Origin of the sequence: Mycobacterium saskatchewanense (genome assembly GCF_010729105.1) — a bacterium.
Classification (GTDB): Bacteria; Actinomycetota; Actinomycetes; order Mycobacteriales; family Mycobacteriaceae; genus Mycobacterium; species Mycobacterium saskatchewanense.
In genome coordinates this window covers 2,225,103-2,340,445 of sequence record NZ_AP022573.1, presented here as the reverse complement: position 1 = coordinate 2,340,445, position 115,343 = coordinate 2,225,103, and the positions used below count along the sequence as shown (strand labels likewise).

Here is a 115,343-nt window from a genome sequence, read left to right as displayed (position 1 = left end):
GATGACGCCGCTGCGCGCCAGCTCGACGGTCTCGTACATATCGACGCACAGATGCTGGATCGCCTGGAATGAGCCGATGGCCTGGCCGAATTGCCTTCTGAACTTCGCATATTCGACGGCAAGGTGGATGACCGCCCGTGCGGCGCCCAGCGCGTCGGCTGCGGCGGCAACGAGTACGTCGTCGATGACGGCGCTGACCACGTCGGGCGACGCCGACGCCAGCCGGTATGCGCACGCGCCGTCCAACTCGACCCGAAACCGCTTGCGTGTCTGATCGATTCCTCGCTCGGGTACCACCACAACCCCGGCGGAGTCGGTCTCCACCACGAAAACGCCGATGCCCGCTGCATCCTCGGCCAACACCAGCAGCGTGTCGGCGGCCGCGGCGTCGGGCACGCCGGCGATCCCGCCCCGCAGGACGACGTCGCCGCCCCGCGCGCCCACTTCGACGGAGGCACGCCCGGAATCCAGGAATGCGACGGTCGCGACGGTGGTCCCGTCGGCGATGCCGACCAGGATGTCGGAGGCCCGGGCGCCAGCGCCGCCGAGCCGCGCCAACGCCCGAGGCGCGGCCACCGCGCTCGACAACCACGGCCCCGGATGCAGTGCCGCGCCGAGCTCCTCCGCGACCACCCCGGCCTCGATCATCGTCATCCCGGCGCCGCCGTGTTCCTCCGGCACGAGGACCCCGGTGACCCCGAGGTCGGCCAGGCCACGCCAGACGGCGTCCGTCGTACCGGTGTCATCGTCGAGCAGCGCGCGCACATGTGCTGCCACCGAGGCCTTTTCGGCGAGAAAGCGCCTCGTCGTATCGCGCAGAGCTACCTGCTCGTTGGTGAGTTCGAGGTTCATTTGCGGGGCAACCCCAGCACCCGCTGCGCGGTGATGTTCTTGTTGATCTGTGTCGTTCCGCCGGCGATTGTCAGCGAACGTGAGGTGAGGCGGTAGCTTGCCCACGAACCGTCGGCGCCGCGGCTGCCGAGCACGTCGAAGGCCAGGGCGGCCATATCCTGCCCGATCTCGCCCCACACGGTCTTGGCGAGACTGGCCGACGCGAACGGGTCGCCGCCGTGCAGCGTCGCCGAGATCGACCGCTGGCAGAGCACCTCGAGATACTTGACGCGGACGGCGATTTCGCCGAGACGCCGCAGTATCACCGGGTCCTCCAGGGGGCCGGGCGCGCGTCCTTCCCGGGCCGCGGCGAAGTCGTCCACCATTTCTTCCAGCCTGGCCTGCATCTCGGCGTAGAGCCGCGCGGCTCCGGCGCGCTCGTGGCTCAGCGTGGTGGTGGCCACCTGCCAGCCGGAGTTGAGGGGTCCGAGCAACGCATCGCCCGGTACCCGGACGTCGTTGAAGAACACCTCGGCGAAATCGGCCTCACCGTTGAGCGTGACGAGCGGGCGCACCTCGATGCCGGGCAGCGCCATGTCGACGATGAGGCATGAGATGCCCTTGTGCTTCGGGACCTCGGGATCGGTGCGCACATACAACTGACACCAGTCCGCGCGATGCCCGAGCGAGGTCCAGATCTTCTGGCCGTTGACGACGAAGCCGTCGCGATCGCGCACCGCGCGCGTGCGCAGGGAGGCGAGATCGGATCCCGCTTCAGGCTCGGACATGCCCTGGCACCAGATGTCGTCGGCCCGCAGCATTCGGGGCAGCAGCGTCTTCTTCTGTTCTTCGGTCCCGTACTGCATGATCGCGGGTGCGATGTTGTTCATCCCAATGACGTTGAGCGGCATGGGAGCCCGGGCACGCGTGGTCTCCTCGGTGTAGACCAGTTGTTCGAGGACGGTCGCGCCCCGGCCGCCGTATTCGCGGGGCCACGAGACGGCGGCCCAGCCCGCGTCGGCCATCGTCCGGCTCCAGGCGCGCAGCATCTCGATTGCGGCGTCGTCGCGCCCCGCGGGGCGCCGGGCGGCCACCAGCTCCTCGGTAAGGTTCGCGGACAGCCAGTCGCGCAGATCGGTGCGGAGGCGTTCCACTTCCGCTGGGTAGGAGAAGTCCACTTTTCCTTGACTCTGACCGTTCGACTGCGACTAAGCCGGACTCTACGTCGGAGCATATTTTTGGTCAACAACGAGCGTGACCATGGCATCCATGGTGATCACCCGCGAGGACGGGGGAATGCGACGTCGGCATCGTTCGGCATAGCGCTGATGCCACGGCGCTCACACACCTCCAGCACCTCGTCGACGATCGAAGCGGGCACTAAGAACGGCTTCGTGGAGGACAGCTCCTCGAGATGGTCCTCGATGTCTTCCGCAGTCGGCTCGCTGTCGGCGTCGGCCAACCAACCCTCGCCCAGGCCGACGAACACACGCGCGTAGCGTCCGGCGGCGGCCGAATAGTTGCGGTGAGTGAAGGTGCAGGCGGTGCTCGCCAGGAAGGTCACCAGCGGCACGACGAGTTCGGGCCGAATGGCCCGCATGAAGCCTGACTCGGCAAGGAATTTCGGGTCGCCGACGGTTTCGGTGACCATCCGGGAAAATCCGGTTGGCATGACGGAATTGGCGAGGATGCCATGAGCTTCCCCCTCGATGGCGACCACGTTGGTCAGCCCCACCAGTCCGGCCTTGGCCGCGGCGTAGTGAGCTTCCATCGGCTGCCCGAAGATCCCGGCGGAGGAGGAGATGAAGACGAAACGGCCGCCGCCGTTGCGCTTCATCACCCGGTACGCCGGCTGGGACACATAGAAGCCGCCGTCGAGGTGCACGCGCAGCATGCGTGTCCAGTCGTCGGGCGAGAGTTCTTCGAACGGCACGCTGCCGAAGATTCCCGCATTGCTGACGACCGCGTCGAGTCGCCCGAACGACTCCACTGCCGCCTCGACTATCGCTTGGCCGCCCGCGGCGGTGGCGACCGAGTCATAGGAGGCGACCGCCGTGCCGCCCGCGTTTGTGATTTCGCCGACCACTTCGTCGGCGACACCGGAGTCGGCGCCCCCGCCACGCATCGACCCGCCGAGGTCGTTGACCACCACGGCGGCCCCCCGCCGCGCCAGATCCAGCGCGTACAGTCGCCCCAGCCCGCGTCCGGCGCCGGTGACCACGGCCACCCGGCCGGTGAAATCAATCATGTTGCGCTCCTGACCAACCGAAGCCGACCGCCAGCTGTTGATTGACGGCAATCGAAGCGGACCTTACGGTGGAACAGAAATTTGGTCAATGAACCGCTGACGGCTCGGAGGTTGAGCGTGGGGAACGACGCCCGTGCCGACCGGCTGCCGGGCCTGGGCATGATCGCGTCCGCGCTCGCTGGCCGAACGGTGGCGGTCGTCGAATTGCCAGCGGGCCAATCGCCGTGGACGGACGGCCAGACGATTCACGTGGCGGCCGGTGCTCCGGCCGGGGGCGAACACCGCGCCCTGAAGGCGGTCGCCGTGCATGCGTCGATGATCGCGGCGGGCAGCCTGCACCCAGACGTGCTTCGCCCCATGGTGCGACACCCGCGGCTGGCCAGGCGCTTCCTGGCGGTCGAGGGCCACCGTGCGCTGGCCGCCAATCGCGATGTGCTGCCGGGAATTCTGGCATCATTCGGCGACCAGGAGATCGCGGGTCGCAGCCGTTCGCCGGCGATGTCGCTTCGGATAGCCATGGGGCGCGGCAAGCTCGACGACCCGCCGACCGAATTCGGGGTGATTCGTCCCGCCAAGGTGCTCTCCGCGTGTTCCGCAGCGGCGCAACGACAGGAGGACCGGGAGGATCCGCAACATGTGCCGCGGGGTCCCGGAGCGCGCGAACTCGCGGATCTCGATGACGGCGCGACCGACGATTCCGATGGCCCGGACTTGTTCACCAGCCTCGTCGGCGGGGGCGGCTTGATCGGGAGATGGCTGAAGAAACTGCTGTCGCCGGCGCGCAAGAACGGCCGCGGGGCCGGACCGCCGGGTGCGGATTCGCCCACGCATCGGACTAATTCGGGGCCCCGCGGTTCGCGCGCCGTGTCGTCGCTGGCGTCTGCGTCGGGGGCCGATGTGCGCGACGAGCGGCCCTCGACGGCGGGGCAGGGCATCCCGTATCCGGAATGGGACGCCACCCGTCGGACGTATCGGCACGCATGGTGCACCGTGTGGGAGGTCGAGCCGGCGATCAAAGCGCAGGCGACGCAGGCAATCGACGATGCTGCCGGCGTGCGGCGCGCCCTCTCGCGCCTGGGGATGGGCCTGCACCGGCGCCGCCGCCAGTCGCAGGGCGACGACATCGACATCGACGCGGCGGTCGAAGCGCGTGTCGACGCGGCGGCCGGGTCCGTACCCGGCGAAGCGGTCTACTTTGACACCGTGCGGCGCCGGCGCGACCTGGCCGTGCTGCTCCTTCTCGACGTTTCGGGATCGGCGGGGGAGCCCGGGACCCTGGGACGGACGGTGCACGAGCACCAGCGCGCGACCGTTGCCAACCTCGCGGTCGCGCTGGACGGCCTCGGTGACCGGGTCGCTTTGTACGCCTACTACTCGCAGGGCCGGCGGGCGGTGAGCATGGTGGCGGTCAAACGGTTCGACGACCACCTGGACTCCCGAGTCATGAAGCGGCTCAACAGCCTCGAGCCCGGTGCCTACTCGCGCCTCGGGGCGGCCATCCGTCACGGGTCGGCGGTCCTGGAGGCCCGCGGCGGCACGTCCAGGCGACTGCTGGTTGTCGTGTCCGACGGACTCGCCTACGACCACGGGTATGAACGCCCCTACGGCGCCGCGGACGCGCACCGCGCCCTGGGCGAGGCCCGCCGCCGCGGCACCGGTTGCGTGTGCCTGACAGTCGGCGCGGGCACCGACGTGCGCTCGCTGCGGCGGGTGTTCGGCAGCGCCGCGCACACGACCGCCTCGTGCCCGGATCAACTCGCCGGTGTGATCGGACCGCTGTTTCGATCCGCGCTGCGCTCGGCCGAGTCGCGCCGCGCGGTCCATCGGAGGTTTGCGTGACGAACGACGTCCGGCCCTATTACACGGCCATCGCGGGCGAGGAGGCGGTCTTCAAGGCGGCCTACCGACAGGGTCTGGCACTCGTGTTGAAGGGGCCGACGGGCTGCGGCAAGACGCGCTTCGTCGAAGCGATGGCCTACGACCTGGGCCGGCCGCTCATCACGGTCGCCTGCCATGACGACCTCACCACCGCCGATCTCGTCGGCCGCTATCTGCTGCGCGGCGACGAGACGGTCTGGGTGGACGGCCCGCTGACCCGTGCGGTGCGCGAGGGGGCAATCTGCTATCTCGACGAGGTCGTCGAGGCTCGGCAGGACACCACCGTGGTGCTGCACCCGCTGGCCGACCACCGCCGGCAGCTGCCCATCGAGCGTCTCGGCGTCACGCTGGACGCGGCGCCCGAATTCGGTCTGGTGGTGTCGTACAACCCCGGCTACCAAAGCGTGCTCAAGGACCTGAAGGACTCGACGCGGCAGCGCATGGTCGCCATCGAATTCGGTTTTCCCGCACCGGACGTCGAAGAGAAGATCGTCGCGCACGAGGCGGGCGTGGACGGTGCCACCGCGGCCGAGCTGGTGCGCTTCGGACAGGCCATCCGGCGGCTGGAAGCGGGGGGGCTGCGTGAAGTCGCGTCAACCCGGGTGCTCGTCGCCGCGGGGAGGCTCGTCGCCGAGGGGCTGCCGATGCGGCAGGCGGCGCGGGCCGCGATCGCCGGGCCGCTGACTGACGACGTGGCGGTGGGCGGGGCACTTTGCGAGATGATCGACGTCTACCTGAACGGGACCCAGCGCTCCGGTGATTGACGCTGCATACGGCCACGGCTAGGGTCGGAACAAATATTAGGTTGACGCTGACGGTCCGCCGGTCCGTCATCCGGGAGGTCGGATGTCCTACGAAAGCAGCGCGGAGCCGATCAAGGTCGGCTACTTGATGGACTTCACGCTTCCCCCGGGTTTCCCGGACGGGATGAAGGCCGACTTCACGCGATGCTTCGATCTCGTCTTCTCCGAGGCCGTCGAGCACGGGCTGCTGGACCGGCCCGTCGAAATGCGGTATCGCGAAGTGGAGGGGCTGCCCAAGGGCTCGGTCAAGGCGGTAGTCGACGCCTTCGGTGAGCTGGTGGACGAGGGCTGCCTGGTGGTGTTCGGTCCGCACATCACCGACAACTGCGTGCCCACCCGCGAGGCAATCGAAGATAGATTCAAGGTCCCGGCGATCAGCGTCACGGGCACCGATGACTGGTTGGGCGAGTGGACTTTCGCCTTCCCGCAGGGATCGATGACCGACGAGCCGATCTTCATCGCCGACCTCGTCGGCAAGCGGGGGATCACCGAGATCGGGGTCCTCGTCGAGCAGAGCCTGATCGGCGAAAGCTACCTCAGGAATCTGCGAAGCGCGTGCCGGCGCAAGGGCGTTCGCATCGTCGCCGAAGCCGCGATCGCGCAGACCGCGCAGGACATCGGCGGCGCCGTGCGCACCCTGCACGACGCGAAGGTCGAAGCGATCGTGCACCTGGGTTTCGGGTTCGGGATCGTGTTCGTCAACCCTGCGCTGCAGGCGGTCGACTGGGACCCGCCCAGGTTCACGACCACGGCCTTCCAGAACGCGTGGGTGAATCCGACCATGTGGGACGCGTTCACGGGCTGGATCGGGGTCGATCAGTACGACGAACGGAATCGGCTCGGCCAAGGCTTTCTCGACCGGTACGCCACAAAGTACGGCGGTAGGCGCCCCGAATACTGCGTGCCCGTGGTCAATCACGACGTCGCCGCCACGCTCGTGCATGCCTTTGCCGAGGCGCACCCGCTCAGCCCGCGTGGTGTCAAGGAGGCGCTGGAGAGGGTGAAGATGATGCCCGCCGCGTCGGGCGCACCCGGCACTCGCGTGTCGTTCGGCAAATGGACGCGACGGGCGTGGATGGGTGCCGGCTACCTGGTGGCACGCACCCTCGACGCCGACGGTGTCACTTCGCATCTGGTCGACCGGTTCGGGGAGGAGGCCTGACCCATGTCCACCGACCAGTCACACGCCACGGACGAGGCGGCCAGCCGGCCGGGTGAGAAACGCGGCCGGGGCGGATGGGTCGCCGGCGCCGCCCTGGCGGCGTTCGTGCTGTTCTTCGTCGCGAACTGCCGCACCGCCCTCGACCCGCGTGTGGCCAACCCGAACGTGCAGGGCCGGCCGCGCCCCGTCCGATTCGTCTTCGGCTTGGACTACATCACGTTCCTGCACATCTCCACCGTGGTCATGCTGTCGGTGCTGCTCGTGGTGTTCGTCAGGGGCTGGCGGCGAAACCCCGGTAGTCCGGTGCTGCTGATGTTCCTGTGCACCACGCTGATCGTGTGGCAGGACCCGATCATGAACTGGGCGCCGTTCGCGGTGTACAACCCCGACCTGATCCACTGGCCGGAGTCGTGGCCGCTGGTGTCGCTCTCGCCGACCGTCGAGCCGTTCGTCGTATTCGGTTACGTCACTTTCTATTTCGGGCCTTATTTTCCGGCGGTCTGGATCCTGCGCAAACTGCAGACCAAGCGCGGGCCCCGGGCATTCGTGTCGCGGCACCCGCTGGTCAGCCTCGGCCTGCTGACCTGTGTGATCGGCTTCGTCTTCGACGCGTGGCTGGAGATCCAGCTCGTCCACATGGGCATGTACATCTACTCGCAGGTGATCCCCTGGGGTTCGGTATTCACCGGCACGACATTCCAGTTCCCACTGATCTGGGAGTCGTTCTCGGTGACCTTCGTGATGGTGCCCGCGGCGATCCTGTGTTATCGCGACGACACCGGTAGATCCGTGGCGGAGAAACTTGCCGCGAAAGCCGAAGTCTTCCCGGCGCGCCCGGTGCTCGGGACGTTCCTGGTGATGTTCGCGATCATCAACGTGTCGTATTTTGCCTACGGGGCGTGGTTCGCCGTGATCAAAGCCAGTAAAGCGGCAACGTCGGTCGCCTGCCCCTGGCCGTACCCGGAAGCCAAAGTCTTTGACCCGCAGGGTTTCTACGAGAGGGCCGGTGCTCAAGGACCATACTCCGTCGGCATCTGGTCGACGTGGATGAGCGGGCAGCCGGGCGGACGGCCGCACGTCCAACCCCCACCGCCGGGTCGGGGCCGGTGTGCCGGCAACAATGGCTGAGCCCCGCACGGTCGTCATCACCGGCGCCTCCCGAGGACTGGGCTTCGCGTCGGCGGTGCGGATGTACTTCGAGGGATGGCGCGTGATCGCGGCCATGCGCGCCCCCGACAATGCAATGCCGCCGCTGCGCGAGGCGACCGGTGCCGGACAGGGCGACGACCGGCTGGTCGGCGTGCAGCTCGACCTGCTGGACGCCGACTCGATCGCCTCGGCCGCCGAGGCGATCGAAGAGTCCGTCGGCGCGCCATATGCACTCGTGCACAACGCCGGCATCTCCGCCGCCGGGATGGTCGAGGAGACCGATACGATGTTGTGGCAGAAGATGTTCGCCACGCATGTCCTGGGTCCCGTCGCGCTTACCAAGGCGTTGTTGCCATCGATGCGGGCGGCGGGCCAGGGGCGCATCGTGCTCGTGTCCAGCGTGGCCGGGGTCCGCGGGCAGCCGGGCACCGCGCCGTACTCGGCGGCCAAGGGAGCCCTGGAGCGGTGGGCTGAGTCGATGGCCGTGGAGATCGCGCCGTTCGGCCTCGGGGTCACCGTGTTGGTGGCCGGCACGTATGACACCGACATCATCACCGACGCGGGCACCACCGACACCCGTGACCTCGGCGGCCCGTACGCCCGGCTGCACCACACCATGAACAGCCGGGGGCGGTTCGCGGTGAGCTTCGCCCGCCGGCCCGAACGGTTCACCGACGGCCTGGTCGCGGCGCTGGATGAGCGCAGCGCATTCCGCCGCCGCGGGGTCGGCCCGGACGCCTCGATGCTGTTGGTTGCCAACAGGATTGCGCCGGCCGCCGGCATGCACCACGTGTCCAGGATCGTGCTGGGCATCCCCAGGCAGGGCTCGATGCGGGACGGGGCGTGGCCGTTGACAGTGGGCCAGAGGGCCATGGTGTTCGCCACGCGGGTTCTGCCTAATCCGCTGTTACGGCGCTTGGCAAACCGACGCGAGCTGAAGGAGCAGTGATGGAGCAGCTTTTCGACGACCTGGAAGACTTCGGTGCCTTCGACGACGCGGTGTCGGGTGACGTGCGCGACCCGTACACCGAACTGGCGAGGTTGCGCCGCGAGGAGCCCATCCAGCGCCTGGACGTCTCCGGCATGCCGCACGAGGAGTCCAAGCCGGTCTTCATCGTCTACCGCCACGAAGAGGCCCAGCAGATGCTGCGCGACAACGAGACGTTTTCGTCGGCGGCCGTTATCGCGGCGTTCGGCCCGGTGCTGGGGGAGCGCGTCATGCTGGGCATGGACGAGCCCGTGCACGGCCGGTTGCGGGCGCTGGTGTCAAAGGCGTTTTCGCAGAAGGCCTTGGCGCGCTGGGAAGACGAGCTGGTCGGGCGGGTGGGCAATAGCCTCATCGACGGGTTCGTCGCGAACGGCAAGGCCGACCTGGTCAAGGAATTCACCTTCGACTACCCGAGTCGGATCATCGCGGGCCTGCTGGGCCTGCCGGAGGAGGATTATCCGCAGTTCCAACGCTGGTCGATCTCGTTGTTGAGCTGGATCCTGAATCCCGAACGTGGCCTTGCCGCCTCGGCCGCGCTCTGCGGTTACTTCGCGCCGATCCTGCGGGCCCGCCGCGCCCAACCCAGGGACGATCTGATCAGCGCGCTGGCCGAGGCGGAGATCGACGGGGAGAAGCTGGCCGACCAGGAGATCTACTCGTTCCTGCGCCTACTGCTGCCTGCCGGGGTGGAGACGACGTACCGGTCGCTGGGCAATCTGCTTCTCGCGCTGCTGTCCGACCCCGCGCAGTTGGATGCCGTCCGCGCGGACCGGTCGTTACTGCCCCAGGCCATCGAAGAAGGCGTGCGCTGGGAAGCGCCCCTGCTGACCATCACCCGGGTCGCCACCCGCGACACCGAACTCGGAGGGGTGCCGATACCGGCCGGCTCGACTGTGATGCCGATGCTGGGCGCCGCCAACCGGCAGGAAGACCGCTACCCCAATCCGGATACGTTCGACATCTTTCGGCAACCGCGGGCGCACCTGGGCTGGGGGCACGGCGTGCACGTCTGCCTGGGCATGCACCTGGCGCGGCTGGAAATGCGCACCGCCGTCAATCTTTTGCTCGACCGGCTGCCGAACCTGCGGTTGGACCCCGACGCGGACGACCCGCACATCCGCGGCCAGGTTTTCCGCTCGCCGACGTCGGTGCCGGTGCTTTTCGACCCCCGGTAACCGGCCCCGCAGGAGCTGGACCTTGCCAATCGGTTAGTTTCCGGTAAGGCTCTCCATAAGCCCCTCCGCGATTCAAAAGAGAGTGACAGATATGACCGAGGCTGTAAAGGTTCGATTCGAACCGAAGATGATGATCGACGGCAAGCTGGTCGACGGCCAGGCCGGCACCTTCACCAACGTCAATCCCGCCACCGAGGAGCCGCTCGGCGAGGTCGCCGACGCGTCCGTCCAGGACATGCACCGGGCCATCGACGCCGCCCGGCGGGCCTTCGACGAGACCGACTGGTCGACCAACCACGAGTTGCGCAAGCGCTGCCTGCTGCAGCTGCACGAGGCGATCGAAGCGGAGAAGGAGGAGCTGCGCGAGGAGCTCATCCTCGAGGTGGGGTCGCCCCGCGCGATCACGTTCGGCCCGCAACTGGATGCCCCGCTGGAAGACGGATTGAAGTATCCCGCCCGGCTGATCGATGAGTACGCGTGGGAGACCGACCTGGGCGACAAGGTGATCAGCCTGACCGGAACGCTGACCACCCGCAAGGTGTGGCGGGAACCGGTCGGTGTGGTGGGCGCGATCGTGCCGTGGAACTTCCCGTTCGAGGTCACCATCAACAAGCTCGGTCAGGCGCTGGGCACCGGCAACACGGTGGTGCTCAAGCCGGCGCCGGACACGCCGTTCAACGCGACCCGGCTGGGCCGGCTGATCGCCGAAAAGACCGATATCCCACCGGGTGTGGTCAACGTCGTCACCGCGTCGGATCACCTGGTGGGCGAGGAGCTCACGCTGTCGGCGAAAGTCGACCTGATCTCGTTCACCGGTTCGACCGCGGTGGGCAAGCGGATCATGGAAAAGGGCGCGGCGACAATGAAGCGGCTGTTCCTGGAACTCGGCGGCAAGTCGGCCACCATCGTGCTGGAAGACGCCGACTTCGGACTGGCCTGCGCGATCGGCATCGCGCCGTGCATGCATGCCGGGCAGGGCTGCGCCAACCCGACGCGGATGCTCCTGCCGCGGTCCCGCTACGACGAGGGGGTGGCGATCCTGAAGAGCATCTACGAGAACGTTACGTGCGGCGACCCGCAGGACCCCGGAACGCTGTGCGGCCCGGTGATCTCGGACAAGCAACGCAAGCGCGTGCTCGGCTACATCGACAAGGGCGTGGAAGAAGGCGCCACCGCCCTGGTCGGCGGGCCCGACGCGCCCACCGGTTTCGACCGCGGCTTCTATGTCAGGCCAACGCTTTTCGTTGACGTCGACAACAAGATGACGATCGCGCAGGAGGAAATCTTCGGCCCGGTGCTGTCGGTCATCCCGTTCGACGACGAGGAGGAAGCGATCCGGATCGCCAACGACAGCGCGTATGGGCTGGCCGGCAACGTCATGTCGGGCTCGCTGGAGCACTCGTTGGCGGTGGCCCGCCGCATCAAGGCGGGCTTCATCGGCGTCAACGGCGGCGCGCCGTACGGCGCCGACACGCCCTTCGGCGGGTACAAGGCCAGCGGGGTGGGCCGCCAGAACGGTGTCGCCGGGTTCGACCAGTACACCGAGATCAAGTCGGTGGCCTACCCGGCGGGGTAGGGGGCGCCGCTGGCCTTGACGCCTCTGACGTCGCCGACGCCTCTCGCGCCTCTGTCGCCGAGATCGCGGTCAGGGCTGTGATCACCGGCGAGATCGCGACGCTGGCTGCTATCTGGGTGAGAAGCCGGGACGCCGTGAAAGGCGACAAGTCGACACGGCGCCACCTGAAAGGAACCACCCCGCCCTCAAACCTCCCAACCCCTTGGTTGACAATCGACGAAAGGCCCACTTCGTCTGAAGACCAAACGTCAAAGGAGACACACCATGGCCGAAGCCGTCATCGTCGAGGCAGTGCGCTCACCGGTCGGCAAGCGCAACGGCGGACTGTCCGGGGTACACCCGGCGGATCTGTCCGCTCAAGTCCTCAACGGGCTGGTCGACAAGACCGGCATCGACCCCGGCATCGTCGACGACGTCATCTGGGGCTGCGTCATGCAGGCCGGTGAGCAGGCCCTCGACATCGGCCGCACCGCGCTGCTCGCCGCCGGCTGGCCCGAGACCGTGCCCGGCGTGACCGTCGACCGCCAGTGCGGCTCCAGCCAGCAGTCCATCCACTTCGCCGCGGCCGGCGTGGTGGCCGGGCACTACGACGTCGTCGTTGCCGGCGGCGTGGAGTCGATGTCGCGGACGCCGATGGGCTCGTCGCTCGCCAATGGCGGCCGGCCGTACCCGCAGACGTTCCTGGACCGCTACGAGGGCCGGATCCCCAATCAGGGCATCGGTGCCGAGATGATCGCCGAGCAGTGGGGGCTGGACCGCACCGCGCTCGACGAGTTCTCGCTGGGCTCGCACGAAAAGGCGGCGGCCGCACAGGATTCCGGTGCGTTCGACGACCAGATCGTGGGCATCAAGGATCAGGACGGGAACGTCGTTCTCAAGGACGAGGGCATTCGCCGCGGCACGCCGATGGAGAAGATGGCGTCGCTGAAGCCGGCGTTCAAGGAGGACGGCGTCATCCACGCCGGAAACTCCTCGCAGATCTCCGACGGCTCGGCGGCCCTCCTGTTCATGTCGGCCGAGAAGGCGAAGTCGTTGGGGCTCAAGCCGATCGCCAGGGTGCACACCGCGACGCTGGCCGGCGCCGACCCCGTGATCATGCTGACCGCGCCGATCCCCGCGACGCAGAAGGTGCTGAAGAAGTCGGGCCTTTCCATCGGCGATATCGGGGCCTACGAGGTCAACGAGGCGTTCGCCCCGGTACCGCTGGCGTGGCTCAAGGAGATCGGCGCCGATGAGAAGAAGCTCAACCCCAACGGCGGCGCCATCGCGCTGGGCCACCCGCTCGGTGGCTCGGGTGCGCGGTTGATGACCACTCTGCTGTACCACATGCGGGACAAGGGGATTCGCTACGGACTGCAGACCATGTGCGAGGGCGGCGGGCAGGCCAACGCGACCATCGTCGAACTGCTGTGACGCAAGCCGGGAACGGTCAGCCGGCTGTGCTGGCCGAACGCCGCGGCAACGTCATGGTCATCACGATCAACCGCCCCGAAGCTCGTAACGCGATCAACGCGGCAGTGAGCATCGGCGTCGGGGTCGCGCTGGACGAGGCCCAGCGCGACCCCGACGTGCGTGCCGTGGTGATCACCGGCGCGGGCGACAAGTCGTTCTGCGCGGGGGCCGACCTCAAGGCGATCGCGCGCCGCGAGAATATCTACCACCCCGATCACGCCGAGTGGGGCTTCGCCGGCTACGTGCGCCACTTCATCGACAAGCCGACCATCGCCGCGGTCAACGGCGCCGCGCTCGGTGGCGGCACCGAGATCGCGCTGGCCAGCGACCTGGTGGTGGCCGCGACAAACGCCAGCTTCGGTCTGCCGGAGGTCAAGCGGGGGCTGATCGCGGCCGCGGGCGGCGTCTTCAGGATCGTGGATCAGCTGCCCCGCAAGGTGGCGCTCGAACTGCTGATGACGGGTGAACCGCTCAGCGCGCCGGATGCCCTCAGGTGGGGCCTGATCAACCAGGTCGTCGAAGACGGCTCCGCGCTCGATGCCGCGCTGGCGCTGGCCGGACGGGTGACCGTCAACGCGCCGTTGTCGGTGCAGGCCAGCAAGCGCATTGCCTATGGCGTCGACGACGGCGTCATCACCGCTGACGAACCGGGATGGGAGCGCACCGTGCACGAGATGCGCACCCTGATGAGGTCGGAGGACGCCAGGGAAGGCCCCTTGGCGTTCGCCGAAAAACGCGAACCGGTCTGGAAGGCCCGCTAAAGGGCGCGAGCAGACGCAAGAGCCCGCGACACGCCGAGCCGTGGACGGCTTTTGCGTCTGCTCGCGGTGCGGAACAGCTAGCGCGCCAGCGTGTTCACGCCCCACCGGAACACGGGCGGTAGCGCGGCGGCCGCGGGCACGATGGCGCGCCGCGCCGCCGGTGGCGCGCTGGCCAGCACCAGCCCCCGGGTGAGTAATCGGTATTTGCGCGTAACCCGTTGCCACGCAGCCTCATACGACGACGGTGCGTCGTTGACGATGGCATCGATCGCCGCTGCTGCCTGCTTGACGGCGAGACTGACGCCCTCGCCGGTGAGGGCGTCCTCGTAACCGGCCGCGTCGCCCACCAGCAACACCCGTCCCGCGACGCGGCGCGAGACCACCTGACGCAGTGGGCCGCAGCCGCGCGCCTGCCCGCGGGGCGCGCCCTGCAAGTGGCGGGACAGCCAGGGAAACCAGGCGAGGTCGGGCCGCCCGGCGCACAATATAGCCACGCCTACCAGGTCCGGCTCCACGGGCGTTACGTACGCCTCGCCCAAGCGTGACCAGTGCACCTCGACGAACTCCGACCACGCGGGGACCTTGAAGTGCCACCGCACGCCGTGGCGGCGCGGGGTCCCGGCCGTGGCCTTAATGCCCAGCGCCCGGCGTACCGGGGAATGCAGCCCGTCGGCCGCCACCATCCATTTGGCGTGCACACCCGCCGCCGCGACCCCGTGCGCGTCCTGCCGAACGGTGGTCACCCGGTCCCGGATCCATTCGGTGTCTTGCTCTTTCGCGCGCGCGGCCAGCGCGGCGTGCAGCGTCGTGCGTCGCACCCCTCTGCCCGGACCGCCGCGAAACCGGGCACTCGCCCGGCGGTCCTCGCTCACGTAGGCGATGCCGCGCAGCGGCATGCCGGCCGGGTCGACGCCGAGCGAGGTCAGCTCGGCCAGTCCACCGGGCATCAGGCCCTCGCCGCACGCCTTGTCGATGGGGCCCTCGCGGGGGTCGACGACGATCACCGAAAGCCCGTGCCGGCGGGCGTTCAACGCCGCGGCGAGGCCGCCGGGGCCGCCGCCGACGATCAACAGATCGGCGTCGTAGTCCGTCATGCGTAGCCCAGCGCCGAATTCTCCACGTTTATGCGCGCCCTCAGCAGCATCGCGTTCGCCAGCGTGAAGATGACCGCGGTCAGCCATGCGGTGTGTATCAGCGGCAGCGCGAACCCCTCAGCCACCACCGCAACGTAGTTCGGATGGTGAATCCATCGGTAGGGGCCGCCTTGCACCAGCGGCGCATCGGGGACGACGATCACCCGTGTGTTCCACCGCGGACCCAGCGTGGTGATGCACCACCAGCGCAACAGCTGGCTCAGCGCCGCGATGGCGAGCATCGGCCAGCCCAGCCACGGAATGAACGGCCGGTGTAGCGCCAAGGGCTCGATGACGCAGCCGAGCAGCAGCGCGGTGTGCAGGACGACCATCACCGGGTAGTGGGATTGACCGAACTCCTTGCCACCCCGGGCGAAAGACCACCGGGCGTTGCGCTTGGCCACCACCAGCTCCGCGACGCGCTCGAGCGCGACCGCGAAGATCAGCAGGTAATACATGCCTACAGTGTCCACCAGCGTGACCAGCCGAGCAGTACGAGTTCGGTAGCAAAAGCCGGGGCCCATTGCGATCATCAGCCCGGTGGAGCCCTCGGCGGGCGGGTCGGTCAGCTGAGACCGCAACACGTCCAGCAGCGACACCGACGACGGGTTGCCGTGCTGGCGCAACGAGTTTCTCGTGTGCTCCAGGGCGTCGGCGGGCAGGTCCAGCACTGCTTCGACGACGTCGATCGCCTTGGGTCGGGCAGTGTGGCACACCCACGTCGAGACGTCGCCGGGAGTCCGCGCGCTAATGGCTTCGTCTTGCGTGTACCCGTTGGGGCGGGAATGTGACGGCGACCCCGCGACGGACGGGTTCGACGGACTGGTTCGTTGCCGAGGTTTGCGCTGTCAGCGTTGCGGTGGTTATCCCCGCGGGACTGCCCCCGTTGATCTCCTCCATCAACCAACCGCGGTGCAGCCATCTCACGTGCCGGCCGTCACAGAATGGATCCTGCCGCTAGGGTCGGGGCATGCGGATTCTTGTTACCGGCGCCACCGGCTACGTGGGATCGCGGCTGGTCACCGAGCTTCTCGCCGACGGGCACCAAGTATTCGCGGCGACGCGAAAGCCGCAGCGCCTCAGGCGGTTCGGCTGGTACGACGACGTCATCCCGGCCGCCCTCGACGCGTCCGACGCGGCGTCGGCACGCGCCGCCTTCGCCGCGGCCGGTCCGGTCGACGTCGTGTATTACCTGGTCCACGCGATCGGCCAGCCGGGCTTTCGCGAGGCCGACCGGGCCGCCGCCACCAACGTCGCGCTCGCTGCCCGGGACGCCGGGGTGCGGCGCATCGTCTACCTCGGCGGCTTCGTTCCCGCCGGCGGGGCGCTGTCGACGCATCTGAGCAGCCGGGCCGAGGTCGCCGAGGCGCTGACGGTCGAGGGCGGCCCGGAACTGGTGTGGCTGGGCGCGGCGATCATCATCGGCGCCGGCTCCACGTCGTTCGAGATGATGCGGTACGTCGGCGACCGGTTCCCGCTCATCCCGACCCCGAGCTGGATGGACAACCCAATCGATCCCATCTCGATCCGCGACGTGCTGCACTATCTCGTCGCCGCCGCGGATCCCGAGAAGGTGCCCGCCGGCGCCTACGACATCTCCGGTCCGGCGACAACGTCCTACCGCGCGCTGCTCAGGGCCTACGCGCGGGTCTCCGGCAGGTGGCACGCCGATTTGCCGGTCGGCAGGATCGACACCGCGCTGGCGTCGCTGGTGACGAAGGTCGCGTTGCCGGTGCCCGCTGGCCTGGCCGGGGACCTCGTCGAGTCGCTGGACCACCCGATGGTGGCGTCGGTCAGCGGCCTGCGCGACAAGGTGCCCGATCCGCCCGGGGGGCTGCTCGGCGTGGATGACGCGATCGCGCTGGCGCTCGAGGGGTCGAGCCGCAGGCCGCGGCCGGTCAACGCGCTCACCGACCCACACCACCTGGCCGACACCGATCCCGCCTGGTCGGGCGGCGACGCCCTGCGGATCCGGCGCCTCGCCCGCGCCTTCACCCCACCCATCGCGCGTCCGACGCTGCGGCTGGTCAACAGCGTCCCGGGTCCGCTCGCCGGCGCGCTGCGGACCGGCCTGGACATCCTGTTTGCCCTGAACGCGAAGGTGTGGTCGGCGTGAGCGGGTCCACCACACCGGTCCACGGCAGCGCCCTGGCCGAGTTGTGGCGCGCGGCGACCAATGTCGCCCCCCGGCACAACGAGCCGCCCGGCGTGGTGCGACGACGACGCGTCATTGTCGTAGCCACCCTTGTCATCGGCGCGGCTGTGCTGGGCTGTTCGCTGCGGGTCCATCCGGGCGAGTCGACCTTCTACTGGCTGACGCTTGCGCTGGCGGGGGTGTGGTTCGCCGGCGGCTTCGTCTCGGGCCCCCTGCACCTGGGCGGCATCTGCTGGCGCGGCCGCAACCAGCGACCGGTCATCACCGGGACGACGGTCGGCCTGCTGCTGGGCGGAGCTTTCGTCGTCGGCGGGCTGATCGTCCGGCAGATCACGCCGGTCGCGGAGCTGATCACCCGGGTGCTGCTCTACGCGCACCACGGGTGGTACCCGGTGATCGTGGTGATCACCCTCGTCAATGGCGTCGCCGAGGAAGTGTTCTTTCGCGGCGCGCTCTACACCGCCCTGGGGCGCTACCACCCCGTCGTCATTTCGACCGTCCTCTACACGTGCGCGACGCTCGCCAGCGGCAACCCCATGCTGGGCTTCGCCGCGATCATCTTGGGAACGGTGTGCGCATTCGAGCGCCGGGCGACCGGTGGTGTCCTGGCGCCGATGCTCACGCACCTGGTGTGGGGCCTGATCATGGTGCTGGTGCTGCCCCCGATGTTCGGGGTCTGACGCCTGCTATCCGGTCGAACCGACAACCTCGCGGGTCAGCGCCCGCATCGCGGCGGTGTGGGCCGGGCGCGCGAAGAACCAGTACGCCCGGCCGGGCACGCCGCTCGGCAGGAAAATGGAGCGCTGGGTGTACCGGGTGCCGTGACCGTCCTGCGGCGCGACGGTGATCTCGAGCCATTCCCGTCCCGGCGCCCTCCGGGTGGAGCGCAGCCGCAACAGGGTTCCTGCCGCGCGCTCCTGGACCTGGAAGACCGGCCGGGACCTGACGGCATCCTCCGCGGCCTTCCAGACCTCCTCGGGCGGGGCGGAGGTGGTTGCCGACCGCTCGTCGGTGTAGACGATTTCGCCGGCCCAGTCGGGGTCGCTGGGCAGCGCTGCGGCCGGTTCGGTCCGCAGCGAGGACCAGGTGGCGTCGGGCAGCCCGCGTTTGGCCCGGTCGAGCGCCAACTCGACGGCGCGCCGATATGCGATCAGGCCGCCGGGCGGCGGTTCGATGATGCTGTCGACGTCGTGGTTGCGCATCACCGCATCGCATTCCAGCGACTCGATCAGTGGCCGTGCCAGCCCCGGCGGGATCGGGGTGACCGCACCGATCCAGAGGCTGGCGATCGTCGGCGTCAAGAACGGCAGCACGATCAGGTGGCGCCTGCCCAGCCCCGCCACGTCGGCGTAAACCCGCATCATGTCGCCGTATTCGAGGACGTCGGGGCCGCCGATGTCCCACGTCCGCGAGGACGGGACGGGTGCCGTCGCCGCGGCGACCAGGTAATGCAGCACGTCGCGCACCGCGATCGGCTGGATCCTGTTGTGCACCCATTTCGGCGTGGTCATCACCGGCAACCGGTCGGTCAGGTGGCGGATCATCTCGAACGAAGCCGAGCCCGAGCCGACGACGACCCCCGCCTGCAGCACGACGGTCTCGATCCCGGAGTCGATGAGGGCCTCGCCGACGGCCCGGCGCGACTCGAGGTGCGGCGACAGTCTGCGACCCTCGGGATGCAGCCCACTCAGGTACACCACCCGGCGCACCCCGGCGCGCGACGCGGCCGTCACGACGTTGCGGGCCGAGCGAGCCTCCTCGTCGGCGAAATCCTTCGCCAAGCCCATCGAGTGAACCAGGTAGTACACGACGTCGATGCCGTCGAACGCCGCGACCAGCGAATCGGCGTCGCCCAGGTCGCCCCGGGCGACCTCCGCCCGGTCTCGCCACGGCACGCCGGCCAACTTGTCCGGCGTGCGGGCCAGCGCGCGAACCTGATGGCCCTCGTCCAGCAGTCGCGGCACGAGCCGGCCGCCGATGTAACCGGTCGCCCCGGTCACCAGGCAGCGCACCTGTTGAGCCATCGGTTCTCCGTTCCTCGCGGGTCAGTCGTAGGGATCCGACGTCAAGGAGGGGTTACCGCCTCTGCCCACCGGTAAGCGTGGGAACTCAGCGATCGGCGAAGTTCGGCGCGCGGCGTTCCTGGAAGGCGGTGGTGCCCTCTTTGAAATCGTGCGACACCAAGAGGCGTGTCTGCCCCTCGAACTCGCGCTCCAGGGCCGGATCCAATTCGGTGAGCGTGGCCGCGTTGATGGCGTGTTTGGTCTTGGCGAACGCCACCGCCGGACCCGCCAACAGCCTGCCGACCACCTTGTCCACCTCGGCGTCGAAGCCATCCGCGGGGTAGACCGCGGTGACCAGGCCCCACGAGAGCGCCTCGGCGGCCGGCAACCGCTCGGGCAGCAGGGCCATCCGCATCGCGCGGATGCGGCCGACCGCGGCCGCGACCAACGCCGACGCGCCGCCGTCGGGCATCAGCCCGATCTTCGTGAAGGCAAGCATGAAAAACGCTGCGTCCGAAGCCAACACCACGTCACATGCCAGGGCGAGCGATACGCCCACGCCGGCCGCCGGGCCCCGGACGGCGGCCACCACCGGGTGCGGCAGCGCGGCGATGGCGCGGATGAGCCGGTTGATCTCCAGGACGATGTCGTCCGGCGGGATGCCGCCGCCCGTGGACGTGTCGTCGGCGCTGATGCCCGCCCCGGAGCAGAAGCCGCGGCCGGCCCCGCCGAGGCGGACCACCCTGACGTCCGGGTCGGTGGCAGCGCGTTCCATCGCATCGGCGATCCCGGTGATCACCGGAACGGTCAGCGAATTCAGGCTGTCCGGGCGGTTGATGGTCACCGACAGCACGCCGTCGGTCAGCGTGACGTCGAGGCCCGCGACGGGTGCAAGGGTGGCGATTCCAGAATCCGGCATGGGCCTCAGATTAGGTGACCGGGCTGCGCGGCCGTCGACCGCGGCTGAGAAGATGCCAACGACGTCGGTGCGGACGAAAGGTCGGAACATCATGGCTGGACCGTTGAATGGGCTGCGGGTTGTCGAGTTGGCTGGCATCGGTCCCGGTCCGCATGCCGCGATGATCCTGGGAGATCTCGGCGCGGACGTGGTTCGCATCGACCGTCCTTCGAAGGGGCCCAGCGGCGCCGTGAAGGACGCGATGCTGCGCAACCGGCGCATCGTGACCGCCGACCTCAAATCCGAGGAGGGCCGCAAACTCGTCCTCGCGCTCGTGGCCAAGGCCGACGTGTTGATCGAGGGCTACCGGCCCGGCGTCACCGAGCGGCTCGGCCTCGGCCCCGAGCAGTGCGCCGAGGTCAACGACCGGCTGATCTACGCGCGGATGACCGGCTGGGGGCAGGCCGGCCCGCGCAGTCAGCAAGCCGGCCACGACATCAACTACATCTCGCTCAACGGGATCCTGCACGCCATCGGCCGGGCGAACGAGCGGCCGGTTCCGCCGCTGAACCTGGTCGGCGACTTCGGCGGTGGCTCGATGTTCCTGTTGGTCGGCATCCTCTCGGCGTTGTGGGAACGGCAGGTCTCCGGCAAGGGTCAGGTCATCGACGCCGCGATGGTCGACGGCTCCAGCGTGCTGATCCAGATGATGTGGCAGATGCGTGCCTCCGGACTGTGGTCCGACGTCCGGGGCACCAACATGCTTGACGGCGGCGCGCCGTACTACGACACCTACGAGTGCGCCGACGGCCGCTACGTCGCCGTCGGCGCCATCGAGCCGCAGTTCTATGCGGCCATGCTCGCCGGCCTGGGGCTCGAGGGCGCCCAGCTGCCCGCGCAGAACGACGTCGCCCGCTGGCCCGAGTTGCGGGCCGCTCTGACCGAGACCTTCGCCAAGCACGATCGCGACCACTGGGCCAAGGTGTTCGCCGATTCCGACGCATGCGTGACGCCGGTGCTGGCGTTCGGCGAGGTACAGACCGAACCGCACATCACCGAGCGCAACACCTTCTACGAGGTGAACGGCGGCCTGCAGCCGCTGCCCGCGCCGCGGTTCTCCCGCACCGCGCCGGAGACCCCGCGGCCGGCGGCGCCGGCAGCCGACATCGAAGCGGTCCTGAGCGACTGGGTATAGTCACCAACCAACTGGTTGGCTGGATTGGGAAGGGTTCGGATGGAGATCAGAGACGCCGTAGCAGTCGTCACCGGGGGCGCGTCAGGCCTGGGCCTGGCCACCACCAAGCGGCTCCTGGACGCCGGCGCTCAAGTGGTGGTGCTGGACCTGCGGGGCGAAGAGGCCGTTCGCGAACTCGGCGACCGCGCGCACTTCGCGCAGACCGACGTGACCGACGAGGCCGGCGTCACCAAGGCCCTGGACACTGCCGAGTCGCTGGGCCCGGTGCGGATCAACGTCAACTGTGCCGGCATCGGTAACGCCATCAAGACGCTGTCCAAGGACGGCCCTTTCCCGCTGGCGGGGTTCCGGAAGGTCGTGGAGGTCAACCTGATCGGCACGTTCAACGTGTTGCGGCTGGCGGCCGAGCGCATCGCCAAGACGGAGCCGCTCGGTGAGGAGCGGGGCGTCATCATCAACACCGCCTCGGTCGCTGCGTTCGACGGCCAGATCGGCCAGGCCGCCTACTCGGCCTCCAAGGGCGGAGTGGTCGGCATGACCCTGCCGATCGCGCGCGACCTGTCCCGCGAGCTGATTCGGGTGGTGACCATCGCGCCCGGGTTGTTCAAGACGCCGTTGCTGGGCTCGCTGCCGGAGGAGGCGCAGAAATCGCTCGGCAAGCAGGTGCCGCATCCCGCCCGCCTGGGCGACCCCGACGAGTACGGCGCTCTGGCCGTGCACATCATCGAGAACCCGATGCTCAACGGCGAGGTTATCCGCCTGGACGGCGCCATCCGCATGGCGCCCCGCTGAGTAAGTCGGCATAACGAAAGCCCCCCGCGTTGCGCGGGGGGCTTTCGTTATGGGTGAGGTCGCCTAGCGGCGGAACCACCGGCTGACGGCGGGTTCGGCCATTAGTAACCGTGCAAGCATGCTCATGATTTACCTCAACTCGCCGTCGGCAGTGGCTGGTACTCGTCGAACTGTTCTGACGTCAGGCCTTCCACCAACACGTCCCCGTGGTAGAGGGCCTCGAAGTCAGCCTTGATGACGTCGGCACTCGTGTCGTCGATCCACATGACACTGAGCGTATGGGTCGCCTCTAAGGAATCTTTGAGTCTCGATTCGGAAAATGATGGCAATTTACCGGCGGGTAGGTTTTTCGCGGTCTTGCCCGCGATCCCAGCCCCGGCGGCTTATTCGCGGCATATTTTTCTGGCCGGACTCTTACCGTCGCGCCGGTTTGAAAATGCCTTGAACCGGGATCCGCTTGTCGCCGTGCTTAGGGGAGGCGTTGTTTGACGCCTGTAAGTTAGCGTTGATAAGTTATCGCGAATTAGCAAGCGGCCAGCGCGTTTGGCAACGGCGGCGGAAGGGCTGGACATGCTGCAGCGGATCGCTCGACTGGCCATCGCCGCCCCGCGACGCATCGTCGCGATCGGATTCCTGGTCTTCGTCGCCGCCGCGGTCTTCGGCATCCCGGTCGCCGACAGTCTGTCGGCGGGCGGTTTCCAGGATCCGAACTCCGAGTCGGCCCGCGCGATCCGGGTGCTGACCGACAAGTTCGGGCAGAGCGGCCAGCAGTTGCTGATCCTGGTGACCGCGCCGTCGGGGGCCGACAGTGTGCAGGCCCGCAAGGTGGCCACCGAGCTGGCCGGCGATCTCCAACAGTCGCCGCTGGTTTACAACGTCTCCTCGGCGTGGACCGCGCCGCCGCAAACCGCGAAGACGTTGACCAGCGCCGACGGGAAGTCGGGCCTGATCGTCGTCAACCTCAAGGGCGGCGAAAACGACGCTCAGAAGAACGCGCAGAAGTTGTCCGACGCGTTTGTGCACGACCGTGACGGAGTGGCCGTCCGTGCCGGTGGCTCGGCGATGCAGTATGCGCAGATCAACAAGCAGAACCAGGAAGACCTCCTGGTGATGGAGATCATCGCGATCCCGCTGAGTTTTTTCGTTCTCGTATGGGTGTTCGGTGGTCTGCTCGCGGCGGCGTTGCCGATGACCCTCGGAGCGCTGGCCGTCGTCGGGTCGATGACGGTGCTGCGGCTCATCACGTTCACCACCGACGTCTCGATCTTCGCGCTCAACCTGAGTACAGCGCTGGGGCTGGCACTTGCGATCGACTACACGTTGTTGATCGTCAGTCGCTATCGCGACGAGTTGGCCGACGGCAGCAGCCCGGAAGAGGCGTTGATCAGGACGATGGCCACCTCGGGCCGCACGGTGCTGTTCTCCGCGGTGACCGTGGCGCTGTCGATGTCGGCCACGGCCCTGTTCCCGATGTACTTCTTGAAGTCGTTCGCCTACGCCGGGGTGGCCACCGTCGCCTTCGTTGCGACCGCGTCCATCGTCATCACCCCCGCCGCCATCGTGCTGCTCGGCCCGAGGCTCGACGCGCTGGACGTGCGTCGGCTCGTGCGCCGGGCGCTGCGCCGGCGGGAGCCCGTGCACAAGCCCGTCGAGGAGCTGTTCTGGTACCGCTCGAGCAAGTTCGTCATGCGCCGCTGGCTGCCGATCGGCATCGCCGTCATCGCGCTGCTGGTGCTGCTGGGACTCCCGTTCACCGGGGTCAAGTGGGGGTTCCCGGACGACCGGGTGCTACCGCGCTCCGCGTCGTCGCATCAGGTCGGCGACCAACTGCGCACCAATTTCGTCAACGATTCCGCGACGGCCGTGCCCGTCGTCATCCCGGACGCGCGGGGGCTGAGCCCGGCCGACCTCGACCCGTACGCGGCCGACCTGTCGCGCGTCCCAGGCGTGTCGGCGGTGAATGCGCCAACCGGGACGTTCGTCGGCGGCAATCGGGTCGGGCCGCCGGCCGGCGCCACCGGAATGGCCGACGGCAGCGCGTTCCTGACGGTCAACAGCACCGCACCACTGTTCTCGCAGGCCTCCGACGCCCAGCTCAGGCAGCTGAGCGAGGTGCCCGCGCCGGCCGGGCGGGCCGTCGAGAAAGCCGGCGTCGCGCAGGTCAACCGCGACAGCGTCGACGCCGTGACCGGCCGGCTTCCGCTGGTACTGGGGCTGATGGCCGCCATCACCTTCGCCCTGCTGTTCCTGTTGACCGGCAGCGTGGTGCTGCCGGTCAAGGCGCTGCTCTGCAACGTCCTCTCGCTGACGGCGGCGTTCGGTGCGCTGGTGTGGATCTTCCAGGACGGGCATCTGGGGGCGCTGGGGACCACCCCGAGCGGCACGCTGGTGGCCAACATGCCGGTGTTGCTGTTCTGCATCGCCTTCGGCCTGTCCATGGACTACGAGGTGTTCCTGGTGTCCCGGATTCGGGAGTACTGGCTCGCGTCCGGCGCGGCCCGCCCGGCGAAGGTGGGCGGGGCGCAGGCGCATGCCGCGAACGACGAAAGTGTCGCGCTGGGCGTGGCACGCACCGGGCGGGTGATCACCGCCGCCGCGTTGGTGATGTCGATGTCCTTCGCCGCCCTGATCGCTGCCCACGTGTCGTTCATGCGGATGTTCGGCCTGGGACTGACGCTGGCCGTGTTCGCCGATGCCACGCTGGTGCGAATGGTGCTGGTTCCGGCGTTCATGCATGTGATGGGCCGGTGGAACTGGTGGGCGCCCAAGCCGCTGGTGTGGCTGCATGAGCGGTTCGGTATCAGTGAGGGGCTGCCGCCGGCGTCCGGCCCCGACGAGCCGATCGCCGGGCCGGTGCGGCATAACGGCCGCGTAATCAGTGAGTCGGTGACCAAAATTGGTTAGCCGGCCCGTCGAGGGACTGCGCCGGGCGCGGGCCCCGCGGGGTGCCGGAGTGCGGCTCCGTGCCGAGATCCTGGACGCCGCCACCGGCCTGTTGCTGGAGACCGGGCATGCCCGCTCCGTATCGATTCGATCGGTGGCCGAGCGCGTCGGCGTCACGCCGCCCTCGATTTACCTGCATTTCGCCGACAAAGAAGCCCTGATGGACGCGGTGTGCGCGCGCTATTTCGAAAACCTGGACTCCGAGATGCGGCGCGCGCTGGTGGAACACACGTCACCGGTCGGGGTGCTGCGCGCCCAGGGGCTGGCCTATGTCCGGTTCGCGACGCAGAACCCGGAGCTCTACCGGATCGCCACCATGGGGCAATGGCGGTCGGGGAGCAGCGTGGACGCGACACTCGACAGTTCGGCCTTCACGTACATGCGTGCCACCGTGCGGAGGCTGATGGACGACGGTATCTACCAGCGCGATGACCCGACCAAGGTCGCGCTGCGATTGTGGAGCGCGGCGCACGGGGTGGCGGCGATGGTGATTGCCAAGCCGCACTTACCCTTTGGTGAGGTCGAGATGTTTGCCGACAGCGTGCTGTGCTCGGTCTTCTGTGGTCAGGTGGTAATGGGATACTGCGACGCAGATGCCACGCCGCAAATGTTGGCGGAGTGGGTGACCACACATCGTCGGTGGAAGGATCCGCAGAAATGACGCAGGCCGGTGCGGTGAAGATCGACCACCCCTTTTTCGCGCGGATCTGGCCCGTCGTCGCGTCACACGAAACCGAGGCGGTGCGCGCCCTGCGCCGGGAGAATCTGGCCGGCCTGTCCGGGCGCGTGCTGGAGGTCGGGGCGGGCGTCGGGACCAACTTCGTCAACTACCCCGACTCGGTCGAACAGGTGGTGGCCGTCGAACCCGAGCCCCGGCTCGCCGCCCAAGCCGAGGCGGCGGCCGCCGCCGTGCCCGTCCCGATCGTCGTGACCAACCAGAGCGCGGAGGGGCTTGGCGGCGAGGATCCATTCGACGCGATCGTGTGCTCGCTGGTGTTGTGCTCGGTGCGCGATCCAGACGGTGTGCTGCGGCGCCTCTACTCCCTGCTGCGCCCGGGCGGGGAGTTGCGGTATCTCGAGCACGTGGCGAGCGCGGGAGTGCGGGGCCGGTATCAGCGGCTCGCCGATGCGACGTTGTGGCCCAGGTTCTTCGGGAACTGCCACACTCACCGCGATACCGAGCGCTCGATTGTCGGTGCCGGCTTCGAGGTCGACACGTCGCGGCGCGAGCTGACGCTACCGTTGTGGGCGCCGTTGCCGGTGTCGGAGCTGGCGCTGGGCCGCGCACGCCGGCCTTAACTCTCGCCGCTTCGCCGAGTTTTCGCTCAGCGCCTGGTTTTGGCGTAAATGGCGACGTGGACGCTCGATGTGCTCGCCGCCGCGGCCGCAGTCTCCATTACCCCAGCAGGGCGGGGAGCCGCTCGAGCAGGCCGGGCAAGGCCTGGCTGGCGGTCTCGCGGACGCTGATCGTGGCGCTCTTGGACAGCGGGGTGGTTTCGGGGTTCACCTCGACGACGGCCGTGCCGCGCGAGAGGGCCAGCTCGGGGAGCCCAGCGGCCGGATAGACGATCGCGGAGGTACCCACCACCACCATCACGTCGGCGGCCTGAGTCGCCTCGACGGCGCGCTGCCACGGCTCGTCGGGCAACTGCTCGCCGAACCACACGATGTCGGGCCGGATCAGGCCGCCGCAGTGGCAGACCGGTGGCTCGACCTCGAGCGCCGGCTCCGCCATTTTGGGTAGCGTGCCGGTGTAGGGCAAACCGCAATGCGCACAACGGAATTCGAAGAGGCTTCCGTGCAGGTGGTGTACTGGGGCGCTACCGGCGCGCTCGTGCAGGTCGTCGACGTTCTGGGTGATCACGGTGACCTCGACGTGCTTTTGCCAGTCGGCGATGGCGAGGTGCCCCGGGTTGGGCTGAACCTCGGCCACCAGGTAGTGACGCCACAGGTACCACCCCCAGACCCGCTCGGGGTTGTCGCGCCACCCTTGCGTACTGGACAACTCGTAGGGATCGAAGCGGGCCCACAATCCGTTCTTGTCGTCACGGAACGTCGGCACGCCGCTCTCCGCGGAGATCCCCGCGCCGCTCAGCACCGCTACACGCATCCCACCAAGATAGTCGGGCCGGGTGGATACTGAACTGGTGGAGTTGCGTGAGTGGATGCGAGTCGACGTCAAGGCGGGCCGGCCGTTGTTCGACCAGCTCCGTAACCAGGTCATCGACGGAGTGCGGGAGGGCACGCTGCCGCCAGGTACCCGCCTGCCGACGGTCCGCGAGCTGGCCGGCCAACTCGGCGTTGCCGCCAACACCGTTGCCCGCGCCTACCGCGAGCTGGAATCGGCGGCCTTCATCGAAACACGCGGGCGTTTCGGCACTTTCGTTGCTCGCTACGATCCGACCGACGCGGCGATGGCGGCCGCGGCCCGCGAGTATGTCCGAGTTGCGCGAGACCTGGGACTGGGCAAGGAAGACGCGGTCCGCTACGTCGAGGCCGTTCCGGACGACGACTAGCCGAACTCCAGCAGCGTCAGGCGCGGCCGCAGCGGGTGCAGCACGCCGGTCCGGTAGACGGCCGACAGCAGAGTGTTGAAGATCAGGCCGCGTCCCGGTGGGAACCGGAGGTCATGGACGGCGCGTACCCCCGGGATGGTGTCGGTCAGCTCGGCGGCCTGCCGCGCCGACAGGGCGAACGGCATCGGGGGCACCTTGTAGCGCAACGACGTTCGCATGCCGTACCGGTTCACCCTCGCGAACAGGGCCGGGGGCAGATCGAACAGCAGGCGCCCACCGGGAAAGGTCTTGGCGCACGCGGCGATCAGCCCCAGGGCCTGCTCGGGTTGCAGGTACATCAACAACCCCTCGGCGGTGATGAACACACCCCCGGCGGCGTCGACCGAGCGCATCCAGCTGTAATCCAGGGCGGATTGCGCGCACACCGACACCCGTGGCGACGCCGGCAGCAGCCGAGAGCGCACCTCCGTGACGGCCGGCAGATCCACGGTCAGCCAACGGAATCTGGCATCCGCCGCGTCCAGCCGCCAGAAGCTGGTCTGCAGGCCTTCGGCCAACGCCACGACCGTCGCATCGGGGTGCTCCGCGAGATAGGCGCGGGTCTGCGCGTCGAAGGCCAAGGCACGCAGCGCGATGTCCTGGCGCGTCGGACCGAACTTCGCGAAGTCGAATTCGATCGCGTCGTGCAGTGCGATCGCCATCGGATCGTCGAGGATCGCGTCCGCGCGGCGGGCCTCCCGGGCGCGGGCGTGCAGCGTCAGCAACGCCGTCTCGGACACGCCGGTGAGCACGACCTTGTGCCGCGAAGGAGTCACCGCAGCACCTTATCCAGCGTGCGCAGGTTGCGCGTCGTCGTCGACGACTTGTAGCGCGGCTTGCCCATCGTCTTGCCGATCGTGCTGTCCAGCGTGCCGCCCTTGGGCACCTGCCAGTAGATGACCCCGTCACCGCGGCTGATTTTCTCGTCGGGACCGGCGTCCGAGGCGAGGCCGGCCAGTTCATCGAGGACCGCGTCGTCGGCGACGAACGTGACGTAGGACTGGTAGCCGTCGACCTCGCGCTCGAACGGGTAAGCGTCGGCGACGGCGCGCACTGTGTCGATGCCGTAGACCAGCACCCACGCGTCGTAACCGAAGCTGTCGCGCAGCGCGGATTCCGCCTTCTGGCGCACCGCGGCGACACCCCCGGACGCGTCCAGCAGCACGTTGCCGGTGGCCAAGATCGTGCGCACGTCGGTGAATCCGGCCTCGGTCAGCGCGCGCGCCACCTCGGCCATCTTGAGGTTGACTCCGCCGACGTTGACGCCGCGCAGGAACGCCGCGTACCTGGTCATGATCCGATTCCATCAGGCCGCCCGAGAACGCGGCAACGGCGACGTAGGCTTTCGACATGGGACGCCAGGTCTTCGACGACAAGCTATTGGCCGTGATCAGCGGGAATTCGCTCGGGGTGCTTGCCACCATCAAACGCGACGGGCGCCCGCAGCTGTCGAACGTGAGCTACCACTTCGACCCGCGCGAGCTGGTGTTGCGGGTCTCGATCACCGAGCCGCGCGCCAAGACGCGCAACCTGCGCCGCGACCCGCGGGCGTCGATCCTGGTCGACGCCGACGACGGCTGGTCGTACGCCGTGGCGGAGGGTACAGCGGAGCTCACGCCGCCCGCGGCGGCCCCCGACGACGACACCGTCGAGGCCCTGATTACCTTGTATCGCAACATCGCCGGCGAGCACCCCGACTGGGACGACTACCGCCGGGCGATGGTCACCGACCGGCGGGTCCTGCTGACGCTGCCGATTTCGCACGTGTATGGCATGCCCCCCGGGGTTCGGTAGCCGTTAGGCTTCGGGCATGGATGCATCGAAGTCTTCCGAGTCGGCACCCGAGGACGACAACAAGCGCAAGTTCAAGGAAGCCCTCGACCGTAAGATGGCGAAGTCGTCCGGCGGATCGGACCACAAGAACGCCGGCGCCGCCCAACCTCGGGCCCACGGCCCGGTGGAGAACCGCCGCGAGTTCCGCCGCAAGAGCGGGTAGGCGTACCCGAAGGCATCGAGGGCCGGGGCCGATCAGGCACCGCTGCGTCACCCCCAACAGGGCCCCTTCTTGAAGTCGAAGCCGTCCGAGGGCTCGAACCTGACGACCCGTCACTACGAGCGGCGCTCGGCGTGGTGCGCTGGGGCTGGAATCGTCGGCTGTGCCCGGGCCGTGGCAGAGGGAATGCGTTGGGGGGCCGACGTGTTGAGGCGGGCATGACCGAACAAGCACAGCTCAGCACCACCGATTGGGTGCGAGTACACACCGAACAAATACTGGAACAGGGCACCACGGAAGGGATAGGTGAAGGCGACGAGAGGACCTTCAACCGGCCAATCGTCCTCTTCACCGTGATAGGCGCGAAGTCGGGCCAGAGGCGGTACGTCCCCCTGATGCGGGTGGAAAAGGACGGGCAGTACGCGATGATCGGGTCTACCGGGGGAGCCCCGAAGGACCCGGCTTGGGTCCACAACGTCCGCGCCAACCCCGAGGTCACGGCCCAGGATGGTGAGAAGGTATTCGAGGGCAAGGCACGCGAGGTATTCGGGGCTGAGCGAGAAGCGTGGTGGCAGAGGGGAACCGAAGCTTATCCGCACTACATCGAGTTGCAGTCCCTGACGACGAGGGAGATCCCGGTCTTCGTCGTGGAGTGACCCGACAAAACGCAAACCGATGAAGCCCGGGGCCTGCATGGCCCCTGGCCTCGTCCGGTGAAGTCGCCACATCAGCTAGTCCACGATCACGGCGACGGACAACGGGAAACGCAGTTCCAGACGGTGTCCCTGGCCCTCCGGGTGATCGCGGTCAGACAGACGCCAAACATCTTCGAGTCACCAACTCCTCGAGCGAATTGGTAACGGCATTGGGATAGATGGCCCCAACCTGGAGGCGCCGCCGATGGCCACAGCCGCAGCCGCTACAAGACCGGTGTCGACAGTTTCCGGGTGTGCGTTGTGGCCATCGGTCACCACGCGGTGTTTACTGCTGGCATGGTGTTGATCCTCTCCGATGAGAATAGGGAATCTCGTTGACCGTGATGCTCTGCTTGGCGCAGGAGCCCGAGGCCGATCAACTACTGGCCGACAATCCCTTCGCGCTCCTGGTTGGGATGGTTCTGGACCAACAGATTCCGCTCGAAGTCGCGTTCCGAGGGCCGAAGAAAATCGCAGACCGCTTGGCGGCTCGGGATCTCGGTCGTGTTGCTCACGACCAGCAGGTGCCGATGGAGACCGCCTTCGCGGGGCCGAAGAAGATCGCGGACCGGATGGGCGGCTTCGACGCCGGCGAGATCGCCGACTACGACCCGGACAAATTCGCCGCGTTATGCTCGGAAAAGCCTGCCATACACCGCTTTCCGGGCTCGATGGCCAAGCGCATCCAGGCACTCGCGCAGATCGTCGTAGACCGCTACGACGGTGACGCCGCACGACTGTGGACCGCCGGCGAGCCCGACGGCGAGGAACTGTTGCGTCGGCTCAAGGGGCTCCCCGGTTTCGGCGAGCAGAAGGCGCGGATCTTTCTGGCGCTGCTGGGCAAGCAGTACGGCGTGACGCCGACGGGCTGGCGGGAGGCGGCCGGCGAATTCGGTCAGCCCGGCACCCACATCTCCGTCGCCGATATCGTCGACGCCCAGTCGCTTGGGCAGGTGCGCTCCTACAAGAAGCAGATGAAGGCAGCAGCAAAGGGAAAGGCGGGAACGTGAAGACACACCTGAACTGTCCGTGCGGGGAAGCCATCGTCGGCAAGGACGAGGACGAGCTGGTCGACCTGACCCAGGCCCATCTCGCCAGCGCACACCCGAACCTCGAGTACGACCGCGACGCGATCCTCTTCATGGCGTACTGACGCCGGCGCGCGTGCCAATTGACACGCGCGCCGCCGTCCTACCGAAGCCGACCCGTCAGGGCACCACCGTCGAACCGATGGTGGGCATGAACTGGCACTGCCGTTCCTTGGTGGTGACCTGCCCGAAGATGGTCGACATGATGCTCCCCGAACCGGTGTCGGCGATCGCGGTCAATGTCGTCGGCCCGTCGCCGTTGATATCGGTGCGCGGCTTGAGCGCCACCGTTCCGGACTTGCCCGTGGTCAGGTTGACCCAGGTGACGTTCAGCGGCAGCTTCTGCACCTCAGCGGGGCCCGGGGTGCCGACCGCGGTGAACACGTAGGCCGTCTGCCCGGGGCCTGGGCCGGGCGTCGGGATCTTCGCCGGCCCAGCGACCGACAGCGCGGTGGCGATTGCGCTGGTGCCGTCCGCAAGGCAATTTGTGCCAATCGAGGGGTACATGAAGTCCTGTGTGGGCGGCGCGTCCGGCCCGAAACCCGGTGCCGGCGCGGGTGCCGGTGCTGGAGCGGGCGCGGCCTCGGGCGCGGGCGCGGGTGCGGCCTCCGGCGCGGGGGGTGCCGACGCGGGCACCGCGACGGGCTCGGCCGTGCGCGGGGCTGCCGCGGGCGGCGCGTCGGCAGGTGGCGCGTCGGCAGGTGGCGCGGCGACGGGTGCCGGGCCGGCCGCGTGAGCGGGATCGATACCCGTGGGCAGGTGCGACTGCAGGCCGGGTTCGATGCCGGTCGCCGGTACGTGCGGCTCCGGCCCCGTGTTCAGCGCGACCGGCGTACCCGGCTGCTGGACGAACCGATTGACCGTTGCCGCAACGGTTTTGGACTCCGACGGCGCGGTCGGGTTGTGAGTGAACGCTTGCGCGGCGGCCATGAGCAGCTCGGTGGCCTGCCCGGGGTTGCTGGCGGCTTGCTGGATGATCGGGCTCAGCTGCGATAACGCCGGCAGGCCCGGAAGTTGTTGGGTGTTCGGCTGGGGCGCCGCCGGTTCGGCCGCCGCGCTCGGGCACATCCCGAGCGCGGCAGCCGACGCCGTGACGACAGCGGCCAAACCTTTGGACAGATACCTAGTGGTTGCCACGAAATCCTCCGGTCCTGGGTAGTGGCTCAGCTGTCTTAGGGGTCGATCAGGGAATGGCCGAAAGCAACGGCGACATCGGCCCGGCAGGGCTGGCCGCGGGCGCTGCGGCCGGAGCTGCCGGCGCTGCCGGTGCTGCGCCTGTAGCCAGCGCCGTCAGATCCTGGGGCAGTGTCAGCTGCGGCGGCACGTTGACCGGCAGGCCCGCCGGCAACGCCGGCATGTCGACCTTCGCCTGCGGCATCTGGGGGGCGGGCGGCGTGGCGGGTGCAGCCGGTGCCGAAAGCCCCGGGATGGACGGCAGACCCGGAATCGACGGGGCGGCCGGGGCCGCGGGCGCCGCGGGCGCCTGCTGCAGCAAGCCGGGCAGCAGACCCTGAGGCGTCGTCGGTGCGGTCGCGGCCGGTGCCGTCGGCGACGTCAACCCCGGAATGGAGGGCAGCGCGCCGGGGGCCGATGCGGGGGCGGCGGGGGTGGCGGCCGAGGGCACACCCGGGAAGCTGATGCCCGGGGTGGCCGGCGGCGCCGGCGGCGTCGCGCCGAGCGCGGTCGCCAGGTTCTGCAGGATCTGTGGTGCGTTGGCGGCCGAACTGATCAGCTGCTGCGGAATGTTCGGCACCGGCGGAGCCGGCACGGGGTCGGCGTGGGCGATCCCGCCCGTCAGCAGCGCGGCGGACGAACCGACTACGACGGCGGTTGCTCGCAAGTAAGTCCAGATGGTTGGCATGACTCTCCCTGGTTGTCGACGACTGGTCCCTGCCCGAAGCTACTTTGATGCTGGTGGGACTCAAGTGACACGTGTGGCATTTATTTGATCGTTATCGATACGAGTGACGGCGGTTATCGACCGTCCCGGCGGAGCGCCCCCGCCGCGTATGGTGCGCGGCTGGCGCCGCGGGCGTCGCTAAAGTCGGGCGGATAGACACCACCCCGGCCGCCACGGCGGCACCCCGAACCCGGCGGCTCACCGAGACGCTGCAGGCGGCGGCGCCCCTGGTGCTGCTTGCCAGCATCGCCGCCAGGCTGGCGTGGACCTACCTGGCGCCACACGGGGCGAACTTCGTCGACCTGCATGTTTACCTCGGCGGCGCTGCGGCGATCGACCACCCCGGCACCCTTTACAGCTACGTCTACGCCGAACAGACGCCCGACTTCCCGCTGCCGTTCACCTACCCGCCCTTCGCCGCCGTCGTCTTCTACCCGCTGCACCTGCTGCCGTTCGGCGTCGTCGCCTTCCTATGGCAGATCGCCACGATTGCCGCGCTGTACGGCTCCGTTCGGATCAGCCAGCGGCTCATGGGCGTCGGCGGTCGCGGCGTCGCGATGCTGTGGACGGCGATCACCATCTGGATCGAGCCCCTGCGCAGCACGTTCGATTACGGCCAGGTCAACGTGCTGCTCATGCTTGCGGTGCTCTGGGCCGTGTACAGCACGCGGTGGTGGCTGACGGGCCTGCTGGTCGGCGCGGCGGCCGGAATCAAGCTGACGCCGGCCATCGCCGGCGTCTACCTGGTGGGCGCTCGGCGGTGGGGTGCGGCGGCTTCCTCGGCGGCGGTGTTTGCCGCGACCATTGCGGTGTCGGCGCTAATCGTCGGTGACCAGACGCGGTACTACTTCACTCAGCTGCTGGGCGACGCGCGCCGGGTGGGGCCGATCGCCACCTCGTTCAATCAGACATGGCGGGGCGGCATTTCGCGCATCCTGGGCCACGACGCCGGCTACGGTCCGGCCGTGCTGGCCGCCGTCGCCGTCACCGCGGTCGCGGCCATCCTGGCCTGGCGCGCGCTCGACGACGCGGACCGGCTGGGCAGGTTGCTGGTGGTCGAACTGTTCGGCCTGCTGTTGTCCCCGATCTCGTGGACTCACCACTGGGTGTGGTTGGTGCCGCTCATGATGTGGGCGATTCACGGGCCTCGGCGCGGGCGCCCGGGCGCTCGGGTGGTGGGCTGGGGGTGGTTGGCGTTCACCATCATCGGCGTGCCGTGGTTGCTGAGTTTTGCGCAGCCGAACATCTGGCAGATCAGCCGGCCCTGGTACCTGGCCTGGGCCGGCCTGGCATACATCGTGGCGGCGGTGGCGACGTTGATATGGATCGCGGCCTCCGGGCGTCAAGCAAGGGACTAGGCGTCTCGTCGGCGTCGAGATTGCCGGGTGGTCGTGATCTCGGCGAAAGTGCGACCGTTGTGGCAATTTCGGCGGCCGGGCGCGAGCGGCAGCTGGGCGCTCGGCAGCAGGCGCGAGGTGCCAACCAGACACGCCCTAGTCGCCGACGATCCCGTCGATGTCGCGCGCCATGTCGATGTCGTTCTGCGTGATGCCGCCCTCCGAGTGCGTGACAAGCGCGAAAGTCACTGTCCGCCAACGGATATCGATATCTGGGTGATGATCCTTGCGCTCAGCGTGCTCGGCCACCCGGCGCACCGCGTCGATACCCGCGAGAAACGTCGGGAACTTGATCGACCGGCGCAGGACGCCGTCGGCGCGCTCCCATCCGTTGAGGTCGGGCAGTGCGGCGTCCACCTGCTCATCCGTTAACACAGCCATGTCTTGACCGTATACCGTCACTGGCCATGCCGACCCAGATCGTCGTCGCGGGGGCCGTGATCCGTCGCTCCAGGCTCCTGGTCGCGCAGCGCGACCGGCCGCCCGAGCTGGCCGGGCGGTGGGAGTTGCCCGGCGGCAAGGTCGCACCCGGCGAGACGGAGCCCGAAGCGTTGGCTCGTGAGTTGGCCGAGGAACTCGGGCTGGCGGCGCCTGACGTGGTGGTCGGCCACCGCCTGGGGGCCGACGTCTTCTTGCACGCCACGGCGACGCTGCGCGCCTACCGCGTCCGATTGGTCCGCGGTGAACCGCTGGCGCATGACCACCGGGCCCTGCGCTGGGTGACGGCCGCGGAACTGGACGAGGTGGACTGGGTGGCCGCCGACCGCGGCTGGCTCCCGGACCTGCGGCGAGCGCTCTGAGAACAACTTCATAGATTGCCCACAGCCGCTCCGCAGCCGACACACGGCCGCGTTGCAGGTCGCCGATGTCGGGACTATCACAACAGAGGTTTGTACTTATGACGTGGTGCACGTGTTCAGCGCGCCGGCCGCCTACCTGTTCCGGTCCTACATCGTCTACCGCAGTCGGGAGGCCGCGGCCAACGGGGAATTTGGTCGGGTCGGCGCCGCGCCGCCGGGGCTGGTAGGCGCCGACGGCGAGGGAACGCGGCCGCACCTGCCGGTTCGCTATCTAAGGTCGCCGCTGCCAGAATCACCGACGTGCCTTTCCGTAATGTCGCCATCGTCGCCCACGTCGACCACGGCAAGACGACCCTGGTCGATGCGATGCTGCGGCAGTCCGGTGCCTTGACGCACCGCGGTGACGACACCCAGGAACGCATCATGGACAGCGGTGACCTCGAGAAAGAAAAGGGCATCACCATCCTGGCCAAGAACACCGCGGTGCACCGTCACCACCCCGACGGGACCGTGACGGTGATCAACGTCATCGACACCCCGGGCCACGCCGACTTCGGCGGGGAGGTCGAGCGCGGTCTTTCCATGGTGGACGGCGTGCTGCTGCTGGTCGACGCGTCCGAGGGGCCGCTGCCGCAGACGCGGTTCGTGCTGCGCAAGGCGCTGGCCGCCCACCTGCCGGTCATCCTCGTGGTCAACAAGACCGATCGGCCCGACGCGCGCATCGCCGCGGTGGTCGAGGCCAGTCACGACCTGCTGCTCGACGTCGCCTCCGACCTCGACGACGAGGCCGCCAAGGCCGCCGAACACGCCCTGGGTCTGCCGACGCTGTACGCGTCCGGCCGGGCGGGGGTCGCCAGCACCATCCAGCCGGCCGACGGCGAGATCCCCGCCGGCGACAACCTGGACCCCTTGTTCGACGTGCTGATGGAGCACATCCCGCCGCCCTCGGGGGACCCCGAGGCGCCGCTGCAAGCCCTGGTGACCAACCTCGACGCGTCGGCGTTCCTCGGCCGGCTCGCCCTGGTCCGCATTTACAACGGCAAGCTGCGCAAGGGCCAGCAGGTCGCCTGGATGCGCGAGGTCGACGGCTTGCCCGTCATCACCAACGCCAAAATCACCGAGTTGCTCGCGACCGAGGGCGTCGAACGCCGCGCGACCGACGAGGCCGTGGCCGGCGACATCGTGGCCGTGGCCGGTTTCCCCGAAATCATGATCGGCGACACGCTGGCCGACCCGGACCATGCCCACGCGTTGCCGCGCATCACCGTCGACGAGCCTGCGATCTCGGTGACGATCGGCACCAACACCTCGCCGCTGGCAGGCAAGGTGCCCGGCCACAAGCTGACCGCGCGCATGGTCCGCAACCGGCTGGACACCGAGCTGGTGGGCAACGTGTCGATCCGGGTCGTCGACATCGGCGCGCCCGACGCCTGGGAGGTGCAGGGCCGCGGGGAGCTCGCCCTGGCTGTGCTGGTGGAGACGATGCGCCGGGAGGGCTTCGAGCTGACGGTCGGCAAGCCGCAGGTGGTGACCCGCACGATCGACGGCAAGCTGCACGAGCCGTACGAGGCGATGACGATCGACTGCCCCGAGGAGTTCGTCGGCGCGATCACCCAGCTGATGGCCGCCCGCAAGGGGCGCATGGAGGAGATGGCCAACCACGCGGCCGGCTGGGTGCGGATGGATTTCATCGTTCCCAGCCGCGGCCTGATCGGATTCCGCACCGACTTCTTGACCATCACCCGCGGCACCGGGATCGCGAACGCGGTGTTCGACGGCTACCGGCCGTGGGCGGGGGAAATCCGTGCCCGCCACACCGGGTCGCTGGTCTCCGACCGCGCCGGCACCATCACGCCGTTCGCGCTGATTCAGCTGGCCGACCGGGGCCAGTTCTTCGTGGAGCCCGGCCAGGACACCTACGAGGGCATGGTCGTCGGGATCAATCCGCGCGCGGAGGACCTCGACATCAACGTCACCCGGGAGAAGAAGCTCACCAACATGCGGTCGTCGACCGCGGACGTCATCGAGACCCTGGCCAAGCCGCTCGAGCTCGACCTGGAGCAGGCGATGGAGTTCTGCGCCCAGGACGAATGCGTCGAGGTGACCCCGGAGATCGTCCGGGTGCGCAAGGTGGAACTGGACGCGACAAGCCGGGCCCGCAGCCGGTCGCGGGCCAAGGCGCGGGGTTAATCGCGCGTGCTTGGGCGGGCCGCTGGGCGGCTGCTCGATACTCTGATCGGCGTGCCGAGACGAGCCCGACGCCTGCTCACCGCGATCGGCGTCCTGGTCTCGTTGGTGGGGTTGACCCTGGCGGCGTGCACGGTCAACCCGCCGCCGGCGCCGCAAAGCACCGACACGCCGCATAACGCGCCCCCGCCGCCCCCGCGGGTCACCCAGATCATCATGGGCATCGACTCGATCGGCGCCGGGTTCAACCCGCACCTGCTATCCGACCTGTCACCGGTGAACGCCGCGATCAGCGCACTGGTGTTGCCGAGCGCGTTTCGGCCCGTGCCCGACCCCGGGACGCCCACGGGCTCCCGCTGGGAGATGGACCCGACGCTGCTCGTCTCGGCGGACGTCACGAACCAGAACCCGTTCACGGTCACCTATAAAATCCGGCCCGAGGCGCAGTGGACCGACAATGCGCCCATCGCCGCGGACGACTTCTGGTACCTCTGGCGGCAGATGGTCAGCCAGCCCGGCGTCGTCGACCCGGCCGGGTATGACCTCATCACCGGCGTGCAGTCGCTCGAGGGCGGCAAGCAGGCCGTGGTGACCTTCTCCCAGCCGTACCCGGCGTGGAAGGAACTGTTCAGCAACATCCTGCCGGCGCATATCGTCAAGGACGTGCCGGGCGGCTTCGCGGCCGGGCTGGCCCGGGCGATGCCGGTCACGGCCGGCCAGTTCCGGGTGGAGAGCATCGACCCGCAACGCGACGAGATCCTGATCGCCCGCAACGACCGCTACTGGGGGCCGCCGGCCAAACCGGCCCTCATCCTGTTTCGGCGTGCCGGCGCGCCCGCCGCGCTGGCCGACTCGGTGCGCAACGGTGACACCCAGGTGGCCCAGGTACATGGCGGTTCGGCCGCCTTCGCGCAGCTGTCCGCCATCCCCGACGTGCGGACGGCGCGCATCGTCACCCCGCGGGTCATGCAGCTCACGCTGCGGGCCAACGAGCCCAAGCTGTCCGACACGCAGGTCCGCAAGGCGATCCTGGGGCTGCTGGACGTCGACCTGCTGGCGGCCGTCGGCGCCGGCAGCGACAACACCGTGACGCTGGACCAGGCCCAGATCCGGTCTCCGAGCGACCCGGGCTACGAGCCGACCGCCCCGCCCGCGATGACGACGCCGGCGGCGCTGGCATTGCTGACCGGGGCGGGGTACACGATCGACTCCAATACTTCGTCGTCGCCCGCGCCGACGCCGGCGAGCACGGGTCCGCCGGAGGTCATCCGCGGCCGGATCAGCAAGGACGGCCAGCAGCTGTCGCTGGTGATCGGTGTGGCGGCGAACGACTCGACGTCGGTTGCGGTGGCCAACACCGTCGCCGACCAACTGCGCAACGTCGGGATCGCCGCGACGGTGCTGGCGCTCGACCCGGTGACGCTGTACCACGACGCGCTGACCGACAATCAGGTCGACGCCATCGTCGGCTGGCATCAGGCGGGTGGAAACCTGGCGACGCTGCTGGCCTCGCGCTACGGCTGTCCGGCCCTGCAGACGACGCAGGTGCCGACGTCGAACATGGCATCCGCGAGTCCCTCGGCGAGTCGTCCGGCCAGTCCGTCCGGCTCCGGTGGGCCCGCCACCACCCCGCCCACGCCGACGCAGACACCGAGCCGCCCGCCCGAGCCCGGGGCGCTGGTGCAGGCGCCCTCGAACCTCACCGGAATCTGCGATCGCAGCATCCAGTCGAACATCGACGCCGCGCTCAACGGATCCAAGAGCATCAACGACGTGATCACCGCGGTCGAGCCCCGGATATGGAACATGTCGACGGTCCTGCCGATCCTGCAGGACACGACGATCGTCGCGGCCGGGCCCAGCGTGCGTAACGTCAGCCTGTCGGGCGCGGTGCCGGTCGGCATCGTGGGCGACGCGGGCCAATGGGTCAAAACCGGGCCGTAGCGGCCAGCCGACTCTGCGCCCAGCTAAATCGATAACAAACATTTCCGTGCCAACCCGGAGCCACCCTCGTCCATGGGCGGCGTGGGCGGAAATTAGATGGCCTAAAAGTAACGGAGGAATTACGGATTCTTCGTGCCGGGTATCCGCGGCGCCAGTTAATGCAAACGGCCGTTTTCACGGTGACATAGCGATACGCTGCCGTCGTCGCGATAACCCGCACGAACGGGCCGTGGGGGACAGCACTTTTTGGAAGTTGTAAGCCGGGGAGGCAAGGATGTCGTATCTGATTGCAGCGCCTGAATTCATCGCCGATGCGGCGTTGAATTTGGCGAATCTCGGTTCGACCATCGGTTCGGCCAACGTGGCGGCAGCGGTGGCGACGACGGGTGTGCTCCCCGCCGCCGCCGACGAGGTGTCGGCGGCCATCGCAGCGCTGTTCTCCCAGCACGCCGCGGGTTACCAGCAACTGAGCGCGGCGGCGACGGCGTTCCACAACTCTTTCGTTGAGGCCCTGACCGCGGGCGCGGGCACCTACGCCGCGGCGGAGGCAAACGTCGTTCAGACGATGGCGGCGGCCGTCCCCGCGCTGAGCGTCGACCTCAGCGGCGGCCTGGCGGGACTGGCGGCCAGCCTCAGTGCCGACGTGTCGGAGCTCAGCGCCGGCCTCAACGTCGCTTTGTCGGGCAGCTTCGGTGGCAGCCTTTCGGGCCTGGCGCCGCTCGGTGCGGCGCTGGCGGCGGACCTGAATGGGGGGCTCAGCGCGCTCGCCCAGACCGGCGGCTCGCTCGCCACCAACATCGGCGCCAGCCTCTCCAACCTCTCGGGCACCCTGAGCGCCGGCCTGCCCGGCCTGCAGGCCAGCCTCAGCGGCGGCCTTTCGGGCCTGAGCGCCCAACTGAACGCCGCGTTGTCGGGCGGCCTCGGCGCCAGCCTTCCGGGATTGGGCGCGGGACTTTCGGGCCTGATTCAGACCGGCACCGCGCTGGCGAACAGCTTCGGCGCGGGGCTGAACGGCCTGGCCGGCAGCCTGGGTGCCGGGCTGAACGGCCTGACCGGTGGCCTGAGCCTCGCGTTCCCCGGCCTCGCGGCCAGCCTCAGCGGCGGCCTTTCCGGCCTGGGCGCCCAACTCAGCGCCGCGCTGTCGGGCAGCTTGGGCTTGGGCGGCAGCCTTACCGGGCTTGGGCCCCTGGGCGCCGCCCTGGCGGCCGACATCAACGGCGGGCTGAACGCGCTGGCGCCTTTGGGGGCGTCGCTGGCCGGCGCAATCAGCGCTGGCCTGCCCGGCTTGACCGCCGGGCTGCCCGGCCTGACCGCCAGCCTTTCGGGGCTGAGTGCCCAGCTGAACGCCGCGCTTTCCGGCGCCCTGGGTGGCACCCTGCCGGGGCTGCCCGCCCTGGGCATCAACCTGCCCGCGCTGGTCGGTGGCCTGGGCATCAACCTGCCCGCTCTCACCGGCGGCCTGGGCCTGAACTTGCCCGCGCTGACGGGCGGGCTGAACGCTGCGCTGACGGGCGCCCTGGGGGCCGGATTCCCCGGGCTGACCGCCAGCCTGAGCGGCAGCCTCGCCGGCCTGGCGAACATCCTCGGTTTCAGCCCCGCCCTGGGCGCGAACATCGCCCTCGCCCTGAACGGGCTGGGGGCTTCGCTCAACGCGGCGCTGAGCGGCGGCCTTTCCGCCTCGCTGGCGGGAATCCCCGCCGCGCTGGCAGCGCTGGTCGCGCCCTTCCAGGCCTTGCTGACGGCGGCCTCACCGGCCGCATTCCTGGCCCAGCTGCAGACGATGGGGTTGGCCTTCAACAGCGCGCTGCTGAATGCGGAGCTCGGTTTCAACGCCGCCCTGCTCGCGCAGGAGGCCGGCATCGAACTTGCCGTCTTCGGCAACCTCGGCAACGACGTGCTCAACACCTTCTACAACTTCTGGAACATGGTGCTGGACACCGGCGAGGCGACCGTCAACAGCCTGCTGGGCATCCAGTTCCCGGCGGCCCTGCTGGCCGGCAGCCTGACCATCGGAACCAGCCCCACCATCGGCGGCGGCCTGTTCGGCGGCCTGCTGGCCGCCGTGCCGACCAAGTTCCTGTGGGACCTCAGCGTCGTCGAGGCGATAGCGGGCGCGTTCATGGGCGGCGGTGGCCTCACCACCGCGCTCGGCGGCGCGCTCAACCTGGGTGGGCTGCAGGCGTCGCTGGGCGCGACCCTCGGCGGGTCGCTGTTTGCCGGGCTCCCCGCGACGGGCGCGGCGCTGGTGGCGGCACCGATTGCGGGCCTGCAGGGCATCGGGACGACCGGGTTTGGCCTGCTCACCAACCTGGCCGGCTCCGAGGCGGCCTTCAACACCAACCTGCTGGTCAACGAATTGAGCTTGGAGACAAGCCTGTTCGGCACCCCTGTCGCATTGAACGGCGCGATCAACCGCTTCTTCAACGCCGGCAACCTGGCCCTGCTCACCGGGGAACAGACGATCAACAGCTTCCTCGGCGGCGGCACCCTGAACCCGGCGCTGAACGTGAGTGGCTTCCTCACCGGGAACGGCTCCGGCGTCTTCAACGGCGGGCTCACCGCCGGCATACCGGGTGTCTTCGACCAGATCCTCGCCGGCGGCGTCGACCTGGCGGGCCTGCTGTAGGAAACAGGCGTCCTAGCCCTTGGACGCCGACGGCTTCGGCGGGATCACGGTGTCCACGATCAGCGCCAGCTCCCGCTTATTCGGCGGCGATCCGGTCAGCAGGAAGTGCTGGTTGATCAGTGCCGCACCGATGCGCGCCGTCAAAGGGGTGATCGTGGCCGGATCGAGGTCGCCGTCCGCGACCGCATCGCGCAGGATCGATTCGACGATCTGCAGGCGGGGCGCCACCACGGCGTCGACGAAGATGGTGCGCATCTCGGGCTCATGCAGCAGCTGGTTGATGGTGGCCATCCCCGGGAAGTCGGTCTTGCCGGCGCAGATGTCGCGATGGGTGGCGAACACCGCCAGCAGGTTGTCCCTGGCCGAGCGGCCGGGACGCAGCTCGGGGGATGGCGGCAAGGTATGGACCAGCGCGGCATGCACCAGGTCCTGCTTGGTGGCCCAGCGGCGATAGAGCGCGGCCTTGCCGGTGTGGGCGCGCGCGGCGATCCCTTCCATCGTCAGCCCGCCGTAGCCGACCTCGGCCAACTCCGCCAGGGTGGCCTCGTACAGGGCGCGTTCAAGGACCTCGCCCCGGCGGCGGCTGCGGCCGCCGGCCGGCGGTGTCTTGGTGAGCTGGGACATCGTTCGATAGTAGCCGCTGGCGTTCCTATTTCGCTGCGGCCTGCGGAAAGAGTGGCGAGGTCGATGACTTTGCTACCAGGTAGGGTGCGTCAATGCCCGAGACGCTTGAGACTCCAAGGCTGCTGTTCGTCCACGCGCATCCCGACGACGAGAGCCTGAGCAATGGAGCGACGATCGCGCATTACACCGCCCGCGGGGCGCAGGTGAGCGTCGTGACGTGCACCCTGGGCGAAGAGGGCGAGGTCATTGGCGACCGGTGGGCAGGCCTCGCCGTCGACCGGGCCGATCAGCTCGGCGGCTACCGCATCGGGGAGCTGACCGCCGCGCTGAACGCGTTGGGCGTCGGCGAACCGATCTACCTCGGGGGCGCGGGCCGCTGGCGCGATTCGGGCATGCGCGGCACCCCCGCCCGGGGTCGTGGGCGGTTCATCGACGCCGACGAAAGGGAGGCGGTCGGGGCGCTGGTGGAGATCATTCGCGCCCAGCGCCCGCACGTCGTCGTGACCTACGACCCCAACGGGGGGTACGGCCATCCCGACCACGTGCACGCCCACACCGTCACGACCGCCGCGGTGGCGGCCGCCGGGGGCACGGACTACCCGGGCGAGCCGTGGGCCGTGCCGAAGTTCTACTGGACGGTCTTCGCGCTGAGCGCATTCGGCGCCGGCATGCGGGAGCTGAGCCCGCAAGACCTGCGGCCGGGGTGGGCGGTCGCGCCGGAGGGCGAGCTCGACTTCGGCTATGCCGACGAGGACATCGACGCCGTCATCGAGCCCGGGGCGGAGGCGCGCGCCGCCAAAACCGCGGCGCTGGCCGCGCACGCCACCCAGGTCGTCGTCGGACCGACCGGCCGGGCGGCCGCGCTGTCGAACAACATGGCGCTGCCGATCCTCGCGGAGGAGCACTACGTGCTGGCCGCGGGAACGGCGGGCGCCCGCGACGAGCGCGGCTGGGAAACAGATTTGCTTGCGGGACTTGGCTTCAGCGGACCATGAGGCGGTAGGCTTACCGAACAGGCAGCCACGGAAGGAACCCTGATGGACCCTGACATGGACCCTAATATGCAGCACTGGCAGGACCGGTTGGACAGCCTGCAGTGGGTCATCGGCTCGATACTCTCCAACATCGACAGCGTTCCGACCTGACCGCAACCGAGGCGCGCACTCCGTCCCTCGAGGACACCGGCGCGACCGATCCCGCCATCCGGTTTGTCGTCTTGGCGCTGCTGGCCGTCGACGGGGTGCTCTCCGCGCTGGCCGCGGCGCTGCTCCTGCCCTCCTACATCGGTTCCGTCCCTTTCCCCATCAGTGGGCTGCTCAGCGGGCTGCTCAACGCGGCTCTTGTCTGGGCCGCCGGGCGATGGACCCGGTCCTCGCGAGTGGCGGCCCTGCCGCTGTGGACGTGGCTGTTGACGGTGGCGGTCATCAGCATGGGCGGTCCCGGCGACGACGTCATTCTGGGCGGCCAGGGTCTGATGGCGTACGGAGCCCTGCTGCTGCTCGTGCTCGGCGTCGCGCCACCGGTCTGGGTGTTGTGGCGCGGCCACCCCCACTAGGTTTTTGCCGTCGAGATTGCGGCGTCGGTCGTGATTTGAGGCAAAAGCACGACCCGCACCGGAGTTTCGGTGGTTTCGGCGGTTTCCAGGGCGGACCTGGCGGCTCTGGGCCGCTCAGGTGAGCGGCGGCAGCGGTGGCAGCGGCGGCAGGAACCCGAGCACCCAGTAGATCTCGGTGTTGACGAAGTAGTTGATCGACGCCGTGGTGGCCGCCCAGAAATTGCTCAGCCCCTGAGCGAACGAGATCTCCCCGGCGAGCCAGTCGAGCGTGTTGAACAAGCCGCTCTGCACTATGGGCTCGATTAGGTTGTAGAAGAACATGATCTGTGGAGCCAGGATGCCCACGTAGGGCACCCAACCGGCCGCATAGGTGAGCAGCTCGAACCCGTATTGCACCCACGGCTCGATCTGCAGGTAGGCGTTCTCGATCGAGGTGGCGATCGGCGCGAAGGCGTTCGCCGCCGGCACCGCGGCCGCGGCGGTGATGGCGGCCGGCGACAACAGCGCGCCGGCCGCGGTGAGGGCGCTGACGCCGCCCGTCGGACCCAGTAATAGCGCGCCGGCCTGACTCGCCGCCGCGGCGCCGCGGGCCAGGAGGCCGGCGGCAGCGTTCGACAGGGCCCCGCCGCCCGCTGCCAGCGAACCGATACCGGCCCCGGCGCCGCTGCCCAGCAGCGGGTGGCCCAGCAGAGCCGTGGCGGGCGCGTTTACCGCGTTCGTCAGAGTCTGCGCGGCGCCAGCCTCGGCCTGCGCGTACGCGTTCGCGCCCGAGGTCAGGGCAGCGGTGAACTGCTGATGAAAGGCCGACACCTGGGCGGTGAGCTGCTGAAACCCCACCCCGTGCGCGGAGAACAACGCGGCGATCTGCGTCGAGATCTCGTCCTCCGCCGCGGCCAGGATGCCCGTCGTCGGCGCCGCGGCCGCGGAGCGGGCAGTGTCGAGCCCGGTGCCGATGCCCACCAGGTCGGAAGCCGCGTTGACCAGCGCCTCGGGGGCCGTCAGCAAGAAAGACATCTCGTACCTCCCTCGGCTCAACCAGCACGATTTCGATGGCGGGATCCGGCGACCGCACGGATCGTAACTCGATCCCAGCAAATTAGCGGGAATGTCGGGAAAATGGTCGGCCGGCCGTCGCGCGGGCGCCCCGCACGGTCGACCGCTTGCCGCCGCGGCCCTGACGCTACTGTTGCGCCTATGGGACCCGCCAAGGTTGCCGATCCGCCGGATATCGGGACCCGCGGATGAAATCCGAGCGTGGGGGAGTTACACCAACGTGCCGCTGACTCCAGACCAGGAGCCCACCGCCCTGCCCAGTCCCCTGTTCCCGCCTCGAGCCAGCGCGTCGGCGATGCGGCGGGTGTTGCGGCGGGCGCGCGACGGGGTCGCCCTGAACCTCGATGAGGCTGCCGTCGCGATGACCGCCCGGGGCGACGACCTCGCGGACTTGTGCGCCAGCGCCGCGCGGGTGCGCGACGCGGGGCTGCACTCGGCCGGACGCCGCGGCCCCGGCGGCGGGCTGCCGATCACCTATTCGCCGAAGGTCTTTCTCCCGGTCACGCGCTTGTGTCGCGACAACTGCCACTACTGCACGTTCGTCAGCGTGCCGGGCAGGCTGCGCGCCGAGGGGACCGGCATGTACATGGAGCCCGACGAGATTCTCGACGTGGCGCGGCGCGGCGCCGAACTCGGTTGCAAAGAGGCGCTATTCACGCTCGGCGACCGGCCCGAGGACCGTTGGCCGGAAGCTCGCGAATGGCTCGGGCAACGCGGCTATGACTCCACGCTGTCCTACGTGCGGGCCATGGCGATCCGGGTGCTCGAGGAGACGGGACTGCTGCCGCACCTCAACCCCGGCGTGATGAGCTGGTCGGAGATGTCGCGGCTGAAGCCGGTGGCGCCGTCGATGGGCATGATGCTCGAGACGACGTCGCGGCGACTGTTCGAAACCAGAGGGCTTGCGCACTATGGCAGTCCCGACAAAGACCCAGCGGTCCGGTTGCGCGCCCTCACCGACGCGGGCCGGTTGTCGATCCCGTTCACCACCGGCCTGCTGGTCGGCATCGGCGAGACCCTGCCCGAACGCGCCGACACCCTGCACGCGATCCGCAAGCTGCACAAGGAATTCGGGCACGTGCAGGAAGTCATCGTGCAGAACTTCCGGGCCAAGCAACACACCGCGATGGCCGCCGTCCCCGATGCCGGGATTGACGACTACCTGGCGACGGTGGCGGTGGCACGGCTGGTACTGGGCCCCGGCATGCGCATCCAGGCGCCGCCCAACCTGGTGTCCCGCGAGGAGTGCCTGGCGCTGCTCGGCGCCGGGGTCGACGATTGGGGTGGCGTTTCGCCTCTGACGCCCGACCACGTCAACCCCGAACGCCCCTGGCCGGCGCTGGACGAGCTGGCCGCGGTGACCGCCGAGGCCGGCTACGAACTGGTGCAGCGGCTGACCGCGCAGCCCAAATACGTCCAGGCCGGCGCCGCGTGGATCGACCCGCGGGTGCGCGGCCACGTCGATGCGCTGGCCGACCCCGCCACCGGTCTCGCCCGTGACGTCAACCCGGTGGGCATGCCGTGGCAGGAGCCCGACGACATCGAGTCCTCCGGCCGGGTCGACCTCAACGCAGCGATCGACACCGAGGGCCGCAACTCCGAGGCCCGCAGCGACCTCGACAGTGCGTTCGGGAATTGGGAGTCGATCCGTGCGCGCGTGCACGAGCTGGCCGCGCACGCGCCGGCGCGCATCGACACCGATGTGCTGGCAGCGCTGCGTTCGGCCGAGCGCAACCCAGGCGGATGCAGCGACGACGAGTACCTGGCGCTGGCGACGGCCGACGGGCCGGCCCTGGAAGCGGTTGCGGCACTGGCGGATTCGCTACGCCGTGACACCGTTGGCGACGACGTCACGTTCGTGGTGAACCGCAACATCAACTTCACCAACATCTGCTACACCGGCTGCCGGTTCTGCGCCTTCGCGCAGCGCAAGGGCGACGCCGACGCGTACTCGCTGTCCGTCGACGAAGTCGCCGACCGCGCCTGGGAAGCGCATGTCCAGGGTGCCACCGAGGTGTGCATGCAGGGCGGGATCGACCCCGAACTGCCGGTCACCGGATACGCCGAGCTGGTCCGCGCGGTCAAGGCCCGGGTGCCTTCGATGCATGTGCATGCGTTCTCCCCGATGGAGATCGCCAACGGGGTGACCAAGAGCGGATTGAGCATTCGCGAGTGGCTCACCGGCCTGCGCGAGGCGGGTCTTGACACCATCCCGGGCACCGCCGCCGAGATCCTCGACGACGAAGTGCGCTGGGTGCTGACCAAGGGCAAGCTGCCCACCTCGATGTGGATCGAGATCGTGACCACCGCGCACGAGGTCGGCCTGCGGTCGTCGTCGACGATGATGTACGGACACGTCGACACCCCGCGGCACTGGGTCGGCCACCTCAACGTCCTGCGCGAAATCCAGGACCGCACCGGCGGTTTCACCGAGTTCGTGCCCTTGCCGTTCGTGCACCAGAACTCGCCGCTGTATCTGGCCGGCGCGGCGCGGCCCGGGCCGACCCACCGTGACAACCGGGCGGTGCACGCGCTGGCCCGAATCATGTTGCACGGCCGCATCTCTCACATCCAAACCAGCTGGGTCAAGCTCGGCGTCGAACGCACGCAGGTGATGCTTACCGGTGGCGCCAACGACCTGGGCGGCACGCTGATGGAGGAAACCATCTCGCGCATGGCCGGCTCGGAGCACGGCTCGTCCAAGACCGTGGCCGAGCTGAGCGCGATCGCGGAAGGCATCGGGCGCCCCGCGCGCCAACGCACGACCACCTACGCCCCGCTCGCGGCCTGAATCGCGCGGGGTGCATCCTCGCAGCGGCGGATGGGTATGGCTCGGTCGTAGGAACGCGAGGGCCCACTGCGCGACCTCGACGACGCCGAGCTGTGGGAGGCGCTTCACGACCGAATGGCCAGGCTCAACGAGATGGCGGGGGCCGCGGACGGGGTGCCGCCAGACACCGACGTCGGCTGGACCGGCCGAACCATGAAGGTGCCGTGGTTCGCCGAGCACACGCGCGAGGAGCTGGTGCTGCACGACTGGGATTTCACCGGCGACAACGCCGAGATGGGGGCGCCCCCGGCTCAACCGTGGATGACGACCCACAGCGTCGTTGCGGTGGGGCGACCGCTGCTGGTCAAGGGGGCCAAGCGGCTGCGGTCGGGGGAACGCGTCGACGCCCGGTTGCGTGTTCCGGACACCGACGACGTCGTGATGCGGGCCGAGGGCCACGACACCAGCATCGAGTTGGCACCCGCCGAGGGCCCGGCGACCATCGAGACCGACGCCGCGGCCCGGGTGCTGCTGTGGGGGCGACGACCAGCGGACCCGGCACGGCTGTACAGCCATGCCGGGTCCGCTGCGTTAGGCCTGGTCCGCCGCTTGTTCAGCGGCTACTGAGTGCGCGCTCAGTAGTTGTTGCAGCTACCCGCCACCGACAGGACGTCGTTGAAGTACGGCGCGGCCTGCGGCATGGCCTGGATCTGCTGCGCCATCTGCGCGCGCTTCGGCGGGGGCGAAGCGAGGAATTGACGCAGGTAACCCTGAGCCAGCGGCGACGAATTCAGCTGGGCGGCAGCGCCCGGGTCCGTCGCGTTGAGCGCAGCGATCACCTGCCCGTAGTTGCACGTCGTGTTGATCACCGGATCCAGGGGATCGGCCGATGCGATCCCGGCAGCGGCGGTCAACGCGATCGCGGCACCGCCGAACGCGGTAGCCAGTTTAGTCAACGACAGCCTCATCTTGTGGACACCCTTCCCGAACTAATGCACCGTCAAATGAACGGCGACGACATTGCCCAGCGGTTGCCGTCTCCCCTTGAGATTACCAGCCCCCGTGAGGTTTCTCCCTCGCAATCGTTATCGGCAACTCGGCTCCGGGTGTAACAATTCCCAGGTCAGACGGCTGTTCGCCGTGGGCGAACGGCCCCCAGAACGGGGTCGACCGGCCGGTTGCCGCGCTCGAAGCGGCGCCGCACGAGCGGTTCGGGGGCCGATGCGCCACAGTTCGGCGCCCCAGCCGCGGTCCAGCCGTCGGCGCGGGTCCGCCACGGTCCCGGGCGGGCGGTCCCGCGAGCCGCGTCGCGGGCACCGCGTCAGCGGTCAATCCGACCCGCGAGCCAGGTGGTTGACGTGTATGTGCAACGTCTAGTATCAGTAACCAAAGCTTTCTCTGCAGCGGCCCGAAACGCCGTGGCCGGCTGAACCAGGGGCCGGCTGAACCAGCCCACAAAGAGCAGCACATGGAGGAGACGTCTGTGACCTACACAATCGCCGAACCCTGCGTGGACATCAAAGACAAGGCGTGTATTGAGGAGTGCCCGGTCGACTGCATCTATGAAGGCGCCCGGATGCTGTACATCCACCCGGACGAATGCGTCGACTGCGGCGCCTGCGAGCCGGTCTGCCCGGTCGAGGCGATCTATTACGAGGACGACGTGCCCGAGCAGTGGAGCCAGTACACCCAGATCAATGCCGACTTCTTCGTCGAGCTGGGTTCGCCGGGCGGTGCCGCGAAGGTCGGCCTGACCGAGAACGACCCGCAGGTGGTCAAGGACCTGCCGCCACAGGGCGAAGGCGACTGAACGGGCCGGTGCCGCACCAGCCCGGGACGCGCGTCCCACGCGGGCGAGTGTCCGAATCCCTGCCGGAATTTCCCTGGGACACCCTCGCCGACGCCAAGGCGTCGGCCCAGGCCCACCCCGGCGGAATCGTCGACCTGTCCGTCGGTACCCCGGTCGACCCGGTCGCCCCGCTGATCCGGGAAGCGTTGTCGGCCGCGAGTTCCGCGCCGGGTTACCCGACGACCGCCGGTACCGCCCGCCTGCGGCAATCGGCTGTCGCGGCGCTGGAGCGCCGCTTCGGGATCACCGGCGTCTCCTCGGACGATGTGCTGCCGGTGATCGGCAGCAAGGAGCTCATCGCCTGGCTGCCCACCCTGCTGGGGCTGGGCCCCGCCGACCTGGTCGTCGTGCCGGAGCTGGCCTACCCCACGTACGACGTCGGCGCGCGGCTGGCACGGGCCGAGGTAGTGCGTGCGGATTCGCTGACCCAGCTGGGGCCGCGGGCCCCGGCGCTGGTCTATCTCAACTCGCCGAGCAATCCCACCGGGCGCGTGCTGGGGGTCGACCACCTGCGGAAGGTTGTCGACTGGGCGCGCGACCGCGGTGGCGTGGTCGCGTCGGACGAGTGCTATCTGGGCCTGGGCTGGGAGGCCGAACCGCTGTCGGTGCTGCATCCCTCCGTCTGCGGTGGCGACCATACGGGGCTGCTGGCGATCCACTCGCTGTCCAAGAGCTCCTCGCTGGCCGGCTACCGCGCCGGTTTCGTCGCAGGGGACGCGGACCTCGTCGCCGAGCTGCTGGCCGTGCGCAAGCACGCCGGGATGATGGTTCCGGCGCCGATCCAGGCCGCCATGGTGGCCGCCCTCGACGACGACGCCCACGAGCGGGCGCAGCGGGAGCGGTATGAGCGGCGCCGCGCCGTCCTGCTCCCCGCCGTCCGCTCGGCCGGTTTCACCGTCGACCACTCGGAAGCCGGCCTCTACCTCTGGGCCACTCGCGACGAGCCCTGCCGCGACACCGTCGCGTGGCTGGCCGCCCGCGGCATCCTGGTGGCGCCCGGCGACTTCTACGGCCCCCGCGGCGGACGGCACGTGCGGGTGGCGCTGACCGCCGACGACGAGCGCATCGCCGCCGCCGTGCAGAGACTCGCCTAAGCCCACCCCGGCTCATCCGCCGCCCGGGAGCCGCGGACGGCAGAATGCTTCGCAGCGTTTCCCCTGTTTTCGGTGCTCAACCTCGGGTAAGGAATGTGGTCGTGACAACTTCGGCGGGCAAGCCACGTATCCCACTGGCGTTCGGGGACATCGCCAAGCGCGTCTTGCTGGGCAAGCCGCTGATCACCGAGGAGCTCGGCGAGGAGAAGCTCTCGAATCCGGTTGCGCTCGGGGCTCTTTCGCCGGATGCGATCTCCTCCACCGCCTATGGTCCCGAGCAGATCCTCATCGAACTGCTTCCGCACGCCGGCCTGGCGGCGTTCATGTTGTTGCTGCCCGTCACCGGCGTCATCCTGCTGATCCTGGTGCTGGTGACGGCGTCGTACCGGCAGGTCGTCATGGCCTACACGCGTGCGGGCGGCTCCTACATCGTCGCGCGGGACAATTTCGGGCCCCGCGTCGCGCAGGTCGCCGCGGCCGCCCTGTTGATCGACTACGTGGTCACGGTCGCCGTGCAGTCGGCCGCGGGAACCGTCGCGGTCGTGTCCGCCATCCCGGCGCTGGGGCCGCACAGCCTGCAGATCACGGTCGCCGTGGTGCTGTTCATCTGCTACGCGAATCTGCGTGGCCTGCGGGAGGCGGGGTGGCCATTCGCGTTCGCGACGTACTTCTTCGTCGTCATGGTCGGCCTGACGATCGTCGTCGGTGTTACGCGCGTGCTCATGGGGGACCTACCGGTGTACGACCCCACGCACATGCCCGGGACCGTGCCGGTCCACCACGCCGACGGCCTGGTGATGGGCGCGACGGTTCTGGTGTTGCTGCGCGCGTTCGCGAACGGTGGTTCGTCCCTGACGGGCGTCGAGGCGATCTCCAACACGGTCGACTACTTCCGGAAACCGCAGGGCCGCAACGCACGGCTCGTGCTGACCATCATGGCCAGCATCCTCGGCTTCCTGCTGGCAGGGGTCGCATACCTCGCGTATGCCACCCATGCCACCCCGTATCTCAGTGAATATCCGTCCGTCCTGTCGCAGATCACCCGCGGGGTCTTCGGCGGCGGGGTCATCGGCAACGTCTTCTACGTGCTGGTCCAGACCGCCACCGCCGCGATTCTGTTCACCGGCGCCAACACCAGTTTCAATGGGTTCCCGGCGCTGGCCAGTTTCGTCGCCGAAGACCGCTTCCTGCCGCGGCAGCTGACCAAACGCGGCCATCGCCTGGTCTTCTCGAACGGCATCATCACGCTCACCGCGCTGTCCGTGGTACTGCTGCTGGCCACCGGCGGCTCGGTCAACGCCCTGGTCCCGTTCTACGCGATCGGCGTGTTCACCGGGTTCTCGATGGCCGGTTACGGGATGACCAAGCACCACCTGACGCATCGGGAACCGGGATGGCGCCGACGGCTGGCGATCAACCTCTCCGCGGCGATCCTGTCGACGATCGTGGTGGGCATCTTCGCGGTGGCCAAGTTCACCGAGGGCGCCTGGCTGGTCGTCGTCATCTTCCCGCTCCTGGTGTTCGCGCTCACCCGGCTCAATCGCGAGTACCGGGCGGAGGCGGCCATCCTCGAGATGTTCCGCACCGATCGTCCCGAGATGGTCAAGTACGCGCGCCACCGGGTATTCGTCTTCGTCAACTCGCTGGACCTATCGGTCATCGAAGCGCTGCGGTACGGCAGGGGCCTGCGGGCCGACGAGCTGGTGGCGGTCCATTTCATGGTCGACGCGGCGTACGCGGCGCAACTGCGCAAGCGGTGGGATCACTTCGACCTGGACACCCCTTTGCGCATCGTCGATTGCCCCGACCGCCGGATCACCCGCGCCGCGCAGCTGTTCGTCGCCAAGGCCCGGGACGAGCACCCGAACACCAACGTGACGGTGCTGCTGCCGCGCCGGACGTTTGCGCCGCTGCTGGGCCGGCTGCTGCACGACCGCACGGCGGACAAGATCGCCCGGGCCGTCAGCGTCATCCCCGACGCCGCGGCCACGATCGTCCCCTATGACGTGGAATCCCGGATCAAGGAGGCGTACCCGAACACCTTCGAGCAGCGCATCGTCGACGAGATCGACAAGCTCAAGGCGTGGGTCTCGAAGGGTGAAGACGACAAAGTCGACGCCTACGAGCACCCCGCACGGCCACCGTCGGTGATCATGGTGGCGGGCCTGATCTCGGGCCAGCGCGCCACAGTCGAGGGGCGGGTCAGCGAGGTCGAGGACGTCGCCCGGGGCAAACGGACCCTTCGGCAGATCACTGTCGGAGATAGCAGCGGCGAGCTGACCGTCACGTTCCGCCCCGGCCACGGTGGCGGCGACATCCAGCCCGGCCAGCTGCTGCGGATCACCGGCAAGGCCCGCCAAACGGGCAACCGCCCGATGTGCATGCTCGACCCGGTTTATCACGTGGTCGAGGACCCGGCTAAGGCCGACGAGTCCGGGCAGGCGGAGCGAGCCGAGAAGGCCTGATCATCGCCGAGCTACCTCGTCATTGACGGTGGGCATGGCGGAAAAGTGTGTTTTCAGTTGTGGCGCAGCGAATCTCCGGCTATTCCCCATCACGGCGTGTCGCCCGGCGCGTCGTCGCCGCCACTCGCGCGGCGCCGATCACCGCATTGCCGGATTTCCAACGGAGGCGTATCGTGCCGACCGCGCCAGCGCTCAGCCGGCCGCCGGTCCGGGAGATCCCCCCGAATTCGACTGATCGCCAGGAATTTTCGGTATGCCCGAGTCATCGGGTACGGCGCAAGGGTGGCCCTGGGAGTCTGCCGCTCGGTCGGATGGCCCGCCTTTCCGAGGTTCTCTCCGAGTTCCTTTGCCAGCAAAGGACTTAACGCCGTTAATGCAGCACGTGCTGCCGACACCGCCGGAAAGCTCTAGCGAATCCCGACCCTTGGCGGTCTTGGCCGAACCGCGCGGCGAGCTGGGTGTGGCTGAACGAAGTGTTTGCCAGCGTCGGCGCCAAGTTGTGGAATTCCTCACTCGCAACACAGTTTTCACGTCGCCCTAATCGGCCGGCTCGCTGAGTTGCGGTACGTTCGTACCGTCGAGCCGGCGTCGTTGGTCGGTATGCTGACACCTGCACATCAACTTCCGAGCCCGGATGCATGCGAGATGGTGCGCGCCGATGCGCACGGGGCTGCGCTGAGCATTCGCACGGCCGTCGGATGCCCAATGCCGTTGGGCGAGAACAGGGGGCTCCCACATTGCGCGCCGCAAACGCCACACCCGTTGCCGTCATCGGTATGGCCTGCCGACTTCCCGGCGGGATCGATTCCCCGCAACGATTGTGGGACGCGCTGCTGCGCGGCGACGACTTCGTCGGTGAGATCCCCCTCGAGCGGTGGGACGCGGACAAGTTCTATGACCCCGAGCCCGGCGTCCCCGGCCGGTCGGTCACACGGTGGGGTGCCTTCCTCGACGATGTGGGGGGCTTCGACTGTGACTTCTTCGGGATGACCGAACGCGAGGCGATCGCGATCGACCCCCAGCACCGCCTGTTGTTGGAATCGTCATGGGACGCCATCGAGCACGCCGGCCTCGATCCGGCCTCGTTGGCCCGGTCGCAGACCGGCGTCTTCGTGGGCCTCACCCATGGCGACTACGAGCTGCTGACCGCCGAGATCGGCGCCGCCGAGGGACCGTACGGATTCGCCGGCACCAGTCCCAGCCTCGCGTCCGGGCGCGTGGCGTACGCGCTGGGCCTGCACGGTCCGGCCTTCACGGTGGACACGGCCTGCTCGTCCGGATTGATGGCGGTGCACCAGGCGTGCGGCAGCCTGGACAGCGGTGAAAGCGACCTCGCGCTGGCCGGCGGCGTCGTGGTGACCCTGGAACCCCGCAAGTCGATCACCGGCTCTCTGCAGGGCATGCTGTCACCCACCGGCAAGTGCCACGCGTTCGACGCGGCGGCGGACGGGTTCGTCTCGGGCGAGGGCTGCGTCGTTCTGCTGCTCAAGCGGTTGGCGGACGCGCAACGCGACGGCGACCGTGTCCTGGCGGTTCTGCGCGGCACGGCGGCCAACCAGGACGGCCGCACCGTCAACATCGCGACGCCCTCGGAGACCGCGCAGGTGGCCGTCTACCGGGACGCGCTGGCCGCCGCGGGCGTGGAGCCCTCGACGATCGGTCTGGTCGAAGCCCACGGGACCGGGACCCCGGTCGGTGATCCGATCGAGTACGCGAGCCTGGCCGCCGTGTACGGGGCAGAAGGCCCGTGCGCACTCGGATCGGTGAAGACCAACTTCGGCCACATGCAGTCCACGTCGGGGGCGCTGGGGCTGATGAAGGCCATCCTCGCGCTCCAGCACGGCGTGGTTCCGCAGAACCTGCACTTCACCCGGCTGCCCGATCAGCTGGCCGAGATCAAGACGGAACTTTTTGTGCCGCAGGACAACACGCCGTGGCCCACCAACGGTCACCACCCGCGGCGTGCCGCCGTGTCGTCCTACGGGCTGTCCGGCACCAACGTGCACGCCATTCTCGAACAGGCCCCTCCCCTCGACGAGCCGGAGGTGCCGGCAGAAGGCGGGCCGCTGCTTTTTCCCGTCTCCGCGACCTCGGCCGAGCAGTTGCGGGTCACCGCCGCCCGCCTGGCGGACTGGGTCGACGACTTCCAAGGCGCCGGTGGCGCGGCCCTGCGCGATCTGGGTTACACGCTGGCGCGGCGCCGTGCACACCGGCCGGTGCGAACGGTATTGGCGGCCAGTGACTTTGGCGAGCTGAGCAAGGCCCTGCGGGAAGTGGCCGACAGCGACATCCCGTTCGAGTCGGCCGTCGGCCAGGATGACCGCGGCCCCGTGTGGGTGTTCTCCGGCCAGGGTTCACAGTGGTCGAAGATGGGCGCCGAGCTGCTGGCCACCGAGCCGGTGTTCGCGGCGACCATCTCCGCGATCGAGCCGGTGATCGCCGAGGAATCCGGCTTCTCGGTGACCGAGGCCATGACGGCGCCCGAGACGGTCACCGGTATCGACCGCGTGCAGCCGACCATCTTCGCGATGCAGGTCGCCCTCGCCGAGACGATGAAGTCCTACGGGGTGCGCCCCGGGGCGGTCATCGGGCATTCGCTCGGTGAGTCCGCGGCCGCCGTGGTCGCCGGAGCGCTCTCGCTCGAGGACGGGCTGCGCGTCATCTGCCGGCGCTCACGGCTGATGAAGCGGATCTCCGGTAGTGGCGCCATGGCGTCGGTGGAACTGCCGGGCCAGCAAGTGCTTTCGGAGCTGTCCATTCGCGGGGTGTCCGACGTGGTGCTGTCCGTGGTGGCCTCGCCGACGTCGACCGTCGTCGGCGGCGACACCCAGACGATCCGCGACCTGGTCGCGGCCTGGCAGGAGCAGGACGTGATGGCCCGCGAGGTGGCCGTGGACGTCGCCTCGCACTCGCCGCAGGTGGACCCCATCCTCGACGAGCTCGTCGAGGCCCTCGCCGACCTCCAGCCCCGGACGCCGGAGGTGCCGTACTACTCGGCGACGCTGTGGAACCCCAAGGAACGCCCCGAGTTCGACGCGGACTACTGGGCGGAAAACCTGCGCTACACCGTGCGGTTCGCAGCGGCCGTCCAGGCGGCCCTCAAGGACGGGTTCCGGGTCTTCGGTGAGCTCGCGCCGCATCCGCTGCTCACCCACGCCGTCGAGCAGAACGCGGCGAGCCTGGACATGCCGATCGCCGCGCTGGCGGCCATGCGGCGCGAGCAGGAGGTGCCGTTCGGCCTGCGCGGCTTCGTCGCCGACGTCCACAGCGCCGGGGCCGTGGTCGACTTCTCGGTCCAATACCCCTCCGGTCGCCTGCTGGACGCGCCGCTGCCCACCTGGACCCACCGCGACCTCCTGCTGAGCCGCGAGTCGCTCGATCAGACGCGCGGCACGGCGGTGCAGACCGTGCACCCGCTGCTCGGCGCGCACGTGCACCTGCACGAGGAGCCGGAGCGCCATGTCTGGCAGGGCGAGATCGGCACCGAGGCGCACCCGTGGCTCGGTGACCACCAAATCCACCGTGTCGCGGCCCTTCCCGGCGCCGCGTACTGCGAGATGGCGCTCGCAGCGGCCAGCGCGACCCTCGGCGAGGGCTCGGAGGTCCGCGACATCAAGTTCGAGCAGACGCTGCTGCTCGACGACCACACTCGGGCGTCGTCGTCGGCCACGGTCGCCGCGCCGGGCGTCCTCGAGTTCACCGTGGAAACCAACGAGGAGGGCGAACGCATCCGGCGGGCGAGCGCCGTCCTGCACTCCGCGAACCAGGCGGAAGCGGAGGAGCAACAGCCGCCCGCCCATGACCTGGACACGCTGATCGCCGCGCACCCATCCCGCGTGGATGGCGCCGAGCTACGGAAAGCCTTCGACGCCGTGGGCATTCAGTACGGACCGGCCTTCGCGGGACTGGCCGCGACGCGGACCGCCGAGGGCGAGGTCACGACGGTGCTCGCGGAGGTGGCGCTGCCGCCGACGATCCGCTCGCAGCAGATCGCCTACGCCACCCACCCGGCCCTGCTGGACGCGTGCTTCCAGTCGGTCATCGTCCACCCCGAGGTGCAGAGGGCGGGCGCAGGCGGCCTGCTCCTGCCGGTGGGCGTGCGCCGGCTGCGCAACTACCGGTCGACACGCAACGCGCACTACTGCCTGACCCGGATCACGTCGTCGCGTCCCGGCGAGTGCGTGGCCGACCTGGAGGTGCTCGACCAGGCCGGAACGGTGTTGTTGACCGTCGAGGGTCTGCGCATGGCCGGCGGGGCCTCCGGGCACGAGCAGGACCAGCGGGTACTCAACGAGCGGTTGCTGACCATCGAATGGGAGCCGCGCGACCTGCCGGAAACGCCGGCGAACGAGCCGGGATCCTGGCTGCTGCTTGACGCGTCCGACGGGGCCGACCCGTTCGCGACGCAGCTCGCCGAAGCACTGGAAACCTCTGGCGCTCAATGCGCGACGGCGTCGTTGCCGCTGGGATCGGGCGACACCGATCGGCTGCGATCGCTGCTGTCCGGGCGCGGCGCGGTCGCCTCCAACGGTCACGGCGCGGCCCACGCGGTCTTGAAAGGCCTGACCGGCGTCGTCGTGCTGGCGGCGCCATCGGGTGAGGGCGCCGACCGGCTGCGCCGCGGCCGGGACCACGTGTCCCACGTGGTGGCCGTCGCGCGCGAGCTCTCCGAGCTGCCCGGCCAGGCGCCCCGGCTGTTCGTGGTCACCAGGAACGCCGCCACGGTCGCCACCGGCGATGTGGCGAACCTCGAGCAGGCCGGGCTGCGCGGCGTGCTCCGAGTGATAGACGCCGAGCATCCGCATCTGAGTGCCACCCAGATCGACCTCGACGCGGCAACCGAACCCGCTCGTGTCGCCGCACAATTGGCGAGCGGCTCGGACGAGGACGAGACCGCCTGGCGCGGCGGCGAGTGGTACACGGCTCGGCTGCGGCCCGGCCCGCTGCGCCCGGCCGAACGCCGCACCGCGGTGGTCACCCACGACCGTGACGGCACGCGGCTGCGCATCCGGATCCCCGGTGACCTCGAATCGCTCGAGTTCACCGCCTTCGACCGGGTACCGCCCGGACCGGGTGAGATCGAGGTCGCGGTCACCGCGTCGACCATCAACTTCGCCGACGTCCTCGTCGCCTTCGGCCGGTATCCCACCTTCGAGGGCTTCCAGCAGCAGCTGGGCGGCGACTTCGCCGGCGTGGTGACCGCCGTCGGACCCGACGTCACCGAACACAAGATCGGCGACCACGTCGGCGGCATGTCCCGCAACGGGTGCTGGGGCACCTTCGTCATCGCCGACGCCGAGCACGCGGTGGCCTTACCCCCCGAGGTGCCGCTGCGGGACGCCGCCGCGGTGCCCACCGCGTCGGCAACCGCGTGGTACAGCCTGCACGATCTGGCCCGCATCTCGCCCGACGACAAGGTGCTCGTGCACTCCGGCACCGGCGGCGTCGGGCAGGCCGCGATCGCGATCGCGCGGGCCGTGGGTTGCGAGATCTTCGCCACCGCGGGCAGCCCGGAGCGGCGGCAGTTGCTGCGCGACATGGGGATCGAGCACGTCTACGACTCGCGCAGCACTGACTTTGCCGACGAGATCCGCCGGGACACCGACGGACACGGCGTCGACGTGGTGCTCAACTCGCTGCCGGGTGCGGCGCAGCGCGCCGGCATCGACCTGCTGGCCTTCGGCGGTCGCTTCATCGAGCTGGGCAAGCGCGACATCTATCGGGACACCCGCCTCGGGCTGTTCCCGTTCCGGCGCAACCTGTCGATGTTTGCCGTCGACCTCGCGCTGCTCACCTACACGCACCCGCGGACCCTGCGGCGCCTGCTGGAAACCGTGTACGAACGCACGGCATCCGGCGAGCTCCCGCTGCCGAAGACGACGCATTACCCGATCCACGACGCGGCCGCGGCGGTCCGCCTCGTGGCCGGGGCGGGGCACACCGGCAAGGTGGTGCTCGACGTGCCGCAAGCGGGAAGCAGCGTGGCCGTGGTGCCACCCGAGCAGGTGCGGCCCTTCCGGTCCGACGGCGCCTACATTGTCACCGGCGGCATCGGGGGACTGGGGTTGTTCCTCGCCGGCGAGATGGCGTCGCGCGACGGCGCGGCCGGTTGTGGGCGGATCGTCCTCAACTCCCGCTCGGCGCCCGACGAGGGGGCACAGGAAGCCATCGAGCGGCTTCGCGCCGCCGGCGCCGACATCCAGGTGGAGTGCGGTGACATCGCCGATCCGGGCACCGCCCGCCGCTTGGTGGAATGCGCGACCGCGTCGGGGTTGCCAGTGCGCGGCGTGCTGCACGGGGCGGCCGTGGTCGAGGACGCAACGCTCACCAACGTCAGCGACGAGCTGATCGACCGGTGTTGGGCGCCAAAGGTTTACGGGGCGTGGAACCTGCACGAGGCAACGGCGGGCCAGCCGCTGGACTGGTTCTGCTCGTTCTCGTCGGCCGCCGCGCTGGTCGGCTCGCCGGGGCAGGGCGCCTACGCCGCGGCCAATAGCTGGCTGGACGGGTTCGCCCACTGGCGGCGCGCGCAGGGGCTGCCGTGCACCGCGATCGCGTGGGGGGCGTGGTCGGAGGTCGGGCGCGCCACCGCCCTGGCCGAGGGAGCCGGCGTTGCGATCAAGCCGGCCGAGGGCTACCGCGCGTTCGAGACGCTGCTGCGCTACGACCGTCCGTACGCGGGTTATGCGCCGATCATGGGCACACCGTGGCTGACGGCGTTCGCCCAGCGCAGCCGGTTCGCCGAGGCGTTCCAGTCGATGAGTCAGGGTAAACGGGACACCGGAAAGTTCCTCGCCGAACTGAAAGCCCTGCCCCGCGAGGAATGGCCGAGCGCGATCCGCCGGCTGGTATCCGGTCAGATCAGCCTGCTGCTGCGGCGCACGATCGATCCGGACCGGCCGCTGTCGGATTACGGGCTCGACTCGCTCGGCAACTTGGAGCTGCGCACCCGCATCGAGACCGAGACAGGTGTGCGCATCAGCCCCACGAAGATCACCACCGTGCGCGGCCTCGCGGACCACTTGTGCGACGAATTGGTCGATCTGGAAGCCGCAACGGCGGCGTCCTGATCGCGGCATGCCGTGATCGTTTGGGGGAACTGGAGTTGAGGGAGAGGGAGCGTTGCGGGTAGGGCCGTTAGGCGTGGGAACGTTGTTCGATTGGCAACCGGCGGCCGGAAGGACCGTGTCGTGGCAACCGACGGCCGCCACGGCCGAGAGGGCGCGGCACGCGCCGGTGAGTTCGGTGCCGGTCAGCTACATGCAGGCACAGCACATCCGGGGGTATGCCGAGCAAAAGGCGAAGGGGCTCGACTACTCGCGCCTGATGATCGTCAGCAGCGACGTGCCCGGCCGGTGCGACATCCGCGCGGCGAATTACGTTGTCAACGCCCACGTCCGCCGGCACGACACCTACCGCAGCCGGTTCGAATACACCGACGACGGGCGGATCATCCGCCGAACGCTGCCGGATGCCACCGGTATCGAGTTCGAACCCGTCGACCACGGCGAGCTGGCGCTGGACGAGATCCGGCAACTCGCAGTGAGTACCCCGGATCCGCTGCAGTGGGGCTGCTTCCAGTTCGGGGTCATCCAGGGCGAGGAACATTTCACGTTCTACGCCAGCGTCGACCACGTCCACGTGGACGCGATGCTTGTCGGCGTGACGCTGACGGAGTTCCACATGATGTACGCCTCGCTGGTCAGCGGTGGGGCGCCGCTGGAATTGCCCGAGGCCGGCAGCTACGACGACTTCTGCATCCGACAGCGGGCCTTCACCGACGCGCTGACCGCCGAATCGCCGCAGATCCGGTTGTGGCGGCAGTTCGCCGAGAGCAATGGCGGCAGCCTGCCCGAGTTCCCCCTTCCGCTGGGCGACCCGTCGCGGCCGAGCGAATCGGCGATCGTCACGGCGACAATGCTCGACGAGGAGCAGACCGGCCGATTCGAGTCGGCCTGCACCGCGGCGGGCGCGCGATTCATCGGTGGCGTGCTGGCCTGCTGCGGCCTTGCCGAATACGAACTGACCGGTGCCGCAAACTATTACGGGCTGACGCCGCGCGACACCCGCAAGACGCCGACCGACGCGTTGACGCAAGGGTGGTTCACCGGCCTGATCCCGATCACGGCGCCCATCGCCGGGTCGTCGTTCGAGGAGTCCGCGCGCGCGGCGCAGGCCTCCTTCGACATGGGCGTGGGCTTGGCGGAGGTGCCGTACGACCGGGTGGTGGAGTTGGCGCCCACCGTGCACCCGGCGCGGCCGAACTTCCCGGTGGTCAACTTCCTCGACGCCGGCACCGCCCCGCTTTCGGTACTGCTCACCGCGGAGCTGGACGGCCTCAATGTGGGGGTGTACAGCGACAACCGGTATTCGTATCAGCTGTCGATCTACGTGATCCGGGTCGCCCAGGAGACGGCGGTGACGGTGATGTTCCCCGACACTCCCGAGGCCCACCAGTCCGTCCCCCGCTACCTGTCGGTGCTGCGGTCGGTCTTCCAGCGCGTCGCCGAGAGCGGGCAGTGGCGGAATGTCGCGTAGACCCCAGGAGGTGGACTCATTTTCCAGCGGCTAGGCGCGCTCGTCGCGCGGCGGCCCTGGGTCGTGATGGGATGCTGGGCGGTGCTCGCCCTGGTGCTGCCCATGACCGTGCCGTCGTTGACAGAGATGTCCCAGCGGCACCCCGTGGCGATCCTGCCCGCCGACGCGCCGTCGGCGGCGACGGCGAAGAAGATCAACCAGGCGTTCCACGAGGCCGGGTCGGAAAACGTGTTGCTGGTGCTGTTGACCAGGAACGGCGGGGGCAAGCTTCAGCCGGGCGACGAGCAGGTCTACCGCACCCTGGTCGACCGGCTGCACCAGGACACCAGGGACGTGGTGATGCTGCAGGACTTCCTCGGCACCCCGCCGCTCAAAGAACTGCTCGCTAGCAAGGACGGCAAGGCCTGGATCCTGCCGGTGGGCCTGTCCGGGGAGTTGGGCACGCCGGAATCCTATCGCGCCTACAACGACGTCGCCGGCATCGTGAATCGGACCGTCGGTGGAACGGCCGTGCGGGCCAACCTCACCGGACCGGCGGCCACGGTGGCCGACCTGACCGACGCCGGGTCGCACGACCGCGCGTCGATCGAGCTGGCGATCGCCGTCTCGCTGCTGATCATTCTGGCGGTCATCTATCGCAACCCGGTCACGATGTTCCTGCCGCTCATCATGATCGGCGCCTCGCTGTTGACCGCTCAGGCGGTGATCTCCGGCGTCTCCGTGCTGACCGGGATGGCCGTCTCCAACCAGATGATCGTGTTGCTCAGCGCGATGATCGCCGGCGCGGGAACGGATTACGCCGTCTTCCTGATCAGCCGCTATCACGACTACGTCCGCCTCGGCGACGATCCGGAGCGCGCGGTGCGCAAGGCGCTGGCCTCCATCGGCAAGGTGATCGCCGCGTCCGCCGGGACGGTCGGAATCACGTTCCTCGGCATGGGTTTCGCGAAGCTCGGCGTGTTCTCCACGGTGGGGCTGTCACTGGCGATCGCGGTCGGTGTGGCCTTCCTGGCCGCCGTCACCCTGTTGCCCGCCATCCTGATGGTGGCCGGCCCGCGGGGATGGGTCGGCCCGCGCAAGGAGCGCACCGCCGTGTTCTGGCGGCGAACCGCGGTCCGGATCGTCCGCCGGCCCGCCACATATCTGACCGCAAGCCTCGTGGTGCTGCTCGCCCTGGCCAGTTGCGCGGCGCTGGTTCGCTTCAACTACGACGACCGCAAGCAATTGCCCGGATCCGTGGGCAGCTCGGTGGGATACGCCGCGTTGGAACAGCACTTTCCGGTGAACCAGATGATCCCGGAGTACCTGCTCGTGCAGTCCCCGCACGACCTGCGCACACCGCAGGCCCTCGCCGACCTCGAGCAGATGGCGCAGCGCGTGAGCCAGATCTCCGGCATAGCCTCGGTCCGCGGGATCACCCGGCCCACCGGGCAATCGCTCGAGATGGCCAAGGCGACGTATCAGGCCGGTCAGGTCGGCAAGGAGCTGGGCGCCGGCGCCAACCTGATCAACGACCACGACAACGACCTCAACCGATTGTCTTCGGGCGCGGGCCTGTTGGCCGACAAGCTGGGTGACGTGCGGACGCAGGTCAACCAGGCCATCGGGGGCGTCAGCGGTCTGGTCGACGCGCTGTCGATGATTCAGGGCACCTTCGGCGGCGGCAGGACACTGGGCCAGCTCGACACGGCGGCACAGCTCGTCGGCAGCCTGCGACAGCTCGGCACCGCGATGCAGCTGTATCTCGGTGGCACCCTTGATCACTTCGATTGGATCGACGACGTGGTGGCCGCGCTGGATACCAGCGTGGTCTGCGACAACAGCCAGATGTGTAGCAACGCGCGCGCCCAATTCCACCGGCTGATCACCGCGCGCAACGACGGAACGCTCGGCAAGATCGCCGACCTCTTCAAGCAGCTGCAGTCGGCCCAGTCGACGCAAACCGTGAGCTCGATGGTGAACGGCCTGAACAAAACCATGCAGAGCGCCGCCGTCTCGCTGCACAACCTGGGACTCGACAGCCCCGGCTCGGCCCGGTCGAAGATGGCGATGATGCAGAACGGCGCCAACGATCTCGCCAGCGCCGGCCGTCAGCTGGCCGACGGCGTGCAGCTCCTGGTCGGCCAGGTCAAGAAGATGGGCGTGGGCATGGGCGCGGCGTCGTCCTTCCTCACCGCCATGGGTCACGACGCCTCGGCGCCGTCGATGGCCGGGTTCAACATCCCGCAGGGGGCGCTCGACAGCGAGGACTTCAAAAAGCTTGCCCAGACGTTCATTTCGCCCGACGGGCACACGGTGCGGTACTTTGTCCAGACTGATCGGAACCCGTTCAGCACCGCGGCGATGGATCAGGTCAACACCGTCCTGGACACCGCGAAAGGCGCGCAGCCCAACACGACCCTGGCCGACGCGTCGGTATCGATTTCCGGCTATCCCGCGACCCTTCGTGACACCCGCGACTACTACAACCACGACATCAAGCTGATCGTGGTCGTGACCGTGCTCGTCGTGCTGCTGATCCTGACCGTGTTGTTGCGCGCGATCATCGCACCGCTGTACCTGGTGGGGTCGGTGATCCTGTCGTTCCTGTCGGCGGTCGGTATCGGGGTGTTGGTGTTCCAGGTGCTCCTGGGGCAAGAAATGCATTGGAGCATACCGGGATTGGCGTTCGTGGTGCTGGTCGCCGTGGGCGCGGACTACAACATGCTGCTGGCCTCGCGGCTGCGTGAGGAGTCGCCGTTCGGCGTGCGCTCCGGGGTGATCCGGACCGTGCGTTCCACCGGTGGGGTGATCACAGCGGCCGGCCTGATCTTCGCCGCATCGATGGCCGGCCTGCTGTTCTCCAGCATCGGGACCGTCGTGCAGTCTGGCTTCGTCATCGGCGTGGGGATCCTGGTGGACACCTTCGTGGTGCGCAGCATCACGGTGCCCGCCATCGCCGCGCTGCTCGGCAGGGCGAGCTGGTGGCCCGCACGGCCGTGGGAGCACGCGCCCGTCGAGGAGCCGGCCGTCAAGAAGACCGTGTTCCAGGCCGTGGCCGACGGTTAGGCCTGGGGCCTTGTGGCCGGGTGTCGATTCGCTTGTGGTGCAGCGATTTCGGCGGTTCGGGCCGGGCTGAGCGGTTAACCCGTTCGGGGCTTCGACGCTCGGGTGTTTGAGTGTGCGGTGGGGGCGTCGATAGTGCGGTGCGGGTGCCGCTGGCGGGCTTTGGCCGTCTTGGACGCACACTCAAAGACCTGGATTCACACTGGGGGGCCGCGGTCACATTGGCAAGCGGCGTCAGGCCGGGGCGGTCCGGGCATCGTGCTGGCGAGCGTCGCCTTCGACGCCGGCATCATCAGCTCGAAGTTCTACACCACCCTCGTTGTCGCCGCGGTGCTCACGTCGCAGTTCGCCGGGGCCTGGCTCGACTACGTACTGCACAAGGGCTGGCCGCTGCTGAGATCCGACACGACCGCGCGCCCCGCGGAGGTGGGGGACGAACAGGACGAAAAGATCCCGACGGCTTGACGTTTGATCAGGCGGTATGGCGCCGATCAGCGGCGCGGCTTCGATTGTGAATCAACGGCTTTGAGTGTGTGCCCAGGGCGGGTTCCGGTGCCCTTCGCCGCCCTGGGCGCACAGTAAACGCCCTGAACGCACAGTGAAAAGCATTGGGCGAAGCCGCCGCGGGATCACGGAGGCGGTGGCGGCAGGATGGCGCGGATCTTGGCGAAGGCGTCCTCGATTGAATCCCGCATGCCCGGGTCCACGATCGCCAGCGGGTCCATGCCGTTCACCGGATCGACGGCGGTCGGCCGGTTGAGCGGGTTGTCGTTGTGCGAGTAGCCGGCATCGATCTGCGGCTGCAGGACGGCGTCGATCTGGTCGACCTTCGCGTCGGACCAGCCGAGGTAGCGCAGCGGCAACGTCATCGGGAGGTGGTTCACCGGGATCATGTACGACGTCTCGGTGGCGCCGCGGGAGTTCACCGTGGTCCGGATGTTTTGCGGGGGCACCTGATCCGGCCTGATGAAGGCGGCCGGGGTGTGACCGATGGCGGCCCCGAAGGCGCAATTGACCAGTGCGAGAAGATTGTCCATCCGGTCGGGGAAGTCGGCGAGGCCGTCATAGGCCGCGAACACCCGGTTGGTGTTGTACTGGCTGTCCGGCCGCGCGGGCATCTTGTAGTCGACGATCGGAATGTAGTCGCCGGGCTTGAAGAAGCTCGCGAGGAAGCTCATGCCGAACCCGTTCGTTCCCGACGGATCGCCAAAGCTGGTGAAGCTCAACTTGTCCGGCGGTGGCGCGGTCGGGTCGTTGGCGAGCCGCGCCAACTCACCGTCGATGCCGAGACCGCCCTGGGACAGGCCGACGGCGGCGGCGGGCTCGGTACCGTGGCGAACGGCCGTGTCGAGGTTGTCGACCGCTATCTTCGCCGCCTTGCCGATGGTGGTCATGTCCCGGGGGCCGGGGGCGATGAAGGTCGGCATCCAGGCGAAGGGGGCTCCCGCGGGGTACTCGATCAGCTCGCGCTTGGCGCCCGGAAAGAAGCCCTCACCGGCCCGGTTGGTGTAGTAGGTCCAGTTGAAGGCGGGCGGTCTCGCCCCGCCCAGCGCGTAGACCACCTTCGCCCCCGAGTTGGCGCCTACCGGTGACGGGGGTGCGGGCAGCCACGGGAAGCCGGGGTCGCTCGTAGCGACTCGGGGACCGAACCCGCCGACCGAGCCGACCAGGCACGCAGCGACGACTCCCGCGATCAGTCGTTTCACCAAGATCTATCTCTTTCGAAGGCCCGCCGCGGGGCCACGCTGGGACGGTTCGACAACCAGCCTACGGCATGCCCGAGACTGCGGCGCGGTGACGGAGGTGCGCCGCGGCCTGTGAATATGCTTGCGGCACTGAGGGCTTCACAGTTGGCAACCCCTCACAAGCTCGCGATACCCACCGCGAGCAGGGCGGCGCCGACGACCGCCAGCAGCACGGCAACCTCGAGGCGCCGGCGCGCGCGAATCCACTCGTTGAGCCCGGCCATCGACGCGCGAGTCTTCGTCGGCGCCAGCGCGTAGGCGACCAGGGGAACCTCCACGAGGGCGAACGCCGCCACGTTGAACAGCAGCAGCGCGCCGACTTGCGTCATGGCGGCCGCGCCGGAAGCCAGGATGACCGCCAGCGCGGCCAGGTAGTCCACCGACGGCAACGCGATGCCCAGCCCCGCGACGGCGGCGACCCACAGCGACCGCCCGCTCAGCAGGCGTTGGAACACCGTCGCGAGCCTCCCGGGCCCGCGGTCCCGCATCGCGGAGCGGGTGGTGGCCAGGACGGCTGCGGCCGCCAGCGCGAGCGCGCCGATCAGCATCTGCACCCTGGGCAATGTGAAGTAATCGTTGCCTGCCAGCGTGCGGCGAAGCCCGAACAGCACTACCAGGCCGACGCTCATGCCCATCGCGAAGCCCCCGCACAGGAAGGCGGCCAGCTGCAGCAACGGCCTGGGCCGGTTGAGCATCAGTACCGTCATGCCGATCCGGAACGGCTCCAGGCTCACGGCGACGGCCATCACCAGGATGGTGAGCAACATTGGGATGGACTCTCGCGGGGCCCGACCCCTCAGGCGTCCAGGCGGGTGAACGCCCGTCGCCGGTACTGCTCGACGCAGGCGGCGCGCCGGATCTTGCCGCTGGTGGTGGTCGGGATGGAACCGGGCGGCACCAGGACGAGATCGGCGACGTTGAGGCCATGCGACTGGGATATCGCCGCGGTCACGTTGTTCTTGACGGCGGCGAGCTTGTGCTGCGCTTCGTCCTCGGAGTCGTCCCGCCTCTTCAACTCGATGATGGTGACCAACTTCTCGGTCTCGTCGACCGGGACCGCGATCGCCGCGACCCGGCCGCCGGTGATTTCCTGCACCGTCGACTCGATGTCCTCGGGATAGTGGTTGCGCCCGTAGACGATCAGCAGATCCTTCATCCGGCCGACGATGAATATCTCGTTCTCCGAGATGAATCCGAGGTCACCGGTGCGCAGCCACGGCCCCTCCGGCGTGCCAGGCGCGGGATCGGCCAGCACACCGCCGAAGGTGCGCTCGGTCTCCTCCGGCTTGCGCCAATAGCCGTCGGCCACGTTCTCGCCGTGCACCCAGATTTCGCCGACGGTGCCGGCCGGGCATTCGATGCGGGTGTCGGGGTCGACGATGCGCACGATCGGCGACTTGGGCATGCCGTAGCTGAGCAACGGCGCGCCGGTCCCCGGCGAACAACGTTGGGCCCGACCGTCCGACAGTGGCTCGGGCTCGAAGTGTACGACCTCTGGCGGCGCGTTCACCGTGCGGCTCGCCACGTAGACGGTCGCCTCCGCCAGCCCGTACGACGGGCGCATCATGGCAGGCCGGAAGTTGTACGGCCCGAACCGTTTACCGAATCGGTCGAGCGTGGCGGGGTGGATTCGTTCGGCGCCGCTGATGATGCCCAGCACATTCCCGAGGTCGACGCCCTCCAGGTCCGCGTCGGTGGTCTTGCGGACGGCCAGCTCGAAGGCGAAGTTGGGCGCTGCCGACATCACGGGCGGGTCGATCGACATCGATTGGATCCACCGGGCCGGCCGTTGCAGAAAGGCGACCGGGCTGGTCAGGTCGGCGCGGTAGCCGCCCAGGATCGGCGCGATGACGCCCAGCACCAGGCCCATGTCGTGGTAGAAGGGCAGCCACGACACCAGGGTGATGTCGCGTGGCGGAACGCCCTTGATCTCGACGAAATAGTCGGCCATCAGCTGCTGGAAGTTCACGTGCAGGTTGCGGTGTGTGATCATCACACCGGCCGGCAGGCGGGTGGAACCGGAGGTGTACTGCAGGTAGGCGGTGCGGGGGCCGTCGCCGATCCGGAGGCTAGGGGTGCTCAGGTCGTCGAGGTCCAGCGCGCCGACGTCGATGACGACCGGGCCGGGGGTCCCGTCCGGGCGCCGCACGTAGTCGGTGACGGTCGGTGCCGCGTCGGAGGTGGTGAGGACGACGGCGGGTTCGGTGTCCGCCATGACCGCGCTCACCCGTTCGTCGAGGGAACCGACGGCGGGAACCGACAGCGGCACCGCGATCCGCCCGGCCTGCATCGCTCCCAGGAACGCGACGATGTAGGCCAGCCCCTGGGGCGCCAGGATCACGGCCCGGTCCCCGATGGCGCCGTGCTGCTTGACCGCGTGTGCGACGTTCAGGCTGCGGCGGTACAGCTGCGCCCAGGTCAGGTCTTCGGTGACGCCCGCCCAGTCCTGCTCGTAGTCGGTGTACCGAAAGGCCAACTCGTCGGGCTGCAGACCGGCGCGTTCGCGCAGCAGGGAGACAACGGACGAATTCTGCATGCGCGCCAGGTTACCGTCCCGGCCGTGGTCCGCATGACGGCGACGACCCGGGCGCTCGGGGCCGAAGCCTCAGGCGCTTACGCCCCAATGGAACACGCGCGAGGTGAGCAGGACGATGCCGAGCGAGACCAGCGCGACGACGGTCAGGCCGATGACGGCAACGACGAGCGGGCGCCACCCGGTGCGGGCGATCTGCCGGATGTCGGTGTTGAGCCCCACACCGGCGAACGTGAGCAGGAACGCCCACTTCGACACGTTGGCCAGGTTGGCGGTCTGCCCCTTGGTCAGCCAGCCCGCGGTCGCGATCGCCGACACGGCGAGGAAGCCCAGCACGAACTTCGGGAACTTCGCCCAGACGAACGCCGCCTTGGCCTTCAGCCCCGGGGCGATCTCGTCGGCCTGCCCGCGCCCCGCCCAATACAGCGCGAAGCCCAGCACGACGAACCCGATCAGGGCATTGCGCGTGGACTTGACCAGCACGGCGATCTTGCCGGCGTGATCGGAGAACAGATAACCCGTCGCGGTGGTCTCGGCGGTGTTGTCGACGGCGAGGCCCGCCCACAATCCGAACTCGCGGTCGGACAGGCCGATCGCGTGCCCCAACGGGGGCAAGACGAACAGCGCGACCGCGCCCAGGGCCAGGATCGCCGCGATGGCGTAGCCGACGTCGGAGTTGCGGGCGCGGATCGCGCCCTTGGCGGCCACGATCGCCGACACCCCGCAGATCGAGGTCCCGATCGCCAGCAGCGAACCCAGCTTGCCGGACAACCCGAACGCGCGGGCGGCGACGATGATGATCGTTCCCGCCACCGCCATGTCGACCAGGATTTGCACCAGGCTCAGCGCGCCGAGTTTGGCGATGTCACCCAGCGCGAACCGGGCCCCCAGCACCACGATCCCGACCTTGAGCCAGAATTCGTAGGTCTGCACCCCGGGGCGGAAGATGCGGTGCAGCCCAACGGTGTTGGTGATCAGCAGCCCGATGACGATGGCCCACAGCACGTACTCGATGTCGGGCACCCGCCAATGTTCGTGCTTGGCCAGCCCGTTCCACCAGATCTGCGCGTACTTGCCCAGCAGGCCTACGCCGATCAGCAGCAGTATTCCCGGCACGTAATCGAGCGGACGTCGGCTGGTGAAGGCCGGCTCGTCCAGTGTGTCCTCGCGCTCGATGCTGGCGGTGCTCACGCGATCACCACGGGATCTTCGGCAGCGCACCGGCGACAGCCAATGCGGTGATCGCACCCGCGACCAGCGTCGCCCACCAGTCCACCGACAGCGAGCCGAGCCGCTCGCGCCACGACGTCGCCCGAACCTGTTCACTCACGACGACATCGTGGCCCGGGCGATGCCGGGGACCAAGTGATTGGCTCGCGGTGAATTTAGGCGTGCGGCACCGGGCTGACCTCGTCGAGCAGGGCGATGACCTGCGCGGCGAGTGCGTCGATGTCGGCGTCGGTGGTGTCGAGGACGAGGTCGGGGTTCTCGGGCGGCTCGTAGGGCGCGTCGACGCCGGTCAGGCCCTTGAGGTCGCCGCTGCGCGCCCGCGCGTACAAACCCTTGGGGTCGCGCCGCTCGCACTCGGCGAGTGAGGTGGCGACGTGCACCTCGATGAACGGCAGCTTGGCGGCCTCGTTGAGGGCGCGGGCGATCCCGCGGTCCGACCGCAGCGGTGACACCAGCGACGCCAGCGTGACCACTCCGGCATCGGCCATCAGGCGGGTCAAATGCCCTACCCGCCTGATGTTTTCGGCGCGGTCGCCGGGGGAGAAGCCGAGGTCGTCGGACAGGCCGTGCCGCAGGTTGTCGCCGTCCAACAGGTAGGCCACCCGCCCCGATTCGACGAGAGCCCGCTCGACGGCCACCGCGATCGTCGACTTGCCGGACGCCGGCAGCCCGGTGAACCAGATCGTGGCGCCCGCCTGGCCGGTGGCCCGCCAGCGATGTTTGCGGTCCAGCGCCGAGGGATGCCAGCGGATGTCGGTGCGCGGGTGGGTGCCGGGTGTGACCTCGCGCGCCTCGATGATGGTGCCGGCGCCGACGGTGTCGTTGGTGGACTCGTCGATCAGGATGAACGCGCCACTGTCGCGGTTGTCGGTGTAGGGGTCGGCGATGACGATCGAGCTGGTGCGCAGGGTCAGGGTACCGATATCGTTGAGCGCCAACTCAACCGGCCCGTCGAGCTCGTCGAGCGTCTCCGGATCGAGCCGGCTGTGCAGCTCCTGCACGGTGGCGCGCACGGTCTTGGTGGTCTGCTTGAGAGCCAGCCGGTCACCCGCGCGCAGCGGCGAGTCGACGAACCAGCACACGGTGGCATCGAGCTCGCGGGCCTGCACCGGCAGCACCGCGTCGTCGGCGCCGCTGACCAGCACGTCGCCCCGGCCCACGTCGATGTCGTCGGCCAGCTCGACCGAAACCGACAGTGGCGCAACGCCCGTCGTGCGCTCGTCGTCGAGGGTGTCCAGCGCGGTCACCGTCGATCGGGTGCCGGCGGGCAGCGAGACCACCGGATCGCCGACGCGCAGCGTCCCGGCCGCGAGCCGCCCGGTGTAGCGGCGGCGCACCTCGGCGGTCGGGCGCGACACCCATTGCACCGGCAACCGCAGGCGCGCCGCCTCGGCCTGCGGCGCGGCGAGCTCGACGCCTTCGAGGTATTCGAGCAGGGTCGGCCCGGCGTACCACGGCGTGCGTTCGGAGCGGTGCACCACGTTGTCGCCGAGCTTGGCCGCGATCGGGATCACCGTGATGTCGACGTCACCCAGGCGGTCGGCCAGCTGGCGCAGCTGGTCTTCGACGTCGGCGAACTTGGCCTGGTCGAAGTCGATCAGGTCGATCTTGTTGACCGTCGCCACAAAGTGCTTGATGCCCAACAGCTTTGCTATCCTGGCGTGCCTGCGGGTCTGGCGCAGCACACCCGCGCGCGCGTCGACCAGCAGGATGGCGACGTGGGCGTTGGATGCGCCGGTGAACATATTGCGGGTGTAGCGCTCGTGGCCGGGGGTGTCGGCGAGGATGTAGCTGCGCGTCTGGGTGGAGAAGAACCGGTAGGCCACGTCAATGGTGATGCCCTGTTCCCGCTCGGCGCGCAGGCCGTCGGACAGCGCCGCCAGGTCGGCGACGCCCTCCTCGTCGGTGACGGCCGCCAGATGGTCCAGCGGCAGGCTGTTGGTGTCGTGCAGCAGCCGGCCGATCAGCGTGCTCTTGCCGTCGTCCACCGAACCGGCGGTGGTGATGCGCAACAGCTGGCGGGTGATGCCCCTGGCGGGCTGGAAGTGCTCCGCGTGGCCCGCGTTCTCGGTGGTCGTCATCAGAAGTAACCCTCCCGCTTGCGGTCTTCCATGGCGGCGGCCGAGGTGCGGTCGTCGGCGCGGGTCTCGCCGCGCTCGGACACCGTCGCCGCCGAGATCTCCTCGATGACCCGGGCGATATCGGTGGCGCGGGAACGCACGGCCCCGGTGATGGTCAGGTCCCCGACTGTGCGGTACCGGACCCATTCCACGGCGGCGTTCTCGCCGTCCTGCGGCGAGGCGTATTCCGACACGGCCAGCAGGATGCCGTCACGCTCGAACACCTCGCGCTCGTGCGCGTAGTAGATCGACGGTATTTCAAGGTCTTCCAGCTCGATGTAGCGCCAGACGTCGAGCTCGGTCCAGTTGCTCAGCGGGAAGACGCGCACCTGCTCGCCCTTCTTGATGCGGCCGTTGTAGAGCGACCACGGTTCGGGGCGCTGCGCACGCGGGTCCCACTGGCCGAACTCGTCCCGGAAGCTGAGGATCCGCTCCTTGGCGCGGGCACGTTCCTCGTCGCGGCGGGCGCCACCGAAGGCCGCGTCGAATCCGCCGGCATCCAGCGCGTCGAGCAGGGTGCGGGTCTGCGCCCGGTTGCGCGAGGCGCCCGGTCCGGGGTCGGGGACGCGGCCGTTGTCGATGGATTCCTGCACCGAGGCAACGATCAGCTTGTGCCCGGAGCCGGTGACCCGGCGGTCGCGGAACTCGATGACTTCGGCAAAGTTGTGGCCGGTGTCGACGTGCATGACTGGAAACGGGAGCGGCAACGGCCGAAACGCCTTCTCCGCCAACCGAAGCAACACGATGGAGTCCTTACCCGCGGAGAACAGCAGGACCGGGCGCTCCAGCTCGGCGACGACCTCGCGGATGATGTGCACCGCTTCGGCCTCCAGCAGCCGCAGCTCGTCGACCCGCCGCGTCTCCGCCGGCACTGTGACGGTCATGTCGGTAGCCCCTCTCTCTCGGCATCCGCACGATAGCGGCCCACCCACTCGTCGGAACGTTGGTCGGCCTGGCGCTCCAGCACCGGCTCCGGCGCCAGCCGCCGGTCCAGCCCCAGCTCTTCGAGGATGTTCCCGACCACCTGAGTCAGATTGCGCCACAACACCGGATATGAAATCTCCATGGGTTTGACGTCCTCTTCGGCGAACCAGTTTCGCCAGCCCTGCTCCTGGGCGCGCAGCATGTTGACGACGTGGGCGATCGCTCCGGCGTGGTAGGTGGCACGGGCGTCGCGGACCGGATCGGGCCGGCCGCGCCACACCCGCGTCTGGACCGCCCGCCAGAACGAGACGGCCTGTGACACGACATCGGGGCGGTAGACGTAGATCAGGAGGGGTTCCTCGCCGATGACATCGCGGATGGCGGCACGCAGCCCGTCGCCGGAGCGCTCGGGCAGGCCACGCGCGCGCTCCAGTAGCAGCGGTGTCTGGTTCCACATGAGCTTGCCGCCCCACACGCCGTTCGGCGTCCTGCCGACCGTGCGGATGTAGTCGCGCCAGATCTCGGGCGGCGCGAGGTCGGGCTTGCCCTCGTCGAGCGGGTCGAGCAGGTTCAGGATCGACTCGTCCTCGACCCCGGCGAACCACTCCCGCGGCTGCGGCGCCTGGCTGGTGGCCGGCAGGTACTGAAAGAACTCTTGAGGCTCGCCGGCGACCCCGGTCGCCCGCAGCGATTCCACCAGCAGCGTGCTGCCGCTGCGCTGGGAAGCGAGCACCAGATACGACGACGGGCTTTCGGTCACCAGCAAAGCCTAACCGGATGCAAATCCGCTGCAAGACATCGAATTAGCCTCAGGCTGAGGTTAACTATTGGCGTCGAGGACTGCAGCTCATCCGCCGGTCGCCGCCAGATGCGCGGAATGCCAACGCTTCACCGTCGCGCCGCTCGGGGACCGACCGCCGAGATTGCCGTGCGAGTCGTGATTTGCCGCGGATCGCCGACCGCACGAGCGATCGTCGCCCTACGCTCAGGAGTGCGGCGGCACCGGGCACCAGAACAGGCCGCAATTGAACGGCGGGCCCTTCGGCACCGTCGAGGCCCGGAGGAGGTGGCCCCGGTCGTCTACCACACCGGCCCCGCTGAACCGCCAGTTGTGGCAGACCCGCCCGTCCCAGTTCGGGTTGGGGTCGAACAAGGGGGGAGCGTCGCCCGGGCACCAATGGTGGTACAGGGTCCCGTTGACGTTCACGATGTCGTCGGCCTTCGCGGTCCCGGCGCCCGGACCGAAACCCGCGAGCGCGACGCCGCCCGACAGCAGCGCTCCGGCGACGACCCGCGTCGTGTTGAACGAAGTCCCCATGTCGCTTGCCCCTTTCTGCGTTGGTGCGGGCAAGTACACGCGGGGCGGGTGGCTACCGATCCCAAGAAGGCCGGTCGTGCGGCGGGTGGTCCTCGCTCAGGCCGACCGCTCGCCCGCACGCAGACTCAGCGAAAAGACCAGCCGCACCTCGGGATCGGACAACGAAGCCGACACCTGCTTCTCGATGCGTCGCACCCGGTAGCGAACGGTGTTGGGATGCACCCGCAGCTGTCGTGCGGCGGCGCCGACGTCACCGAAGCTGTCCAGATATACGCGCAGCGTCTCGGCGAGCACCGGATCCTCCGCGCGCAGTGCGAGTATCCGCGGATCGACCAGCCGTCCCTCGGCGCGCACCAGCGCGACGATTTCGTCGAGCAGGACGGTGGTGCGCGCTTCGGCCAGCGACGTCACCTGACCCATCGAAACGGGGTGCCGCTCAGCGCTGTCCAACACCCGGTCCACCTCCGTGCGCGCGGACGCCGCGTCGGCCAAACCGTTGAGCGGCGCGGCGACGGCGGCCCGCAGCTCGACTCCGACTTCGGTGCGCAGGGCCCCGATCGTGCCCCGGACCCACGACGTTACCGACCGCGTCGTCGCCGTCTGGGGCAGCAGCGTGTAGATCCGTGAGCCGTTGGAGGAGACCAGGGCGTCGCGGCGAAAGGCGCTGGCGCTCAGCGCTAGAACGTCGCTCAGGCGGGGATGACGGGCGCCGATGGTGTCCCAGCCGATCAACGCGGCGGCGCCGTCGACGGTGAGGCCGAGCTCGCGGGCGACGGCCCCCACGTCGGACGCAGCGTCGGTGTCGGCGAGTCCGAGGAGCTGTTGCACCCGTCGCGCATGGATGGAGGGCCGGGCCGCCAGCCGTGACATGATCCGGGCGGCCAGCACCGCTGCGCCCCGCAACACCTCGTCGGCATCGTCGGCCAGCGGCTGCGACCCCTGCTGCACCCAGATGGTGCCCGCGAACACCGGAGGCCGCCGGGCAGCGGCCGGTGGCTGATGGATCCCGATCGCCAATCGCGGACGCAGGCCCAGCTCCGGGCGCTCGGCGACGCGCACCACCTCGCCGCCGGCGCGCAACGCGTCGAAAATGCCCCACTGGCCGATCCATTCGAGGTGCTCGGGCGGACCCGACCTGCCCAGGATCGAGAGCCGGCGCAACTCGTCGGCCTCGTCGTTGGATGCGGAATAGGCGAGTACATGCGATTGAGCGTCCTCGATGCTGACCATGCCGTGGATGCGGTCTGCCACCGACTGGGCCAGGCCGAACAGGTCGGTGCCCGAGTCGTCGGCCGGGCCGGCCCCGCCGACGTGATGTTCCAGTACGCGATTGACCAGCTGGTAGAGGCGTTCCCACCGTGCCTCGGGTTCCACGGCGACCACCGCCGAGCCGGCGGCGGCCGCCGCGGCCACCAGCGCGTCCGACGGGCGCTTGGCGAAGACGGCTACCGGGACGCGCTCGCGCGCCTGCTTGCCGACCCAACGGAGCGCCTCGCCGTCGGGCACACCCAGCAGGAAGAACACGTCGGCGGAGCCCGCTGGCGCCGCCAGGCCCAGCCGCACATCGTCGGAATCGATCAAAGCCGCGGACCGCACCGGGACGTCCAGTCCTCGCGGGGATTCCACGAGGCTGACCAGCGTGGCGTCCAGTGCCAGCAGCAGCTGGCCCAGCCCCACGCCCACCTCGGTCACGTTGTCCGATTGTACTAGCATCTGCCCACGATCTTGTCCGATCCGCTAACCCCCGCGGTCGATGTGGCGGGGATTCTCTAGTGATGGACGCGATCACCCAAGTTCCATCGCCCGTTAACGAACCGGTTCACGACTACACGCCACATTCCCCCGAACGCACCCGGCTGCTCACCGAACTGACCGCGCTGGCGGATCACCCGAGGGACCTGCCGCACGTCATCGGCGGCCGACACCGGATGGGCGACGGCGACCGCATCGACGTCGTCCAGCCGCACCGGCACCGCGCGAAGCTGGGCACCCTGACCAACGCGGTGCCTGCGGATGCCACCGCCGCGATCGAAGCGGCGATGGCCGCGAAAATGTCGTGGGCTGCAACTCCTTTCGACGAACGGGCGGCGGTGTTTCTGCGTGCCGCCGACCTGTTGGCGGGTCCGTGGCGGGAAAAGGTCGCCGCCGCCACCATGCTCGGCCAGTCCAAATCCGCCTATCAGGCCGAGATCGACTCGCCCTGCGAACAGGTCGACTTCTGGCGGTTCAACGTCGCGTTCGCCCGCCAGATCTTGGCGCAGCAGCCGATCAGCGGACCGGGCGAATGGAATCGCAGCGACTACCGGCCCCTGGACGGGTTCGTCTACGCGATCACCCCCTTCAACTTCACCTCGATCGCCGGAAACCTGTCGACGGCGCCGGCGCTGATGGGCAACACCGTGGTGTGGAAGCCGTCGATCACCCAGACGCTGTCGGCCTATCTGACGATGCAGCTGCTCGAGGCTGCGGGACTGCCACCCGGGGTGATCAACCTGCTCACCGGCGATGGCCTCGCCGTTTCCGATGTCGCCCTTTCCGATCCGCGGCTGGCCGGCATCCACTTCACCGGGTCGACGGCCACCTTCCAGCACCTGTGGCGGCAGGTCGGCGCCAATATCGGCCGCTACCGGAGCTATCCGCGGCTGGTCGGTGAGACCGGCGGCAAGGATTTCGTCGTCGCGCACGCCTCGGCGCGGCCGGATGTGTTGACCACGGCCCTCATTCGCGGTGCGTTCGACTATCAGGGCCAGAAATGCTCGGCCGCGTCACGGGCCTTCATCCCGCAGTCGGTCTGGCGCAGGATGGGCGACGACCTCCTGGGTGCCGCCGCAGGGCTGCCCTACGGCGACATCACCGACCTCACCAACTTCGGCGGCGCCCTGATCGACCGGCGGGCCTTCGCCAAGAACGTCGACGCCATCGAACGGGCGAAGGGCGCCGCCCGCATCACGATCGCGGTCGGGGGCGAATACGACGACAGGGAAGGCTATTTCGTGCGACCCACGGTGTTGCTGTCGGACGACGTGGGGGACGAGGCGTTCTCGACCGAGTACTTCGGCCCGCTGCTGTCGGTGCACGTCTACCCCGACGCGGAGTACGACCGAATCCTGGACGCGATCGACACCGGCTCCCGATACGCGCTGACCGGGGCGGTCATCGCCGACGACCGGGACGCCGTGCTTGCCGCGCAGGACCGGCTGCGGTTCGCGGCCGGGAACTTCTACGTTAACGACAAGCCCACCGGCGCCGTAGTCGGGCGCCAACCGTTCGGGGGGTCACGCGGTTCGGGCACCAACGACAAGGCAGGGTCGGTGCTGAACCTCTTGCGCTGGACCTCGGCGCGCACCATCAAGGAAACCTTCGTCCCGGCTACCGAACACACCTACCCGCACATGGCGGCCGACTGATGGCCGGCGTGTTCACCAGCACCATTCGCCCGGCCATCATGGCGGCCAGCCGGCGACCGGGGTTGCGCCGGGCCGCCGAGGGGCTGCCGGTTACCCGCCGCGTGGTGCACCGCTTCGTATCCGGTGAAACCATCGACAGCGCACTGGACAGCGTTGCCGCCCTGCGTGATTCGGGCCGTTATGTCAGTGTCGACTACCTGGGTGAGGACGTGTGCCTAGCCGCCGACGCCGCCGCGGCGGTGCACGTCTACCTGGAGCTGATCGACAGCCTGAGCCGGTTCGGCGATCGCGCTGAGCCCAGGCCGCTCGAGGTATCGCTGAAGTTGTCCGCCTTGGGGCGTTCGCTGGATCGCGACGGCGAGAAGATCGCGCGCGACAACGCGTGGACGATCTGCGAGGCCGCCCAGCGGGCCGGGGTGTGGGTGACGGTGGACGCCGAGGACCACGCGACGACGGACTCGACGTTGGCGATCGTGCGCGAGCTGCGGGCCGACTTCGGTTGGCTGGGTGTGGTCTTGCAAGCCTACCTGCGGCGCACGCTCCACGACTGCGAGGAATTCGCCGCGGCCGGGGCGCGGATCCGGCTGTGCAAGGGCGCGTATGACGAACCCGCGTCGGTGGCCTACCGCGACCGCGGGGCTGTCACGGATTCGTACCTGCGATGCCTGCGGGTGCTGATGGCCGGCTCCGGGTATCCCATGGTGGCCTCGCACGACCCGGCCGTCATCGGCGCCGTGCCTGCCCTGGCGGCCGAATTCGACCGCGGCGCTGATAGTTTCGAGTACCAGATGCTGTATGGCATCCGCGATGACGAACAACGGCGGCTGGCCGCGTCGGGCAACCGGGTGCGCGTCTATGTCCCCTTCGGCACCCAGTGGTACGGCTACTTCATGCGGCGGCTGGCCGAGCGGCCCGCCAATCTCGCGTTCTTCCTGCGCGCGCTGACGCATTGAGTGTGCGTGCAGGGCGTCGAGTGTGCTTGTAGGGGGGCATATTTGGCGAAACACCTCGCTGATTGCACACTCGAATCGCTGGATTCACACTTGACACCCGCGGCGGCCCGCTGGCCCGACGTTCTTCCTGCGCCGCGCCGGCGCATCGAGTGCACACTCGAATGCCTGGTTTCACAAATGAAACGTCCGCTGCTGCCATCTCGACTTTCTTCCTGGAGCGCCCTGGCCCATTGAGTGTGCGCCTAGGGCGTCGAGTGTGTTTGTAGGATGGCGGATTCGGCGATTTGCCGCACTGGACGCACACTCGAGTGTCTGGTTGCACAAGCGATGCCGCAACCGTCAGGGGCAGCCCTGGCGGTTGGCGCCCGCGAGCGCCTTCGGCGCGTCCTCGAGGGCGGTGTGCAGGACGTCGAATACCTGCGGGTCCCAGGTGAGCGCCGTCTTCCAGTCCAGGCCGGCCTCGTTGGATACGTAGATGCTATGTGTGTCGTCGAACGTGTAGCAATGCCGGTGCGGCAACACCGCATCGGCGAGGTCGACCGCGAGGGCGCTGCGCAATGGCACGATGCCGTCGTTGGGCCACACCGTAGGGTTGACCTGCCCCGCCCTGGTGAACTTCTCGCCGCCGATCAGCACCACCGGAACTTTGTCGAGCACGCCGGCCTGGGCCTGGTTCCAGCCGTCCCTGCCCATCAGGTACGCCTGGTTGACCTCGCGGCCGGAACCCGACATCAGGCGCAATACCTCGCTTTTGAAGTTCTTCATCGCATTTTCGCAAAACGGGTCGCCCGCGCAGTCCGTCAGTGGGGTGATGTCGTTGGCGTAGTCGGAGAGGTGGGAACCCTGCCACGGCGTGCCGATCGTGGTCAGGGACCGGATGTGCACCGGGGAGCTCGTGGTCGTCAGCACGCGCAGCGCCGCGCGCGAGTACAGCCCGCCCATCGAGTGACCGACGAGGTCGACATCGTCGATGCCCTCGTCGGTATGCAGATAGGCCAGGAACCGTGCCAAGTGCTCCCCGGCGGTGTCGATGCTGCCGGTGGAATTCACGGTCATATTGTCGGGCAGCGTGATTGGGCAGACCCCGAACGGGCCGAAGCCGCTCTGGTCCACGACCTGACCGCGGCCGGCCATCGCCGGTGAGGTGAACACTTTGTAGCCCTGTTTGAGCAGGTACTCGCGGATCGCGGTGTCGGTGTTGCCCGCCGCCAACCCGGTGGCGCAGGCCTGGTCCGGCGTGGTGAAGGGGCTCGTCGCGTCGCCGCCGGAGACGATCACCACCGCCCGCGGGGCACCGACGCCTGAGCGGCCACAGCCCATCACCATCGTCGCCGTGGCCAGCATCGCGGCGACGAGCGCCAGAAGTCGTCGCACGGAGCAGAATGCTACTGACCGCGGCGCGGTCGCGGGCGATCACCGGCGAATCCGCGCACCACGTGGGCGCGCACGAAATCCGCGGTGATGTCCGGATCGTCGAGATCCAGGGTCGACGACGGTGTGCTGAACAACGAGAACAGGATGCGCGCGAACCACTCGGCGGCGGCCCCGACGTCGAGATCCTTCCGGACCTCGCCGGTCAGCCGGGCCGCGGAGAGGTACGGCGCGAAGAAGTCGACGCATTCCCGTAGCAGCACGCCGGCGTCCTTGGTCAGCAGCAGGCTGATCGCGTCCTCGTCGAAGTACTTCCCGGACGCCATGGCCCGCCGCGCCTGGGTGACGAACACCGCGGCGCGGCTGAGCTTTTCCTCGAGCGAGCCGCCCTGGTCCATCGCCTTGGACATCTCCCGGTAGAACCGCTCGGAGGCGTGCTCGGCGCACGCCTCGACGATGGCGGCTTTATCGCTGAAGTATTCGTAGATGGTGCTGCGCGAGACCCTGGCGGTGCGAGCGACATCGACGATCGTCGTCTTCTGCAATCCGTGCTGCCGGAAGCAGGCGTAGGCGGACACAACGATGAGTTCGCGGGTGTCGGCGGTCATGGCGGCCCGGCTGAGCACGGGCTCACCCGCTGGGCGCGAGGATCAGCCCGCTGGTGGGCACCCCGGTCCCCGACGTGACGAGGACGTGTTCGACGTTGTCGACCTGGTTGTGCGAGGTGCCGCGGATCTGGCGCACGGCCTCGGTGATGCCGTTCATCCCGTGGATGTATGCCTCACCCAGCAGGCCGCCATTGGTGTTGATCGGCAGCTCCCCGCCCAGCGACAGCCGCTCGATGGTCGCGAAGTCCTTCGCCTCGCCGCGGCCGCAGAAGCCGAGCTCCTCGAGCTGTGTGAACACGAACGGGGTGAAATGGTCGTAGATGAAGGCGGTTTGGATGTCCGCGGGCTTGAGGCCCGAATCCCGCCAGAGCCGTGCGGCGACCACGCCCATCTCCGGTAGGCCCGTGATGTCGTCGCGGTAGTAACTGGTCATCATCTCGCCCTCGGCGGCGGCGCCCTGGGCGGCCGCGGTGATCACCGCCGGCGGCCGCCGGAGGTCGCGCGCGCGTGCGGCACTGGTCACCACAAGCGCCACCCCGCCGTCGCTCTCCTGGCAGCAGTCCAGCAATCGCAGCACGGGTGCGACGATCCAGCGCGACTTCTGATGGTCCTCGAGCGTGATGGGCCGCTGGTAGAACCAGGCATCGGGATTCTTGGCGGCGTGCGCGCGGTCGACGACGGCGATCCGGCCGAAGTGCTCGTTCGTCACCCCGTACGTCGACATGTAGCGCTGGGCGTGCAGCGCGACCCACGCCGCCGGGGTGAGCAGGCCGAACGGCGCGTAGTTCGCCATGAACGGGGGAGTGCCCAGATCCGTGCGCCCGCTGCCGCCGAAGCGCATGCCCGAGCGCTCGTTGAACGCGCGGTAGCACACCACCACCTCGGCCACCCCGGTCGCGACGGCCATGGCCGCGTGCACCACGGTGCCGGCCGCCGCCCCGCCGCCGTGCGGCACGCGGGAGAAGAACGACAGGTCACCGATGCCGACGCTCTTCGCCACCTCGATCTCGTCGCTGGAGTCCATGGTGAAGGTGACCATGCCGTCGACGTCGGAGGGCGCCAGGCCGGCGTCGTCGAGAGCGGCACTGACTGCCTCGCAAGCCAATTGGAGCTCGCTGCGGCCGGACTCCTTGGAGAACTCCGTCTGCCCGATGCCCGCGATGGCGCAGCTGCCCGGCAGCGTGCGGCTCATGCGCCCGCCCCGTCCAGCAGGCTGAGGACCGCGGTGCCCGAGACGTGGTCACCGAGGCTGTTGGAGGCCTTGAACGCCACCTCGACGAAGTTCTCGCCGCCGGATCCCGCCGTCTTTCCGGTCACGCTGCCGGTGAAGCGCAGCGGATCGTCGGGAAAGCACGGCACGCCAAGGCGAATCGAGAGATTCTTGACCATCGCTTCGGGGCCGGCCCAGTCGGTGAGGAAACGCACGCAGTACCCGTTGCTGGTCAGGATATTCATGAACAGGTTGGGCGAGCCCTGCTCGTTGGCGTAGTCACGGTCGTGGTGCACGGGCATGAAGTCGCGCGACGCGATGGCGCCGGCGACGATCATCGTCGTGGTGATCGGGATCTCCAGCGGCGTCACCTGATCGCCGATTTCGATGTCGGCCCACCGCAGGGTGCTTCGGGTCGTGCGTGATGCGGCGGTGGTCATCGATCTCCCTTCCCGGCCGGCCGGAACTGGTGCAGCACAAGGTCGTTATCGAAGGTCTGGTAGTACACCTCGACCGGCATCCCAACCGTGACATCGGCGGGGTCGACGTCGCAGAGGTTGGAAACCAGCCGCACCCCTTCGTCGAGCTCCACAAGCGCGACGACGTAGGGATAGTCGAAGAACGGGAACCTCGGCTCCAGCGGCATGACGTAGCTGTAGACGGTGCCGCGCCCCGAGGACTCGACGGCATCCCAGTCCAGCGACCGGCACTTGGGGCACATGGGCCGGGACGGGTGGCGCAGCGCGCCGCAGCCGCCGCAGCGCTGGATGAGCAGCCTGTGCTCGCGGAGCCCGTCCCAGAAGAAGGCGTTGTCCGGGCCGATCGCCGGTGCCAATCGGGACGCCATCAGTGCCCCGGCCGGAATCGCAGCACCCGGAACCGCTGGCGCCCCAGCACCTCGCCGTTCTGGTCGGTATAGGTGATCAACCAGGTCAGGAAGTAGCCGGTACCCTTCGCCGTCTTCTTCTCGTCGGAGACATCCTCGAACACTGATGTGGCGCTGATGACGTCACCCAGCCGGGGATAGCGCTCGATCTCGAATTCCGAGTTGGTCGCCACCGTGCTGCTGAACCCGGCCTCGTCGAGGAACGCCGTGGGGTTGTCCTCGACCTCGACCGGTGCGCCGCCCCGTTCCCGGATGCCCTCCAGCTTCGGTGCCGGCATGGTCCACGTCTGCAGCATCACCGGGGGCGACACGATCCCGCCGAACCTCGACGCCGCCGCGAACTCCGGGTCCAGATACACCGGGTTCATGTCGTCCAGTGCGTGCGCCCAGTGCCGGATCATCGGCTGATTCACCGGATCCGGTGCGACGGAAGGCCTTCCGGCGCCGCCGGTCGACTGCCCGACCAGCGCGCGCAACTTGGCGCGGAACTCGGAGTCTGAATCGGTCACTGATCCTCCTGGTTCGTCACTTCTTTTCGGTGCCCAGCCGCACCGGCATGCGTTTGACTCCGGGCACCATGGTGGCCCGCATCCGCTCGACCTCCCCGGCCAGCTCGAGGCGCGGGAAGCGGCGCAGCAGCTCGTCGAGCAGGACCGACGCCTCCAGACGCGCCAATTGCGCTCCAACACAAGAATGTTCACCGCAGCCGAACGCGATGTGCGGGTTGGGGTGCCGCGTCACCCGGAACTCGTCGGCGTCGGGCCCGAAGACGTCCTCGTCCCGGTTGGCCGATCCGTACAGCATGACCACCACGTCGCCCTCGGCGATCTGCTGACCGCGTATCTCGACGTCGGTCGTCGCGGTGCGCGCCATGTGGACCACGGGGCTGTTCCAGCGCAGCATCTCCTCGACGGCGGCGGGGATAAGCGCTGGGTCGTCGACCAGCAGGCGGCTCTGGTCCGGGTGCGCGATGAGCGCGAGGGTGCCGAGCGCGATGAGGTTGCGGGTGGTCTCGTTGCCGGCCACCAGGAGCAGAAACGCGAAGTTGAGCAGGTCGGAGTCGGTGAGCCGATGCCCGTCGATCTGCGAGCCGGCCAGCACCGACAACAGGTCGTCGCGGGCATCGATGCGCCGTGCGGCGATCAGCTTCTCGAAGTAGGCATAGAGCTGGCCGAGCGCCACCATCGGATGGAGCTCGATCTCGGGATCGGCAATTCCGGTGGCCGCGTCCGACCACGCCCGAAACTGCTCCCAGTCGTCGGGCGGGGCGCCGATCAGCTCGGCGATCATCCGGGTGGGCAGCGGCGCCGCGATCTGTTCGGCGAACTCGTGGACCGCGCCCGGTTCCAGCCCGTCGAGGATGCCCCGCACGATCTCGCGGATCGTGGGTTCCAGGACGGCCACCCGGCGACGGGTGAACCCCGCATTGACCAGCTTGCGCAGCCGGCGGTGGCGCGGCGGGTCGGTGAAGATCAGGTTGCCGTCCTGCACCGGGTTGGGCAGCTCCGGGTCCGGGATGGTGATGCCCTTGGTGGAGGTGAAGACGGCCGGATTGCCCGACACGAAGCGGACGTCGTCGTATTTGAGCAGCGCCCAGAACTTCGTGACGTCATTCCAGCACACCGGCGACGAGGCGCGCAGTTCCCGATAGGCCGGGTAGGGATCGCCGGCGTAGAAGTCCGGCGAGTGCAGTGGAAAAGTGGTCTGCACGACGGCCTCCCTGGCGGCTCCGGCATCCGACACATTCGGAGGATGTGTCGTGCGAGGTTGTGTCTACTCCGGCCCGATGGCGCTGTCAATATGCGCCTAATGGCTTGCAAAGGCGCGCTTCAGGTCGGGTGAGTGATTGACGCCATACCCACGGCGGTGTACACCAGGTGGTTAGATGACCGACTTCCGGTGAGGACGCGGATGGCCGACCTACAGAGTCCGGGGTCCCTTGTCGACGCCTATGGGCTCTATATCGACGGCGGCTGGGTCGATCCGGAGGTCGGCCGCTACGAAGACGTCTCCCCGGCCACCGAGGCGACGATCGGCACCGCGCCCGATGCGAGCGTCGGCCAAGTCGGCGACGCTATCGCCGCCGCACGCCGCGCGTTCGACCACGGCCCGTGGTCGGCAATGGGGCCCGACGGCCGCGCCCGCTGCCTCAACCAGCTCGGTGACGCGCTCCTCAAGCACGCCGACGAGTTCTTCGCGCTGTCCCAGGCGGAATGGGGCTGCATCGCCAACGAGCGCGTGATGCAGGTCGACGGCGCCGCCCACATGTCCCAGCACGCCGCCCGGCTCGCCGCGCAGCTGGCCGACGAGCCCATCACGGGAATCGGCGCCGGGACGACGCTGCTGCGCCACGAGCCCCTCGGCGTCGTGTCGATCCTGACGCCGTGGAACTTCCCACACTGCCTGAACGTCATGAAGGTGAACAACGCGCTGGCCGCGGGCAACACCGTCGTCCTCAAGCCGTCGCCGCTGACGCCGCTCGCCGGGCTCGCGCTCGCGCGGATGATCGACGAGTACACCGATATCCCGCCCGGCGTGGTCAACGTCGTCACCCCGTCGGGCGTCGATGCCGCCAAGCTGCTCACCACCGACCCACGCGTCGACATGGTCAGCTTCACCGGCAGCTCCGCTGTCGGCTGCCAGGTCATGTCCGCGGCGGGTGCCACCATGAAGCGCATCCTGCTGGAGTGCGGCGGGAAGTCGGCGAGCATCGTGCTCGACGACGCCGAGCTGACCGATGACATGCTCCGCCGGATGCTCTTCGACTGCTGCTCGCTGCACGCCGGCCAGGCGTGCATCCTGCACAGCAGGCTGCTGCTGCCCGATTCGCTGCACGACGACGTCGTCGACCGATTGGTCGCGCTCGCCCGGGACGTGAAGGTGGGCGACCCGACCGATCCCGACGTGCAGATGGGGCCCCTGATCAGTGCGGACCAGCGCCGGCGCGTCGAGGACCACGTCGCGCGGGCGCTCGACGACGGGGCGGAGCTGGCCACCGGCGGCGGGCGCCCGAGTGGGTTGGACGTCGGGTTCTACGTCGAGCCGACCATCCTCACCGGGGTCGAGCCGGACTCGGCCATCGCTCAGGAGGAGGTGTTCGGGCCGGTGCTCTCGGTGCTCCGCTACCGCGACGAGGAGGAGGCCGTCGCCATCGCCAACAACTCACGCTACGGCCTGTCCGGAGCGGTGTGGGGGCGGGACGTGCACCGCGCCGTCGCGGTGGCGCGCCGCATCCGTACAGGGCAGGTCGCGGTGAACGGCGTCAGCCCGGGGGAAGCGCCGTTCGGTGGGTTCAAATTGAGCGGGTTCGGCCGGGAGGGCGGCGGCATTGTCGGCCTGCATCAGTACATGGAGCCGAACGCGATCGGCGTGCCCGCCTGAGATCGGTCGCTGGCGCGGCGCCCGGCGAGGCGGACCGATATCGGTTTTGCGAAAGGGGCAACCCTCCCGATCCGGACGCGCCTGTGAGCCTTTCGTAAACGGCTCGTCACATGGGAAGCTGCTGGGATGGTCATCGAGATCGCCCGTCCCAAGCTGGAGGGCAACATCGCGGTCGGCGAGGACCGACAGATCGGCTTCGCCGAATTCGGTGACCCGCAGGGGCGGGCGTTCTTCTGGCTGCACGGCACCCCGGGCGCCCGCCGCCAGATTCCCACCGAAGCCCGCCTGTATGCCGAGAACAACAAGATCCGGCTGATCGGCCTGGACCGCCCTGGGATCGGCTCGTCGACGCCGCACCGGTACGAGAACATCCGCGCGTTCGGCGACGACCTCCGCACGATCGCCGACACCCTGGGCATCGACAAGCTGGCCGTCATCGGCCTGTCGGGCGGCGGTCCGTACGCGCTCGCGTCCGCCGCTGTCCTGCCCGACCGGGTGGTGGCGGCCGGCGTGCTCGGCGGCGTCGCACCCTTCCTCGGCGATGAAGGGATCACCAGCGGGCTGATGAACCTCGGGAAGCGGGTGGCGCCGCTGCTGCGGCTTGGCGGCGACCCGCTTCGCATTGGCGCGAGCCTGATGGTCCGGGCCATCCGGCCGATCGCGAATCCGGCGTTATACCTGTATGCCGCCATGTCTCCCGAAGGTGACCGGCGCCTGCTCACCCGGCCCGAGTTCGGGGCCATGTTCCTCGACGACCTGCTCAACGGCAGCCGCAAGCAGCTGGCCGCCCCCTTCAACGACATCATCCTGTTCACCCGAGACTGGGGCTTCCGGCTCGACGAGGTCAAGGTCCCCGTCCGCTGGTGGCACGGCGACCACGACCACATCGTCCCGTTCTCCCACGGGGAGCACGTCGTGTCCCTGCTGCCCGACTGCGAGCTGATCGTGCTGCCGGGCGAGAGCCACCTGGGTGGGCTCGGCCGCGGCGAGGAGATCCTGTCCACCCTGATGAAGATCTGGGACGAGCAGTAACCTGCTCTCGTGCTGCTGGCATCCCTGAATCCCTCGGCCGCTACCGCCGCCGACATCGCGGATGCGGTGCGCATCGACGGTGCGGTGCTGAGCCGCAGCGACCTGGTGGGCGCCGCGACATCGGTGGCCGAACGGGTCGCCGGCGCGGGCCTGGTCGCGGTGCTGGCCACCCCGAGCGCTGCCACCGTGCTCGCCGTCACCGGCTGCCTGATCGCCGGCGTCCCGTTCGTCCCGGTGCCCGCCGACGTCGGTGCGGCCGAACGGCGCCACATGATCACCGACTCCCGGGCACAGGCGTGGCTGGGGCCGGCGCCGGACGAGCTGGAGGGACTCCCGCACATCCCGGTGCGGCTGCACGCCCGGTCGTGGCATCGCTACCCCGAGCCGTCGCCCGACGCGACCGCGATGGTCATCTACACCTCGGGGACCACCGGGCTGCCCAAGGGGGTGGTGCTCAGCCGCCGGGCCATCGCGGCGGACCTGGACGCGCTGGCGCAGGCCTGGCAGTGGACCGCCGACGACGTGCTGGTGCACGGGCTGCCGCTGTTTCACGTGCACGGCCTGGTGCTGGGACTGCTCGGGTCGCTGCGGATCGGCAATCGCCTGGTGCACACCGGGAAGCCGACGCCCGCCGGCTACGCGCGGGCCGGCTCGGAGGACGGCGGCACCCTGTACTTCGGGGTCCCCACCGTGTGGTCGCGCGTGGTCGCCGACGAGGCGGCCGCGCGGGCGCTGCGCCCCGCGCGGCTCCTGGTGTCCGGAAGCGCGCCGCTGCCGGTGCCGGTGTTCGAGGGGCTGGCCGCCCTCACCGGGCATGAGCCCATCGAACGTTACGGCGCGTCGGAGTCGCTGATCACGATCTCGACCCGCGCGGACGGCGAGCGACGCGCGGGCTGGGTGGGCGTGCCGATCGCCGGCGTGCAGACCCGGCTCGTCGACGACGACGGCCCGGTGCCGCACGACGGTGAAACCGTGGGGCGGCTGCACGTCCGCGGCCCGACGATGTTCGACGGCTACCTGAACCGGCCGGACGCCACCGCCGAGGTGTTCGACGCCGACGGCTGGTACCGCACCGGCGACGTGGCCGTCGTCGACGGCGGCGGGATGCACCGCATCGTGGGGCGCGAGTCGGTCGACCTGATCAAGTCCGGCGGGTACCGCATCGGCGCGGGCGAGATCGAGACGACGCTGCTCGGCCATCCGGGCGTTCGGGAAACGGCGGTCGTCGGGCTGCCCGACGAGGACCTCGGCCAGCGGATCGTCGCCTACGTCGTCGGCTCGGGCGACCTTAGCGCCGACGAACTAATCGAATATGTGGCGCAACAGCTTTCCATCCACAAGCGGCCCCGTGAGGTGCGCCTCGTCGAGGAGCTGCCGCGCAACGCCATGGGCAAGGTCCTCAAGAAGCAGTTGCTGTCCGAAGGCTGAGCGAGAGCCTTATCCGACACGCAGCAATTTGGCAGCTTCAGTGCCGAGCGCGACCGCGAACCTTCACCTACCGTCGTAACCGTGAATAGACGCAACCGACCACTGGGTGACGTCAATGAGTGAGGCGGCGACGATGACGGCCGCCCCCGGTGCCACCACCCCGATGCGGCGGGTCGCCGCCGCCTGTCTGGTCGGCTCGGCGATCGAGTTCTACGACTTCCTCATCTACGGCACCGCGGCGGCGCTGATCTTTCCCACGGTGTTCTATCCGCGCCTGAGCCCCGCGATGGCGGCGATCGCCTCGATGGCGACGTTCGCGACGGCCTTCCTGTCGCGGCCACTCGGAGCGGCCGTCTTCGGATACTTCGGGGACCGGCTGGGCCGTAAGAAGACCCTCATCGTCACCCTGCTCATCATGGGCGCGTCGACCGTCAGCGTGGGCATGGTGCCCAGCACGGCATCGATCGGCATCGCGGCACCGTTGATTTTGATCGTCCTGCGGTTGATGCAGGGGTTTGCCGTCGGCGGCGAATGGGCCGGTTCGGTGCTGCTCAGCGCCGAGTACGCCCCACCGGGCAAACGTGGCTGGTACGGGATGTTCACGCTGCTGGGCGGGGGTACCGCGGGCGTGCTTGCCAGCCTCACCTTCCTCACCGTCAACCTCACCATCGGCGAGAAGAGCCCCGCGTTCATGGACTGGGGCTGGCGCATACCCTTCCTGATCAGCACGGGTCTGATCGGCATCGCTTTGTACGTGCGGCTGAACATCGACGAGACCCCGGTGTTCGCCGAGGAGAAGGCCCGCCACCTGGTGCCCAAGGCGCCGCTCGCGGAGCTGCTCCGCTACCAGCGGCGCGAAATCCTGCTGGTGGCGGGCTGTTTCCTGGGCGGGATGGGATTCGTCTACATCGGCAACACGTTCCTTGTCATGTACGCCCACTCCCACCTGGGCTATTCGCGGACGTTCATCTGGGGCATCGGCGCGCTGGGGGGCCTGACGAGCATCGCGTTCGTCGCGCTGTCGGCGTGGCTCTCCGACCGCGTCGGGCGCCGCCGCGTGATGCTGGTGGGGCTGGCGGCGTGCCTGCCGTGGGCGTTCGCGGTCATACCGCTGATGAACACCCGCAACCCTGTGCTCTACGCCGTCGCCGTGCTCGGCATGTTCGCGGCCGCGGCGGTCGCCAACGGGCCCACCGGGGCCTTCATTCCCGAACTGTTCGCCACCCGCTACCGCTACAGCGGCGCGGCGGTGGCGATGAACCTTGCCGGCATCCTCGGCGCCGCCGTGCCGCCGCTGATCGCGGGCACGCTGCTGGCGACCTACGGCAGCTGGGCGATCGGGCTCATGATGGCCGCGCTGATCGTGGCCAGCTTCGTGTCCGTCTACCTGCTGCCGGAAACCAGGGGGACCGCGCTGCGATTCGCACCGGAGGCCGAGGACGTGCCGCTCAGTTAGCGTGCAGCTCTTCGTTCAGGGCGATGCCCTGACCGTCGCGGGCCACGACCTCCACCGCCCCGGTCAGCGAATTGCGGCGGAACAGCAGGTTATTGGAACCCGACAGCTCGCGAGCCTTGACCGCGGCGCCGCCGGGCAGGGTGACCTTGGTGCCGGCGGTGACGTACAGGCCGGCCTCGACGACGCAGTCGTCGCCGAGTGAGATGCCCAGGCCCGCGTTGGCCCCGAGCAGGCACCGCTTGCCTATCGAGATCACTTCGGTGCCACCGCCGGACAGCGTGCCCATGATCGACGCCCCGCCGCCGACGTCGGACCCGTCGCCCACGACCACACCGGCCGAGATGCGGCCCTCCACCATCGAGGCGCCCAGGGTTCCGGCGTTGTAGTTGACGAACCCCTCGTGCATCACGGTGGTGCCCGGCGCCAGGTGGGCGCCCAGCCGGACCCGGTCGGCGTCGGCGATGCGCACCCCGGTCGGCAGGACGTAGTCGACCATCCGCGGGAACTTGTCGACGCCGTAGACGGTCACTTGCCCCTGGCGGCGCAGCCGCGCCCGGACCGCCTCGAAGCCCTCGACCGCGCACGGCCCGCGATTGGTCCACACCACGTTGGTCAGCACGCCGAACAGGCCGCCCGCGTTGAGCCCGTGCGGCGCCACCAGCCGGTGCGACAGCAGGTGCAGCCGCAGGTAGGCGTCGTAGGCGTCGGCGGCGACGTCGTCGAGCGACCCGATCACCGTGCGCACGGCGATCGTCTCGGTCCCGCGGTCGTCGTCACGGCCGACCAGCGCGGCCAGCTCGGCGGGGACGTCGGACAATGCGAGCCGCGACGTGGCGCCGGTGCCCGACTCGGTCAGCTCCGGGGAGGGAAACCACGTGTCGAGGATTGATCCGTCGGAGGCCAGCGTCGCCAGCCCGATACCTGCAGCTCCAGTCACGGCGGACAAGGTTACTTTCCCGGGGCGAGCAGACACAAAAACCCCCGACACGCCGATGGAAACGGAGCTTTTGCGTCTGCTCGCGCCGATCGGGTGACCCACTACCCTGGGTTGGTGCTGGACTTGCGCGGGGACCCCATCGACCTGACCGCGGCGCTGGTCGACATCCCCAGCGAATCGCGGGACGAGGGCCGCCTCGCCGACGAGGTGGAAGCCGCGTTGCGTGCGCAGGCGCCCGGTTTCGAGGTGGTCCGCAACGGCAACGCCGTGCTGGCGCGCACCGCGCTTGGCCGGCCGTCCCGGGTGCTGCTGGCCGGACACCTGGACACCGTCCCGGCGGCCGGAAACCTGCCCAGCTATCGGGGAGACGGCGAACTCTACGGCTGCGGTACCGCCGACATGAAATCGGGCGACGCCGTCTTCCTGCATCTGGCCGCCACGGTGGCCGAACCGGCGCACGACCTGACGCTGGTGTTCTACGACTGCGAGGAGATCGAGGCGGCCGCCAACGGTCTGGGCCGCATCGAGCGCGAGCTGCCGGACTGGCTGGCCGCCGACGTCGCGATCCTGGGCGAGCCCACCGGCGGCTACATCGAGGCCGGCTGCCAGGGCACGCTGCGCGTCGTCGTCAGCGCCTCGGGGACCCGCGCGCATTCGGCGCGATCCTGGTTGGGCGACAACGCGATTCACAAGCTCGGCGCGGTCCTGGACCGGCTGGCCCAATACCGCGCCCGCACGGTGGACATCGACGGTTGCGCCTACCGCGAGGGATTGTCCGCGGTGCGCATCGACGGTGGCGTGGCCGGCAACGTGATCCCCGACGCGGCGTCGGTGACGGTGAACTTCCGGTTCGCCCCCGACCGCTCGGTGCCCGCCGCGCTGCAACACGTGCACGACGTGTTCGCGGGACTGGACGTGCGGATCGAGCAGACCGACGCCGCGGCGGGCGCGCTGCCCGGCCTGTCGCAGCCGGCCGCCAAGGCCCTCGTCGAGGCCGCCGGCGGCCAGGTCCGGGCCAAGTACGGTTGGACGGACGTGTCGCGGTTTGCCGCGCGAGGCGTGCCGGCGGTCAACTTCGGACCCGGTGACCCCAACCTGGCACACACGCGCGACGAACGCGTGCCGGTCGCCAACATCACCGCGGCCGTGCAGATGCTGCGCCGCTACCTGACCGGTTAGGGACGGGGCTTCGGGATCAGGCCGCGGCGACGACCGCGAACCGGACGCTCAGACCGTGCCCGACCGCGTCCAGGTCCAGCGGGTAGGCGCGGTGTTGTTCCAGCCGGGAGGACACGTCGTCGCCGTCGAGGTCGACGTGGACCGACCATGCGGTGCCTCGAATGCGTTCCCCGACGATGGCGAGGCGCCAGCCGGCCGGAGAGTGGTAGGCGCGAACCCGGGTGGGCAGGACACCGGGCGGGCCCAGCGTCCTGCGCACGTCGGCGTGGCTCAACGCGGGGAAGAAGCTGGTGTGGTGGCCGGTGCGCAATTCGACGATCGCCGCGAACACCCGGGTGCCGCCCCGCAGGTAGGTCGCCAGGTCCACAACCGTATGGCCGGCGTCGATCAGCTCTGCGACGGCCGCGGGACTGAGGTCGGGATGGAAAGTCCGGGCCGGATCGGGTTGCGGCTCGAGGATGAGCGTGAAGCGAGCCTCCCCGCTGCCCGGCACGACGTCGACGCTCACGCCGGCGGCGCGCGGGCCGGCTGCTGCGGCGGCGGCGGCGTCGGCATCGACGAGCCAGGTGCGCGACGGGGCCGCGATCGCCCCGTCGTCGTCCCAGTAGAGCGCCGCGAATCGGCGACTGGCCGGTGCGCCGCGCCGGTAGCTCACCAGCCGCTGCAACCGCATGCCCGGCATGGCCAGGCCCGCCACCTGGTCGGGCCGGATGTCGTGGGACCAGAACCAGTAGCGCGGCGCGGGGCGGACGGTGGGCACCGCGCGACAGTAGCGCGCCGCCGGGTCCTCGGCCGACTTGCGCTTTAATGCCCCGCGCACCGCCCGGCCTGTGCGGCGGCGTCAGTGGCCGCCGCGCGCATCCCGACCGCCATCAGGTCATCGGACACCGCCCGCAGCGCCGCCCCGTCGCCAGCCTCCAGCGCGCGTGCATGCGCGAGGGCGAGTCGCCCTGCGACGCAATCGATCTCGCGGCATAACCGGGCGAGGGGCTCGGCCGCCCGGCTGTCGCCGAGCCGGACCGCCTCGTGCCAGGCCCGGATCGCTACGGCCGACTGCCCGCTGCGCTCGGCCATGCGGGTGGCCTCCCGGGCGGCGGCCACCGCGCCGTGCCAGTCGCGGACGCAGGCCAACCGCCAGGCCCGGGCCACGCCGAGCTCCGGGGCGAACAGCGCCGACTTGGTCCCGTGCCGGGACTCGGCCCGGCTCAACGCCTTTGCCGCGGCTGCGGTGTCTCCTTGCTGAGCCAGCGCGGTGGCCAGCAGCATGAGCGACATCGGCCCCCACGAGTAGCCGGTGCGCTCCAAGGTGGCGGCCGCCGGGCCGAGTAGCTCGGCCGCCCTGCCGAATTCGCCTTCGGCGATCAGCACGTGCGCCAAAAGGACCTCGCCGATCGCGCGTCCCGGCTGCTGCAGTTCAGCAAAATCGGTGAATTGCTGGGCGATCTCGCGTGCGGCGCCGAGCCGGCCGGCCATCAGTAGCGCGCTGCTCTGCCCCAGCCCGATCGTGAAGCGCAGCAGCCCGGGATGCTCGCCGGCGAGGGCCCGACGCGCGAGCGGCTCCACCTCGTCGAAACGCCCCTGCCGCGCGGCGCACAGCGCGGCGGCACTGGCCGCCCACGCCACCGCCTGATCGTCGGCGGCCGGCGACGCCAGCACGTCGCGGCCGACGCGAACGGCGTGCGCGACGTTGCCGGCGTTCATGGCGAAGGTGGCGCTCAGCGCGTCGAGCGTGGTGCGCGCGGCGGGGTCGGTGACGCGACCGCGGATCGTCCGCAGGAACGCGGTGGCGCGCTCGGGCTCGCTGAGCATCCAGAACTGATTCGCCGCGCGCAGCAACGCCCAGTCCATGAGCGCCGTTTCGGCCAGGGCGTCGGAGTCGACGGCGGCCAGCACCGCGTCGGCCTCGCGGCCGCGGCCGCGCCACGCCAGCGCGTGCGCCAGCGCCAGCCGCGCCGCCAGACCGCCCGAGCGCTCCAGCGCCGCCCGGGCCAGTCGTTCGCCCAGGACCAGATCGCCCAGCCGCAGCGCCTGCTGGGCGGCGGCGACCACCTCGGGCACCGGCTGCAAGGCGTCGCTGTCCAGCGCCAGCGACGCCAGCCGCAGGCGATCGCTGAGGTGATCGGGTGGATGCTGCGAGCGCAGCTTGACCAGCTCGGTGCGCCGCCGCCGCGCCTCGTCGGAACCGAGCGCGGCGCGCGCCCGCTCGGCGAACAGCGGGTGCGCCGTGTACACGACCGGGTCGTCGGAGCGCCCGCCGCGTTCGCGCGTCTCCGCCGCACCCCAGTCCACCGCCTCCCGCACCGCGCCGTCGTCGGCCAGGACCGTCAGGTCGGCCAGTGACAGCGGCTCCTCGATGGCGAGGTAGTCCAGCACCGAGCGCGCGCCCACCGGCAACCCCGCGACGAACGCGTCCACCTCCGCCGGTGTGGTGGTCCCGCTGGGCGCCTCGATGTCGAGTCGCTCGAGCAGCCCGTCGGTCCACAGCGCGGCGATCGCGTCGGGCGCGAGGTCGGCGCGGGCGGTGACGATCATGCGCGCGCCGGTCCGCGCCAGCTGGTAGACCAGCGTGGCCGAAAGGATGTCCAGGTGGTGCGCGTCGTCCACGATCAGCAGCGCGTCGCCGTCGCCGGCCTCGCCCAGGGAGGCCCGGGCCGCCCGCAACAGCGCGGCCGGCTTGCCGATCTCGGCGATCTGCACCAGGTGGCTGAAGGCGCCGAACGGGACCGCTCGCTCGGTCGGCGTGCCGGTGACCCAGCGGGTCAGCATCCCCGGCTGCCGCCGGGCGAGGCCCTCGGCGGCCAGCAGGGCCAGCGTCGACTTGCCGCAGCCGTCGGGGCCGAGCACGACGGCCCCACCCGATCCACCGCCCGCAAGGGCGGCGTCCAGGCCTTCGAGCGCCGCCGCCTGTTCGGGCACGTTCCATCGAATCGGCATCGCCGGATTTTATTGCGCGCGGTGTGCACGCCGCACCGGGCTTGGTCTACCTTTCGTAGTATGCGCCCCGAACGCGATGCTGCAGGCGAATGGGCGGTATGCGTCTATTGCGCGTCCGGGCCCGAACATCCCGAATTGCTCGCTCTGGCTACCGAACTCGGCGAGGCGATCGCCGAGCGGGGCTGGACGCTGATCTGGGGCGGTGGCCGGGTATCGGCGATGGGCGCGGTGGCCAGCGCGGCGCGTTCGCGCGGCGGCCGGACCGTCGGCGTCATCCCCGAAGTCCTGATGCGCGCCGAGGCTGCCGACGCGGACGCCGACGAGCTGATCGTCACCACGACCATGCGGGAGCGTAAGCGGGTGATGGAGGACCGCGCCGACGCATTCCTCGTGCTGCCGGGCGGCCTGGGAACCCTGGACGAACTGCTGGACGCCTGGACGACGGGCTACCTCGGCCTGCACGCCAAGCCCATCGTTTTGTTGGACTCGGTGGGCCTCTACGAAGGGCTGTGGCTGTGGCTGGGCGGCTTGGTCGACAGCGGCTACGTCTCCCAGACGGCGATGGACCGGTTGGTGCGGGTCGATAAGGTGAGTGCCGCGCTGGAGGCGTGTGGGCCCGCCTGAGCCCGGTGGGCACCGAGTTCTCCCCATTAGGCTGGCGTGACTTGTCATGTGGACAACCACTCGAGGGAACTGAGGCAAACGTGTCCGATCACGACGGCGGAGCGCGCACCGCGGTCCGCCTGACCGACATCGCATCCCGGGTGCCGGGACTGCTGGCCGACATGCCGGCGATCGTGCGCGGCGCCAGGACCGGGTTACTGGCTCGCCCCAACTCCAAGAAATCGATAGGCACCGTGTTCCAGGAACGCGCCGCCCGCTACGGCGACCGCGTCTTCCTGCGATTCGGCGATCAGCAGCTGACATACCGCGACGCCAACGCCGCCGCCAACCGCTATGCCGCGGTGCTGGCCGCCCGCGGCGTCGGCAACGGCGACGTCGTCGGGATCATGCTGCGCAACTCGCCCAACGCGGTGCTGGCGATGCTGGCTGCGGTCAAGTGCGGCGCGATCGCCGGCATGATCAACTACCACCAGCGCGGCGACGTTCTCGCGCACAGCCTCGGATTGCTGGACGCCAAGGTGCTGATCGCCGAGACCGACCTGGTCAGCGCCGTCGCCGAGTGCGGCGCGGCGGGCACCACCGAGACGGTGACCATCGAAGACCTGGAGCGGTTCGCCGTCAGCGCTCCGGCCACGAACCCCGCCTCGGCGGCGGCGGTGCAGGCCAGGGACACCGCGTTCTACATCTTCACCTCGGGGACGACCGGCTACCCCAAGGCCAGCAAGATGACGCACCTGCGCTGGCTCAAGGCGCTGGCCGCGTTCGGCGGCATCGGGCTGCGGCTGAAAAGCGACGACACCCTGTACAGCTGCCTGCCGCTGTACCACAACAACGCGCTGACGGTGGCGTTGTCCTCGGTGGTCAACTCCGGCGCGACGCTGGCCCTCGGCGCGTCCTTCTCGGCGTCGAAGTTCTGGGACGAGGTGATCGCCGCCGAGGCGACGGCCTTCATCTACATCGGCGAGGTCTGCCGGTACCTGCTCAATCAGCCGCCCAAGCCCACCGACCGGGCGCACAAGGTGCGGGTGGCCGCGGGCAACGGCCTGCGCCCGGAGATCTGGGACGAGTTCACCAAGCGGTTCGGCATCGCGCGCATCTGCGAGTTCTACGCCTCCAGCGAGGGCAACACCGCGTTCATCAACGTCTTCAACGTGCCCCGGACCACCGGCCTCTTCCCGATGCCGCTGGCCTACGTGGAGTACGACCCGGACACCGGCGCGCCGCTGCGTGACGACAACGGTCGGGTGCGTCGGGTGCCCGCGGGTGAACCCGGCCTGCTGCTGAGCCCGGTCAACCGGCTGCAGCCGTTCGACGGCTACACCGACAAGGAGTCCACCGAGAAGAAGCTGGTGCGCAACGCCTTCCGCGAGGGCGACGTCTGGTTCAACTCCGGTGACGTGATGAGCCCGCAGGGGCTGGGTCACGCGGCGTTCGTCGACCGGCTGGGCGACACCTTCCGGTGGAAGGGTGAGAACGTCGCCACCACCCAGGTCGAGGCCGCGCTGGCCACCGACGACTCCGTCGAGGAGTGCACGGTGTTCGGCGTCGAGATCCCGCACACCGGCGGACGCGCCGGGATGGCCGCCGTCAAGCTGCGCGAGGGCGCTGAGTTCGACGGCAAGTCATTGGCGCGCGCGGTGTACGGCCAGCTTCCGTCCTACGCGCTGCCGCTGTTCGTCCGGGTCGTCAAGGAGCTGGCGCAGACCACGACGTTCAAGAGCCGGAAGGTGGAGCTGCGCGACCAGGCGTACGGCTCCGACGTGCAGGATCCGCTCTACGTCCTGGCCGGCCGCGACGAGGGCTACGTGCCGTATTACGCCGAGTACCCCGAGGAAGTGGCTGCCGGTAAGCGCCCGAAGGGCTGAGCGGCTTTTCGGCGTCGGTGTGCACGCGTTGCGCCGAGACTGCGCTGGCCGCGCCGAGATTGCGCCCACAGTGTGCCCGCGCCCGCTTCGACGCGCGCTGGGTGCAGTCTCGATGACCTGACGGCAGCCTTGGGGCGCTCACGGCCGAGCCCAGACCGCGGCCTGGGGGCGCGCCCGACCCGATGACCGGGCACCATGGATGCGTGCAGTCAACCCTGTGCGGCCGTCCGGTCGCGGCGGATCGCCCGCTGATCATGGCGATCGTCAACCGCACCCCGGACTCCTTCTACGACAAGGGCGCGACCTTCAGCGACGAGGCCGCCCGCGAAGCCGCGCACCGGGCCATCGCCGAGGGCGCCGACGTCGTCGACGTGGGCGGCGTGAAAGCCGGGCCCGGCGAGGTCGTCGACGCCGATGCCGAGATCGCCCGGCTGGTGCCGTTCATAGAGTGGCTCCGCGGCGCCTACCCCGACCAGCTGATCAGCGTCGACACCTGGCGGGCCGAGGTGGCCAGGGTGGCCTGCGCGGCGGGTGCCGACCTGATCAACGACACCTGGGGCGGCATCGACCCCGCCCTGCCTGAGGTGGCCGCCGAGTTCGGCGCGGGGCTGGTGTGCTCGCACACCGGCGGGGCACTGCCGCGCACCCGCCCGTTCCGGGTGAGCTACGGGACCACCCCCCGCGGCGTGGTCGACGACATCATCCGCCGGGTCACCGCCGCCGCCGAGCGCGCGGTCGCCAGCGGGGTGGACCGCGACCGGGTGCTGATCGACCCGGCCCACGATTTCGGGAAGAACACCTTCCACGGGCTGGTTGTGTTGCGTCACGTGAGCGATCTCGTTAACACCGGATGGCCTGTTCTCATGGCTTTGAGCAACAAAGACTTCGTCGGGGAGACTCTTGGTGTGGGATTGACCGAACGGCTGGAGGGGACGCTGGCCGCCACCGCGCTGGCCGCGGCCGCCGGCGCGCGGATGTTCCGCGTGCACGAGGTCACCGCCACCCGCCGTGTGCTCGAGATGGTCGCCTCGATCCAGGGAACACGCCCGCCGGCGCGCACGGTGAGGGGCCTCGCATGACGGCATCAGACCTGGTCGCGTTCGCCAGCGACGGCGCGCTGGCCGCTCGGCCCGGGGACATCTGGTTCGGTGACGGCAACCGTCACCGCCCGGCCTGGACCCTCGGCGAGCTCGAGGAGGCGAAAGCCGGGCGGACGATCTCCGTGGTGCTGCCGGCGCTCAATGAGGAAGAAACCGTCGAATCGGTGATCGAGAGCATCTCGCCGCTGGTGGATGGGCTGGTCGACGAGCTGATCGTGCTCGACTCCGGGTCCACCGACGACACCGAGATCCGCGCCATTGCCGCGGGCGCCCGCGTCGTCAGCCGCGAGCAGGCGTTGCCTGAGGTGCCGACGCGGCCCGGCAAGGGGGAGGCCCTGTGGCGTTCTCTCGCGGTCACCAGCGGCGACATCGTGGTGTTCGTCGACTCCGACCTGATCAACCCGCACCCGATGTTCGTGCCGTGGCTGGTTGCTCCCCTTCTGACGGGTGACGGCATTCACCTGGTGAAGAGTTTCTACCGGCGTCCGCTCAACGTCGGTGATGCCAGCGGCGGCGCCGGTGCGACGGGCGGCGGGCGGGTCACCGAGCTGGTGGCTCGGCCGTTGCTGGCGGCCTTGCGCCCGGAGCTGGGCGGTGTGCTGCAGCCCCTCGGCGGCGAGTACGCCGCCACCCGCGAACTGTTGACGTCCCTGCCGTTCGCGCCGGGTTACGGCGTGGAGATCGGATTGCTGGTGGACACGTTCGACCGGCTCGGTCTCGACGCGATTGCCCAGGTCAACCTCGGTGTGCGCGCGCACCGCAACCGCCCGTTGGCCGAGCTCGGCGCGATGAGCCGCCAGGTGATCGCGACGCTGCTGTCGCGCTGCGGGGTTCCCGATTCCGGCGTCGGCCTGACCCAGTTCGTCGTGGACGGGCAGGGTTACACCCAGCACACCTCGCCGGTATCGCTGTCCGACCGGCCGCCCATGAAGGTCCTGCGGCCCCGCTGATCGCCGATGTGTCGGGGGCATAGGGCAATATCGACCCCGTGGCCTTGGTCTTGCTGTACCTGGTGGTGCTGGTGCTGGTGGGGATCGTGCTGTTCGGCGCGGCAAGCCTGCTGTTCGGCCGAGGCGAGCAGCTGCCGCCCCTGCCGCGGGGCACCACCGCGACGGTGCTGCCCGCGTACGGCGTGACGGGCGCCGACGTCGACGCCGTCAAGTTCACCCAGGTGCTTCGCGGCTACAAGACCAGCGAGGTGGATTGGGTGCTCGACCGGCTCGCCCGGGAGCTCGAGACCCTGCGTGGTCAGCTGGCACAGGCGCAGGCGGCGCCGACGGGCGCGTCCGAGGCCGAGGCGGTTCCAGTGGAACCCGAGGAGGCCGGCGACCGTCAGGACAAGATGTGAACAACGACGAGCTGGTCCGCTGTGCCTGGGCGACCCTCAAGCCGGGCCCGGACTTCGAGCTGTACCGGGATTACCACGACCAGGAGTGGGGCCGGCCGCTGCACGATTCCGTCGGCCTGTTCGAGCGGATGAGCCTCGAGGCCTTTCAGAGCGGCCTGTCGTGGCTGATCATCCTGCGCAAACGGGACAACTTCCGGCGCGCCTTCTCCGGCTTCGACATCGAGACCGTGGCCGGCTACACCGACGCCGACGTGCAGAGGCTGTTGGCGGACCAAGGCATCGTCCGTAATCGCTCCAAGATCGAGGCGACGATCGCGAACGCGCGCGCCGCCGCCGACCTCGGGTCGTCGACGGAGCTGTCCGACTTGCTGTGGTCGTTCGCGCCGTCCTCGCGGCCGCGGCCCGCCGACCCGTCCGAAATTCCTTCGGCCACGGAGGAGTCGAAGGCCATGGCGCGGGAGCTCAAGCGGCGCGGGTTTCGGTTCGTCGGGCCGACAACCGCCTATGCCCTGATGCAGGCGACGGGCATGGTGGACGACCATGTTCGCGACTGCTGGGTGCCTTCAGGTCGGTGACGATCCGGGCCGTGTGCGGGCCGGTGAGGAGGCGGCCGATCGGGGTAGGGCCCGGTGACGATCCGGGCCGTGTGCGGGCCGGTGAGGAGGCGGGCGATCGGGGTAGGGCCCGGTGACGATCCGGGCGGGAGACCGGCTTCGGGCGGCCCACGACGGGCCAGAACCGGGTCTTTGTGCAAATGATGACCTCGATAGGGAACAATGGGGGGGTGATTAGGCAGTTCGATGTCGGGTGTGGCTGGAATATCGCTGGCGGGGCATGCTCGGCGCCGACCAGGTCCGCGAGGGCGGGCCAGCTCGAACCTGGAGGGAGCACTCGATGGCGGCGATGAAGCCCCGGACCGGGGACGGTCCTCTGGAAGCAACGAAGGAGGGGCGCGGCATCGTGATGCGGGTACCACTTGAAGGAGGCGGTCGGCTGGTCGTCGAACTGACGCCCGACGAGGCTGCCGCTCTGGGCGACGAACTCAAAGGCGTGACGAGCTCAACCTGAGGGCTGCCCACCGGCGTGACTAGGCGCAGACCTTTCGATAGATGTCCAGCGTCTGCTCTGCGATGTGAGTCCACGAGAATTCGTCAACGCAACGCCGGCGTCCCGCCTGGCCGTACCGCTTCGCCTTCTCGGAATCGGCAACCAGCTCATTGACCGCCTCAGCCAGTCCCGTCCGGTAACCCTCGGGGTCGGCGTCGTCGTAGTGAACCAACGACCCGGTGACCCCGTCGGCGACCACCTCGGGGATCCCGCCAACGTCAGACGCCACCACCGGTGTTGCGCAGGCCATCGCCTCCAGGTTGACAATCCCCAGCGGCTCGTACACCGATGGGCAGACGAAAACCGTTGCGGCCGAGAGTATTTCGCGTAACTCCCCGATGGGGAGCATTTCGCGGATCCAGAACACGCCGGTGCGGCTGTGGGCCAGCTCGTCGACCGCGGCCCGCACCTCTTCGGCAATCTCGGGGGTGTCAGGGGCGCCGGCGCACAGCACCACCTGAACGTCGGGGCTGAATCGGTGCGCGGCCGCCACGAGGTGAGCCACGCCCTTCTGCCGGGTGATCCGCCCGACGAACGCCACCATGGGCCGGCTCGGATCGACGCCCAACTCGGCCAGCACGGACCCGGATTCCGCCGGCCCGGCCGGGTGCCAGACGTCGGTGTCGATCCCGTTGCGGATGACGTGTACCACGCTCGGATCGAGTGCCGGGTAGACCCGCAGCACATCCTCGCGCATCGCGGAACTGACGGCGATGACGGCGTCGGCGGCCAAGATGGCGGTGTGCTCCACCCACGTCGAAACGCGGTAGCCGCCGCCGAGCTGTTCTGCCTTCCACGGCCGGCGAGGCTCGAGCGAATGCGCGGTCAGCACGTGGGGGATGTCGTAGAGCGTGGCGGCCAGGTGCCCGGCCAGCCCGGTGTACCACGTGTGGGAATGCGCGACGGTGGCCTCCGACGCGGCGTTGGCCATCATCAGGTCGGCCGACAGGGTCGACATCGCCGGGTTGGCGTGCTTCAGCCGCGGATCGGGCTGGTGTACGAAGGCGCCGGGCCGTGGTGCGCCCATGCAGTGCACGTCGACCGCGCACAGTCGGCGCAGTTGGGCGACCAGCTCGGTGACATGGACCCCCGCTCCGCCATACACCTCGGGTGGATACTCCCGAGTCATCATCGCCACCCGCATACCCCGCACGGTAGTTCGCGCGGGCAGGGGCGTGCGAGGCGGGCCGCACTATCGGTTGCGGGCCGTCCGGCCCCAAATACCTTGACGGACAGCCCGACAGACAGCCAATAGGGCGATCCCCCTGGCAGCGGTTCCGTGCGGCCGATAGGTTTGACCCTATGAGGGAAGCGCCACACGTGCTGGGTATCGTCCTGGCCGGCGGTGAGGGCAAGCGGCTGTATCCGCTGACGGCGGACCGTGCCAAGCCCGCGGTTCCCTTCGGGGGTGCCTATCGGCTCATCGACTTCGTGCTGTCCAACCTCGTCAACGCCCGCTATTTGCGGATCTGCGTTCTCACCCAGTACAAGTCGCATTCACTCGACCGTCATATTTCGCAGAACTGGCGCCTGTCCGGGCTCGCCGGGGAGTACATCACCCCCGTCCCGGCGCAGCAGCGACTCGGCCCGCGTTGGTACACCGGCTCCGCCGACGCGATCTACCAGTCACTGAACCTCATCTACGATGAAGACCCCGACTACATAGTGGTTTTCGGCGCCGACCACGTGTACCGGATGGACCCGGAGCAGATGGTCCAGTTCCATATCGAAAGCGGGGCGGGCGCAACCGTGGCCGGCATCCGGGTCCCGCGCGGCGAGGCGAGCGCCTTCGGGTGCATCGATGCCGACGACTCCGGCCGCATCCGCGAATTCGTCGAGAAGCCTTTGAATCCGCCGGGGATCCCGGACGACCCGGCTTCGGCGTTCGTGTCGATGGGCAACTACATCTTCACCACTAAGGTGCTCATCGACGCGATCCGCGCCGACGCCGACGACGATCACTCCGACCACGACATGGGCGGCGACATCATCCCCCGCCTGGTGGACGACGGGATGGCCGCCGTGTACGACTTCAAGGACAACGAGGTGCCCGGCGCGACCGACCGCGACCGCGGCTACTGGCGGGACGTGGGGACGCTCGACGCGTTCTACGACGCCCACATGGATTTGGTGTCGGTACATCCGGTGTTCAACCTGTACAACAAGCGGTGGCCGATCCGTGGGGAGTCGGAAAACCTTGCGCCCGCCAAGTTCGTCAACGGCGGCTCGGCGCAGGAATCGGTGGTGGGCGCGGGCAGCATCATCTCGGCCGCGTCGGTGCGCAACTCCGTGCTCTCGTCGAACGTCGTGGTCGACGACGGCGCGATCGTCGAGGGAAGCGTGATCATGCCGGGCGCCCGCGTGGGCCGCGGCGCCGTGGTGCGCCACGCGATCCTCGACAAGAACGTCGTCGTCGGGCCGGGCGAGATGGTCGGCGTGGATTTGGAGAAGGACCGGGAGCGCTTCGCGATCAGCACCGGCGGCGTCGTCGCCGTGGGCAAGGGCGTCTGGATCTGACTCGCGCCGCACCGCTCGCAAGAGGAGCGGGGAGCCCCGCTACCAGACGTGCGGAACCAGTCGGTAGCGCACCCGCTGCGCGTATTCGCGGTAGCCGGTCAGATCCTGGATGAGTAGCTCCTCCTCGTCGAGGATGCGGAACACGAGCACCGCGATTCCCGGGATGACGAACAGCAGTCCCCAATAGGACCCAAGCGCCAGCGGCACGCCCACCATCATGATCACGTTGCCGACATACATCGGGTGCCTGACGAACTGGTAGAGGCCGCCGGAGGCCACCTGTTGTCCCGCCTCCACGGTGATGGTGGCCGCAGCGTAGCTGTTTTCGACGATCACCAACATGGCGACGCTCAAGCCGGTGACCACCAGGACGTCACCGACCAGGCACAGCCACACGGGCGCCGACGACCAGCCCATCCGATGATCGAATGCGCTGAACGCCATCATCGCGAAGAGGTCCACGAAGGACCCGGTGATGATGACCTTCTGGGCCGTCCGGGTCTCCGCGCGGGGCCCGGCACGCATGCGCCGCCGCAGCGCCGCCGGATTGGTCCGCGCCAGATAGATGGTCGGGATGATTGACGCCGTCGTGAAGGCGGCCATGAAAACCCAGGCTTGCCAATAGTGCAGCGTCCCGGCGGGCAGGAAGAGTATGACGGCAAGCGAGGCCAGCCCGAAGATCGAGGACGCCGTGAGTCGAACAGCGGTTTTCATGGATCCTCCTAACAACGCACATCGCGACGTCGAAAAGCCATGGTGCCCAAAGTGATCAGCCCCGTGTCAATGCCCAGCAGCCACAGCAGCGGAGTGGCGGTGAAGCCCGTGCCGGCGCGTGGCGTGTGCGCGAACGGTTCCAGATCGAGCAACCACTGCGGGAATCCGGCCAACGAACCGACGAGATACAGGCCGACGAACCCGACCAGCACCGCCCACGCCACGGGAGCGAAACGCGGCGCGAGCCCGAAGATCGCGACGGTCACTGCGGCGAGCAACCAGACCGCGGGCAGCTGTACCGCGGCGCTCGCGACGACGGTGCCGACCTTTCCGCCGGGGTCGCCTGCCGCGATGCCGTAGAGGAGCCCGCCGGCCAGTCCGCTGCCCAGCATCGCGACCGTGGAGCCGACGATCGCGAGAACCAGATGGCTTGCCAGCCAACGACTTCTGGACACCGCCCCGGCCAGGGTGGCTTCGGCCCGCTGGCCGGCTACCTCCTGGTGCGGTCGCAGGGTGAGCGACACGGCGAACGCGGCGGCCGCCATGCCCATCATTGTGAAGGCCACCGCGAGGAAGGCGTCCTCCAAGGCGCTCGTGCCGCCCATCCGCGCCACGATGTCACGCGCCGCGCCGTTGTCGCCCAACTCGCCGCCGATGCCGTGCACCACGCTGCCGATCAACAGCCCGTACAGGCACAGGCCGACGGTCCAGAGCAGCAGCCCGCCGCGATCGAGCCGCCACGCCAGGCCGAAGACGTTGCCGAGAGCGGGCCCGGCGGCGGCCGGGCCGGGTCGTTCGGCAATGAGCCCGGCCCCGACGTCGCGCCCGGCGAGCAATCGATACGCCGCCGCGGTCAGCGCCACGGCGGTCACCATGTGCGCCAATAGAACCCACCAGCGGTCGCCGGCGTACGGCCTGACATGAAGCGACCAGCCCAGCGGCGAGAGCCACGAGAGCCTGCCATCGCCGGCGTCACCGACGGCGCGCAGGGTGAACGCGACCGCCAGCACGGCGAACGCGGCTCCCCGGGCCACCCGGGCGCTCGGTGATAGCTGGGCCGTCACCGCGGCCACCGCGGTGAACACCAGGCCGGAGCCGGCGAGCGCCGCGCCGAAGGCGAGTGAGCCGCCCGCGGGGACGTCGGTCGTGAGCAGCCCCGCCGCACCGATCCCGCCGGTGGCGACCGACGCCCCGAACGCCAGCAGCAGCGCCGCGCTCAGGCTGGCGTACCGGCCGACGGCGGTCGAGTCGACCAATTCGGTGCGGCCGGTTTCCTCGTCGGCGCGGGTATGCCGGATCACCGTGAGGATGACGGCGATCGCGATGAGCAGGTGGAACATGCCGGCCTTCCAAACTCCCACGGCCCCAAGGCTGTCGTTGTAGATCCGCCCGTAGAGCGCGCGCTGGGCCGGGCTGGCGGTGATGGAGGCGGCGAATCCGGCGCGGGCGGCCTCGGTGGGGTAGACCTTCGCGATGCTGCCGACATACACGGTGGCCAACGGCACCGAGAGGAGCAACACCCACAGGGGCAGCGAGGCGCGGTCGCGGCGCAGGTTGAGCCGCAGGACCGCGAGCGTGCCCGTAAAGTGCGAGGTGGCCCGACGTGCCGGGCGCGGCCGGTCCAGCGTCGCGATAGTGCTCACAGCGCCGGCACCTTCCGAGGCGTGGCTTCGCTGTCGTAGTGCCGCAAGAACAGCTCCTCGAGCGTCGGCGGCTGGCTCACGAGGCTGCGGACACCGGCGTCGCCGAGCGCCCTGATCAGTTCGCCGAGGCTTTCGTCGTCCACCTGGGCGCGTAGTGTGCTGCCGTCGACACTGACGTCTTCGACGCCTTTGATCCGGGTGAGGTCCCCGAGTTCGCCAACCACTTCGGCCTTGATCGAGGTGCGGCTCAGATGCCGCATCGACGCCAGCGAGCCGCTCTCGACCGTCCTGCCGGACCGGATGATGGTCACCCGCTCGCACAGTGCCTCGGTCTCGGCCAGGATGTGGCTGGACAACAGGATGGTGGCCCCGCGGTCGCGAGCTTCGCCCACGCATTGCTGAAAGACGTGCTCCATCAATGGATCCAGCCCACTGCTCGGCTCGTCCAAGAGCAGCAGCGCGGCCCGTGACGAGAATGCCGAAATGAGCGATACCTTCTGGCGGTTGCCTTTCGAGTAGCTACGCACCTTCTTGTGGGGGTCGAGGTCGAAGCGCTCGATCAGCTCCGCGCGGCGGGTCCGGTCGAGGCCGCCCCGCATCCGCGCCAGCAGGTCGATGGTCTCGCCGCCGGTCAGCGACGGCCAGAGCGTGACGTCGCCCGGCACGTAGGCGATCTGGCGGTGCAGGCCGACGGCGTCGGCCCACGGGTCACCACCCAGCAGCCGTGCTGTCCCGCCGTCGGCTTTGACCAGGCCCAACAGGATGCGGATGGTCGTCGACTTGCCGGCCCCGTTGGGTCCGAGGAACCCGTGCACTTCCCCCTCGCGCACTGTCAGGTCGAGGCCGTCCAGTGCCCGCGCCCGCCCAAAAGTCTTGATGAGGCCGTGAATTTCGATGGGCGCTCGCTTGTCAGCCGGCATGGGATCCTCCTTGCTCGTCGGCGGCCAGGAATGCGTCGTACATGGTCCTGTCCACCATCAGGCCTTCCGTGTAGACCTCGAGGGCGGGCAGGACCATGTCACGGGCGTAGTCGCGCAGCACGGCGCGGATGTCGGTTGGCGTCGCGTGCATCTGCAGGTAGAGCAGAAAGCCGCCGCCGCCGGTGATGCCCAGATAGCGGGCCCGGGCGTGGGGATCGCGGCTGGGCTTGATGGTGCCGGCGCGCACGCCCTCGTCGAGGTATCCCTCGACGTTGTCGATCATCCTGCGCCACAGCAAGTTCGCCAGCTCGCCACCGGACTGCATGCTGCGCACCAGGTAGGCCATCATGGGTGCGTACGACTCGATCTCGGCCAGCTGTGCGAACCAGGTCGCGGGATCGTTCGACTTGAGCGCTTCGGACTTGGTGTCGCGGATTTCTTCGGCGATGTAGTCGTCGCAGGCCTTACGCAGGCCTTCCTTCGAGCCGAAGTGGTGGATGACCAGCGCGGCGCTCACGCCCGCCGCTTCGGCGATCGCGCGCAGTCCCACGCCGAAGCCCTGCTCGCCGAACTGCGCGATGGCCGCATCGCGGATCCGGGCGGCGGCGGTCAGGTCGGCTGAACGCATGTTCAGTACGCTAAACGTTCGTTCAGGCGGGCGTCAAGGGGGCGCAAAAGGCCCCGCGCAGAACGGGGCAATCCGCCGATTGGGGTTACGCGGGTATCTGCTTATGTGGCGACGGGGGTGGCCGCGGTGATGCGATCAGAGCGGCACAGCGCGAGCTCACCGCCGTGGGCGCGCGGGAACTAGTCGCGGACCGCGGCCAGGATGCCGTCCCCGAGTGGCACCAGTGCCGGGGTGAGTCGCTCGTCCTCGGCGATGAGCCGGGCCGCCTCGCGGACGGCCGTCACCTCGGCGTCGCGGGCCGCGGGGTCGCCGGCGCGCCCGCCCAACGCCGCCCGGTGCACCACGATGACGCCTCCGGGCCGCAACAGCCGCACGCCCTCGACGACATAAGCCGGCTGGTCGGCCGGATCGGCGTCGATGAAGACCAGGTCGTACGACTCGTCGGCGAGCCTGGTCAGCACGTCCTGGGCGCGGCCGCTGATCAGCCGGGTGCGCGACGGCCCGATGCCGGCCTCGGAGAACGCCTGCTTAGCCAGGCGCAGATACTCGGGTTCGATGTCGATCGTCGTCAGTACGCCGTCGTCGCTCATGCCTGACAACAACCACAGCCCGCTCACTCCCGCGCCGGTGCCGACCTCGGCGACGGCCTTGCCGCCGGTCAGTTTGGTCAGCAGGCTCAGCAGCGCGCCGACCGCCGGCGTTACCGCCCCGGCGCCGATGTCCACGGCCCGCTCGCGGGCGGCGACCAGAAGCGCGTCCTCGGAGATCGAACCCTCGGCATGCGCGGCAAGCGACTCGGCCCGGCTGGGGGCCGTCTGGCCGGGGGCGTCTGCGTCGGTGCCGTCCATGCCCGCAGCGTATTCCAACGGTGCGGCGGTCGGTCAGGCGCGCCCGCCCGCGGTGCGATGACACGCCCGGACTTTCGGTGATACCAAATTGATCGTCGGCCGGATCCGCCCTGGACAGGCCAGGTAACGATATGGTTTCTCAGCCTCAGCTCAGATTGTTCCTATATCGCGCACACTCCGGTACGCCACGGTAACCGTATGGATCGCGGAGGACGCTCTGTCAGGGGCATGGGGAATAGACATTTGCAGCTTCGTGTTTCTGACTGCAATGAACTGTCAATCCTCGATGGCAGGTCAGAGTCGGAGGAACTCAACATCACTACGCTTTTGAGCCCAACCAGCATGTCGCATCCCCAAGATCGTCGCGACGACGAATGGGCGGAGACGCCGGACGAATTGTCGGGCACCGCGGTGTTCGACGCGACGGGGGACAAGGCGGCGATGCCGTCCTGGGACGAATTGGTGCGGCAGCACGCCGATCGGGTGTACCGGCTGGCCTACCGCCTTTCCGGCAACCAGCACGACGCCGAGGACCTCACGCAGGAGACCTTCATCCGGGTCTTCCGGTCGGTGCAGAATTACCAGCCCGGCACGTTCGAGGGCTGGCTGCACCGCATCACCACCAACTTGTTCCTCGACATGGTGCGCCGGCGCGCCCGCATCCGGATGGAGGCGCTGCCCGAGGATTACGACCGGGTGCCCGCCGACGAGCCGAATCCCGAGCAGATCTACCACGACTCGCGGCTTGGCCCGGACCTGCAGGCGGCCCTGGACTCGCTGCCGCCGGAGTTTCGTGCGGCGGTCGTCCTGTGTGACATCGAAGGCCTGTCCTACGAGGAAATCGGCGCGACCCTCGGGGTGAAGCTGGGCACCGTGCGCAGCCGCATTCACCGGGGACGCCAGGCGCTGCGCGACTATCTGGCCGCACACCCGGAAGCCGGCGTCCGCCCGGACGCGCTGCACGCCGAGTCGGCCTAGCAGCGCGGACGCGGCCGTCGTAACCAGGCTGCCGCGCAACAATCCAGCGAATTCGCCGGCCGTAGGGGCGCGGTCGGGCGCCACCTCGCGCTACATTCGAGGTACAGGCGGCACGAAAGGAGCTGGTGATGGCCGACCCCGGAAATGTGGGGCATCTGTTCCGGCGCGCGTTCTCCTGGCTGCCATCCCAATTCGCCTCGCAAAGCGACGCACCGGTCGGGGCGCCCCGCCGGTTCGGGTCCACCGAGCATCTGTCCGTCGAGGCGATCGCCGCGTTCGTCGACGGTGAGCTGCGAATGAACGCCCACCTGCGGGCTGCGCATCACCTCTCGCTGTGTCCGGATTGCGCGGCCGAGGTCGAGGATCAGAGCCGGGCACGCGCGGCACTGCGCGACTCCCATCCCATCCGCATCCCCAGCACACTGCTCGGGCTGCTTGCCGACATTCCGCGTTGGTCGGACGACGACACCGCTGCGGCGGAGGTAGCCGACGGGTTGGCCGGGCGCGACGTACGCGGCCAGCGCAAACGCCGCTGACCCGGCACCTTCGACGGCGAAACCGCGCCTCGCCCGTGCGTTCATGGGCGGCCATTACCAAACCGTGGATACTAGGGTGGACACGGACAACATCGGCGCGGTGCATGGCGCCCGGTAAAGGCGGGTCTCGAGCGCTCGGGATGAGGAATCAAAAGAGGGTGATGTGACCTCCGACGGCAATGACAGTGGCTACGACCGCGGCAAGAACAGCGATAGGGACGTTCGCAGTCGCCTGGCGCCGCGGCCCATTTCCCGGCCGCCGGTCGACCCCGCATCCCGTCAAACGTTCGGCCGCCCCGACGGGCTGAACGGGTCTTTCGTGGCGGAGCGCGTGCGCCCGCCGAAATACCAGGCTCAGTCCGAGTACACGCCGCACGATCGACCGTCCGACCCGGTGCTGCAGGAGGCGTTCAGCCGGCCCGTCGGGAGCGTGGACACGCTGCAGCGCCACCCCGTAGACGCCGGGGCGCTGGCCGCCGAGCAGAACGGTTCCGGGCCCGAAGAGCCGGACGACCCCTGGCGGGACCCGGCGGCCGGCGCCGCTCTGGGCACCCCCGCGGTGGCCCCGACGGGGCCGCAGCCCGCTCCCGGTTACCGCGGCAAACTGGGCGTGCGCGATGTGCTGTTCGGCGGCAAGGTGTCCTACCTCGCCCTGGCCGTTCTACTGCTGATCGCGCTGGTCATCGGCCTGCTGGGCGGCGTGATCGGCCGCAAGACCGCCGAGGTCGTCGAGGCATTCACCACCTCGAAGGTGACGCTGGCGACCCCGAACAACGCCGAACAGCCGGCCGGGCGGTTCGCCAAGGTGGCGGCGGCGACCGCCGATTCCGTCGTAACCATCGAGTCGAAGAGCGACCAGGAGGGGCTGCAGGGCTCCGGTGTCATCATCGACGGTCGCGGCTACATCGTCACCAACAACCACGTGATCTCCGAGGCCGCGAACAACCCCAGCCAGTTCAAGACGACCGTGGTGTTCAACGACGGCAAGGAAGTGCCGGCCAACCTCGTGGGTCGCGACCCCAAGACCGACCTGGCCGTACTCAAGGTCGACAACGTGGACAACCTGACCGTGGCGCGGCTCGGCGACTCCGACAAGGTGCGAGTCGGCGACGAGGTCCTCGCGGCCGGCGCGCCGCTGGGGCTGCGCAGCACCGTCACGCACGGCATCGTCAGCGCCCTGCACCGCCCAGTCCCGTTGTCGGGCGAGGGGTCGGACACCGATACCGTCATCGACGGCGTCCAGACCGACGCCTCGATCAACCACGGCAACTCTGGTGGTCCGCTGATCGACATGGACTCTCAGGTGATCGGCATCAACACCGCCGGCAAGTCGCTGTCCGACAGCGCCAGCGGGCTGGGCTTCGCGATTCCGATCAACGAGGCGAAGATGGTCGCCCAGACGCTGATCAAAGACGGCAAGATCGTGCACCCGACGTTGGGCGTCAGCACCCGCTCGGTGAGCAACGCGATCGCCTCGGGCGCCCAGGTGGCCAATGTGAAGGCCGGCAGCCCAGCCCAGAAGGGCGGCATCCTGGAGAACGACGTGATCGTGAAGATCGGCAACCGCAAGGTGGCCGACGCCGACGAGTTCGTCGTCGCCGTGAGACAGCTGACCATCGGCCAGGACGCCCCGGTGGAGGTTGTCCGCGACGGTCGGCACGTCACGCTGACGGTCAAACCCGACCCCGACACCGGCTAGATGTTCGGCAACCTGAGCTGGGAGCACATCCTGGTCCTGGTCGTCGTCGGCCTGGTGATCCTGGGCCCGGAGCGGCTGCCCGGCGCTATCCGCTGGACCTCGACCGCGCTGCGGCAGGCACGGGATTACCTCAGCGGCATGACCACCCAGCTGCGTGAGGACCTCGGGCCCGAGTTCGACGACCTGCGTGGCCCGCTCAGCGAGCTGCAGAAATTGCGGGGTATGTCGCCGCGGGCCGCCCTGACGAAGCACCTGCTGGACGGCGACGATTCCTTCCTGACCGGAAACTTCGACCGCCCGGTGAACGGGCACCCGCCGGAGCCGTCGACACCGGCGGTCGAGGCCGAGCGGCATCCGCCCGGCGCTCCCGCCCCGTTCGACTCCGACGCCACCTGATCGTCGGCCGCGAGCGACCGCAATTGCACGCCCGTGACGGCGTGTTGGCGTACAGACACGGTCGCTCGCGGGGGTGGTTAGTGCCGCGTGGGGTCGAGGCCGAGGGAAATCCCGGCCAGCCCGCGCCGCCGCGACGACAGGTTGTCGGCCACGCTGCGTAGTTCCTTGGCCACCGGGGTGTCGGGGGCGCTGAGCACGACGGGGACGCCCGCATCGCCGGCCGCCACCAGCGCCGGGTCCAGCGGGACCTGACCCAGCAGCGGCACATCCGCCCCGACGGCCCGCGAGAGCCGCTCGGCGACCTGCCGGCCGCCGCCCTCGCCGAATACCTGCATCGTCGAACCGTCCGGCAGCACCAGCCCCGACATGTTCTCCACCACGCCGACGAGGCGCTGGCGCGTCTGCAGCGCGATACTGCCGGCCCGCTCCGCGACCTCGGCGGCGGCCAGCTGCGGCGTCGTCACCACGACGATCTCGGCGTTGGGGATGAGCTGTGCGACCGAGATCGCGACGTCGCCCGTCCCCGGCGGCAGGTCGAGCAGGAGCACGTCGAGGTCGCCCCAGTACACATCGGCGAGAAACTGTTGCAGGGCCCGGTGCAGCATCGGTCCGCGCCACACCACCGGGGTGTTGCCCTGCGTGAACTGGGCGATCGAGATGACCTTCACGTCGTGGGCGACGGGCGGCAGGATCATTGACTCGACCTGGGTGGGCCGGTCGCTGGTGCCCATCATGCGTGGGATGGAATGGCCGTGGATGTCAGCGTCGAGCACTCCCACCGACAGACCCCGGGCGGCCATCGCCGCCGCGAGATTTACTGTGACGGTTGACTTTCCGACCCCGCCCTTGCCCGATGCGATCGCGTAGACCCGGGTCAGCGACCCGGGCTGGGCGAACGGGATGACGGGCTCGGCGGCGTCACCGCGCAACTGCTTGCGCAGCTCGGTGCGCTGCTCGTCGCTCATCACGTCCAGGCTGACCCGTACCGCGCCGGTGCCGGGCACGTCGGCAACCGCCTGGGTGACGCGCTCGCTGATCTCGGTCTTCTTCGGGCACGCGGCGGTGGTCAGGTAGATCGCCACGTGGACGCCGCCATCAGGGCCGATGTCGATGCTCTTGACCATCCCCAGTTCGGTGATGGGACGCCGCAGTTCGGGGTCGATCACCTTCCCCAGGGCGGCGCGGATGGCTGCGTTGAGCTCGGCGTCCGAATCGGACAGGTCATGGCGGGACATCACCGCCGAGTGTAGGCGCGCGCGGCTCGGGCATCTGGCGGCGACCCGCTTCGCCCGGCTTTCGCCGCGCTTGCGATCGCCGCTCGGGCATCTGGCGGTGACCCGCTTCGCCCGGCTTTCGCCGCGCTTGCGATCGCCGCTCGGGCATCTGGCGGCGACCCGCTTCGTCCGGCTTTCGCCGCGCTTGCGATCGCCGCTCGGGCATCTGGCGGTGACCCGCTTCGTCCGGCTTTCGCCGCGCTTGCGATCGCCGCTCGGGCATCTGGCGGCGACCCGCTTCGCCCGGCTTTCGCCGCGCTTGCGATCGCCGCTCGGCCGATCAGCCGGCCGGAGCGGGCGTCGCCGGTGGGATGGGCGCCGGGGGCAGGCCGGCGGGCGGCGCGGGTGGTGCACCGAAGGGCGGCGGTGCGGGCGCGCCGAACGGCGGCGGTGCGGGCGCGCCGAAGGGCGGGGGGTTCTGGGCGCCGAACGGCGGCGGGTTCTGGGCGCCGATGCAGATCAGCGTGCACCCGGGCAGCTGGGTCTGTTGCTGCGCCGGGCCGGCGGGCGCCATCCACGGGAACATCGGGGGCTGGTTGACGCCCTGCGGGCTGAAGTCGATCAGCGGCACGCGCGCCAGCGGGTCGTCCATCGGCAGGCCGTTGATGTTCATCGGCAGGTTCGGGCCGAGCCCCTCCGGGTGCTCGAGGTGCGCGTCGCCCAGCGGAGGTGGCGGCCCGGTGATCGGCGGCAGGTCGACCGGGACGACGCCGGTGGCGTACGCGGAGGCCCACCCCAGGACGTTTTGCGCATACGACATCGAGTTGTTGTAGCGCAGGATGGCGGCCATCACCTGCGACTGGTCGCGCAGGTTGAGGCCGCCGCTGCACAGGTAGCGCGCGGCCGCCAGCGTGGAGTCGAAGAGGTTCTGGGGATCGGCGATGCCGTCGCCGTCGCCGTCGGAGGCGTAGCGCGCCCAGGTGCCGGGCAGGAACTGCATGGGTCCCATCGCGCGGGCGTACGTGACGCGATTGCCGGCGCTGCTGGAAATGATGACCTCGTTGCCCGGCAGGGTGCCGTCCAGCGCCGGCCCGTAGATCGGGCGGACCGCGGTGCCGCGCGAGTCCACGGCGCCGCCGCCGGCGTGGCCCGACTCGATGCGCCCGATGCCGGCCAGCAGGTTCCAGCTGATGCCGCAGCCGGGTGCGGCGACGGCCATCTTCTGCTCGGCGTT

101 protein-coding genes and 3 pseudogenes (2 of these 104 cut by a window edge) are annotated in these 115,343 nt (G+C 69.2%); 58 read left to right on the top strand and 46 right to left on the bottom strand.

Features of this window, described 5'->3' with window-relative positions; all coding sequences use genetic code 11:
- The 3 genes from G6N56_RS10705 to G6N56_RS10695 form a co-directional block, all read right to left on the bottom strand.
- Positions 1 to 852 carry the 5' portion of an acyl-CoA dehydrogenase family protein gene (locus G6N56_RS10705; RefSeq protein ID WP_085253932.1) on the bottom strand. It extends 258 nt beyond the left edge of the window, so only the first 852 of its 1,110 coding nucleotides appear in the window; its start codon is at positions 850 to 852; its stop codon lies off the left edge, out of view.
- Positions 849 to 2,009, bottom strand: coding sequence for an acyl-CoA dehydrogenase family protein (locus G6N56_RS10700; protein WP_085253933.1), 1,161 nt, complete (start codon positions 2,007 to 2,009; stop codon positions 849 to 851). The genes G6N56_RS10705 and G6N56_RS10700 overlap by 4 nt, the downstream gene beginning before the upstream one ends.
- A 98-nt stretch (positions 2,010 to 2,107) precedes the next feature.
- Positions 2,108 to 3,079, bottom strand: coding sequence for an SDR family NAD(P)-dependent oxidoreductase (locus G6N56_RS10695; RefSeq protein WP_085253962.1), 972 nt, complete (start codon positions 3,077 to 3,079; stop codon positions 2,108 to 2,110).
- Between the two features lie 117 nt (positions 3,080 to 3,196).
- On the opposite strand from G6N56_RS10695, the gene G6N56_RS10690 reads away from it, so the two are divergent.
- The 9 genes from G6N56_RS10690 (at position 3,197) to G6N56_RS10650 (ending at position 14,023) form a co-directional block, all read left to right on the top strand.
- Positions 3,197 to 4,918: a nitric oxide reductase activation protein NorD gene (locus tag G6N56_RS10690; protein WP_180150515.1), complete on the top strand. Its 1,722-nt coding sequence runs from the start codon at positions 3,197 to 3,199 to the stop codon at positions 4,916 to 4,918.
- Complete coding sequence (locus G6N56_RS10685; RefSeq protein ID WP_142280418.1) at positions 4,915 to 5,721, top strand: CbbQ/NirQ/NorQ/GpvN family protein; 807 nt, start codon at positions 4,915 to 4,917, stop codon at positions 5,719 to 5,721. The genes G6N56_RS10690 and G6N56_RS10685 overlap by 4 nt, the downstream gene beginning before the upstream one ends.
- A gap of 82 nt (positions 5,722 to 5,803) precedes the next feature.
- A complete protein-coding gene (locus tag G6N56_RS10680) occupies positions 5,804 to 6,922 on the top strand; it encodes an ABC transporter substrate-binding protein (RefSeq protein WP_085253934.1) in 1,119 nt (372 codons plus the stop codon).
- A gap of 3 nt (positions 6,923 to 6,925) precedes the next feature.
- On the top strand, positions 6,926 to 8,050 hold the full coding sequence (locus G6N56_RS10675) for a spirocyclase AveC family protein (protein ID WP_085253935.1): 1,125 nt from the start codon (positions 6,926 to 6,928) through the stop codon (positions 8,048 to 8,050).
- Positions 8,043 to 9,020: an SDR family oxidoreductase gene (locus G6N56_RS10670; RefSeq protein WP_085253936.1), complete on the top strand. Its 978-nt coding sequence runs from the start codon at positions 8,043 to 8,045 to the stop codon at positions 9,018 to 9,020. Before G6N56_RS10675 ends, G6N56_RS10670 begins: the two co-directional genes overlap by 8 nt.
- Positions 9,020 to 10,234 (top strand): cytochrome P450, encoded by a 1,215-nt coding sequence (locus tag G6N56_RS10665; protein ID WP_085253937.1) that lies wholly within the window; start codon positions 9,020 to 9,022, stop codon positions 10,232 to 10,234. Before G6N56_RS10670 ends, G6N56_RS10665 begins: the two co-directional genes overlap by 1 nt.
- Positions 10,235 to 10,325: 91 nt before the next feature.
- Entirely contained in the window at positions 10,326 to 11,810 is a 1,485-nt protein-coding gene (locus G6N56_RS10660) for an aldehyde dehydrogenase family protein (RefSeq protein ID WP_085253938.1), read from the top strand.
- Between the two features lie 264 nt (positions 11,811 to 12,074).
- Complete coding sequence (locus tag G6N56_RS10655) at positions 12,075 to 13,223, top strand: thiolase family protein (RefSeq protein ID WP_085253939.1); 1,149 nt, start codon at positions 12,075 to 12,077, stop codon at positions 13,221 to 13,223.
- Positions 13,224 to 13,276: 53 nt separating this feature from the next.
- The gene (locus G6N56_RS10650) at positions 13,277 to 14,023 is read left to right on the top strand and encodes a crotonase/enoyl-CoA hydratase family protein (RefSeq protein ID WP_232069328.1); all 747 of its coding nucleotides are present in this window, start codon (positions 13,277 to 13,279) and stop codon (positions 14,021 to 14,023) included.
- A gap of 77 nt (positions 14,024 to 14,100) precedes the next feature.
- Here G6N56_RS10650 and G6N56_RS10645 read toward each other — a convergent pair whose 3' ends face one another.
- The 3 genes and pseudogenes from G6N56_RS10645 to G6N56_RS28635 all read right to left on the bottom strand — a co-directional run.
- Positions 14,101 to 15,117, bottom strand: coding sequence for an NAD(P)/FAD-dependent oxidoreductase (locus G6N56_RS10645; protein ID WP_085253941.1), 1,017 nt, complete (start codon positions 15,115 to 15,117; stop codon positions 14,101 to 14,103).
- Positions 15,114 to 15,614: an isoprenylcysteine carboxyl methyltransferase family protein gene (locus G6N56_RS10640; protein ID WP_169717509.1), complete on the bottom strand. Its 501-nt coding sequence runs from the start codon at positions 15,612 to 15,614 to the stop codon at positions 15,114 to 15,116. Before G6N56_RS10640 ends, G6N56_RS10645 begins: the two co-directional genes overlap by 4 nt.
- Before the next feature lie 2 nt (positions 15,615 to 15,616).
- Positions 15,617 to 15,893 (bottom strand): annotated as a pseudogene (locus G6N56_RS28635) (type III polyketide synthase); the annotation flags it as partial.
- Positions 15,894 to 16,126: 233 nt separating this feature from the next.
- On the opposite strand from G6N56_RS28635, the gene G6N56_RS10635 reads away from it, so the two are divergent.
- Both G6N56_RS10635 and G6N56_RS10630 read left to right on the top strand, forming a co-directional pair.
- Positions 16,127 to 17,272 (top strand): NAD(P)H-binding protein, encoded by a 1,146-nt coding sequence (locus tag G6N56_RS10635; protein WP_085253943.1) that lies wholly within the window; start codon positions 16,127 to 16,129, stop codon positions 17,270 to 17,272.
- Entirely contained in the window at positions 17,269 to 17,991 is a 723-nt protein-coding gene (locus tag G6N56_RS10630; protein ID WP_085253965.1) for a CPBP family intramembrane glutamic endopeptidase, read from the top strand. Before G6N56_RS10635 ends, G6N56_RS10630 begins: the two co-directional genes overlap by 4 nt.
- A 6-nt stretch (positions 17,992 to 17,997) precedes the next feature.
- On the opposite strand, the gene G6N56_RS10625 is transcribed toward G6N56_RS10630, so the two are convergent.
- Both G6N56_RS10625 and G6N56_RS10620 read right to left on the bottom strand, forming a co-directional pair.
- Positions 17,998 to 19,335, bottom strand: coding sequence for an SDR family oxidoreductase (locus G6N56_RS10625; RefSeq protein WP_085253944.1), 1,338 nt, complete (start codon positions 19,333 to 19,335; stop codon positions 17,998 to 18,000).
- A gap of 85 nt (positions 19,336 to 19,420) precedes the next feature.
- Entirely contained in the window at positions 19,421 to 20,233 is an 813-nt protein-coding gene (locus G6N56_RS10620; RefSeq protein WP_085253945.1) for an enoyl-CoA hydratase, read from the bottom strand.
- Between the two features lie 91 nt (positions 20,234 to 20,324).
- On the opposite strand from G6N56_RS10620, the gene G6N56_RS10615 reads away from it, so the two are divergent.
- Positions 20,325 to 21,407 carry a CaiB/BaiF CoA transferase family protein gene (locus tag G6N56_RS10615; RefSeq protein WP_085253966.1) on the top strand — a complete coding sequence of 361 codons (1,083 nt, stop codon included), beginning with the start codon at positions 20,325 to 20,327 and terminating at the stop codon, positions 21,405 to 21,407.
- Between the two features lie 39 nt (positions 21,408 to 21,446).
- Positions 21,447 to 22,199 (top strand): 3-hydroxyacyl-CoA dehydrogenase, encoded by a 753-nt coding sequence (locus G6N56_RS10610; RefSeq protein ID WP_085253946.1) that lies wholly within the window; start codon positions 21,447 to 21,449, stop codon positions 22,197 to 22,199.
- A gap of 134 nt (positions 22,200 to 22,333) precedes the next feature.
- On the opposite strand, the gene G6N56_RS29465 is transcribed toward G6N56_RS10610, so the two are convergent.
- Positions 22,334 to 22,465, bottom strand: coding sequence for a hypothetical protein (locus tag G6N56_RS29465; RefSeq protein ID WP_142280419.1), 132 nt, complete (start codon positions 22,463 to 22,465; stop codon positions 22,334 to 22,336).
- A 304-nt stretch (positions 22,466 to 22,769) separates the two neighbouring features.
- Between G6N56_RS29465 and G6N56_RS10605 the strand changes: the two genes are divergently transcribed.
- The 3 genes from G6N56_RS10605 to G6N56_RS10595 are packed head-to-tail and all read left to right on the top strand — an operon-like array spanning position 22,770 to position 26,441.
- A complete protein-coding gene (locus G6N56_RS10605) occupies positions 22,770 to 25,103 on the top strand; it encodes an MMPL family transporter (RefSeq protein ID WP_085253967.1) in 2,334 nt (777 codons plus the stop codon).
- Between the two features lie 16 nt (positions 25,104 to 25,119).
- Positions 25,120 to 25,803, top strand: a complete 684-nt coding sequence (locus G6N56_RS10600) for a TetR/AcrR family transcriptional regulator (protein ID WP_085253968.1) — start codon at positions 25,120 to 25,122, stop codon at positions 25,801 to 25,803.
- Positions 25,800 to 26,441, top strand: coding sequence for a class I SAM-dependent methyltransferase (locus tag G6N56_RS10595; RefSeq protein WP_085253947.1), 642 nt, complete (start codon positions 25,800 to 25,802; stop codon positions 26,439 to 26,441). Before G6N56_RS10600 ends, G6N56_RS10595 begins: the two co-directional genes overlap by 4 nt.
- Before the next feature lie 97 nt (positions 26,442 to 26,538).
- Here G6N56_RS10595 and G6N56_RS10590 read toward each other — a convergent pair whose 3' ends face one another.
- Positions 26,539 to 27,252: an SIR2 family NAD-dependent protein deacylase gene (locus G6N56_RS10590; RefSeq protein ID WP_085253948.1), complete on the bottom strand. Its 714-nt coding sequence runs from the start codon at positions 27,250 to 27,252 to the stop codon at positions 26,539 to 26,541.
- 37 nt (positions 27,253 to 27,289) lie between these two features.
- On the opposite strand from G6N56_RS10590, the gene G6N56_RS10585 reads away from it, so the two are divergent.
- Positions 27,290 to 27,658 carry an Rv1152 family transcriptional regulator gene (locus tag G6N56_RS10585; RefSeq protein ID WP_085253949.1) on the top strand — a complete coding sequence of 123 codons (369 nt, stop codon included), beginning with the start codon at positions 27,290 to 27,292 and terminating at the stop codon, positions 27,656 to 27,658.
- Here the strand turns inward: G6N56_RS10585 and G6N56_RS10580 are convergent.
- Complete coding sequence (locus tag G6N56_RS10580) at positions 27,655 to 28,473, bottom strand: class I SAM-dependent methyltransferase (protein WP_085253950.1); 819 nt, start codon at positions 28,471 to 28,473, stop codon at positions 27,655 to 27,657. The two genes, G6N56_RS10585 and G6N56_RS10580, sit on opposite strands and share 4 nt — an antisense overlap.
- Positions 28,470 to 28,991 (bottom strand): DUF1697 domain-containing protein, encoded by a 522-nt coding sequence (locus G6N56_RS10575; RefSeq protein ID WP_085253951.1) that lies wholly within the window; start codon positions 28,989 to 28,991, stop codon positions 28,470 to 28,472. Before G6N56_RS10575 ends, G6N56_RS10580 begins: the two co-directional genes overlap by 4 nt.
- Positions 28,992 to 29,047: 56 nt before the next feature.
- Between G6N56_RS10575 and G6N56_RS10570 the strand changes: the two genes are divergently transcribed.
- From G6N56_RS10570 to G6N56_RS10550, 5 genes are all read left to right on the top strand, one after another.
- Complete coding sequence (locus G6N56_RS10570; protein ID WP_085253952.1) at positions 29,048 to 29,491, top strand: PPOX class F420-dependent oxidoreductase; 444 nt, start codon at positions 29,048 to 29,050, stop codon at positions 29,489 to 29,491.
- A gap of 16 nt (positions 29,492 to 29,507) precedes the next feature.
- Positions 29,508 to 29,693: a DUF5302 domain-containing protein gene (locus tag G6N56_RS10565; RefSeq protein ID WP_085253953.1), complete on the top strand. Its 186-nt coding sequence runs from the start codon at positions 29,508 to 29,510 to the stop codon at positions 29,691 to 29,693.
- A 215-nt stretch (positions 29,694 to 29,908) separates the two neighbouring features.
- Positions 29,909 to 30,346, top strand: coding sequence for a nitroreductase family deazaflavin-dependent oxidoreductase (locus tag G6N56_RS10560; protein ID WP_085253954.1), 438 nt, complete (start codon positions 29,909 to 29,911; stop codon positions 30,344 to 30,346).
- A gap of 383 nt (positions 30,347 to 30,729) precedes the next feature.
- On the top strand, positions 30,730 to 31,395 hold the full coding sequence (locus G6N56_RS10555) for an HhH-GPD-type base excision DNA repair protein (RefSeq protein ID WP_085253969.1): 666 nt from the start codon (positions 30,730 to 30,732) through the stop codon (positions 31,393 to 31,395).
- Entirely contained in the window at positions 31,392 to 31,538 is a 147-nt protein-coding gene (locus G6N56_RS10550; protein ID WP_085253955.1) for a DUF1059 domain-containing protein, read from the top strand. The genes G6N56_RS10555 and G6N56_RS10550 overlap by 4 nt, the downstream gene beginning before the upstream one ends.
- Before the next feature lie 55 nt (positions 31,539 to 31,593).
- On the opposite strand, the gene G6N56_RS10545 is transcribed toward G6N56_RS10550, so the two are convergent.
- Positions 31,594 to 32,610 (bottom strand): Rv1157c family protein, encoded by a 1,017-nt coding sequence (locus G6N56_RS10545; protein WP_085253956.1) that lies wholly within the window; start codon positions 32,608 to 32,610, stop codon positions 31,594 to 31,596.
- 46 nt (positions 32,611 to 32,656) lie between these two features.
- Complete coding sequence (locus G6N56_RS10540) at positions 32,657 to 33,334, bottom strand: hypothetical protein (protein ID WP_163645107.1); 678 nt, start codon at positions 33,332 to 33,334, stop codon at positions 32,657 to 32,659.
- Positions 33,335 to 33,525: 191 nt separating this feature from the next.
- Between G6N56_RS10540 and G6N56_RS10535 the strand changes: the two genes are divergently transcribed.
- Positions 33,526 to 34,731, top strand: coding sequence for a mannosyltransferase (locus G6N56_RS10535; protein ID WP_085258226.1), 1,206 nt, complete (start codon positions 33,526 to 33,528; stop codon positions 34,729 to 34,731).
- A 135-nt stretch (positions 34,732 to 34,866) separates the two neighbouring features.
- On the opposite strand, the gene G6N56_RS10530 is transcribed toward G6N56_RS10535, so the two are convergent.
- Positions 34,867 to 35,151 carry a 4a-hydroxytetrahydrobiopterin dehydratase gene (locus tag G6N56_RS10530; protein WP_085258225.1) on the bottom strand — a complete coding sequence of 95 codons (285 nt, stop codon included), beginning with the start codon at positions 35,149 to 35,151 and terminating at the stop codon, positions 34,867 to 34,869.
- A 26-nt stretch (positions 35,152 to 35,177) separates the two neighbouring features.
- Here G6N56_RS10530 and G6N56_RS10525 point away from each other — a divergent pair, with 26 nt between their 5' ends.
- From G6N56_RS10525 to G6N56_RS29460, 5 genes and pseudogenes are all read left to right on the top strand, one after another.
- Positions 35,178 to 35,570 (top strand): (deoxy)nucleoside triphosphate pyrophosphohydrolase, encoded by a 393-nt coding sequence (locus G6N56_RS10525; RefSeq protein ID WP_085258224.1) that lies wholly within the window; start codon positions 35,178 to 35,180, stop codon positions 35,568 to 35,570.
- Between the two features lie 103 nt (positions 35,571 to 35,673).
- Positions 35,674 to 35,797: pseudogene (locus G6N56_RS10520) on the top strand (respiratory nitrate reductase subunit gamma); the annotation flags it as partial.
- Positions 35,798 to 35,870: 73 nt separating this feature from the next.
- Positions 35,871 to 37,760, top strand: a complete 1,890-nt coding sequence (gene typA, locus G6N56_RS10515; RefSeq protein WP_085258223.1) for a translational GTPase TypA — start codon at positions 35,871 to 35,873, stop codon at positions 37,758 to 37,760.
- 45 nt (positions 37,761 to 37,805) lie between these two features.
- Positions 37,806 to 39,701 carry an ABC transporter family substrate-binding protein gene (locus G6N56_RS10510; protein WP_163645205.1) on the top strand — a complete coding sequence of 632 codons (1,896 nt, stop codon included), beginning with the start codon at positions 37,806 to 37,808 and terminating at the stop codon, positions 39,699 to 39,701.
- A gap of 274 nt (positions 39,702 to 39,975) precedes the next feature.
- Positions 39,976 to 42,327, top strand: a complete 2,352-nt coding sequence (locus G6N56_RS29460; protein ID WP_163645106.1) for a PE family protein — start codon at positions 39,976 to 39,978, stop codon at positions 42,325 to 42,327.
- Positions 42,328 to 42,339: 12 nt separating this feature from the next.
- On the opposite strand, the gene G6N56_RS10500 is transcribed toward G6N56_RS29460, so the two are convergent.
- Positions 42,340 to 42,951: a TetR/AcrR family transcriptional regulator gene (locus G6N56_RS10500; RefSeq protein WP_085258220.1), complete on the bottom strand. Its 612-nt coding sequence runs from the start codon at positions 42,949 to 42,951 to the stop codon at positions 42,340 to 42,342.
- A gap of 92 nt (positions 42,952 to 43,043) precedes the next feature.
- Here G6N56_RS10500 and mshB point away from each other — a divergent pair, with 92 nt between their 5' ends.
- Entirely contained in the window at positions 43,044 to 43,946 is a 903-nt protein-coding gene (gene mshB, locus G6N56_RS10495; RefSeq protein ID WP_085258219.1) for an N-acetyl-1-D-myo-inositol-2-amino-2-deoxy-alpha-D-glucopyranoside deacetylase, read from the top strand.
- Positions 43,947 to 44,047: 101 nt separating this feature from the next.
- On the top strand, positions 44,048 to 44,506 hold the full coding sequence (locus G6N56_RS10490) for a hypothetical protein (protein WP_085258218.1): 459 nt from the start codon (positions 44,048 to 44,050) through the stop codon (positions 44,504 to 44,506).
- Between the two features lie 114 nt (positions 44,507 to 44,620).
- Here G6N56_RS10490 and G6N56_RS10485 read toward each other — a convergent pair whose 3' ends face one another.
- Positions 44,621 to 45,520: a PE family protein gene (locus G6N56_RS10485; protein ID WP_085258217.1), complete on the bottom strand. Its 900-nt coding sequence runs from the start codon at positions 45,518 to 45,520 to the stop codon at positions 44,621 to 44,623.
- A gap of 259 nt (positions 45,521 to 45,779) precedes the next feature.
- Between G6N56_RS10485 and G6N56_RS10480 the strand changes: the two genes are divergently transcribed.
- Together G6N56_RS10480 and G6N56_RS10475 are read left to right on the top strand one after the other, a co-directional pair.
- Positions 45,780 to 48,350, top strand: a complete 2,571-nt coding sequence (locus tag G6N56_RS10480) for a bifunctional FO biosynthesis protein CofGH (protein ID WP_085258216.1) — start codon at positions 45,780 to 45,782, stop codon at positions 48,348 to 48,350.
- Positions 48,351 to 48,401: 51 nt separating this feature from the next.
- A pseudogene (locus G6N56_RS10475) lies at positions 48,402 to 48,956 on the top strand (maleylpyruvate isomerase N-terminal domain-containing protein); the annotation flags it as partial.
- Between the two features lie 8 nt (positions 48,957 to 48,964).
- Here the strand turns inward: G6N56_RS10475 and G6N56_RS10470 are convergent.
- Entirely contained in the window at positions 48,965 to 49,297 is a 333-nt protein-coding gene (locus G6N56_RS10470; protein WP_085258214.1) for a hemophore-related protein, read from the bottom strand.
- A gap of 515 nt (positions 49,298 to 49,812) precedes the next feature.
- Between G6N56_RS10470 and fdxA the strand changes: the two genes are divergently transcribed.
- From fdxA to G6N56_RS10435, 7 genes are all read left to right on the top strand, one after another.
- Positions 49,813 to 50,139: a ferredoxin gene (gene fdxA, locus G6N56_RS10465; RefSeq protein ID WP_085099779.1), complete on the top strand. Its 327-nt coding sequence runs from the start codon at positions 49,813 to 49,815 to the stop codon at positions 50,137 to 50,139.
- Positions 50,140 to 50,186: 47 nt separating this feature from the next.
- Complete coding sequence (gene dapC / locus G6N56_RS10460) at positions 50,187 to 51,272, top strand: succinyldiaminopimelate transaminase (protein ID WP_142280827.1); 1,086 nt, start codon at positions 50,187 to 50,189, stop codon at positions 51,270 to 51,272.
- A gap of 101 nt (positions 51,273 to 51,373) precedes the next feature.
- On the top strand, positions 51,374 to 53,737 hold the full coding sequence (locus G6N56_RS10455) for an APC family permease (protein WP_085258236.1): 2,364 nt from the start codon (positions 51,374 to 51,376) through the stop codon (positions 53,735 to 53,737).
- Positions 53,738 to 54,474: 737 nt separating this feature from the next.
- Entirely contained in the window at positions 54,475 to 60,807 is a 6,333-nt protein-coding gene (pks2, locus tag G6N56_RS10450) for a sulfolipid-1 biosynthesis phthioceranic/hydroxyphthioceranic acid synthase (protein WP_085258212.1), read from the top strand.
- A 52-nt stretch (positions 60,808 to 60,859) separates the two neighbouring features.
- On the top strand, positions 60,860 to 62,275 hold the full coding sequence (locus G6N56_RS10445) for a condensation domain-containing protein (protein ID WP_085258211.1): 1,416 nt from the start codon (positions 60,860 to 60,862) through the stop codon (positions 62,273 to 62,275).
- 18 nt (positions 62,276 to 62,293) lie between these two features.
- Positions 62,294 to 65,323 (top strand): MMPL/RND family transporter, encoded by a 3,030-nt coding sequence (locus G6N56_RS10440; protein WP_264020701.1) that lies wholly within the window; start codon positions 62,294 to 62,296, stop codon positions 65,321 to 65,323.
- Positions 65,324 to 65,578: 255 nt separating this feature from the next.
- Complete coding sequence (locus G6N56_RS10435; RefSeq protein ID WP_232069266.1) at positions 65,579 to 65,785, top strand: hypothetical protein; 207 nt, start codon at positions 65,579 to 65,581, stop codon at positions 65,783 to 65,785.
- A 164-nt stretch (positions 65,786 to 65,949) separates the two neighbouring features.
- Here G6N56_RS10435 and G6N56_RS10430 read toward each other — a convergent pair whose 3' ends face one another.
- The 10 genes from G6N56_RS10430 to G6N56_RS10390 form a co-directional block, all read right to left on the bottom strand.
- Positions 65,950 to 67,026 (bottom strand): PE-PPE domain-containing protein, encoded by a 1,077-nt coding sequence (locus G6N56_RS10430; RefSeq protein WP_085258209.1) that lies wholly within the window; start codon positions 67,024 to 67,026, stop codon positions 65,950 to 65,952.
- Positions 67,027 to 67,181: 155 nt separating this feature from the next.
- Positions 67,182 to 67,832 (bottom strand): GAP family protein, encoded by a 651-nt coding sequence (locus tag G6N56_RS10425; protein ID WP_085258208.1) that lies wholly within the window; start codon positions 67,830 to 67,832, stop codon positions 67,182 to 67,184.
- A 29-nt stretch (positions 67,833 to 67,861) separates the two neighbouring features.
- Complete coding sequence (fadD21, locus tag G6N56_RS10420; protein WP_085258207.1) at positions 67,862 to 69,601, bottom strand: fatty-acid--AMP ligase FAAL21/FadD21; 1,740 nt, start codon at positions 69,599 to 69,601, stop codon at positions 67,862 to 67,864.
- Between the two features lie 69 nt (positions 69,602 to 69,670).
- Positions 69,671 to 70,789 (bottom strand): YeiH family protein, encoded by a 1,119-nt coding sequence (locus tag G6N56_RS10415; RefSeq protein WP_085258206.1) that lies wholly within the window; start codon positions 70,787 to 70,789, stop codon positions 69,671 to 69,673.
- A gap of 4 nt (positions 70,790 to 70,793) precedes the next feature.
- Positions 70,794 to 70,928, bottom strand: a complete 135-nt coding sequence (locus G6N56_RS29455; protein ID WP_264020700.1) for a hypothetical protein — start codon at positions 70,926 to 70,928, stop codon at positions 70,794 to 70,796.
- A gap of 55 nt (positions 70,929 to 70,983) precedes the next feature.
- Positions 70,984 to 72,909, bottom strand: coding sequence for an adenylyl-sulfate kinase (cysC, locus tag G6N56_RS10410; protein ID WP_085258205.1), 1,926 nt, complete (start codon positions 72,907 to 72,909; stop codon positions 70,984 to 70,986).
- A complete protein-coding gene (cysD, locus tag G6N56_RS10405; RefSeq protein ID WP_085258204.1) occupies positions 72,909 to 73,832 on the bottom strand; it encodes a sulfate adenylyltransferase subunit CysD in 924 nt (307 codons plus the stop codon). Before cysD ends, cysC begins: the two co-directional genes overlap by 1 nt.
- Positions 73,829 to 74,632 (bottom strand): trehalose 2-sulfotransferase, encoded by an 804-nt coding sequence (gene stf0, locus G6N56_RS10400; protein WP_085258235.1) that lies wholly within the window; start codon positions 74,630 to 74,632, stop codon positions 73,829 to 73,831. The genes cysD and stf0 overlap by 4 nt, the downstream gene beginning before the upstream one ends.
- Before the next feature lie 225 nt (positions 74,633 to 74,857).
- Complete coding sequence (locus G6N56_RS10395) at positions 74,858 to 75,190, bottom strand: hypothetical protein (RefSeq protein WP_085258203.1); 333 nt, start codon at positions 75,188 to 75,190, stop codon at positions 74,858 to 74,860.
- A 96-nt stretch (positions 75,191 to 75,286) separates the two neighbouring features.
- The gene (locus G6N56_RS10390) at positions 75,287 to 76,882 is read right to left on the bottom strand and encodes a PucR family transcriptional regulator (RefSeq protein ID WP_142280826.1); all 1,596 of its coding nucleotides are present in this window, start codon (positions 76,880 to 76,882) and stop codon (positions 75,287 to 75,289) included.
- An 83-nt stretch (positions 76,883 to 76,965) separates the two neighbouring features.
- Between G6N56_RS10390 and pruA the strand changes: the two genes are divergently transcribed.
- Complete coding sequence (pruA, locus tag G6N56_RS10385) at positions 76,966 to 78,597, top strand: L-glutamate gamma-semialdehyde dehydrogenase (RefSeq protein ID WP_085258201.1); 1,632 nt, start codon at positions 76,966 to 76,968, stop codon at positions 78,595 to 78,597.
- Entirely contained in the window at positions 78,597 to 79,550 is a 954-nt protein-coding gene (locus tag G6N56_RS10380) for a proline dehydrogenase family protein (RefSeq protein WP_085258200.1), read from the top strand. Before pruA ends, G6N56_RS10380 begins: the two co-directional genes overlap by 1 nt.
- A 339-nt stretch (positions 79,551 to 79,889) precedes the next feature.
- On the opposite strand, the gene G6N56_RS10375 is transcribed toward G6N56_RS10380, so the two are convergent.
- From G6N56_RS10375 to G6N56_RS10345, 7 genes are read right to left on the bottom strand one after another with little or no spacing between them, the layout of a single operon-like run.
- Positions 79,890 to 80,924 carry a PGAP1-like alpha/beta domain-containing protein gene (locus G6N56_RS10375; RefSeq protein ID WP_324616602.1) on the bottom strand — a complete coding sequence of 345 codons (1,035 nt, stop codon included), beginning with the start codon at positions 80,922 to 80,924 and terminating at the stop codon, positions 79,890 to 79,892.
- Positions 80,925 to 80,935: 11 nt separating this feature from the next.
- Complete coding sequence (locus G6N56_RS10370; protein WP_085258233.1) at positions 80,936 to 81,529, bottom strand: TetR/AcrR family transcriptional regulator; 594 nt, start codon at positions 81,527 to 81,529, stop codon at positions 80,936 to 80,938.
- Between the two features lie 22 nt (positions 81,530 to 81,551).
- Positions 81,552 to 82,721 (bottom strand): lipid-transfer protein, encoded by a 1,170-nt coding sequence (locus tag G6N56_RS10365; protein WP_085258199.1) that lies wholly within the window; start codon positions 82,719 to 82,721, stop codon positions 81,552 to 81,554.
- Entirely contained in the window at positions 82,718 to 83,179 is a 462-nt protein-coding gene (locus G6N56_RS10360; protein ID WP_085258198.1) for a MaoC family dehydratase, read from the bottom strand. The genes G6N56_RS10365 and G6N56_RS10360 overlap by 4 nt, the downstream gene beginning before the upstream one ends.
- Positions 83,176 to 83,586 carry a Zn-ribbon domain-containing OB-fold protein gene (locus tag G6N56_RS10355; RefSeq protein WP_085258197.1) on the bottom strand — a complete coding sequence of 137 codons (411 nt, stop codon included), beginning with the start codon at positions 83,584 to 83,586 and terminating at the stop codon, positions 83,176 to 83,178. Before G6N56_RS10355 ends, G6N56_RS10360 begins: the two co-directional genes overlap by 4 nt.
- Positions 83,586 to 84,134 (bottom strand): FAS1-like dehydratase domain-containing protein, encoded by a 549-nt coding sequence (locus G6N56_RS10350; RefSeq protein ID WP_085258196.1) that lies wholly within the window; start codon positions 84,132 to 84,134, stop codon positions 83,586 to 83,588. Before G6N56_RS10350 ends, G6N56_RS10355 begins: the two co-directional genes overlap by 1 nt.
- Positions 84,135 to 84,150: 16 nt before the next feature.
- A complete protein-coding gene (locus G6N56_RS10345) occupies positions 84,151 to 85,317 on the bottom strand; it encodes a cytochrome P450 (protein ID WP_180150559.1) in 1,167 nt (388 codons plus the stop codon).
- A gap of 219 nt (positions 85,318 to 85,536) precedes the next feature.
- Between G6N56_RS10345 and G6N56_RS10340 the strand changes: the two genes are divergently transcribed.
- From G6N56_RS10340 to G6N56_RS10325, 4 genes are all read left to right on the top strand, one after another.
- The gene (locus tag G6N56_RS10340) at positions 85,537 to 87,006 is read left to right on the top strand and encodes an aldehyde dehydrogenase family protein (RefSeq protein WP_085258195.1); all 1,470 of its coding nucleotides are present in this window, start codon (positions 85,537 to 85,539) and stop codon (positions 87,004 to 87,006) included.
- Positions 87,007 to 87,132: 126 nt separating this feature from the next.
- Complete coding sequence (locus G6N56_RS10335; protein WP_085258194.1) at positions 87,133 to 88,038, top strand: alpha/beta fold hydrolase; 906 nt, start codon at positions 87,133 to 87,135, stop codon at positions 88,036 to 88,038.
- Positions 88,039 to 88,047: 9 nt separating this feature from the next.
- On the top strand, positions 88,048 to 89,466 hold the full coding sequence (locus G6N56_RS10330; protein WP_085258193.1) for an acyl-CoA synthetase: 1,419 nt from the start codon (positions 88,048 to 88,050) through the stop codon (positions 89,464 to 89,466).
- A 163-nt stretch (positions 89,467 to 89,629) separates the two neighbouring features.
- Positions 89,630 to 90,922: an MFS transporter gene (locus G6N56_RS10325; RefSeq protein WP_169717554.1), complete on the top strand. Its 1,293-nt coding sequence runs from the start codon at positions 89,630 to 89,632 to the stop codon at positions 90,920 to 90,922.
- Here G6N56_RS10325 and dapD read toward each other — a convergent pair.
- Positions 90,915 to 91,868 carry a 2,3,4,5-tetrahydropyridine-2,6-dicarboxylate N-succinyltransferase gene (gene dapD / locus G6N56_RS10320; RefSeq protein WP_142280825.1) on the bottom strand — a complete coding sequence of 318 codons (954 nt, stop codon included), beginning with the start codon at positions 91,866 to 91,868 and terminating at the stop codon, positions 90,915 to 90,917. The two genes, G6N56_RS10325 and dapD, sit on opposite strands and share 8 nt — an antisense overlap.
- 105 nt (positions 91,869 to 91,973) lie before the next feature.
- On the opposite strand from dapD, the gene dapE reads away from it, so the two are divergent.
- Positions 91,974 to 93,038: a succinyl-diaminopimelate desuccinylase gene (dapE, locus tag G6N56_RS10315; protein WP_085258190.1), complete on the top strand. Its 1,065-nt coding sequence runs from the start codon at positions 91,974 to 91,976 to the stop codon at positions 93,036 to 93,038.
- 16 nt (positions 93,039 to 93,054) lie between these two features.
- Here the strand turns inward: dapE and G6N56_RS10310 are convergent, their stop codons facing one another.
- Together G6N56_RS10310 and G6N56_RS10305 are read right to left on the bottom strand one after the other, a co-directional pair.
- A complete protein-coding gene (locus G6N56_RS10310) occupies positions 93,055 to 93,798 on the bottom strand; it encodes a hypothetical protein (RefSeq protein ID WP_142280824.1) in 744 nt (247 codons plus the stop codon).
- Positions 93,799 to 93,842: 44 nt separating this feature from the next.
- Positions 93,843 to 95,972, bottom strand: a complete 2,130-nt coding sequence (locus G6N56_RS10305) for an AAA family ATPase (RefSeq protein WP_169717553.1) — start codon at positions 95,970 to 95,972, stop codon at positions 93,843 to 93,845.
- 60 nt (positions 95,973 to 96,032) lie between these two features.
- Between G6N56_RS10305 and G6N56_RS10300 the strand changes: the two genes are divergently transcribed.
- The 7 genes from G6N56_RS10300 (at position 96,033) to G6N56_RS10270 (ending at position 101,977) form a co-directional block, all read left to right on the top strand.
- On the top strand, positions 96,033 to 96,596 hold the full coding sequence (locus tag G6N56_RS10300) for a cytokinin riboside 5'-monophosphate phosphoribohydrolase (protein WP_085258188.1): 564 nt from the start codon (positions 96,033 to 96,035) through the stop codon (positions 96,594 to 96,596).
- Positions 96,597 to 96,676: 80 nt separating this feature from the next.
- A complete protein-coding gene (gene fadD6, locus G6N56_RS10295; protein WP_085258187.1) occupies positions 96,677 to 98,461 on the top strand; it encodes a long-chain-acyl-CoA synthetase FadD6 in 1,785 nt (594 codons plus the stop codon).
- 203 nt (positions 98,462 to 98,664) lie between these two features.
- Positions 98,665 to 99,540 carry a dihydropteroate synthase gene (gene folP, locus G6N56_RS10290; RefSeq protein WP_085258186.1) on the top strand — a complete coding sequence of 292 codons (876 nt, stop codon included), beginning with the start codon at positions 98,665 to 98,667 and terminating at the stop codon, positions 99,538 to 99,540.
- Positions 99,537 to 100,511, top strand: coding sequence for a glucosyl-3-phosphoglycerate synthase (locus G6N56_RS10285; RefSeq protein ID WP_085258185.1), 975 nt, complete (start codon positions 99,537 to 99,539; stop codon positions 100,509 to 100,511). The genes folP and G6N56_RS10285 overlap by 4 nt, the downstream gene beginning before the upstream one ends.
- 38 nt (positions 100,512 to 100,549) lie before the next feature.
- Positions 100,550 to 100,909 carry a DivIVA domain-containing protein gene (locus G6N56_RS10280; protein ID WP_085258184.1) on the top strand — a complete coding sequence of 120 codons (360 nt, stop codon included), beginning with the start codon at positions 100,550 to 100,552 and terminating at the stop codon, positions 100,907 to 100,909.
- Positions 100,906 to 101,484, top strand: a complete 579-nt coding sequence (locus tag G6N56_RS10275; RefSeq protein ID WP_085258183.1) for a DNA-3-methyladenine glycosylase I — start codon at positions 100,906 to 100,908, stop codon at positions 101,482 to 101,484. Before G6N56_RS10280 ends, G6N56_RS10275 begins: the two co-directional genes overlap by 4 nt.
- A gap of 319 nt (positions 101,485 to 101,803) precedes the next feature.
- The gene (locus tag G6N56_RS10270; protein WP_066995255.1) at positions 101,804 to 101,977 is read left to right on the top strand and encodes a DUF3117 domain-containing protein; all 174 of its coding nucleotides are present in this window, start codon (positions 101,804 to 101,806) and stop codon (positions 101,975 to 101,977) included.
- 19 nt (positions 101,978 to 101,996) lie between these two features.
- On the opposite strand, the gene glgA is transcribed toward G6N56_RS10270, so the two are convergent.
- The gene (gene glgA / locus G6N56_RS10265) at positions 101,997 to 103,160 is read right to left on the bottom strand and encodes a glycogen synthase (RefSeq protein ID WP_085258181.1); all 1,164 of its coding nucleotides are present in this window, start codon (positions 103,158 to 103,160) and stop codon (positions 101,997 to 101,999) included.
- Positions 103,161 to 103,318: 158 nt separating this feature from the next.
- Between glgA and glgC the strand changes: the two genes are divergently transcribed.
- The gene (gene glgC / locus G6N56_RS10260; protein ID WP_085258180.1) at positions 103,319 to 104,533 is read left to right on the top strand and encodes a glucose-1-phosphate adenylyltransferase; all 1,215 of its coding nucleotides are present in this window, start codon (positions 103,319 to 103,321) and stop codon (positions 104,531 to 104,533) included.
- A gap of 39 nt (positions 104,534 to 104,572) precedes the next feature.
- On the opposite strand, the gene G6N56_RS10255 is transcribed toward glgC, so the two are convergent.
- The 5 genes from G6N56_RS10255 to G6N56_RS10235 form a co-directional block, all read right to left on the bottom strand.
- Positions 104,573 to 105,247 (bottom strand): methyltransferase family protein, encoded by a 675-nt coding sequence (locus tag G6N56_RS10255; protein ID WP_085258179.1) that lies wholly within the window; start codon positions 105,245 to 105,247, stop codon positions 104,573 to 104,575.
- An 8-nt stretch (positions 105,248 to 105,255) separates the two neighbouring features.
- The gene (locus G6N56_RS10250) at positions 105,256 to 106,890 is read right to left on the bottom strand and encodes an ABC transporter permease (RefSeq protein WP_180150511.1); all 1,635 of its coding nucleotides are present in this window, start codon (positions 106,888 to 106,890) and stop codon (positions 105,256 to 105,258) included.
- Positions 106,887 to 107,810: an ABC transporter ATP-binding protein gene (locus G6N56_RS10245; RefSeq protein WP_085258178.1), complete on the bottom strand. Its 924-nt coding sequence runs from the start codon at positions 107,808 to 107,810 to the stop codon at positions 106,887 to 106,889. The genes G6N56_RS10250 and G6N56_RS10245 overlap by 4 nt, the downstream gene beginning before the upstream one ends.
- Positions 107,800 to 108,438, bottom strand: a complete 639-nt coding sequence (locus tag G6N56_RS10240; RefSeq protein WP_085258177.1) for a TetR/AcrR family transcriptional regulator — start codon at positions 108,436 to 108,438, stop codon at positions 107,800 to 107,802. Before G6N56_RS10240 ends, G6N56_RS10245 begins: the two co-directional genes overlap by 11 nt.
- Positions 108,439 to 108,617: 179 nt before the next feature.
- Positions 108,618 to 109,286, bottom strand: a complete 669-nt coding sequence (locus G6N56_RS10235) for an O-methyltransferase (protein ID WP_085258176.1) — start codon at positions 109,284 to 109,286, stop codon at positions 108,618 to 108,620.
- 198 nt (positions 109,287 to 109,484) lie between these two features.
- Here G6N56_RS10235 and sigE point away from each other — a divergent pair, with 198 nt between their 5' ends.
- The 4 genes from sigE to tatB all read left to right on the top strand — a co-directional run bounded on the left by sigE (position 109,485) and on the right by tatB (position 112,895).
- Positions 109,485 to 110,264: an RNA polymerase sigma factor SigE gene (sigE, locus tag G6N56_RS10230; RefSeq protein ID WP_085258175.1), complete on the top strand. Its 780-nt coding sequence runs from the start codon at positions 109,485 to 109,487 to the stop codon at positions 110,262 to 110,264.
- A 128-nt stretch (positions 110,265 to 110,392) separates the two neighbouring features.
- Positions 110,393 to 110,800: an anti-sigma E factor RseA gene (gene rseA, locus G6N56_RS10225; protein ID WP_142280822.1), complete on the top strand. Its 408-nt coding sequence runs from the start codon at positions 110,393 to 110,395 to the stop codon at positions 110,798 to 110,800.
- Between the two features lie 163 nt (positions 110,801 to 110,963).
- Positions 110,964 to 112,499: a serine protease HtrA gene (htrA, locus tag G6N56_RS10220; RefSeq protein WP_085258174.1), complete on the top strand. Its 1,536-nt coding sequence runs from the start codon at positions 110,964 to 110,966 to the stop codon at positions 112,497 to 112,499.
- A complete protein-coding gene (tatB, locus tag G6N56_RS10215) occupies positions 112,500 to 112,895 on the top strand; it encodes a Sec-independent protein translocase protein TatB (RefSeq protein WP_085258173.1) in 396 nt (131 codons plus the stop codon). It abuts the gene before it with no gap.
- A gap of 77 nt (positions 112,896 to 112,972) precedes the next feature.
- On the opposite strand, the gene G6N56_RS10210 is transcribed toward tatB, so the two are convergent.
- Positions 112,973 to 114,130, bottom strand: a complete 1,158-nt coding sequence (locus tag G6N56_RS10210) for an Mrp/NBP35 family ATP-binding protein (protein WP_142280821.1) — start codon at positions 114,128 to 114,130, stop codon at positions 112,973 to 112,975.
- Between the two features lie 319 nt (positions 114,131 to 114,449).
- Positions 114,450 to 115,343, bottom strand: partial view of a lytic transglycosylase domain-containing protein gene (locus tag G6N56_RS10205; RefSeq protein ID WP_085258172.1) — the 3' portion only. The gene runs 363 nt beyond the window's last position; the window shows 894 of its 1,257 coding nt (coding positions 364-1,257); the start codon falls outside the window, past its right edge; it ends in the stop codon at positions 114,450 to 114,452.

Bases quoted from the DNA above. Each gene is read 5' to 3' on its own strand.
- G6N56_RS10680 (WP_085253934.1), top strand. From the start codon at position 5,804: ATGTCCTACGAAAGCAGCGCGGAGCCGATCAAGGTCGGCTACTTGATG.
- rseA (WP_142280822.1), top strand. From the start codon at position 110,393: ATGGCCGACCCCGGAAATGTGGGGCATCTGTTCCGGCGCGCGTTCTCC.
- G6N56_RS10610 (WP_085253946.1), top strand. From the start codon at position 21,447: ATGGAGATCAGAGACGCCGTAGCAGTCGTCACCGGGGGCGCGTCAGGC.
- G6N56_RS10395 (WP_085258203.1), bottom strand. From the start codon at position 75,190: ATGGGGACTTCGTTCAACACGACGCGGGTCGTCGCCGGAGCGCTGCTG.
- glgA (WP_085258181.1), bottom strand. From the start codon at position 103,160: ATGCGGGTGGCGATGATGACTCGGGAGTATCCACCCGAGGTGTATGGC.
- G6N56_RS10285 (WP_085258185.1), top strand. From the start codon at position 99,537: ATGACGGCATCAGACCTGGTCGCGTTCGCCAGCGACGGCGCGCTGGCC.
- G6N56_RS10255 (WP_085258179.1), bottom strand. From the start codon at position 105,247: ATGAAAACCGCTGTTCGACTCACGGCGTCCTCGATCTTCGGGCTGGCC.
- G6N56_RS10365 (WP_085258199.1), bottom strand. From the start codon at position 82,721: ATGAGCCGCACGCTGCCGGGCAGCTGCGCCATCGCGGGCATCGGGCAG.
- G6N56_RS10575 (WP_085253951.1), bottom strand. From the start codon at position 28,991: ATGACCAGGTACGCGGCGTTCCTGCGCGGCGTCAACGTCGGCGGAGTC.
- G6N56_RS10425 (WP_085258208.1), bottom strand. From the start codon at position 67,832: ATGTTGCTCACCATCCTGGTGATGGCCGTCGCCGTGAGCCTGGAGCCG.
- G6N56_RS10300 (WP_085258188.1), top strand. From the start codon at position 96,033: ATGCGCCCCGAACGCGATGCTGCAGGCGAATGGGCGGTATGCGTCTAT.
- G6N56_RS10380 (WP_085258200.1), top strand. From the start codon at position 78,597: ATGGCCGGCGTGTTCACCAGCACCATTCGCCCGGCCATCATGGCGGCC.
- G6N56_RS10335 (WP_085258194.1), top strand. From the start codon at position 87,133: ATGGTCATCGAGATCGCCCGTCCCAAGCTGGAGGGCAACATCGCGGTC.
- G6N56_RS10570 (WP_085253952.1), top strand. From the start codon at position 29,048: ATGGGACGCCAGGTCTTCGACGACAAGCTATTGGCCGTGATCAGCGGG.
- glgC (WP_085258180.1), top strand. From the start codon at position 103,319: ATGAGGGAAGCGCCACACGTGCTGGGTATCGTCCTGGCCGGCGGTGAG.
- G6N56_RS10305 (WP_169717553.1), bottom strand. From the start codon at position 95,972: ATGCCGATTCGATGGAACGTGCCCGAACAGGCGGCGGCGCTCGAAGGC.
- mshB (WP_085258219.1), top strand. From the start codon at position 43,044: ATGCCCGAGACGCTTGAGACTCCAAGGCTGCTGTTCGTCCACGCGCAT.
- G6N56_RS29465 (WP_142280419.1), bottom strand. From the start codon at position 22,465: ATGTGGATCGACGACACGAGTGCCGACGTCATCAAGGCTGACTTCGAG.
- sigE (WP_085258175.1), top strand. From the start codon at position 109,485: ATGGATCGCGGAGGACGCTCTGTCAGGGGCATGGGGAATAGACATTTG.
- tatB (WP_085258173.1), top strand. From the start codon at position 112,500: ATGTTCGGCAACCTGAGCTGGGAGCACATCCTGGTCCTGGTCGTCGTC.
- G6N56_RS10235 (WP_085258176.1), bottom strand. From the start codon at position 109,286: ATGGACGGCACCGACGCAGACGCCCCCGGCCAGACGGCCCCCAGCCGG.
- G6N56_RS10270 (WP_066995255.1), top strand. From the start codon at position 101,804: ATGGCGGCGATGAAGCCCCGGACCGGGGACGGTCCTCTGGAAGCAACG.
- G6N56_RS10695 (WP_085253962.1), bottom strand. From the start codon at position 3,079: ATGATTGATTTCACCGGCCGGGTGGCCGTGGTCACCGGCGCCGGACGC.
- G6N56_RS10635 (WP_085253943.1), top strand. From the start codon at position 16,127: ATGCGGATTCTTGTTACCGGCGCCACCGGCTACGTGGGATCGCGGCTG.
- G6N56_RS10245 (WP_085258178.1), bottom strand. From the start codon at position 107,810: ATGCCGGCTGACAAGCGAGCGCCCATCGAAATTCACGGCCTCATCAAG.
- cysC (WP_085258205.1), bottom strand. From the start codon at position 72,909: ATGACGACCACCGAGAACGCGGGCCACGCGGAGCACTTCCAGCCCGCC.
- G6N56_RS10210 (WP_142280821.1), bottom strand. From the start codon at position 114,130: ATGTCCCGCCATGACCTGTCCGATTCGGACGCCGAGCTCAACGCAGCC.
- G6N56_RS10620 (WP_085253945.1), bottom strand. From the start codon at position 20,233: ATGCCGGATTCTGGAATCGCCACCCTTGCACCCGTCGCGGGCCTCGAC.
- G6N56_RS10595 (WP_085253947.1), top strand. From the start codon at position 25,800: ATGACGCAGGCCGGTGCGGTGAAGATCGACCACCCCTTTTTCGCGCGG.
- G6N56_RS10640 (WP_169717509.1), bottom strand. From the start codon at position 15,614: ATGTATTACCTGCTGATCTTCGCGGTCGCGCTCGAGCGCGTCGCGGAG.
- G6N56_RS10605 (WP_085253967.1), top strand. From the start codon at position 22,770: ATGCTGCAGCGGATCGCTCGACTGGCCATCGCCGCCCCGCGACGCATC.
- G6N56_RS10650 (WP_232069328.1), top strand. From the start codon at position 13,277: ATGGTCATCACGATCAACCGCCCCGAAGCTCGTAACGCGATCAACGCG.
- cysD (WP_085258204.1), bottom strand. From the start codon at position 73,832: ATGACCGTCACAGTGCCGGCGGAGACGCGGCGGGTCGACGAGCTGCGG.
- G6N56_RS10470 (WP_085258214.1), bottom strand. From the start codon at position 49,297: ATGAGGCTGTCGTTGACTAAACTGGCTACCGCGTTCGGCGGTGCCGCG.
- G6N56_RS10500 (WP_085258220.1), bottom strand. From the start codon at position 42,951: ATGTCCCAGCTCACCAAGACACCGCCGGCCGGCGGCCGCAGCCGCCGC.
- G6N56_RS10660 (WP_085253938.1), top strand. From the start codon at position 10,326: ATGACCGAGGCTGTAAAGGTTCGATTCGAACCGAAGATGATGATCGAC.
- G6N56_RS10530 (WP_085258225.1), bottom strand. From the start codon at position 35,151: ATGGCTGTGTTAACGGATGAGCAGGTGGACGCCGCACTGCCCGACCTC.
- G6N56_RS10370 (WP_085258233.1), bottom strand. From the start codon at position 81,529: ATGACCGCCGACACCCGCGAACTCATCGTTGTGTCCGCCTACGCCTGC.
- G6N56_RS10670 (WP_085253936.1), top strand. From the start codon at position 8,043: ATGGCTGAGCCCCGCACGGTCGTCATCACCGGCGCCTCCCGAGGACTG.
- fadD21 (WP_085258207.1), bottom strand. From the start codon at position 69,601: ATGCAGAATTCGTCCGTTGTCTCCCTGCTGCGCGAACGCGCCGGTCTG.
- G6N56_RS10565 (WP_085253953.1), top strand. From the start codon at position 29,508: ATGGATGCATCGAAGTCTTCCGAGTCGGCACCCGAGGACGACAACAAG.
- G6N56_RS10625 (WP_085253944.1), bottom strand. From the start codon at position 19,335: ATGGCTCAACAGGTGCGCTGCCTGGTGACCGGGGCGACCGGTTACATC.
- G6N56_RS10665 (WP_085253937.1), top strand. From the start codon at position 9,020: ATGGAGCAGCTTTTCGACGACCTGGAAGACTTCGGTGCCTTCGACGAC.
- G6N56_RS10540 (WP_163645107.1), bottom strand. From the start codon at position 33,334: ATGCCAACCATCTGGACTTACTTGCGAGCAACCGCCGTCGTAGTCGGT.
- pruA (WP_085258201.1), top strand. From the start codon at position 76,966: ATGGACGCGATCACCCAAGTTCCATCGCCCGTTAACGAACCGGTTCAC.
- G6N56_RS10675 (WP_085253935.1), top strand. From the start codon at position 6,926: ATGTCCACCGACCAGTCACACGCCACGGACGAGGCGGCCAGCCGGCCG.
- G6N56_RS10485 (WP_085258217.1), bottom strand. From the start codon at position 45,520: ATGTCTTTCTTGCTGACGGCCCCCGAGGCGCTGGTCAACGCGGCTTCC.
- G6N56_RS10325 (WP_169717554.1), top strand. From the start codon at position 89,630: ATGCGGCGGGTCGCCGCCGCCTGTCTGGTCGGCTCGGCGATCGAGTTC.
- G6N56_RS10360 (WP_085258198.1), bottom strand. From the start codon at position 83,179: ATGACCACCGCCGCATCACGCACGACCCGAAGCACCCTGCGGTGGGCC.
- G6N56_RS10655 (WP_085253939.1), top strand. From the start codon at position 12,075: ATGGCCGAAGCCGTCATCGTCGAGGCAGTGCGCTCACCGGTCGGCAAG.
- G6N56_RS10240 (WP_085258177.1), bottom strand. From the start codon at position 108,438: ATGCGTTCAGCCGACCTGACCGCCGCCGCCCGGATCCGCGATGCGGCC.
- G6N56_RS10590 (WP_085253948.1), bottom strand. From the start codon at position 27,252: ATGCGTGTAGCGGTGCTGAGCGGCGCGGGGATCTCCGCGGAGAGCGGC.
- G6N56_RS10560 (WP_085253954.1), top strand. From the start codon at position 29,909: ATGACCGAACAAGCACAGCTCAGCACCACCGATTGGGTGCGAGTACAC.
- G6N56_RS10645 (WP_085253941.1), bottom strand. From the start codon at position 15,117: ATGACGGACTACGACGCCGATCTGTTGATCGTCGGCGGCGGCCCCGGC.
- G6N56_RS10355 (WP_085258197.1), bottom strand. From the start codon at position 83,586: ATGGCGTCCCGATTGGCACCGGCGATCGGCCCGGACAACGCCTTCTTC.
- G6N56_RS10555 (WP_085253969.1), top strand. From the start codon at position 30,730: ATGCTCTGCTTGGCGCAGGAGCCCGAGGCCGATCAACTACTGGCCGAC.
- G6N56_RS10525 (WP_085258224.1), top strand. From the start codon at position 35,178: ATGCCGACCCAGATCGTCGTCGCGGGGGCCGTGATCCGTCGCTCCAGG.
- G6N56_RS10615 (WP_085253966.1), top strand. From the start codon at position 20,325: ATGGCTGGACCGTTGAATGGGCTGCGGGTTGTCGAGTTGGCTGGCATC.
- G6N56_RS29460 (WP_163645106.1), top strand. From the start codon at position 39,976: ATGTCGTATCTGATTGCAGCGCCTGAATTCATCGCCGATGCGGCGTTG.
- G6N56_RS10340 (WP_085258195.1), top strand. From the start codon at position 85,537: ATGGCCGACCTACAGAGTCCGGGGTCCCTTGTCGACGCCTATGGGCTC.